Raw genomic sequence first — 115,343 nt, forward strand, 5'->3', positions numbered from 1 at the left:
AGGCATACGACGAAGCCCTGCCCCGCGCAAAAAACGCCGTCGCCCAAATCCGGGCCGAAGGGGCAGCCGCCGCCGGCGCCGCCCGCGAGCATGCGGCCGCAACCACCACCGCACTGGTGCTTGCCGGGGCAGTCGGCTTCCTCATTGGCTACCTGCTATCCGGCAATTCACAGCCGCAGCCTCGCCATTGGTGGCGCTAATCCCCTGCATCGGCTAAAAAATCATACTTTTTACGCACCCGCCGATCCGTTTTTCGGTAGGGTGCGTAAATGCTTAGGTCTTATAAAAACCAATTTTTAATGTAAGCAAGGGACCATAAAAACGAAAGGGAGGACAACATGGATAACAAGAGGGCCAATTGCATCATTGAAGTCAGCGTCGATGGCGTTAACGGCCGTTACGCGGTCGGCATCATGAATATGCGTCAGGCACTCGAGCTGCCGGAAATGCCAAGCCTGTCCTATACCCATCCCGACCCGGCGAAGGCCGCTGCCGGCATCGTCGTCAGCCGCAAGGAACTCGCCGGCTTCATGGCCTGCCGCTAAGGCGGCGCGACCGACCGGTTTTTCGCGCAGACGGCGCTTTATCCGAAGCGCTGACGTCGTTTTGCACCCCTATCGCTCCCTGGTTTGGTTGTCATGCTGGCATCGTTGTACCGTTCGTGCCAAGAAGCGGCATCGAGACTGGACAGGGATGGCAGATGAGAGACCGGCGCCCATCGCATAAGACGCGCGAGCGGTTAAAGCCAGCCGCCGACACTGCAGGCAGGCGGGTCACCCTTCCGCGCGCCCTTTCCAAACTCGGCTATTGCTCCCGTACCCAGGCCGAACGGCTGATTGCCGAAAGCCGCGTCGCCGTCGACGGCCGTACCGTCAGCGATGCCTCTGCATGGGTCGATCTGTCGACGGCGAGTATCAGTGTCGATGGACTTGTCATTGCCGCCGAGGCGAAAATCTATCTGATGCTCAACAAGCCGCGCGGGCTCGTCACGACCCGCCAGGATCCTGAGGGCAGGCCGACGGTCTATGATTGCCTCAAGAATTTCGACATCCCGCACCTCTCTCCGGTCGGACGGCTCGACAAGGCGAGCGAAGGCCTGCTGCTTTTCACCAACGACACCGAATTCGCCCAGACCCTGCTCGATCCGCTCACGCATGTGACCAAAACCTATCATGTCCAGATCGACCGCCTCATGGAGGACGAGGAAATTGCCGCCATGACATCCGGCATCCGCCATGACGGCGAGTTGCTGACCGCCACCGCCACACGACGCCTGCGCCAGGGTGACAGGAACTCATGGATCGAGGTCGAGCTCGATGAAGGCCGCAATCGCCAGATCCGTCGTATGCTGGAGGCCCTCGGGGCCGAATGTTTGCGCCTCGTGAGGGTCGCCATCGGTGGGCTCGAACTCGGTGAACTCCCAAAAGGCGCCGTGCGTGCGCTGACCGAGGGAGAATTGCAGGCGCTGCGCCGAAGAGCCGGCATGGAAAGGGCGAGACGTTGACCGGTGTGCCGGAGATGGCGCCGCATGGCTTCTGGCAGGAGATCCATCCGCCCGGCACCTTTTCCGACGATCGGGAGTTCACCACCTTCTATGTCGCCACGTTGGAAGACGGCCGCCAGCTTCGCCTGCCGATACGCGTGTTGGCAGATGGCGATCACGCCCTCGCTTCGCTGATCGTCAACCAGGCGAGCTTCGCCGTCCTCGACGCGTTGGCCGACGGTCTCGCCGAAAAGATCAGACCCATGGGCGTCGATGTCATCGCCGGTCTGCCGACGCTCGGCTTGACGCTTGCCGCCGCCGTTGCGCAGAAGCTCGGCCACGGCCGCTACGTCCCTCTCGGCACCTCGCGAAAGTTCTGGTACCGCGACGAACTCTCCGTTCCTCTGTCTTCGATCACCACGCCGACACAGGACAAGCGCCTCTATATCGATCCGCGCATGCTGCCGCTGCTGACCGGACGGCGCGTCGCCCTGATTGACGACGTCATTTCCAGCGGCGCCTCGATCGTCTCGGGCCTTGAGCTGCTGACGGCCTGCGGCATCGAACCCGTCGTTATCGGCGCGGCCATGCTGCAATCGGAGCGCTGGCGCGACAGCCTCGCAGCCGCCGGGCCGCAATGGGTCGCGCGCATCCGCGGTGTCTTCGCAACGCCCGTGCTGGAGCGGAATGCCGAGGGCCGCTGGCAGGTTTCGGCCCGACCGAAGACATGAGATTGTTCAATCTTTGCCGGCTGGCGCCTCTGTACAGCAGATGAGGAACGACTACAGTCCGCCCAAGGCCTGTCATCCGGAAATCTGCAGCAGTTCCGGTACCGCGACATGCCTCCGTCGATGAAACACCGGATCCGCCCATGTCGTTCGAGCAAGCATCCCTGCTGATCCTTCTGCTGGCGATGCTCGTTCTCTTCTCGCTCGAGCGCATACGCATCGAGGTGACGGCGATTGCCGGCCTGCTCGCCGGCTATGCGCTCGGACTTTATCCGGTCGACCAAATCTTCGCGGGCTTCGCCAGCCCCGTCGTTATCACCGTCATCGAAATCCTGCTGATCGTGCAGGTGCTGGCACGCGCCAAGCTCTTCGACAACCTCGCTGCGCATGTCGCAGCCGCAAGGTCATCGAACTTCAAGGTCATATCAGGCGCTTCCTCGCTTGCCGGCTTTCTTTCCATCTTCATGAACAATATTGGCGCCTTTGCGATCACCCTGCCGGTGGCGCTGCGGCTCGGCGTGGCGCTCTCAATCCCCCGCCGTCAGCTCGTCATGCCCATCTCGTTTGCCGCCTTGCTCGGCGGCCTCGTCTCGTTGATCGGCACGCCGGCCAACCTGCTCGTCAGCGATGCGCTTGCCAAGACGTCCGGTGCGGGTTTTCATTTCTTCGATTTCAGCTATGTCGGGCTGCCAGTCGCAATCGCCGGCATCCTACTCATCGCCGTTCGGGTCCGATACCTGTTCCCGGAACCTGACGCAGTGCCGGCAACGCTCGCCCAGGGCTCGCGTCGCATCGTCATCGAACGTCGCATTCCCAATGCTTCGCCGCTGATCGGCGCACGGCTTTCCGAGTGTCTGACCCGCTTCGGCATCAAACCGCACGCGCTGATCCGTGACGGCAATTTCGTGTTTGGCCCGCTCGACCAGTCGATGATCAGCGCGGGCGACGTGCTGCTTGCCGAAGGCGCCGATGACATCTTTGCCGGCCTTGCCGCCACACAGGCCCTGGTGGCCGATGCCCATCTGAATGATCGGCCGCCAGATTTCACCCGGGTCGAAACCGTCGTCATGCCCGAAAGCACACTGGTGGGTTCACGCGTCAGCTCACTCGAAGTCTTCCACCATCGCGGCATCGCAGTCACTGCTCTTTCCATGCGCACACCCCGTATCGAAGGCCGCTTTCTCGATCTGCAACTGTCGATTGGTGATATATTGACGCTGGAAGGGCCGCGTACGGCAATCGCCGAAGCGCTGGAGGAAAGCGAGTGCCTGCCGCTTGCTCCGACAGCTTCAGCCGAACCGGCCCTCCTATCCTGGCGGCCTTTCGCATTATTTGCCTGCGGCGTCGCGGCATCGGCGGCGGGCCTGCATCCCGAGGTCGCTTTTGCGGGTGTTGTCCTCGTCCTCGCTTTGCTCAATCATATCAACATCCGCCAGGCGATGGCCGACCTCAACTGGCCGATCATCATCATGCTCGCGGCGATGATTCCGATCGGCCAGGCAGTGGCCAGCACCGGGGCGGCCGAAGCGATTGCCGGCTGGCTGAGCTTCATCGTGCCGGTTAACTATCCGCTTTCCGGCATCGCCCTCATCCTCTTCCTCGCGATGGCGCTGACGCCCTTCGTCAACAACGCGACGGTCGCAATCGTGCTCGCCCCGATCGCACTCGAATTTGCGAGGATCGGGCGGCACGCACCCGACGCCTACCTGATCGCGGTCGCCATCGGAGCCTCCCTCGATTTTCTGACGCCCTTCGGCCATCACAACAACACGCTGGCGATGGGTATCGGCGGCTACCGCTTCAGCGACTTCCTGCGGGCCGGCTGGCCGCTTGCCGTCGCAACTTACGGCCTCGCTTTGTTTCTTCTGGCTCTGTTCTGGCTGTGATGCGATACTTCGGCTCGGCTTGACTTCGCCGGTAATGAAACTAGAGCAGGAAGCCATCAGCCAAATACAAGGACAGTCGAGCGCCGTGCGAATCCTCTCCGAAGCCCATTTCCCGGAACTGCCGAACTACTATCGTGGCAAGGTGCGCGAGAATTACGATCTTCCCGACGAACGCCGCATCATCATCAGCACAGATCGGCTGAGTGCTTTCGACCGCATTCTCACCTGTATTCCCTATAAGGGCCAGGTGCTGACGCAGACGGCGCGTTACTGGTTCGAGGCGACGAAGGACATTTGCCCGAACCACGTGCTCGACTATCCCGATCCGAATGTGGTTATCGGCAAGCGGCTCGACATCCTGCCGGTCGAAATCGTCGTGCGCGGTTATCTCGCCGGCACCACCGGCACCTCGATCCTGACCCTCTATAAGAAGGGTGCGCGGGAGATGTACGGGATACGTCTGCCGGACGGCATGCGCGACAATCAGATCCTGCCGGAACCGGTCATCACGCCGACCAGCAAGGAATTCGACGGAGGCCATGACGAACCGCTGACGCCTGCCGAAATCGTCAGCCGCGGCCTTCTGACCAAGGAGCAGTGGGAGACGCTATCCGGATATGCGCTTGCACTCTTTGCCCGCGGCCAGGCAATGGCCGCCGAACGCGGCCTGATCCTCGTCGACACCAAATATGAATTCGGCACCGACGGCGACGGCAACATCATCCTCGCCGATGAGATCCACACACCTGACAGCAGCCGCTACTGGCTCGCAGAAAGCTATCCGGCGAGCTTCGCGGCCGGAAAACGGCCGGAAAGTTTCGACAAGGATTTCGTCCGTGCCTGGGTGGCGGAACGTTGCGATCCCTATAAGGACGAAATCCCCGAAATTCCCGTCGAGCTGATCGAGCAGACCTCGGCCGTCTACATCAAGGCCTACGAGTCGATCACCGGCGAACGCTTTGTTCCCGACGACAGCGGCGAGACGCCGCTTGCCCGTGTCCGAAACAACCTCTCCCGCTATTTCCCTTGAAAAAGGCGACACACGAAACCGCCGGGCCAAGCACCGGCTTGGCAGCTTTCGTGCAATCGAGCTAGCATCGGCTAAAAAAGGGATACCGGGCGCGGCCCGGCGGGGGATAGATGGTGAGAAGGCCGAGACGCAAGGCCGAGGAAACCCGACAGGACATCCTGTCCATGGCGGAGATGCTGTTTCGCGAGCGCGGCTACGTCGCCGTGTCGATCGCCGATATCGCCGGCGCGCTCAACATGTCGCCCGCCAATGTCTTCAAGCATTTCCGTTCCAAGGTCGCACTGGTCGACGCCATCGCCGGACGCCATCTCGACAACGCCGCCGAGCGTTTCCTCCCTCTCGACCAGGACATGCCCGCGAAAGAACAGCTGTTGCGCTTCGTCCTGCGGCTGCTCGAGGGCCATCTGCAGGACATCCAGAAGAGCCCCTATATCTTCGAAATGGTGCTTTCGACCATCGAGGCCAAACTCGAAGCCGGCAATCGCTATCGCGCCCGCATCGAAGAAAAACTCGGTGAGATAATCCGCAAGGGCATGGCGGAAGGACGCTACCACTGCCGTGATCCCGAGCACGCGGCACATACCGTCGCCGATGTGCTGGCTTGCGTGCTGCACCCTATCCTCATCGTCCGCGACGACAAGGAGACGCTGGTGCAGCGCGCCGGGGAAATCGTCGGCTTCGTCGATGCCGCACTGCAAAATAGCGCTTGCTAAGTGACGATTGCTGACTTACGTCACTTCGTAAAGCTTTTCTTAGACTCGGATAATGGCACGTGAAGCCAGATTAATCCTGACGCTTATATAAGCCTGCGCCCGGCCCGGCCGAGCCCGTGGATCGAATGGCGATTGCCACCGCATGAGGGAATTCAGAATGATACGGCGTGCCCTGCTCATCTCCTCGGCCCTGGTGGCGGGCGCCTTGCTTGGCGCCTGCAGCGACAACGCCGGCAAGCCTGCCGGCAATGCCGGCGCAAGCGCGCCGCAGCAGGCAGCGCCGGTCGGCGTGGTCGCGCTGAAGAAGGCCAGTTTTCCTGTTACCACTATCCTTCCCGGCCGCGCCGAAGCCTTTCAGACGGCCGATATCCGGCCGCAGGTGAGCGGCATCATCCACGAGATCGCCTTCAGGGAAGGCGGCGAGATCAAGAAGGGCGACCTTCTCTATCAGATCGAGGATGCGCCCTATATCGCCGCCGTCGAGCAAGCCAAGGCGGCAATCGCCAAGGCCGAAGCGAGCGTGCCGAGCGCTGAAAGCAACCTTGAACGCTACCAGCGCCTCGTCGGCAGCGGCGCCACGCAGATCGAATACGAGACAGCCAGGACGACGCTTCTCCAGGCGAAAGCCGAGGTCGAGTCGGCAAAGGCAGCGCTTTCCGCCGCGCAGATCGATCTCGATCACACCAAGATCGTCGCGCCCTTCGACGGCATCATCGACCAGACGGCCTATAATGTCGGCAACGTCGTCTCGGCGAACCAGACGACGGCGCTGACGACGATCCGCCAGCTCGACCCGATCTATATCTCGCTGACGGAATCGAGCACCAACCTCTTAAGGCTGCGCGATGCCATGGCAGCCGGCGATATCAAGGGCGCGGAGAACGTCGCCTTCCACCTGATTCTCGAAAACGGCAAGGAATACAACCAGCAGGGCAAGCTCGACATGTCGAAGCAGGTCGTCAGCGAGACGACCGGCACTTTCATCATCCGCGTGCTCTTCCCCAATCCCGATCGTGTCGTCCTGCCCGGCATGTATGTCCGCGCAACCGTCGAGCTCGGGGCCGAGACCGGTTATGCGCTGCCGCAGCTGGCGACAAGCCGTGACGCCAACGGCCGACTGACGGCGCAGTTCGTTTCCGCCGACGGCAAGGTCGAAACCCGCGCCTTCGAGAACAGCTCGCCCTCCAACAATTCCTGGCTGGTGACCGAAGGCATCAACGATGGCGATCAGCTGATCGTCACGGGTCTGCAGTCGGTCGCGGCGGGCATGCCGGTGAAGCCGGTTCCGATGAAGATCAACGACAATGGCGTGGTCGTGGCTGCCGAGCAGCCCGCGGCCGGTGACGCTGAGAAGCCCGCAGCGAAGTAATCGCTGCGAGCCCGCATCGTCACCGTCTCAGCCGCACAGGAACAACCGATGGCCAAGTTTTTCATCCGACGTCCGATTTTTGCCTGGGTCATTGCGATCACCATCATGCTCGCCGGCCTTCTGGCGATCTTCACCCTGTCGATTTCGCAATATCCCGACATCGCCCCGACGACGGTCCGCATCAACGCCACCTATCGCGGCGCCAGCGCCGAGACTGTCGAGAAATCAGTGACGACGATCATCGAGGACGGCATGACCGGCCTCGACGACCTCACCTACATGACCTCGACCTCGTCGACCGGTTCGGCCAGCATTCAGCTCACCTTCGGCACCAGCATCGATCCCGACATCGCTCAGGTGCAGGTGCAGAACAAGCTGCAGCTGGTTCAATCGCAGCTCCCCGGCGACGTCATCGATGCCGGCATCAGTGTGACGCGCTCGACCTCGAGCATCCTTCTCGTCGGCTCGCTCGTTTCAACCGACGGCAAGCGCAATTCGGTCGATCTCGGCAACATCATGTCGACCTCGATCGAGGACCAGATCCAGCGCCTGGAAGGCGTCGGCAGCATCAACGTCTTCGGTTCCGGATACGCCATGCGTATCTGGCTCGATCCCTTCAAACTCTTGAAATATCAGCTGACGCCAAGCGACGTCACGGCAGCGATCCAGGCGCAGAACACCCAGGTCTCCGTCGGCTCGCTCGGCGCCCAGCCGACGATTCCAGGTCAACAACTCAACGTCACCATCACCGCGCAAAGCCAGCTGACCACAGTCGCCGACTTCGAGCACATCATCCTGAAGGTCGAAAAGGACGGCGCGACCGTGCGCCTGAGCGATGTCTCGCGCATAGAGATCGGCCAGGAAAGCTACGGCGGCAGTTCACGTTACAACGGCCAGCCTTCGAGCGGTTTTGCCGTCAACCTCGCGATCGGCGCCAACGCCATCGATACCGCCGCCCGCGTGCGGTCCGCCCTCGATGTCATCGGCCGCACTCTGCCGGAAGGCGTGAAGATCACCTATCCCTATGACACGACACCCTTCGTGGAATTGTCGATCGAGAAGGTCGTGCATACGCTGATAGAGGCGATTGTGCTCGTCTTCGTGGTGCTGCTCGTGTTCCTGCAGAATCTGCGGGCAACGCTGATCCCGACCATCGCCGTTCCCGTGGTATTGCTCGGCACCTTCGGGGTGCTGGCGGCCACCGGCTATTCGATCAATACCTTGACGATGTTCGCCATGGTTTTGGCCATCGGCCTTCTCGTCGACGATGCGATCGTCGTCGTCGAAAACGTCGAACGCATCATGTCCGAAGAGAAGCTTTCGCCGCTCGAAGCGACGGAAAAATCAATGGGCGAGATCACCGGCGCCATCGTCGGCATTGCGCTCGTCCTGACCGCCGTCTTCATTCCGATGGCCTTCTTCGGCGGTTCGACCGGCATCATCTATCGCCAGTTCTCGATCACCATCGTCTCTGCCATGCTGTTGTCGGCGCTCGTCGCCATCGTGCTGACACCGGCGCTCTGCGCCACGATGCTGAAGCCGGTCAGCGAGCACAGGAAGCACCGCGTCGGCGACTGGTTCAACCGCAACTTCACCCGCTCGACCAACGGCTATGTCAGGACCATCGGCTATCTCTTGAAGCGGCCGATCCGCGTCATGCTGGTCTTCCTTCTCGTCGGCGCCGGCTGCGCCTATCTCTTCACCAGGCTGCCGAGTTCATTCCTGCCGCAGGAAGATCAGGGCGTGCTGCTGACCATCGTCACGACACCGCCAGGCTCGACGACGCAGCAGACGCAGGCCGTCGTCGAGAAGGTGGAAAACTATTATCGCGAGAATGAGAAGGATGCCGTCGAATCCGTCTTCGGCGCACTCGGCTTTGGCTTCAGCGGCTCCGGTCAGAACAGCGCCATCGTTTTCACCAAGCTCAAGGATTTTTCGCTGCGCACTGATCCAAATCTGAGCGCCCAGTCGGTTGTCAACCGGGCGCTTCGCAGCTTCTTTGCGATGCGCGAGGCACAGGTTTTCGCGCTCCTGCCGCCGGCGATTCAGGGCCTCGGCGTTTCGAGCGGCTTTTCCATGTATCTCGTTGATACCGGCGGCCACGGCAACGACGCGCTGACGGCGGCTTCCAAGCGCCTGATCCAGATGGGCAACAGCTCGGGTAAGATCGTGGCGCTACGCAGCAGCAACAAGGAAGTCGAGCCGCAAATGCGCATCGTGCTCGATCAGGAAAAGATCGGCGCCATGGGCGTCGACATCGCCTCTGTCAATTCGATGCTGTCGATCATCTTCACCGGCCGCGACGTCAACGACTTCACGCTGAACGGCGAGATCAAGCCGGTCTATGTCCAGGGCGACGCGCCCTTCCGCATGCAGCCGGACGATCTTAATCACTGGTATGCCCGCAACACGGCCGGCGAGATGGTGCCCTTCTCCGCCTTTACCAAAACCGAATGGGTCAAGGGCGCACCTTCGCTTGCCCGCTTCAACGCCGTCAGCGCGATTCCGCTCGATGGTGCTGCCGCGCCCGGCGTGTCCTCCGGCGATGCCATGAACGAAATGGAAGCGCTGACCGAGCAACTCGGCGGCGGTTACACGGTCGCCTGGCAGGGCATTTCCTATCAGGAGCGCCTTTCCGGCTCACAGGCGCCGATGCTCTATGCAATCTCGGTTCTCGTCGTCTTCCTCTGCCTGGCAGCGCTTTACGAGAGCTGGTCGATCCCCTTCTCGGTAATCATGGCAGTGCCGGTCGGCGTCCTCGGTGCTCTGGCGGCGGCAACACTCTTCGGCCAGGCCAACGATGTCTATTTCAAGGTCGGCTTGCTCACCACGATCGGCCTGGCGGCGAAGAACGCGATCCTGATCGTCGAATTCGCCAAGGATCGCATGGAAAGCGGCAAGGGGCTTTTCGAAGCGACACTGGAGGCGGCGCGGCTGCGCCTGCGGCCGATCATCATGACATCGCTTGCCTTCATTCTCGGCGTCGTGCCGCTGGCGATCGCTACGGGCGCGGGCTCGGCAGCCCAGAACGCCATCGGCCTCGGCGTTCTCGGCGGCATGCTGTCGGCAACGATGCTCGGAATTTTCTTCGTGCCGTCCTTCTACGTCGTCATTCGACGCATCTTTGCCACACGCGACAAAAATGCGGCAGGAGTGTGATATAAATGCACTGTGATAATGCTGTTTCGATTGCTACATTGCGCCCGACTGCTTCGGTGTGTGTGTTTGTGGTAGGACGAGGCGCGGCTGCGATAGTGAAGCATGAAGCTTCGGACAAGAATTGACTTGCTCGAGTACAGGATGAAATGAATGGTATCTCTTCGTTTTGCCACACCGGCATTATTGTTATTACTGTCGGGCTGCGTTGTTGGCCCGGATCATGCTCCTCCTGAAATGCCGCTGCCCGCCAAATTCGGAGAAGGCGGCACGAAAAGTGTAGGTGACGTTGCTACCGCAGCCTGGTGGACCGCCTTCAACGACCCCAAACTGAATGGCTATGTCCATGCCGGCCTCGATCAGAACCTGACGGTTCAGCAGGCGATCGAACGCATCAATGCGGCCTCTGCAAACGTCACCACCGCCGGCGCAGGCGCCCTGCCGAACCTGAATGTCGGCGCTTCGCATACGGTCAGCGGTCAGAAGGGCGAGCTGCGCTCGCAGTTCGACACACGCAACACCAGTGCCGGCGAAGTCCAGCTGACCTGGCTGCTCGATCTCTTCGGCCTCTACAAGCGCAGCACCGAAAGTGCTCTCGCATCGCTTGATTCCGCATACGCATCCGCTGACGTCGCCAAGCTGACCCTCGTGCAGGATCTCGTCTCGAGCTATATCGATGTTCGCTATTATCAGCAGCGCCTGGCGCTTTCGAAGGCCAACCTGAAGTCCCGTCAGGAAACCTACGAACTGACCAAGTTCCAGCTTGAAGCCGGCGCCGCCTCGCGCCTGGACGTCGTGCAGGCCGAAGGCCTCGTACAGTCGACGCTCGCCGAAATTCCCGGCCTCGAAACCAACATCCGTATATCAGCCCATCACATCGCCACGCTGCTTGGCCTGCCGGCCTCGGCCCTCGTCGACGAGCTGCTGAAGGGTCGCGGTCAGCCGGTCTTCCGTGGCGGCATCAACTCGGGCATCCCGGCGGACCTGATCCGTAACCGTCCCGACATTCGCGTCGCCGAGCGTGATCTCGCCGCCGCAACGGCCAATATCGGTGTTGCCGAGGCGCAGCTCTATCCGAGCATTTCGCTCAGCGGCTCGATCTCGCCGTCCTACATCAACCAGCGCGGCATCCATGGCGACCTGACCCCCTGGTCCTTCGGCCCGACCCTCAACCTGCCGATCTTCGATGGTGGCCGTCTGCGCGCCAACGTCAAGTCGGCGCAGTCCACTGCCGCAACGGCCTATCTCAACTGGAAGTCGACTGTGCTGACCGCTGTCGAACAGGTCGAGAACGCACTGGCCGCTGTCCGCCGCGACGCCCGCACGGTCGCGGCCCTACAGGCTCAGGTGAAGACCACGCAGGAAACCCTCGAACTGTCGACCGCGTCCTACAAGGACGGCGCCTCCTCGCTGCTCGACGTTCTCGATGCGCAGCGCCAGGTCTCGCTTGCCCAGGCAAGCCTTGCCCAGGCCGTCCAGCAGATGGCCAAGGACTACGTCTCGCTGAACATTGCGGTCGGGGGCGGCTACGCGCCCGGCGGCAAGACCACAGCAACGGTGACGCCGGCGCCGGCAAAGGCCAAGAGCTGATCGGCATTTCGCCTTCCTGGAAATACAAAACCCCGCGATCGCCTCGCGGGGTTTTTTCATGCCGGACAAATCCCGGAATAATCGCACACCGAACGAATTTGGATTCGACAAGCAGAAACGGCTGCTATAGGACTGATTAAACGATTAATCAGAATTCCTGACCATGGCTTCATCGCGCTCCGGACCGAACCTCAGCAGGATAGCGACCTCGCTCGGCGTCTCCATTGCCACGGTCTCGAATGCGCTTTCCGGTAAAGGCCGGGTCTCTGGGCAGCTGGTCGAACGGATCCGCGAACATGCCGCTGAACTGGGCTATGTCCCGAGCCAGGCCGGCCGCGCGCTCAGGACCGGCCGCAGCGGCGTGCTCGGCCTGGTTTTGCCCGATATCGCCAACCCTCTGTTCCCGAAGATCGCACAGGCGATCGAATTTGCCGCCTCCGCCGCCGGTTACGGCGTGCTGATCGCCGACTCCCGCGGCGATGCTGCCGCCCAGACCGAGGCGATCAATCGTCTCGTCGAACGCGGCGTCGACGGCATGGTCATTATTCCCCGCCGCGCCACCCGCATTTCGTCCGCCGCCTGCCCAGTCGCTCTCATCGACACCCCCTCGACGCCAGGCAACACCGTTTCCGCCGACCATTGGCAGGGCGGCCGCGAAATCGCTCTCCATCTCGCGGACCTCGGCCACCAGCGCATCCTCATCATCGGCAACAACCAGGAATCCAGCGTTCAGAACGACCGCGCCGACGGGATTCGCGCCGGTATGCACGCGGGCATGCATGCCGAAACGCTGTGGATCGGGAAAGTGGAGCAGGATGGCGGCAGCGGCTGTCCGCTCGGCCTTGCCGAAAAGGTGCGGGAGGGTTTTACCGCTTTCGCGGCTCTTTCCGATCTGCAGGCATTGCGCGCGCTGACCGAGCTGCAGCAGGCCGGCATCAGCGTTCCCGGCGATGCCAGCGTCACCGGCTTCGACGACCTCATCTGGTCGCCTGTTGTCACACCGTCGCTGACGACGGTCAGGATGGACATGGATAGAATTGCCGGGATTGCCGTGTCGGCGCTGGCCGATACCATCAGAAAAAACCGCGCCCGGGAAGGCGTGCTCGTTACCGCGGACATCGAACGCGTCGCGATGCAGCTGATTGTCCGCCAATCGTCCGGGCCTGCGAGCCCGGCACCAAAAACCTCAGAGATGGAGAACATGTAAGATGAAAAAAGCTCTCATGGCGTCGGCGGCGCTCGCCGCACTGTGGCCGTTTGCCGCCTCCGCAGCCGAACGGACGCTGACCATTTCCGTCTACGCCTTCGCGCAAGACGACTTCAAGACGCTGGTCTATGATCCGTTCGAAGCCCAATGCGGCTGCAAGCTGGTGGTCGAGACCGGCAACAGCGTCGAGCGGCTGGCCAAGATGGAAGCGAACAAGGCCAATCCCGTGGTCGATCTCGCCGCCGTTTCGATGGCGGACGCGCTTGCGGCATCGCGCGCCGGCCTGACCGACAAGATCGATACGACGAAACTTGCCAATTTCGACAAGCTCTACGACGTCGCCAAGGATCCCAACGGCGACGGCATGAGCGTCGGCTATACTTTCTATGCCACGTCGATCGCCTATCGTTCCGACAAGATGAAGATCGAGTCCTGGGCCGATCTTCTGAAGCCGGAATATGTCGGCCATGTCGCCTTCCCGAATGTCACCACCAATCAGGGCCCGCCGGCGCTCTATATGCTGGGCCTGTCGCTCGGCAAAGATACGCCTGATCTGCAAGGCCCGATCGCGGCGCTGGGCGAGAAGAAGGACGACATCGTCACCTTCTACGAAAAGTCCTCGCAGCTCGTGCAGCTCATGCAGCAGGAGGAAATCTGGGCAGCCCCCATCGGCCGTTTCTCTTGGGCCGGCTTCACCAAGCTCGACCTTCCCGTCGCCTGGGCAACGCCGAAGGAGGGACAGACCGGCGGCATGAACGTGCTGGTGTTGACCAAGGGTTCGAAAAACCAGGATCTCGCCATGCAGTTCATGGATTTCTGGCTTTCGACCGAGATCCAGACCAAGCTCGCCGAAAAGCTGATCGATAGCCCCGCCAATAGCGAGGTCAAGCTTTCCGAAGCTGCCGCCGGCAACCTCACCTATGGCGAGGAAACGGCCAAGAGCCTCAAGCTGATCCCTTCCGCCATCGCCCTCGACAACCGCGCCGGTTGGCTGAAGACCTGGAACGAGAAGGTCGGCCAGTAGAGCCCGCATGAACCCGCCCCGGCCGCACGCCGGGGCCATCTCCTCTCCCGGAAAGGCACGTCATGTTCCAGAACCGCGCGGAAGCCTTGGCGCTTGCCCTGCCGGCAGCCGTCTTTGCGACAGTGGTCTTCCTGCTGCCTGTCGCAATCCTGCTGTCGGAGGGTTTTCGTGCTGGCGGCGCCTGGACGCTGTCGGCCTACACAGGCTTCCTTTCCGAGACGCTGAACCGCACCGTATTCCTGCGCTCCTTTCGGCTCGCTATCGAGGTCACCGCCGTCTCGGCCGTCATCGGCTACGCCGCAGCCTTTGCCATCGTCAACCTGCCGGCGAACGGCAAAGGCCGCATGGTCGGCTTGGTCACCCTGCCGCTGATGATCTCGCCGGTGGCGCGCACCTATGCGTGGATCGTCATTCTCGGCCGCACCGGCATCGTCAACCAGGCAATAACAGGTCTCGGTTTCAGCGCCGACCCGCTGCGCCTGCTTTTCACCGAAACCGCCGTCTTCATCGGCCTGCTACAACTCTTCCTGCCGCTGATGATCCTGTCGCTGATTAGCGCCCTCGAAAACATGCCGAAGGATGCGATCCCCGCCGCCCGTGTGCTTGGCGCCAACTGGTTCCAGGTCTTCTGGAAGGTCATCCTGCCGCTGACGCGTGAAGGGCTCGTCGTCGGCGGTACCCTCGTCTTCACCGGCTCATTGACGGCTTATATCACACCCGCCGTACTTGGCGGTTCCAAGGTGCTGATGCTCGAAACGCTGATGTACCAGCAGGTTTCCGTCGCCAATGATTTCGTCTCGGCAAGCGTCATCGCCTTCATTCTGATCGTCATGAGCTTTGCCGCCAATATCCTGCTGAAACGGCTAGCGACCGCGAGGAGCCGCAGATGAGCATCCGTCTCTTTTCGCCTGTCGTGCTCTTCCTGCTGCTCGTCTTCCTGATCGGTCCGTTCCTGATCATCATCGCCGCCTCGCTTTCCGCGGGCGATACGCTGGCCTTTCCGCCGCAGGGCCTGTCGCTGCGCTGGGTGATGAAGGTCTTCACCATCGAAAGCTTCCGCGACGGTTTCGCCATGTCGATGTTCCTTGCCGTCTTCGGAACGCTCGCAGCCCTCGTCCTCGGCATCCCCGCCGCCTACGCCCTGTCGCGCTACCGGCTGCCTGCGGCGGAGACCGTCCGCACCATCGTCTCGCTGCCGATCATCGTTCCCGGCATCATCGTCGGCCTGGCATTGCTGCGTTATCTCGTCGTGCCCTTTGGCTTCAACATCACGCTCGCGCTCTTCTTCGCCCATGCGGCCCTCGTGCTGCCTTATGCAGTGCGCGTCGTTTCGGCGAGCCTCGACAATCTGCGCTCGGATATTGAGGAGGCGGCCGTCCTGCTCGGCTCCTCCAGGCTCGGCGCCTTTTTCCGCGTGGTCATGCCGAATATCCGCGGCGGCATCCTGGCCGCCTTCATCCTCGGCTTCGTCACCAGTTTCAATCAGGTGCCAGTCTCGCTCTTCCTTTCCGGCCCGGGTGTCCGAACCCTGCCGATCGATATGCTGGGTTATATGGAAACCACCTACGATCCTTCCATCGCGGCACTCTCCGCCCTTCTCGCTTTCCTCTCGATCGGCATCGTCTTCCTCGCCGAACGCTTCCTAGGATTCTCGCGCTATGTTTGATGCCTATCTCCAACTCGACAAGCTGACGCTTCGCTATGGTGATACGGTCGCCGTGAGGGATCTCGACCTTGCGATCGCCAAGGGCGAGCTGGTCGCTCTTCTCGGCCCCTCCGGCTGCGGCAAGACGACAACGATGCGCGCCATTGCCGGCCTGCTGAAGCCGGCTTCCGGCCGCATCGGTCTCGACGGCGCCGATATAACCCGCGTCTCCGCCAACAAACGGGCCGTCGGCCTCGTCTTCCAGTCCTACGCGCTTTTCCCGCATCTGACGGTCTACGAAAACGTCGCCTTCGGCCTGCGCCTCAAGGGCATTTCGGGCGCGGACCTCGATGCCCGCGTCGGCGCCGGCCTGAAATCCGTCGGCCTGACCAGCTTCGCTGGCCGAAAGCCTGCCGAACTCTCCGGCGGTCAGCAGCAGCGCGTCGCACTGGCGCGCTCCATGGTGATGGAGCCGAAGGTGCTGTTGCTCGACGAACCGCTCTCCAATCTCGATGCCCGGCTTCGTCTCGAAATGCGCGCGGAATTGCAGCGCGTGCAAAGGGAGACCGGTATCACCATGATCTTCGTCACCCACGACCAGGTCGAGGCCTTGGCGCTCGCCGACCGCATCGTCGTGATGCTGAACGGCGGCATCGAACAGATCGGCACGCCTGAGGAGATCTATAACAATCCCGCCTCCGCCTTCGTCGCCGATTTCGTCGGCTTCGAGAATGTCTTCGCCCTGAAGGACGGAAAACTCGTGACGCCGCACGGCCCGGCAGTACTCTCCGATCCGCCGCCGCAAGCTGCAGCCGGCCTGGCCTGGCGCCCGCGTACGGTGACTCTCGGCTCCGGTCCGTTCCAAGGTACGGTGCACGGCACGTCTTTCGCAGGCAACACACGCGAATACCTCCTCCAAACGCCGCTTGGGCCTATCAAGGCTGAAATCGACGCGAGCCTGCCGCCGCACGAGATCGGCAGTGCGCTCGCCTTCGATCTGCCGGTCGCCGGCGCGGCCAACCTCAAGCGCTTCGGGTGACATCATGGGTGTGTGGATCGATACCGACATGGGCTTCGACGACATCGCCGCCATTCTGGTGGTGGCGCAGTCGGAATATGCAATCGACGGCGTCTCGCTGGTCTTCGGTAATGCGCCGCTGCCGCAGGTACTGGCGAACGCCGCCGGCGCCGTCAGCGCCTTCGGCTGGGCGTTCCCCGTCCATACCGGTCGTGCAGCACCTGTTCTCGGCAAGCTCGAAACCGCCCAGGCGATCCTCGGCGAAACCGGCATCCCGACGTCAGGCAAGAGCCTGCCGAAAGCTCCTGCCCTTGCTGAGAGCGATGCCTTCACTGCGCTCTGCTGCTGGCTCGAAGGCGACGGACCCCACCGCATCCTGGCGCTTGGCCCACTCACCAATATCGCCGCCGTAGCGCTCGCCCGCCCCGATCTTGCCGCCCGCATCACCGACCTCGTCTGGATGGGCGGCGGCGTCACATCAGGCAACCACACGGCCTCTGCCGAGTTCAACGCACTCGCCGATCCCGAGGCGCTGGCAATCGTCATCGCCCATGACCTGCCGCTGCGCATGGTCGATCTAGACCTCTGCCGCAAGGTGCTGGCGCGGCCCGAAGATGCCGAGCCGGTGCGCAATGCCGGCGGCAATAATGCCGAACTGATCGCCGACATGCTCGCCGGTTATATCAGCATCGGCACCAGCCGCGGCCGTCCCGGCATGGCGATCTACGATCCCTCGGCCGCCGTGGCCTTCGTCGCCCCCGATATCGTCACCTTCCGCCCCGCGCGCATCGACGTCGAACTGCAGGGCGCCCTCACCCGTGGCCGCACCGTCGTCGAGGTCCGCGCCACGCATGCGACCTTCAACGCCCAATTCGCCGCCGATATCGACGTCGGGAAGACGCGTACCGTCATTCTCGCCGCCCTGATCAATGAGGCCAGCAGATGAACGCCATCGCTCGTCAAGAACCATTCGATCTCAACGATCCCGAATTGCGCGCCCGGGCCGTTGCCGCCGCCCGCGGCGATGCCCCATTCGATATGCTCATCACCGGCGGCCGGCTGCTCGATGCGGTGACGGGTTTGATCCGAGAAGCCGACATCGGCCTCGTCGGCGCGCTCATCGCCAGCATCCATGCCCCGGCGAGCCGCACGGACGCGGTCGAAATTGTCGATGCGACCGGCGGCATCCTGACGCCGGGCCTGATCGACATGCACATGCATGTCGAAAGCTCGATGGTGACGCCGGCGGAATATGCAAGCGCCGTGCTGCCGCACGGCGTCACGACGGTCGTCTGGGATCCGCATGAATTCGGCAACGTCCACGGCCTCGACGGCGTACGCTGGGCGATCGAGGCGGCGCGCACCCTGCCTCTGCGCATGATCCTGCTTGCTCCCTCCTGTGTGCCATCGGCGCCGGGCCTGGAACTTGCCGGCGCTGATTTCGATGCCGCCGTCATCACCGAAATGCTGCGTTCGCCTGCCGTCGGCGGCGTTGCCGAAGTCATGAACATGCGCGGCGTCATCGACGGCGATCCGCGCATGAGCGCCATCGTCAACTCAGGCCTTGCCTCCGGCAAGCTCGTCTGTGGTCATGCCCGCGGCCTCACCGGCGCGGACCTCAACGCCTTCATGGCAGCGGGCGTCACCTCGGACCACGAACTCACCTCCGGCGCCGATCTCGCCGCCAAGCTTTCCGCCGGCCTGACGATCGAGCTGCGCGGCTCTCACGATCATCTCTTGCAGGAATTCGTCGAGGTGCTTAACGGTCTCGGCCACCTACCCTCCACCGTTACGCTCTGCACCGACGACGTCTTTCCCGATGAACTCTACCAAAGCGGCGGCCTCGATGAGGTCGCCCGCCGCCTGGTGCGCTACGGCATGAAAGCGGAATGGGCACTGCGCGCCGCGACCTTCAACGCCGCTGAGCGGCTGAAGCGTTCCGATCTCGGCCTCGTCGCCTCCGGCCGCCGCGCCGATCTCGTTCTCTTCGAGGATCTCACGGAATTGCGGGCACGCCTCGTCATATCAGACGGCCGCATCGTCGCCCGCAACGGCAGCATGGAGGCGGCCGTTCAATCGCTCGATACGGCGCCGCTCATCAACTCCATCAAGCTACCGCCGCTGTCGGAGAATGATTTCCGCGTCCCTGCGAAGGGCGCGCGCGTCCGCGTCGCCACCATCGACCGTCCGCGCTTCACGCAATGGGGCGAAGCCGAAACCGAGATCCGAGACGGCTTCGTCGTGCCGCCGGCCGGCAGCGCCATGATCGCCGTCGCCCACCGCCACGGAAAGGCCGGGGGCACCCCGCGCATCGGCTTTCTCACCGGCTGGGGCGAATGGCGCGGCGCCTTCTGCACCACCGTCTCGCACGATAGCCACAACCTCACCGTCTTCGGCAGTAATGTGCGCGACATGGCGCTCGCCGCCAACGCCGTCATAACTGCCGGCGGCGGCATGGCAGTCGCCAAGGACGGCGCAATCCAGGCGATCCTGCCGCTGCCGCTCTCCGGCTTGGTCACCGACGCATCGCTGAAAGACACGGCTTCGGCCTTTTCCGATATCCGCAAGGCCATGGACAAAATCGTCGACTGGAAACCGCCCTACCGCGTCTTCAAGGCCTGCTTCGGCGCAACGCTGGCTTGCAATGCCGGTCCGCACCAGACGGACCGGGGGATTGCGGATGTGGCGACGGGGAAGGTGCTGGAAAGTCCTGTACTGGAGATTTTCTAGGCCGGGACGCACCGATCAAAGGCGAAGCCACGCGAACCCCGCGAACCCTGTGCCAAAGTCGTCGAGCCAGACTTGCATGGAAATGCAACCACAACATCATTTACAGCACCATCAGGAAGCTGTCGTAAGTCGCGACGGTGGCGCCCGGCCGCGCTGCCGCAGACCGACCGGGAACATCCGCATCAAGAGAGAGTTAGCAAGCGTCTGAGATAGACGGAGCAATCGGATTGCGATGACGCAGCAGGGCCATTCCGCAACGTGCACGACAAATGGCGGTAGTTGGTGACGAGGCCGCAGCGAGCACACAGAACAAGAGCGTATGGCGCCACCGCTCATCATGATCGGGGGCATCGAGAGGGGCGTCAAAATGGACAGTGATGCCATCAACCGACAACCGTGGAGGCTGCTGAAGATGGCCGCGACCGCAGGTCTTGCCCTGATGTCCTTGCGGATCATCAAGGGGGAAATTCCGCGTGTCGTGTCAGATCACGGCCTTTGGGATTTCGGCGCCTTCGTCGCGTCGGGTCGCGCAGCCGCTGCAGGATGGGATCCCTATGGCATTTACCCGCCGCTTACGCCGCATGTCGTCTTTCCCGGATTTGAATCCTGGAACCCAAATCTCAATCCCCCGATTTCGGCACTCCTGTTCCAGACCTTCGACCTCCTCGAGCCGGTGCAATCGCTTCGTATCTGGTGGATGATTTCAATCTCCAGCTACGTCGCCGCGGTCGCTTTGCTGCTGCGACGCTATAGCGGCGGCTTGGAGCTCCCGCTGCTGGCGATCTGGGCATTTGCATTGGCTGGCTTCTGGGACACGCTCTATCTCGGCCAGATCTATATGCCGTTTGTGCTGTTCGCGGTCGTGGCCTGGCTCCAACTGGAGAAGGGTGATGGCGTACTCGCCGGCATCATGATTGGTTTACTGATCTCGATGAAGCCCAATTTTGCAGTGTGGCCGGTGATGCTCCTTCTTGCCGGCCATCGCCTTCCCGGCCTTGTGTCGGTGGCTATCGCGGCAGTTATAGCCGCCATCCCGCTGGTCGTCTTCGGCCCGCAGATCTACGTCGATTGGCTGCGCCTCGTCGCGTCAGACGGCGACCGGGCTGTTTTTCTGACCAACGCGTCGTTTGCAGGCATCGCGGCCCGCGCCGGCCTTCCGGCCGCGGGCACGGTGCTTGCCGCTCTGTTGTTGCTTGGACTGGCAGGCTGGGCCTTTTTTCGTCATCCGCCGGTCGTCGCAGTGAGTGGCTTCGCGCTGTTGGCGTCGCTGCTGGCTTCGCCTCTTGGATGGATCCACTACACGCTCTTCCTGCTACCCGTGCTGTTGCACCATTGGCAGCGCCCGTGGGCATGGCTGACGGCAGCAGCCCTGGTGACTCCCGTCCCCGTCATACTCGGTTACTTCGGGGCTTCCCGCCTGAGCCAGCTGACGGCAGGATCCATTTACGCCTGGGCGCTCGTGCTAATGCTCATCGGCCTGATCACCGCGGAGCTGAAACAACAGACCGCACCGGCTCAGGAAGCCTTTCTGCGATAAATGCGCCAATCGGCCGTCTCCCGCACCAGCACATAGTGGCGGGCGATATAGTGGGCATAAAGGTCGCGCAGCCCGTTGCCCGTCCAGATCTCGATCGGCCATTTCGGATCGAGGATAAGATCAACGTCGGCGAACGTCGCTTCCGCGGCCGGATGATCATCCGGTCCAAGAGTTCGCCCCCAATGATACCACACGCTGTCGCCCACCGGCGGCGTCAGCCCCAGGCCGGCTGAGAAGGGATTGACGAAATCGAGAACCGCGACGCGCTCGTCAGCAGACATCAGTTGCGACAGGGCGACCGAAGCATCAGCCAATGTCCTGTTGTATCCCTCGAAATATTCGTATTGGCCGGCGCTCCACATCTCAACGAGCCTGATCTCGGAAAACGCCGGCAGCGGGATCGGTTTGCCTCGGCCGCCGGCAGCGTAATAGGCATGAATTGCGAGCGATGCAGTATTGCCGATGGCAGCGGGTAATAACAGGAAGCCCACGAGTAGCGGCAGGGCGAACCGCGGCTTCCCGTATCGGGAGAGCAGCTTGGCGCGAAAGAGGCTTTCCGTAATGATGGCGGCGCTTGCGCCCAGTGTCAGAATACCGACGGTCTGGAAATTCTGCCCGATCAAGAGGATTCCGGTTGTGCCGCAGAAGGCAACGAAGAGCAGATGCCGATAACTCGGCGTCAGGTTGAGAACGATGAGCGCGACCGTCAGATAGACAAGAAGGTCGGCGAGATTGTTCCGTACCAAGTGACCGAGGGCGGTCAACGTCAGAACGCCGCCGCTGTTTTTTGCTGAAAGACCAAGGTCAGCAAGGTAGTTGAACCCGCCGCGCCAGATGATTTCAATCGTGATGATGCTGAAGGCGATCATGCCGAGCGCCAACGTCACCCAACCGATCTGGCGACGATCGAAAAGCATGAACAACAGGAAGGCAAGCCCTACAACGCCATAGGTGATCTTGGTGTAGAGCATCAGCAACACAAGGAGACTGGCGCATGCGGCGTCGACTGCCTGGCTGTTCCCGGCGGCCGGCAACCGAGGCAGATACATCACCAGGAGTAAGCCGAGCGACGCCCATCCAATCCGGTTGTAGAACATGGCGAAGGTCAGCTCCCCTATCCGCTCGCCCGGATTTGCGGGAGCCGCAGCTATCAGGAGCAGGAAGATCGCAAGCGGCAGTCCGAACGCCTTATGCATCCGGCTGCCCACGATTTCCGCGGCAATAACCGCGAGTAGGAGAACCACTATCGCCATTCCAGCCGGCATCGCACCGCCCATATTGCCCGACAAGCCATAGCCAGCAGCGGGAATGTAAAATGTCAGCGGCCCGAGCGGCGAATGGAAGTCGACATTCGGCACCTGGCCACGTGCGATGCGGTGAGCACCATCCAGGAAAACGAAGAGGTCGTTGACGTATTTGGTTGTCGCCGTTCGGCCAGGCAGAGCGAGCAGGCAAGCGAGAATGAAGCCCGTGCCAAAGATGACAGCCTGCGACCAATTCAACCGTGAAGCCGGGCGCGATGCGCCGTTTCCCGCTTGCACCGACCTTTCCGTCTCAATCACTGCACCTCGCTTTGCGCCTTCGCCTGACGCCACTGGTAGACCGTCCACTCCGATGTCTTCTGAACGATCTCGAACCGGGCCGAAAGAAACGGGCCGTACAGCGCCTGCAGCGGCAGGCTGTTGATTCCTGTTTTAGGCACCATGACGATCTTTACATCCGCAAAGAGCACTTCCGGTGGGATGTAGGCTCTCTCGTTGATATTACGGTTCCAGTGAAACCAGGCGGTGTCACCGGCAGGCGGGCGAATTCCGAGGCCGGCTGAAAATGGATTGACGAAATCAAGCACAAAAACACGCTCGGGCGGTACGGGGAACGCCTGCAGCAGCGCTCCGCCGGTGACGATGTCGTCGAGATAGCGCCTTATGAAGTCCGGTTCACCGCCGGGCGGATCAATCTCGCGAACATCGTCAAAACGCGGCAGCCCGAGAGATTGCCCGGCTTTCTCAGCCGCAAGCGCTGTATGCAGAATGAGGGCCGCGGCGTGATGTACGATCGGCGGCAACAGGAACAAGGTCGCGAGCAGCGAAAGAGCGCCGGCAGGAAGAGCCAAGCCACCCGCCCTTCTCCCTTCATCGCCTTTCTGAAACCAGGCGGCTTTCTGCGCCAGAACGACTGCGCCACAGTAGAGCGTGATGATGCCCCAGCTGTGGGCGTTCTGATTGATGATCGCCAGGCCGGCGCCTATGCAGAACCCGGAGAAGAGAAGATCTCGGAAGCTGCGGGTTTGCCAGATGGCGATCAAGGCGAAGGTCGCGAACACGACGAGGTCGGAAAGGTTCTCACGCAGGTTCTTCAGGATGCTGGCGACATCATGGCCGCCGCTGACACGCGCCGCCGCCCGCAGATCCTCTATATGCTGAGCGGTTCCGCGCCAGAAGAACTCGATGGCGATCATGACCAGTCCCGTCAGCAGCAGGGCGGTCACGGCCCAGCGGCGCTGCTGCCGATCCAAGAGCATGACGACGAGAAAGGCGGTTCCGGCGAGCCCGTAGGTCGCCTTGGTATAGAACGAGACGAGCAGAAGAAAGACGGCGGCAAGGGCATCGGCGGCATCGCTTCGCCCGCGCGCGGGCTGCGGCGTCAGATACATCACCAGCAGCAGGCCGAGCGCGACCCAACCGATGCGGTTATAAAACATCGCGAAGGAAGGATACCAGATGGAACTGCCGAGATTGATCGGCGCCGCGAGGATGAGAATGAGGAATATGCCGAGCGCGGCCGCCAATGACGGGCTGAGGCGGGACACGAGGATGCGGATCATCGCCGGGATGAAGGCGACGACAACGATAGCCATTCCGACCGGTATGGCAGCGCCGAAATTCCCCGTCAGTTGGTATCCAGCCGCCGGGAGATAAAAGACGAGTGGCCCGAGCGCCGTGTGGAAATCGCGGTTCGGCACCTGACCGAACGTGATGCGGTGCGCACCGTCGATAAAGACCAGCACATCATTGATAAAGGCGGCGTTGATGGTCCTCTCAGGCAGGGCAAGCATGGCAGCGCAGGCCAAGGCTGCGAGGACGATCGCACCTTCCGCCGACAGCAACCGCCGTAGCCTGGCCGCCGGTCGCTTGCTGGCACCTGCTCCCGTTCCGATGGTCGCATAGGCGGCGTGATTGCCCGGTTCCGTCATAGCCGCAACCTCTTGAAGATCGGCTCCGGGATTGACCGGATCACCGTCATCAGCGGTCGCCATATTCGTCTGACGTAGACGACGTCCCCGCCTCTGCTTCCCTCGGCGACGGTAAAGATCTTTTGCGCGACCTCCCGAGGTTCGGCGGTGAGAAGCGGCGGGAGTTTCATCCCATGCGTCATGCGTGTCCGAACGAAACCCGGCTTCACGGTGAGCACGCGCACCCCGGACCCCGACAGCCTATTCCTCAGGCCGGACAAGAATGCAGTCAGCCCGGCTTTGGCGGCGCCATAGACATAGTTGGACGCGCGTCCACGATCGCCGGCGACGGAGCTTATGCCGACGATGGTACCTGATCCTCTCGCCGCAAAACGTTCCGCCAGCAGACCGAGAAGCAAAGCTGGTCCTTCGAAGTTTGTCCGCATGATCATAGCGGCGTGGTCGAGTTCCCGTTCGGCGCGAGACTGCTCGCCCAGTTCGCCAACGACACAGACCACCGTGTCAGGCAGAGGCGAAACGACGCCCACGAAATCTTCGAAGCGGCTTGTAGCGAGGATATCGAGTTCGTGAACCAGGACCTTAGCGCCGGTCCGCGCGCTGATGTCGTCGGCTTCGCGTTGTACGGCAGAGCGCTTTCGTCCGGTGAGAAGCACGTTCCATCCCGCCTCGGCATAGATCAGCGCCGTAGCGCGACCGATATCCGAGGTCCCGCCTATCAGGAGCAGTGTCTTGCCGATCCCCGTCATATGCCGAGCCTCTTTGCCAAGCGGGAACTAAAGTGACGATCGGCGCCCGTTACTTTGCGTAGCTCTTTGAAGGCAGCCAACCGAGGGTAACCGGCTTCGAATGTGTGACGTGACTGTCGTGCATCCTTGGCGAGATAGAGCCGCCCCCCTGCCTTGACAACCAGCTCGTCGATTTCGTCGAGCAGCCGGAACACCTCCTGCGTGACGGGAAGGTCGAGTGCGAGCGTGTAGCCCGGCGCAGGAAAGGACAGCAGCCCGCTTCCGCCCCCCAGCTTCTTCAGAACGGCAAGAAAGGAGCCTTTTCCCGAGCGCGCAAAGCGCTCGAGAATGCCGCTCAGGACTGGAAGCGCGTCCTCGGCTGGAACCACACACTGATGCTGCAGGAAGCCCCGCCTGCCATAAAGCCGGTTCCATTCAAGGATACCGTCCAGTGGAAAGAAGTATTTATCCCAGTGGACCAGCGACGTCTTGGCCGCCTTTCGCGCTCCCGCCCTGAAATAAAGATCGTTGAAGGCTGCAACGCCTGTTTTGCTGAGCACCCATTGCGGCAGATCGAATGGCAGTGAAAACCTCCCCGCGTTTTTCTCTGCAAAACGATCGGCATCCGGCATGCCGCCGACCTGGTCCAGCGTCGCGTGTTCGCCGGCGAAAATCAGCGAGCGTCCAAGGGAAGCGCCTTGCGAAAGGCAATCGATCCAGGCGACCGAATAAGTGACATCCTCGGTCTGCTGCAGCGCCTTCAACGCCTCGCCAATGTTTTCCGTGACGATCGTCTTTTGCGCGATCCAGCCGGATTCGATCGGTTTCAAGCGGAAGGTCGCTTCCGCGATGATCCCGGTCATGCCCATGCCACCGACCGTCGCGAAGAAAAGCTCGGGATTGCGCCTGCGGCTACAGGTGAGGATCTCTCCGCCGGCGACTGCCAGCTTGAGCTCGCTGACATGATCGCCGAACCCGCCGTCGCGATGATGGTTCTTGCCGTGCACGTCAGAGGCGATCATCCCGCCGACCGTGACGAATTTGGTGCCCGGTACCACAGGCGGAAAATAGCCTCTCGGGACAAACGAGCGCAGAATGTCCGAGAGCATTACGCCCCCTTCCACGGTCAGCGTCGCGTTAGTGGGATCGAAGCTCCGCATCCGGCTCAAACCACGGCACATCAAGGTGGAGTGTTCGCCGATCGCCGCGTCACCATATGAGCGCCCATTTCCGCGCCCGATCAATCCCACGCGATCGGCCACGATGCCTGCAAGCGCTTGCGGCAGCTGGCAGTCGATTGCCTGGCTCTCATGGCGCGGATACCGTCCCCAGCCCTCCATGAGTTTGTTACGCCTCCTCTGGTTTGAAGACGAATTTCCGGTCCATTGCGTATTTGGAGACGTAGCCGATCGCCAATCCGAGCGCTCCGCCGGTGTATTTTGCGAGCTCCGTCTTCCAGACCGTCCAAAAAGCAATTTCGAACCCCCAGAATATGAGCGTCGTCAGGACACTGAACAGGCCGTAAAGCGCCACCTTGAGCATCTCGTCGCCGTATGACGTGTAGCCGTCGAAGAAGATCCATCGTTTGTCGAGGACGTATTTCAAGCCGAAGCCGGCAGCGGTCCCTGCGAGCATCGATGGCACGAGGCTCGGCGACGGCGCCAGCTGCATGACAGTAGCCTGGACCGCGAAGTTGGCGGCGGTGGAGAGCACGGCGAAGGCGAGGTAGCGGGTTGCGAGGCCCGCGGAAGTGCTTCGCTCTGAGGACTGACGACCCATTCGGCCACCTCACATTGCGGCAATGACAAGTACGCCGGCGACGCCGAGCGTGACGAGGCTGACCTTGTCCTTGATCGCGAAGACGACTGGATCGTCATGCATCTGCCCCCGGTGGGCGAGCATAAGGATGCGGGCAATCCAGCAGGCAAGGATTGGTCCGGCCAACCACAGCATCGCTGGCCGGGTGTAGATGTCTTGGGCACTGTCGCTTGCGGCATAGAGAGCAAATAACGTCAGCGCGTTCATTCCCGCTCCAGCCGCCAGGGCGCCCACCATACCAATATCCGCCTTCCGGTAGTCGCGGCTCTTGGAATCCGGCAGGTGCGCGGCGCGGCGTGAAATGAGCTCGGTGTATCGCTTCACCAAAGCGAGCGAGAGGAACCAGCTCATCATGAAGGCAAGCAGCCAGGGCGATGGCCACACCGAGACGGCGGCAGCGCCGCCGATCACCCGCGTGGTGTAAAGAGAGGCGAGAGCCACCACGTCCAGGATCATCTTCCGCTTGAGGAAGAACGAATAGGCGGTGGTCAAGGCGAAATATCCCGCGAGTACGAGCACGAAGACGGGTGACACCACGGCGGCCACCGCAAACGACAGAAAAAGCAGGATCGGGATTGCCAGCAGAGCGTGCGACAGCGGGATCTCGCCACAGGCAAGGGGTCTGCGGCATTTGGTTTTATGGCGGCGGTCGTCCTGCAGATCGACCAGGTCGTTCAGGAGATAAACGCCCGAGGCACAAAGCGAAAAAGCCACCAAAGCCAGGCCGGCATTCGCAAGGCTATGGAGGTCAAAGAGTTGATTTGTCAGTAACGGGATAAAGACCAACCCGTTCTTGACGTATTGATGCACTCGCAACGAGCGCGTCCAAATCCGCCATGTCGGTCTGTCGTGGCTAAGATGCTCGACGTTGTCGCATTGGCGCGAAAGCTCTCGCGCAACTGCCGCCGATGTCCTTATCGCATAAGATTTTGCGGCGTGGCGCCAGACTGGCAAGTCGGCCGGGTCATTGCCGATATAGTCGAAACCACCCTCTCCGAAGGCGGCGACGAGCTCTGCCGCCTTCACCTCGGCGACACAGTTCATCGTCTCGTTCGTTGCAAACCAGCCGGTGAAGAGGCCGAGGTGGTCGGCAACCGCGCAAACCAGGCGTTCGTGGGTTGCAGAAGCGAGATAAACCGAACGCCCCTCCTCCCGTGCGGCCTTGATGACGTTCAGCACTTCCGCGTCATAAGGAAGGATAGCCGGATCGAAATCCGCTGGTTGAGAAAGGCGGTGCTTCAGACACGCTTTTCCGGCGGACAGCGATCTGATGAAATCGACGATCGAATGGGGCCGGCGGCTAAGCTCAGAGAAGACCGTCTCGATCAGCAGGTCCGATCGCACCAGGGTGCCGTCAAGATCAACCACCAACGGGCGGGGCGGCAGCGGTTTTTGGAGGTCCGGTGGACTGTCCACCGGCAATGCCGCGGGCTCAGCTCCAGGCCACTCGTCCTCGTCGGCTCTCGGCAAAAAATCTCTTCGCAGCTGGAATTCGTGATGCAGCTCGTTCAAAGGATTTCCCTTATGCTTTGAAACCGTGAAAGCCCGCCGAACCACGGCTAAGCGATTTGGTTCCATCACCCAAATGGGTGAGCTGCACCGCAGGTTGAGTTTATCGGCGCAGATTAGGAATCTTTCCCGGGAAAATTGCGGCCTCGCCAACTGAATCATCGACTGTCGTGTTCGCGTCCGGCCAATTTTCGAGCTTTGTACAAAACTAAATGACGCGCCGAAGGCGGAGCAAACCGACGATTACGCCGGTTCGAGGACCGTAAAAATTGGTGTGGAAATGCGTATTGTGATGAATCTGGCTCTGCTTTTCGGGGCGTTGACATGTTAGATGCTGGGAGGAGCTGCCTCGCGCCGGTTCCGGTGGCTTTCTTCGCAGCCGCGCTGGGCATGGTCGTTTTTCGAGCGGTTCAACTCGCGGCTGTCTATAAATCGGTTGAGGGACCGATCCTGGTGATGCTCGAAAACGGAGCGATGGACACCGCTTAAACCTTCAACTCCCCCTCCACCAACGCTACCCAGTAAGCCGCCCCGTATCCAAGCGCCTCATCGTTGAAATCATAAGCCGTGTTGTGATGCAGCGCCCCATCAACCGCCGGCCCGTTGCCCAGCCAGACATAACAACCCGGCGCATTCTCAGCCAAGAAGGCAAAGTCATCTCCGGCCGTCGATGGCGGAAAACTCCTCCGTACTTTTTCACCAAAGACGGTGCCGGCGGCGGCAAGCGCCCGTGATGCCGCATCCGCATCATTGACGACAGGCGGTATCCGCCGCTCAAAACGATAGTCGGCTGATACGCCGTACATCGAAGCCGTCCCACTCGCCAACCGACCGATTTCGGTTTCCAGCTGGTCGCGCACCCCAGGCGAATAGGCCCGTGCCGTGCCGCCGATCTCGACGATATCGGGAATGACGTTCAACGCCTTGGCATCGCCCGCCTGCAGGAAGCAGGCGCTGACGACCGCCGGTTGCAGCGGGTCGACAACGCGGCCAACGATCGTTTGCAGCGATGACAGGAAAGTACCGGCTGCCGTGATCGGATCACGGCCGAGGTGCGGCTTGGCGCCGTGCGTGCCGATGCCGCGAAAGGTGATGCGCCAGCTGTCGGAGGAGGCGAGCTGTGGCCCCTCGACCACGGCAATCTCGCCGACAGCAAGCCCCGGCATATTGTGCAGGCCATAAACGGCATCGCAGGGGAAAAGCCGGAAGAGCCCTTCCTCGACCATGCGCTTCGCGCCGCCGCGGCCCTCTTCGGCCGGCTGGAAGATGAAATGCACGGTGCCGGAAAAATTCCGCGTCGCCGCCAGGTGCCGCGCGGCGCCGATCAACATTGCCGTATGGCCATCATGGCCGCAGGCATGCATCTTTCCCGGCACTGTCGATTTATAGGGCCGCTCCGCCATCTCAGGCATCGCGAGCGCATCCATATCAGCCCTCAGCCCGATCGTGCGCGTGCCATTGCCGACCTGCAGCGTGCCGACCACGCCGGTGCCGGCAAGCCCGCGATGCACGGCGATGCCGGCCTCCTCGAGAAGCTTTGCGGCGATACCGGCGGTGCGCTCCTCCTCGAAACCGAGTTCCGGATGGGCGTGCAGATCGCGGCGCAGGGCGGTGAGGAACAGCAGATCGTCCTTAATCCGGGCAGGAATGCTCATGGGCCTGGATATCCCTCCATGTGAAACGGGCGCCCGAACGGCGCCCGCGTCAGATCATTCGTTGTTCATCAAACAACTCGCGAGTTCAACCCTCAAGCTTCTTCGACGAACACCTCCTCGCGCTTCTTCCTGACGCTCGGCAGGAAGACGACGATCAGTACGGCGACCGCGATTGCCAGAAGCGTGGCGCTGATCGGCCGCGTGATGAAGGTGCTGGGGTCACCGCGCGCCAGGATCATGGCGCGTCTGAGATTCTCTTCCAGCAACGGCCCGAGCACGAAGCCGAGCAGCAGCGGCGCCGGCTCGCAGCGGAGCTTGGCCAGCACGTACCCGATGAGACCGAAGAAGGCGACAGCATAGAGGTCGTAGACGTTGGAATTGACGCTGTAGACCCCGATCGAGCAGAAGGCCATGATAATGGGGAAGAGCACATAATAAGGCACCGTCAAAAGCTTCACCCAGAGTCCGATCAGCGGCAGGTTGAGGATGACGAGCATCAGATTGCCGATCCACATCGAGGCGATGATGCCCCAGAACAGCGCCGGCTGCTCGGTGGCGACGTTCGGGCCCGGCACGATGCCCTGGATGATCATCGCGCCGATCATCAGCGCCATCACCGGATTGGCCGGAATACCGAGCGTCAGCAGCGGAATGAACGAGGTCTGCGCTCCGGCATTATTGGCCGATTCCGGCCCTGCGACGCCGGCGACCGCGCCCTGGCCGAATTCCTTCGGCGTCTTCGACAAGCGCTTTTCCACCGTATAGGAGGCGAAGGAAGCGAGGATCGCCCCGCCACCGGGCAGGATGCCAAGCGCCGAACCGATCGCGGTGCCGCGGATGATGGGCGCGATCATCTCCTTGAATTCCTGGCGCGAAGGCAAGAGACCCGATACCTTGGCCATCAGCACCGTGCGTGTCGACTCTCCCTCGAGATTGCGCAGGATTTCAGCGACGCCGAAGACGCCGACGGCGAGCGCCACGAAATTCAGCCCGTCGGCATATTCGCGGATGCCGAGCGTGAAACGCGGCGTGCCGGTATAGATATCGGTGCCGACGAGGCCGAGCAGCAGCCCGAGCGCCACCATCGCCAGCGCCTTGACGACTGAGCCGTGCGCCAGCGCGATCGAGGAAACGAGGCCGACGATCATCAGCGAGAAATATTCAGCCGATCCGAATTGCAGCGCGATGTCGGTCAGCGGCGGCGCGAAGACCGCAACGAGAAAGGTCGAGACCGTACCGGCGAAGAAGGAGCCGAGGGCCGCGATCGCCAGCGCCGCCCCCGCCCTGCCCTTGCGCGCCATCTGATAGCCGTCGATCGCGGTGACGGCAGAGGAGGATTCGCCCGGCATGTTGATGAGGATCGCCGTTGTCGAGCCGCCATATTGCGCACCGTAATAGATGCCGGCGAGCATGATGAGTGAGGAGACCGGCTCGAGCTGGAAGGTGATCGGCAAGAGCATGGCGATCGTCGCCGTGGCGCCGATGCCGGGCAGCACGCCGATCAGCGTGCCGAGCAGCACGCCGATCAGGCAGAAGAGAAGATTGTCGAACGTTGCCGCCGTGGCAAAGCCGAGCGCGAGATTGCTGAAAAGATCCATCGCCGCCTCCTAGAACCGGACCCAGGGGCCGAAGCGTTCGAACGGCAGTCCGAGCCCATAGCTGAAGACGGCGACCGAAAAGATCGTCAGCAGCAGCGACAGGACGACCGCGAACACCAGGTTCATCTTGCGCGATGCAAAGCAGGCGATGAAGGCTGTGAAGAACAGCGCCGGCGCAAATCCAAGCCCGCGCACCGTCAATCCGAAGAAGACGGGAGCCGGCAGAATGAAGAGCATGCCGCGCCAGGCGAAGGGATCGACCGGCTCCCCCTCCACACGCAGCGCCTGAATGAAGATGATCGCGCCGAGAAGTATCAGCGCGCACGCAAGGATGAACGGGAAATAGCCGGGACCCATGCGCAATGCCGTACCCAGGTCGAGCCCGACCGACTGATAGACAAAGAAAGCGCCCGTCGCGACGAACAGCGCGCCGCAGATCGCATTGGTACTATCGAAACTGATGGATTTCATGGTGTCTCCTGGAGTTGGAGATGGTTCACGAGAGGCCGTTACTGCAGCGATTGCCCCTCGTCCGCCTGCCGGCACCTTCTCCCCGCTTGCGGGGAGAAGGGAACATGCCGCAAGCCTTCGCCTTTTCCGCAATTGCTCAGGGCAGGTCCCCTCTCCCCGTTTACGGGGAGAGGGTTAGGGTGAGAGGCTATTCCTGGCACATCCCTCACTAGTCCGCATATTCCCCGGCAGCCTCGATCACCGGCTTCCAGCGGGCAATCTCGCTTTCGAGCTTGGCTTTCAAAGCAGCAGGAGTCGCATCTGCATCGGAAGACGGCGCTGTGCCGAGTTCGGCGAAGCGGGCGCCGACATTCGGATCCTTCAGCGCCAGCTGCAGCGACTTCGACAGGCGTTCGTTGATCGCGGCCGGCGTACCCTTCGGCGTGTAGATGCCATGCCAGATACCGACTTCGAAGCCCGGCAGGCCGGCTTCGACAGCCGTCGGTACATCCTTCAGCACGTCGAGACGCTTCGGCGAGGTCACCGCATAGGCCTTGATCGTGCCGCCCTTAATCTGTTTCGTGGTGTTGGTGGTCTGGTCGCACATGATATCGACCTGGCCGCCGAGCAGATCCGTCATCGCCGGGCCGGTTCCTTTATAGGGAACGGTCGTGAGCGGCGTCTGGATGGCGCTCATGAACATCATGCCGCAGAGATGCGAAGCCGCACCGATGCCGGCATTGGCGACCGTCACCTTGTCCTTGTTGGCCTTGACGTAATCGATCAGTCCCTTGAGATCGCTCGGCTCGAAATCCTTGCGCGCGACGATCGTCATCGGCACCTCGGTGACGAGGCCGACATATTCGAAGGCGCCGAGCGTGTCATAGGCGAGCTTGCGATAGAGCGTGGCGCTTGTCGCCATGCCGATATGGTGCAGCAGGATCGTGTAGCCATCGGGATCGGCGTTCGCCACCCGGCCGGCGCCGAGCGTGCCGCCGGCGCCGCCGACATTTTCGACGACGATCTGCTGACCGAGATCCTTCGACATGGATTCAGCCACCAGGCGTGCGACGGTATCGGTCGGGCCGCCCGCCGCAAAGGGGACGACCATGGTGATGGTGCGCTCGGGATAGGTCTGCGCCGAAGCGACACTGGCGAGAAGAGAAACCGCGGCAGCCGCGGTCAGGCCGAGCACGGCCTTCAGGATTTTCATCGTTTCCTCCCTGATGAAACAGCAAGCCCGCCGACACATCCTCCGCGCCGGCGATCACCTATTTGCCGCCGGGAGAAATCGAGCCGCAATCATTACCGTCGCTTCCGCAAGACGATTCTCCGGCAGTGCAATGCAGCATGGGTCGATTTGGAAACAAACGGCATAGGCGATGGGTGGATTTCCACCCAACACGCGACGGTCCAGTGCTACAGCACCATTGCCCCGGAGAATGCACCAGGGACCCAAAGTCAGCTTTCGGTAGTCAGCATCCGCTTGTCGAGGCCGTATTTTTGCATCTTTTCGTAAAGGGTCTTGCGGGAGATGCCGAGGGATTCGTAAACCGGCCTGAGGCTGCCGCCATGCGCCACCAGCGCGCTGGCGATAATCCCTCGCTCGAATTCGGCGACCCGCTCCGCAAGCCCAGTTGCCTCTTCGGCCTGCCGTCCGCCATTGTCGAGCCCAAGGACCAGACGGTCGGCGGCATTCCTCAACTCGCGCACATTGCCGGGCCAGTCGCGTTGGGCGATGTCGGAGATCACCTCCGGCGGCACGGCCACCTCGTCGCGGCCGTAGCGGGCGGCCGCTTCCCGCACCAGCTGCAGGAAGAGCAGCGGAACGTCCGCCCGCCGCTGCGATAGCGACGGCACATGCAGCGTTGCGACGTTCAGTCGGTAGAGGAGATCGGCGCGGAAGCGGCCAGCGGCCACTTCAGCCTCCAGATCGACCTTGCTCGTCGCGATGAAGCGCACGTCGAGCGGCACGACCTCGTTCGATCCGAGCCTGGAGATCACCCGCTCCTGCAGCACCCGCAGGAACTTCGCCTGCAGGTCGAAGGGCATGGAGCCGATCTCGTCGAGCAGGATGGTGCCGCCGCGGCCATGTTCGAACTTGCCGTAACGCGGCCTGACGGCGCCGGGAAAGGCGCCGGCCTCATGGCCGAAGAGCTCGCTCTCGATCAGATTTGCCGGCAGGGCGGCACAATTGATCGCAATGAATGGCCGGCTCGCCCGGGCGCTGATATCGTGAAGTGCACGGGCCACGACCTCCTTGCCCGCCCCGGTCTCGCCGACGATGAGGGTATCGGCATCGCTGGCGCCGATCGCGCGGATGCGGTAGCGCAGATCCACCATCACCTGGGTGCGCCCCGGCAGCCGCGCCTCGATATCGTCGCGTTTGCCGGCGACCGCCTTCAGCAGCCGGTTTTCGAGCACGAGACCGCGCCGCTCCATCGCCCGGCGGATAACGCCGGCGAGCATTTCAGGCGTGAACGGCTTCTCGATGAAATCATAGGCGCCCTCACGCATTGCCTTGACCGCAAGCTGGACGTCGCCGTGGCCGGTGACGAGGATAACGGGCACCTCCTGATCGATCTCACGAATCTTCTGCATCAAGGTCATGCCGTCCATGCCGGGCATGCGGATATCGCTGACGACGACGCCGGGAAAGCTGTAGCCGATCAGTTCCAGCACATGGTCGCCGCTCGAAAAGGTCTCGACGCTGAAGCCGGAAAGCTCCAGCGCCTGCGCCGTCGAGCGGCGCAGTTCCTCCTCGTCGTCGACAAGCAGGATCTTGGCCTCGTTCATTCCGCCGCCTCCGGCATCGACCCTGCCGCCGATTGCAGCTCGATGCGGAACACCGCGCCCCCTTCGGGATGATTGGCGGCGGTCAGGCTGCCGCCGAAATCCTTGACGATGTTGTAGGAGATCGACAGTCCGAGGCCGAGCCCCTTGCCCACACCCTTGGTCGTGAAGAAGGGGTCGAAGATGCGCTCGGCGATTGCCGCTGGCACGCCAGGCCCATGGTCACGCACCGTCAGCACCACCTTGCCGGCCTCCTCGGAGGCCGAAACCTCGATGCGCCTGTCACTCAGACCTTCCACCGCATCGGCGGCATTGGAGATCACATTCACCAGCACCTGCTGCAGCCGCACAGATCCGGCGCGCACCACCGGCGGCCGGGTTCCGAGATCGAGCCGGAGCTCGGCGTCCGCCGCCTTCAGCCGCCAAGCGATAATCTCAAGCGTATCGCGCATCGCCTCGTCGAGTGAAACCGGCCCGAGCTTCTCGTTCGGCTTGCGGGCAAAGTTGCGCAGGTGCCGGCTGATCGAGGCCATGCGGTCGATGAGCCCGCCGATCCGCCTTATATTGTCGCGCGCCTCCTCCATCCGACCGCGGTCGATCAACACCGAAGCGCTATCCGTATAGGTCTTGGCAGCGGCAAGCGGCTGGTTGAATTCATGCGAAAGCGCAGCCGACATCTGCCCGAGACCAGCGAGTTTGCCCGCCTGGATGAGGTCGGCCTGCGTCTGGCGAAGCTGCTGCTCAGTCATCCGCCGCTCGGCGATCTCCTCCTCGATGCGGCTGTTGACTCGGGCAAGATCGGCCGTGCGCTCCTCCACCCGCCGCTCCAGTTCGCCCCGCGCTTCGGCCTGCATCAACATGCGCTCGGCAAGCCGCGCCCGCCGCTGGCGAATGACCGCTACAGCGAGACCGGCGATGCAAAGGATGAGAAAGACGGCGACAAGCGCGGTGCGCGCCTGGGCGCGGATAGAACTCGTTTCCATCAGCACATTCACCGTCCAGTCCTCGGCCGGCATGTAATGCGACAGCACCAGATATTCGCTTGCGCCCCGATCGCTCGCAAGCGTCATCAGATCATGCGGCTCCAAGCGATGGCGCGTCACCGGCAGAGCCGTCAGCTTCGCATTGGCGTAGCGCCGCGACGCCTCGGTCCGGGCAATACGATCGGCTGTCAGCGGCAGGATCGCGCCATAGAGCCATTCCGGGCTGCCGGACATGAAGATGATGCCCTCGGGATCGGAGACGAAGATCTTGTATTCGCCGCCGCTCCAGGAAGATTCGATCATGTCGATATCGACCTTGAAGACAATGACACCGCGAATATCCGCACCGACCCTGATCGGAGCAGAGAAATAGTAGCCGCGCTTTAGCGACGTGGTGCCGAGAGCATAAAACCGCGCCTGCCGGCCTTCGATGGCTTCCTGGAAATAGGGCCGGTAGTTGAAATTCTGGCCGACGAAGCTCCCCGGGCCATCGTAATTGCTCGCCGCGATCGTCTCCCCGTCCGGCTTCACCACATAGATGTCGGAGGATTTCAAAAGCCCATTGATTTCCTTGAGATAGAGATTGGCCGCATCGCGAAGCGCCATGTCCTCGGGCGCGCTGACCAGTTCCTTGATATCGTCGTGATCGGCGATCAGCGCCGGCAGCGCCTCGTAGCGGTTGAGGTGGCCGCTGAGTGCCGAGACGGCTAGGCGCAGCGCCGTTCCCGCCTGGGCTGAAGCCTCCTGCATATAGGCGCGCGTCGCAATCGCACTTCCATAGGTGAAGAAGGCGAAAGTGACGAGCGGCACCAGTAACAACGCCGCGATGGCACGATATCTCGAAGACAGATCCGGCTCCTCCCTTCTGCCTTCACTCCCCAGCAAGGCATGCCCGACGGCTCAGTTTAATGAGGCAAGCGAGGATTTCCAAGGGCTCGCCGAAACTTGACACTCGGCAGGAACGGATGTCCTATTTGCTGCACCGCAAGGAGACCCATTCATGAGCGATGATCAGACGCCCGCCGATAGCAAGCTCACCAGCTCCAAGCGCCGCTGGGCATCCGAGGGCAAGTTCCTGACCGGCCGCATCAGCCGTCCCGAGGCCGAGCGCCTGCCGCCCGGCCAGCACCTCGTCAAGAACTGGCCGGTGCTCGATCTCGGCCAGCAACCGGTCATTTCAACCGAGAGCTGGCGGCTTGAAGTACGCGGCCTGGTCGAAACGACACTCACCCTCACCTGGACCGAATTCCAGGCGATCGAGCAGAGCATCAGGATCAGCGACATCCACTGCGTCACCACCTGGTCGCGCTACGATAACAAATGGAAGGGCGTTTCGACGCGCGATCTGCTCGACCTTGCCATGCCGAGGCCGGAAGCAGCCTTCGTCATGCTGACAAGTTACGACGGCTATACAACCAATCTGCCGCTCGCCGATTTCGCCGCCGAGGATACGATTCTGGCGACCTCCTGGGAAGGCCTGCCGCTGACACCGGAGCATGGCGGGCCGATGCGGCTCGTCGTGCCTCATCTCTATTTCTGGAAAAGCGCCAAGTGGCTGCGCCGCATCGAGCTGATCGCCGCCGACGAGGCCGGCTTCTGGGAAAAGAACGGATACCATATGCATGGTGATCCGTGGCGCGAGCAGCGCTATTCCGACGACTGAGCCTTCGGCCGCAGGAAGCGGCGTAGTGCAAGAACGGCAAGACCGAACAGAGCGGCCAACCCCGTCAGTGAGACCATGCTGGCAGGATGAAGCGGCACCTTGCTCCAATTCGGCTTGACGATATTAGCGGTATTGAACGCCTCGCCGCTGAACTGGCAGGTGATGAAGGCAAGTCCGCGGCCCGCCATCTCGGCGTCGATGGCCGAGATGATTTCGCCCGCCGCAGTTGCCTCCCGCGGCATCTCACGCATCGCCATCAGCACGGCTTTGGTCGCCGCTAGATAAGCATGGGTGCATTCGTTGAACGGGCTCTCTTCGTCCGTCACACTGCCCGGCATCCGTCCCCAGAGGCAATAGGAATACTGGATTTCCGAGTAGTTCAGGACACGCCGGAACGGTTCGTTCGTATCGGCCGCCCGTGACGCCAGCGTGCTGATGCTGCTGCGATACTCCGAAATGACCGCCATCTCGCCGTGGGAAATTGCCGGAATATCGAGCCCGGCATGGGAGCCGCCAGAGCTGCTCCCATGGGCGAGGGCATTTCCGATAGACATTGGCGATAGGCTCGCGATGAGACCGAGAAAAGCAAGCCTGCCGATATGCCGCATCACCGGAACGTCGGCAGCAGTCCGCTTTTGGCGGCAAGAGGCCTTTCTGCCAGCACTCCGAAAACAAGACCGAGCGTTGTCCAAAGGATCGCGTGCATGCCGAGCGTGGTGCTGCGGAACCGCCAGAGCACCATCGCCGAGAAATTCTCCGGCACCTCGTTGATCGGCGGCAGCAGATAGAGAACCGAGCCGATGAAGACGAGATAGGCGATGCCGGCAATGATCGCGCCGTTCCAGAGACCGAAACGCTCGCCAAGGCGGCGCGACAGCGCGATCGCGGCAACCAGCGAGGCGAGCGAAACGACGATCATCAGGAAGAATAGTTCGGTCCTGACGCCGATCGTATCGGGATTGCCGACCGCCGGCGGGTTGGCCGGATATTTGATGCCGGGAACCAGAACGACCGCCACGAAGGCGGCAATGGCGATGACGGCCGAGGTGCCGCGCGCCGATAGGCTGCTGAAGCGGCCGTGCACGAAGGCGAAGGCGAGCGAAAAAAGCCCGCCGACGGCGATGCTGTAGGCCATGACGCCTGTGAAAAGGCCGGGACCGGCCTGCGTGGCCCGGCTGACGATTTCAGGTTCGGCAGCTTCGCCCGCAGCCTGGGCGCTCGCCTCCTCGAAGGCGATTGCCGCATCGACCAGCGGCTCGCCGAAGATATGCGCAAAAGCGAAAACGAGCATGCCAGCAATCAGGCCCGCAAGCATGCCGCGAAGCAGGAGCTTTCCAACCATGTCAGTATTCCCCCTAAGCATGTCGCGCAAAGTATGCAGCGGTTTTGCGATACCGACATGCGTAAAACAAAGACCTAAAGCGCGAGAAACGAATCCGAAAGATCGCGATGCGCTTAGTGGCAGGGAAAGCCGAGAAGATGGCGGCCGTCATGCACGAATTCGTGCACATACATGCCGTTGAACAGCGCCATCGCGCCCTCCTCGGTGCCGACGAAATAAAGAACGATGAGCATCAGCAGACCGCCGAAGATCGCCCAGGGAAGGATCTCGCCAACCGGGATCGGGGCCGGCGCCGCAACGGGCGCGAAAGTGGTGTCAGACATGTATTCCTCCGGAATGACGCGTTCAGTCGAAAGAGTGTTGTGCGGCAGGGTCTGACTTCCAGCGTGAAGAGCTTTCGACACACTGGTCACAGTGGCGCGACCGCGCCGGGTTTCCACCGGCTTCCAAACCCGCAACAGCACGGTTATATCTGCACGCCGAAGAGACTGTCAACGAAACTTCACGAAGCCCGCAAAGGCCGTCCACACCCCGTCCTCGGAGATCAGAACAACCGTGAATACGCGCCTCACCTGGATCTGCCACGGGGCGACGGCGGCGAACCGCAAGGCCCTGTTTCCGCTCGACGAACCGCTGGAAGAAAAGGCCGTGGAAGAAGCAGCCAGGATCGCCGCCCTGCCCTACGCCGATCGTATTGTCACAAGCCCCGCCTTGCGCGCCCGCCAGACGGCTGAGGCGCTCCGTCTCGAAGCGCAAATTGATCCGTCGCTTCGAGATTGCGACCATGGCCGCTGGGCTGGCAGATCGATCGAGGCGATTGAGGCGGAAGAGCCGGAAAATCTCATGGCCTGGATGACCGAGCCGGGGGTTGCCCCGCACGGCGGCGAGAGTCTTCTCGACCTGCGAAAGCGCGTCGCTGGCTGGATGGATGCCCAGTCCGCCCAAAGCGGTCACGTGATCGCCATTAGCCACGCGGCCGTCATCCGGGCTGCAGTCGCGCATGTGCTTCAGGCGCCGCCCTCCTCCTTCTGGCTGAGCGACGTCGAGCCACTCGCCATCGTTCGCATGACCAGCAACGGAAGCCGCTGGTCTCTGCGCCTCCAGCATTAGAGATTCCTTATTTTCTCCAGCCTTACACAAGCAAATCGCGTCATTCCTGTTGAACCCGGTTTTGCGGGGACTACTTCCTTGTCCCAAGGAGATGGAAGAATGACATATGATTGGAGTGGAGAGCGTACACGGCGCCTGCGGTTGATGCGCGTCGCGACGTTCACGGTTTTGGCCGGTCTCATCCTCAGCGTTCCGCTGCTGATCGTCACCGCCTGAAGCACGAAAAAAGGCGAGCGATGCGTCAGCACGCTCGCCTTCGTTCCTCTGGCATCTTTTCGGCCTAATCACCTGCAGCAACATCCTCTTCCCGAACGGAACCGGCAAAACAGCCGCAGTGCCGATCCTGGCTGCATCGCAACGCTATCCGTCTGCCGACGACCCACCGCAAACTGCTCCCTGTAAATATTCGCCTTCTGGTTTCAACGAACATTTCAGACTTTTGTGATATCCCGGCGCGGGTGGAGATGGAGAAGGCATAATGCCGGTGTTTTTCCAGAGCAGAGCCGGAAGGCAATGCATGTCGATCGTCGGTTTGGGGATTACCCTCTGGCTCCTCGGTACCTTGCTCCAATTCGACGACAGTCTGGTTTCCTTCATGACCGGCTTCGGCGAGTACGGCGCCGACAAGCTCGTTCTGGGACTCGGCATCGCCGGCGCCATGAGCTTCATCTACTCGGTGCTGCGTATTGCCGATCTGCGCAAGGAAATGGAACTGCGCGCCGCCGCCCAAGCGAAGGCCGATTGGACGGCAACGCACGACCATCTGACCAAGCTGCCGAATCGCTACGCCTTCGAGCGCAAAATTCTCTCGCGGCCGGTCAGAAGCGACGAGGCGGAAATCGAGGAATGGGACCACAACGTCACCATCTTCTCCGTCGACCTCGACGGCTTCAAAAAAGTCAACGATCTCATCGGCCACAAGGGCGGCGACGTGTTGTTGGTCGAAGTTGCCAAACGCATCTGCGCGCTCGGCAATTCCGATTGCGTCTACCGCTTCGGCGGTGACGAATTCATCGTCGTCGCCTTCGCCCTGACGACGCAGCGCGAGGAGCGTTTCGCCAAGTTGCTGATCCAGGCCGTCACTCGGCCGATCCATATCGATGGCTTTGCCGTCGAAGTCGGCGCCAGCGTCGGCTATGATCGCTGGGTTGAAGACAGCGAGCCGCTGGAAGACGCCGCCCACCGTGCCGATCTCGCCATGTATGAGGCCAAATCACGCGGCCCCAACCATTATCTCGTCTTCGAAACTTCGATGCAGGACAAGGTAGCCGAACGCGCCTCCCTGGAAACCAGACTGCGCGCCGCAATCGCCAACAAGGCGATCAAGCCTTTCTATCAACCGCTGATCGACCTGAAGACCGGCCAGCTTTGCGGTTTCGAAGCCCTCGCGCGCTGGATCGGCGAGGATGGCGTCAACATTCCGCCGGCTGTCTTCATCGACATTGCCGAGGAAACCGGGATGATCACCGCCTTGTTCGAGGATCTCCTTGCGCAGGCCTGCAGCGATGCGCTCGCCTGGCCGGCGCATGTCACGTTGTCCTTCAACGTCTCGCCGGTACAGATGGAAGACCGGCTGCTGACGTCCCGCATCCTCAAGGTCCTTTCGGCAAGCCGGCTGCCGCCGCAGCGCCTGGAAGTTGAGATTACCGAAAACGCGCTGATTCAAGATCCCGCTATCGCCGCCGTCATTCTCGAAGAGCTGCATGCGGCCGGCATTCAGATCGCCCTCGACGATTTCGGCACAGGCTATTCGAGCCTCGCCCAGCTCGCCCGCTACCGCTTCGACAAGATCAAGATCGACAAAAGCTTCATCGCCACCTATCGCGACGACGAACGCCAGGAAAAGATCGTCCGCGCCATGCTTGGCCTCGGCAGAAGCCTCAATATCAAGACGACTGCGGAAGGTGTCGAGGAGCATGGCCAGCTTGCCTTCCTGCTGCAGCTCGGCTGCGACATCGGCCAGGGCTATCTTTTCGGCAAGGCGATGCCCGCCGCCGAGGCCAGCATGTTCATCCGCGATCGCAACGTCAATCTGGCGTCGACGGCCTGACCCTAGAGCTTTTCCGGGTTAGATTGAAGCATTCTGTTGGCTCAAACGGAGTCGGATGGTCGACCGGCCGGCGCGCGTCGTAGCCCAACTCTACGGCCAAGCCGGCCGGTCGATCAGCCGGCCCGTTTCAGCCAACCCGGAGGGCCGGGCATCTTTCCGCCAGGATCAGAGGCGATCGGCTCGGACGTACCGAGGGGTATGTCCGTCGCTAATCGCCTCTGCCCTGACGAAAACCTGCTCCGGCAGAATGCTTCAATCTAACCCGGAAAAGCTCTAGCGTAATTCAACAAAACGGCCCCAAGCTTTGGCGTCCCTGTCGGCCGCCAAGCACCGTCAGCATGTTGCGCACGGGCGGCCATGCCTTTCCAGCGGGAGTTTCGGCGCTAAGTTCGGTCATCGTGACGACCGTGCGGAGTCTCTGAAGACATGTCATCCACCGACCTCCTCCTGACCTTCAACGCCGGCTCATCGACTGTGAAGGTCGGCGTCTTCTCGATCGATGGCGCCGAGGCACGACACCTCGGCAAGGGCGTCATCGACCTCCGCGCCGAGCCGCTCTCGCTTGGCCTGACCAGGGGATCGCAGACATTCGACATGCCGCTGAAGGCGGAGGTAACGGACGATCTGCACGGGGTCATCGACGAGACCTTCACGCGTCTCGCCGATCATTTCGACATGGCAGCGGCCGCCGCAGCCGGCCACCGCGTCGTCCATGGCGGCGAGCGCTTCACGAGCGCCGTCGCGCTTGATGACGCCGCCACCGATGGGATCGAAGCGCTGATCCCGCTCGCGCCCCTGCACCAACCGCAAGCGCTGCGCTTCATCCGCGCGCTCCGTCACCTGAAGCCGCATCTTGTCCAGACAGCCTCCTTCGACACGGCCTTTCATGCCACGCAGGACGATCTCGTGCGCCGCCTCGCCATACCCCGTTCCCTGCATGAGGAGGGCATCAAGCGTTACGGCTTCCACGGGCTTTCCTATAAGTTCATCGCCGGTGAACTCGCGCGCAAGGCGCCGCATGCGGCAAAGGCTGTGGTCGCCCATCTCGGCAGCGGCGCCAGCCTCTGTGCGATGGAAGATGGCATCAGCCGCGATTGCAGCATGGGCTTTTCGACCCTCGACGGAATCCCGATGGCGACACGCCCGGGCTGCCTCGATCCCGGCGTGATCCTGCATCTGGCGGGAGAGAGAAAACGATCCCTGGGTGAGATCGAGGATCTGCTCTATCACCGCTCAGGCCTGCTCGGTGTTTCCGGCATCAGCGCTGATACGCGCGATCTGTTGACGGACGGCCGGCCGGAAGCGCGCCAGGCGATCGATCTGTTCACGCTGCGCATTGCCGGCGAGATCGGCCGCATGGCGGCAACCCTCGGCGGCCTCGATGCCGTCGTTTTCACCGCCGGCATCGGCGAGCATCAGCCGGAAATCCGCGCCGACGTAGCGAAACGTCTGTCCTGGCTCGGCCTTTCGATTGATGAAAAGGCAAACGCCGCCAACAGTTTCACGATTAGCGCCGGGGAAAGTCGCATGGCCGCCCATGTCGTTGCCACGGACGAAGAACAGGTGATCGCCGACGAGGCGCTGTCCGTTCTTCGCGCCCGCTGATCCAGATCAATGGCGCGCTGGCGCTAACGGCTAGAACTGAGATTGAACGCGTTTTCGAACGGGAGAAGCCCCATGGAAAAGCATGTCTCGACCGCCGCCGCCCTGACCGATGCTGAACTCGCTCTGATCGACCGCTACTGGCGGGCGGCCAACTATCTCTCGGTCGGCCAGATCTACCTGCTTGCCAATCCGCTGCTGCGCGAGCCGCTGAAGTCAGAGCACATCAAGCCCCGCCTGCTCGGCCACTGGGGCACGACACCCGGCCTGAACTTCATCTATGCGCATCTGAACCGCCTCATCCGCGCCCGCGATCTCGACATCATCTACATCTGCGGCCCCGGTCACGGCGGGCCGGGCATGGTCGCCAACACCTATCTCGAAGGCACTTACAGCGAAATCTATCCCGATATCTCAGAGGATGCCGAAGGTATGCGCAAGCTTTTCCGGCAATTCTCCTTTCCTGGCGGCATTCCGAGTCATGCGGCGCCGGAAACACCGGGATCGATCCATGAAGGTGGCGAACTCGGCTACGCCCTCGTCCATGCCTATGGCGCCGCCTTCGACAATCCCGACCTCACCGTCGCCTGCATCGTCGGCGACGGCGAGGCCGAAACCGGGCCGCTCGCCGCCAGCTGGCATTCCAACAAGTTCCTCAATCCCGCCCGCGACGGCGCCGTTCTGCCCATCCTGCATCTGAACGGTTACAAGATCGCCAATCCGACCATCCTCGGCCGGGCCGGTGACGACGATCTCCGACGTCTCTTCGAAGGCTACGGCTACGAGCCGTTTTTCGTCGACGGCCATGAGCCGCGCGACATGCATCAACAGATGGCAGCGACGCTGGACCGGGTCTTCGACCGCATCCGCGAAATCCAGGAGCAAGCCCGCAGCGGCAAGGCTGCGGCGGGCTGCCCGCGCTGGCCAATGATCGTGCTGCGCAGCCCCAAGGGCTGGACCGGTCCGAAAGAAGTCGACGGCAAGAAGGTGGAAGGTTTCTGGCGCGCCCACCAGGTGCCGGTCTCCAACTGCCGCGAGAATGAAGGCCATCGCAAGATTCTCGAGGACTGGATGCAAAGCTACGATCCCGAAGACCTGTTCGGCGCCGACGGTCGGCTTAAATCCGAACTGCGCGCACTCGCCCCTGTCGGCAAACGCCGCATGGGCGCCAATCCGCATGCCAATGGCGGCTTGCTGCGCAAGGAATTGGTGGTTCCCGCTATCGAGGATTATGCGGTCGATGTCGGCAGGCGCGGCAGCGTCACGGCGCAGTCCACCGAGATCCTCGGCCATTACCTGCGCGACACGATGAAGCTCAACACGGAGGCGGCAAACTTTCGCATCTTCGGCCCCGACGAGACAGAATCGAACCGCCTCGGCAGCGTCTTCGACGTCACCGACCGCGTCTGGATGGAGGATATAGAACCCTATGATGTCCACCTCTCTCGCGATGGGCGTGTCATGGAGGTGCTTTCGGAACATCTCTGCCAAGGATGGCTGGAGGGTTACCTGCTGACCGGCCGGCACGGCCTCTTTTCCTGCTATGAGGCCTTCATCCACATCATCGATTCCATGTTCAACCAGCATGCCAAATGGCTGAAGGTGACACGCGAGCTCGAATGGCGAAAGCCGATCTCATCGCTGAACTACCTGCTGACCTCGCATGTCTGGCGCCAGGACCATAACGGCTTCAGCCACCAGGATCCCGGCTTCGTCGACCTCGTCGCCAACAAAAAGGCCGACATCGTCCGCATCTACCTGCCGCCAGACGCCAACACCCTGCTCTGGGTCGGCGATCATTGCCTGCGCACCTATGATCGCGTCAACGTCATCGTCGCCGGCAAGCAGCCGGAGCCGCAATGGCTGTCGATGGACGAGGCGGTGAAACATTGCGAGGCCGGCATCGGCATCTGGCGCTGGGCAAGCAACGAGGAGGACACGATCTCGCCTGATCTCGTCATGGCCTGCGCCGGCGATGTCCCAACGATGGAAACGCTCGCCGCCGTCGATCTTCTGCGCACGGCCATTCCCGAGCTGAAGATCCGCACCGTCAATGTTGTCGACCTCCTGGCACTGCAATCCAGGGACCAGCATCCGCATGGCCTTTCCGACGAGGCCTTCGACGCGATCTTCACCGCCGACAAGCCGGTCATTTTCGCCTATCACGGCTATCCCTATCTCATTCACCGCCTGACCTATAAGCGCACCAACCACGAGAACATCCACGTCCGCGGCTTTATCGAGGAAGGTACTACGACCACGCCTTTCGACATGACCGTCCTCAACGAACTCGACCGCTACCATCTCGCCATCGAAGCCATCGAGCGCGTGCCGGGCCTGAAGGAGAAGGCAAAAGACGCGCTTGCCGCCTTCCAAGGCAAGCTCGCCGAGCATCACGACTATGTCAGGGAATACGGCGAGGACATGCCGGAGGTGCGGGACTGGACGTGGCCGGCGGCGTGAGACATCTGCGACTGACGCACGCGATGTCGGATGACCGAATGCCGGAACCTATGCCCGTTCAAGCCGAGCTTTTTCGTTCATCCGCCAGACCCGCGGCGTTTCGCCGGTATATTTCAGGAAGAAGCGCGAGAAATAGGCCGGATCGGCAAAGCCGAGGCGAAATCCGATCTCCTGAACGCTGCCGATCGTAAAGACGAGCTGGCGCTTCGCCTCTTCGATCAGTTTCCCGGCGATCAGCTCATGCGGGGTGTTTCCCGTCATGGAGCGAACGATACGGGTGAGATGCGTCGACGAAACGCCGAGTTCCTTGGCATAGAAGGAAGCCGGTCTGTGCGATCGGAAATGCTGCTGGATCAGTTCGTCCAGCATCACCATCCGCCGCTCGTTCTCGTTTGAAGGAAGCTCCTGCGCATGTCCCTCATGCGAAATCCGCGCCGTCAGCCGCAACGCCAGCCCGACATAGGCAGCCAATACCTCGTTGCGGCCACCGCGGCGGTTTTCGAATTCGTCGCCGAGCCGCCTCAGCGTCTGCATGACATAGGCAGCCTCGGCATTATCGGGATCGAGCGGCGTCAGCCGCGGCATCGCCAACCACTCGCCGAGATGGCTTCGCTCGCCGGGCGGGTGGCTGAGATGTGACCTCAAGATAGTGATCACGAGGCCGTCGATATCACGTGAGAAGCGAAAGCCGTGATCGATCCCAGGGGGTACCGTGATGACCGCCGGCGGACGGATGGCATGGCTCCTCTTGCCGAAGATCGCATCGCCCGAGCCGGCTTCGATGTATAATATCTGAAAGAAGCTCTCGTGGCGGTGAAGCCGAATTTCCCATTGATGCAGGCTGCTGCGGGAGCGGATTGTTTCGCAATGCAACCAGAATTCCGGCGATCGCCCGGTATTTTCACCGTAGAGCTCGTAGGTCGGTATATGCTTGCTCATCGTCTTCCTCCCGCGCCAATGTTCGATAAGTGCAATCTTTGGGGCGGATTGTCCATTGTTGCGGCAATGGCGGCACGGCAGAATCTGACAAAACGCAAAAATGCAAGGGAGGAAGCATTTGCGAACCCAGGTCGCCGTCATCGGTTCGGGGCCATCCGGCCTGCTGCTCGGTCAGCTTCTGACCGAAGCTGGGATCGACAATGTCGTCCTCGACCGCGTGAGCAAGAACTATATCCTCGGCCGCGTCCGCGCCGGCGTGCTGGAGGAAGGCACTGTCGGGCTGTTGGACGAGGCCAAAGCCGGAGCAAGATTGCATGCCGAAGGCTTGCCGCATGACGGCTTCTCGCTGGCCTTCGACGGCCGCGACCATCGCATCGATCTTCACGAATTGACCGGCGGCAGGCGCGTGACCGTCTACGGACAAACCGAGGTGACGCGCGATCTCATGGAGCGGCGGGAAGCTTGTGGCGCCCTTTCGATCTATGACGCCGCCGATGTGGCCCCACATGATCTCGACGGCGGCTCGCCCTTCGTTACCTACACGAAGGATGGTATCGGCTGCCGCATCGATTGCGATTTCATCGCCGGCTGCGACGGCTTTCATGGAACAAGCCGCAGAGCCGTTCCCGAACGGGCGATTCGAAGTTTCGAGAAGGTCTATCCCTTCGGCTGGCTGGGCCTGCTTGCCGACGTGGCGCCGGTCAGCCATGAGCTGATCTACGCCAACCACCCGAGGGGCTTCGCGCTCTGTTCGATGCGCTCGGCCACGCGCAGCCGCTACTATATCCAGTGCCCGCTCGACGCGAAGATCGAAGACTGGAGCGACGATCGCTTCTGGGACGAGTTGAGGCGGCGCCTGCCGGCCCATCACGCCGAGGCATTGACGACCGCCCCGTCCTTCGAGAAATCGATCGCTCCTTTACGCTCCTTCGTCGCCGAGCCCATGCGTTTCGGCCGGCTCTTCCTCGTCGGCGACGCCGCCCATATCGTGCCGCCGACCGGTGCCAAAGGGCTGAACCTTGCAGCAAGCGATGTCCATTACCTGTTCTGCGGGCTCCTCGAGCATTACCGTGAAGGCTCCGAGAGCGGCATCGACGCCTATTCGCAGACGGCGCTCGCCCGCGTATGGAAAGCGGTGCGGTTTTCCTGGTGGATGACGACGATAATGCACCGGTTTCCCGATACCGGCGATTTCGATCAAAAGATTCAGGAAGCCGAGCTCGACTATCTCACACATTCCCGTGCGGCCTCCACGGTGCTCGCGGAAAACTACGTGGGATTGCCGTTCTGACGCGAAGATCGAGGGATGAAAGCTGCGCATACGCCGGTGAACAGAGCGAGTCACGACGACGCAGAACCATAACCGGCAAATCATGTGTTCGGGGGATCTATTTCATTTTACATCACCATTTCGCATGACAAGCTAACCTGAAATTCAATACGGCGCTGGAGTACGCCGAAAAGGGAGAGAGAAGAATGAGGAAGCTGTTTCTGGCCGCCGCTGCGGCAATTGTTATGGGCACCAGCGCCTATGCCGACACGATCAAGGTCGGCGTCATCGGGCCGTTCTCCGGTCCCTTCGCGCTCCAGGGCAAGAACTTCAAGGCCGGCATCGACGCCTATATGGCTGTCAACGGCAGCAAGGTCGGCAGCGACACGGTCGAGATCGTCTACCGCGACGTGCCGCAGGCCGATCCGGCCCAATCCAAGGCGCTGGCGCAGGAACTGATCGTCAAGGAAAAGGTCCAGTATCTCGCCGGCTTCTATTTCACCCCCGACGCCATGGCGGTGACGCCGATCTTGAAGCAGGGCAACGTGCCGATGGTCATCATGAACGCTGCCACCTCGGCGATCGTCACCAAGAGCCCGCTCGTCGTGCGCACCTCGTTTACAACTTGGCAGACCTCGACGCCGATCGCCAAGGTCGCCTCCGACGCAGGCGTCAAGAAAGTGATCTCGGTCGTCAGCGATTACGGCCCCGGCATCGACGCCGAGAATGCCTTCAAGGCCGGCTTCGAAAAGGCGGGCGGTCAGGTGGTCGAGGCAATCCGCATGCCGCTTGCGACCAACGACTTCAGCCCGATCATGCAGCGCATCAAGGATTCCGGAGCCGAGGGCGTCTTCGCCTTCCTGCCGTCGGGTCCGACGACGCTTGGCTTCGTCAAGGCTTATAACGAGAATGGCCTGAAGGCCGCCGGCATCAAGTTCTTCGCCCCTGGCGATCTGACCCAAGAATCCGATCTGCCGGCGCTCGGCGACGCCGCGCTCGGCATCAAGACGACCTTCCACTATGCCGTGTCGCACGACTCGCCCGAGAACAAGGCTTTTGTCGAGGCTGCCGCCAAGGCGATCGGCAACAAGGCCGAACTCTCCTTCCCCGCGGTCAGCGCCTATGACGGTATGTATGTCATCTACAAGATGATCGAGGCGACGGGTGGCAAGCAGGACGCCGAGAAAGCGGTCGACGCGGTCAAGGGCCTTGCGTGGGTGAGCCCGCGCGGCCCGGTCTCGATCGATCCGGAAAGCCGGCACATTACCCAAAACATCTATCTGCGCGAAGTCGCCAAGGCCGATGACGGGACCTACTTCAACAAGGAGATCCAGACGTTCGAGAAGCAGGGCGACCCGGGCCTCGCGGCGGCAAAGTAACATCGAGCGTCAGAACGTGCGGCGGGTTTGGTCATCGCAGCCCGTCGCAGGCAAGCAGGTATTTCCATGCAGACAGTCTTCAGCATAGCCGTCGACGCGCTTGCCTATGGCATGGTGCTCTTCGTGATATCGATCGGCCTTTCCGTCACCATGGGGCTGATGCGTGTCGTCAACCTCGCTCACGGCGCCTTCGCGATGATCGGAGGTTATGTCGCCTCCTATGCCGCACGTGACCTCGGCCTTGGTTATGCGGTGGCAGTCATCGCCGCCGTGGTCGCCACGATCATCATTGCAATCCCGCTCGAGCGCTTCCTCTACCGCCGGATCTACGGCGCCCCGGAGCTGACCCAGGTGCTGATGACGATCGGCATCACCTTCTGCATCATCGGCATCGCTAATTACCTGATGGGACCAACACTGAAGACCATACCGCTTGCCGCGGCGCTGCAGGGTTCGGCCGATCTCGGCTTTCGCACCATTCCCGTTCACAGGCTTTTCGCCGTCCTTTGCGGGCTCGCCGTTGCGCTCGCGCTCTGGTTCGCAATCGAGAAGACCAGCTTCGGCGTCAAGCTGCGCGCCTCCGTGGATGATGCGGCGATGGCTGCCGCACTCGGCGTGCGGACCGAAATCATCTATGCGGTGAGCTTTGCCGTCGCCGTCGGTCTTGCCGCCTTTGGTGGCGTAGTCGGAGCCGAACTGTTGCCGGTCGAACCTTACTACGCGCTGCGCTATATGGTGACTTTTCTGGTCGTCGTTTCCGTCGGCGGCGCCGGCTCTATTCCCGGCGCGCTGATCGCCTGCCTGCTGCTCGGCGCGATCGATACGACAGCTCGTTATCTCCTGCCTGAATTCGGCGAATTCTTTTTCTATCTCGCCGTGATTGCCATCATCTGCATCTTCCCCCGCGGCCTTGCAGGAAGGGGGAGATAGGATGGCGCTCGTGATCAACAACGAAAACGCACGTCTCCAGCACCGGCACGCTTTCCTCAGCCACGATCTGGCGGGCATAACGGCGATCATCGCCGCTGCAGCCATCGGCTATTTCGCCTTCCCCGATAATCTCGCGCTTCTGACGCGAATGATCACGATCGCGCTGCTGGTCCTGTCCCTCGATCTCGTGACGGGTTATTGCGGTGTCGCGACACTCGGCCATGCCGCCCTGTTCGGCTCCGGAGCCTATGCCGCCGGCATCCTGTCGGCGCATTACGGCATCAACGATCCGCTGCTGATGATGCTTGCCGGCATCGCGGCGGGTGCGCTTGCCGGACTGCTCAGCGGCGCGATCATCCTGCGTGCGTACGGACTGCCGCAGCTCGTGCTCTCGATTGCCCTCATCCACCTCTTCCACGAATTTGCCAACAAGGCCTCTTCATGGACGGGCGGCAGCGATGGGCTTTCCGGCATCGCGCCGGACCCGGTCTTCGGCTTGTTCGAATTCGATCTTTACGGCCAGACCGCCTTCTTCTTCGGAATGGCGCTGCTGCTTGTTGTCTTCGTGCTGCTGAGGCTGCTGGTACGTTCGCCATTCGGTATGCTCTGCCGCGCCGTCAAGCAGGACCCGTTGCGCATCCGCGCCATGGGCGGCTCGCCGAAGGCAGCTCTGATCAGGATGTACGCGATCTCGGGCGCGGTGGCCGGCGTCGGCGGTGCCTTGAATGCGATTTCGACGCAGGTCGTCGGCCTGGACAGCCTGTCCTTCACCCAATCGGCCGAGGCGCTCGTCATGCTCGTGCTCGGCGGCGCCGGCTCTCTTTTCGGAGCGCTCTCCGGCACGGTTATCTTCATGCTCTTCGAGGACACCGTCTCGGCCGCCAATCCCTTTCACTGGCTGACCATGGTCGGCGCGCTGCTGATCGCCGTCGTGCTCTTCGCGCCCAAGGGGCTTTACGGAACAGCCGCAACCTTCATTGCCCGTCGCAGAAAAGAGCGCTCATGAATCCCGTCTTCGAAGTCGCCAATCTCAGGAAAGCGTTCGGCGGCCTTGTCGTGACCAATGATGTCTCGCTGGCGATGGCGCCCGGCGACCGTGTTGCGCTGATTGGCCCGAACGGCGCCGGCAAGACCACCTTCGTCAATCTCGTCACCGGCAATCTGTCCCCCGATTCCGGCGAGGTCCGCCTCGGCGGCGAGACGGTGACGGCGGTCGATGCGGCCGGCAGGGTCAAACGCGGCCTTATCAGGTCCTTTCAGGTGACGCGCCTTTTCCAGGATATGACACCCGCCGAACATCTGGGACTTGCCGTGCTTCAGCGCGACGGAAAGACTGGCAATATGTTCGGAAATTTCCTTCATATGCCGGATGTCATGGCGGAGGTCGATGAACTCCTCGGAAAACTCGGATTGGCCTCTCTGATGCATCGCAAGGTCAGCGAGATTGCCTATGGGCAACAGCGCCTTCTCGAACTTGCCGTCGCGCTGGCGCTGAAGCCGAAGGTGCTGCTGCTCGACGAGCCGGCAGCCGGCGTCCCGCAAAGCGATACCGGCCGCATCGAACAAGCGCTGGCCGATCTGCCCGCCGATCTCGCCGTCCTGATGATCGAGCACGACATGGATCTTGTCTTTCGTTTTGCCAAACGTGTCATCGTGCTGGCGGCCGGCGCGATCATTTTCGACGGCCGACCTGAAGACGTCACCAGGGATGCGCGTGTGCGCGAGGCCTATCTCGGGAGTTATGCCAATGCCAGCCCTGTCGCTTGAGGTCGAAAATCTGTCGGCCGGATACGGGCCGACGCGGGTGTTGGAAGACATTTCCTTCGCAGTGCCGGCAGGCGCAAGGCTTGCCGTGCTCGGCCGCAACGGCATGGGCAAGACCACGCTGCTGGCAACGCTCGCCGGCCAGACCAGACGCTACGAGGGCCGCATTACCCTTGGCGATGCGGACGTCACAACAGCACCAAGCGCAACACGCGCGCACAAGGGTCTCGGCTATGTGCCTCAGACACGCTGCATCTTTCCGACGCTGACCGTCGAAGAGAACCTTTTCGTCGGTCTGAAGGCGCGGCCGAAGACGGCATTGGAGGAAGCTTATGCCTTGTTCCCGCGCCTGAAGGAGCGCCGCCGCAACCTCGGCAACCAGCTCTCGGGCGGCGAGCAGCAGATGCTTTCAACAGCCCGCACCATTCTCGGCCGCCCGTCCGTGCTGCTGCTCGACGAACCGTTGGAGGGCCTGGCGCCCGTGATCTGCGAGGAACTGATGGCGGCCTTCGCCGGACTCGCCAAGTCAGCCGACATGACCATCCTTCTTGTCGAGCAGCGCATCCAGAGTGCGCTCGATTTCGCCGATCAGGTGGTCATTCTCGAACGAGGGCGGCTGGCCTGGGCGGGAACGCCGGCGGACCTATCCAAGGACCACGAAGCCGTCGAAAGCTTGCTCGGAGTGGGCGGCCTGCATTGAAGCAATCAATGCAGTATATCGTCGTGGATTACGTCATCATCAGGCTGGCGGACGTCGAAGCCGATGCCTCTACTTGGATATTTGAGCTGCAGAAAAATTGCCCCTGTTGGATTTGACAGGTTGAATTGATCTGACGCTCCGTCAAATTTCGTTGCGAAGCGCCCGATAGGGTTGCATATTTGAGCACTACCTCACACGGGAGGTAGAAATGGCAAACCACAAGCCGATCGCAGGTGACGTATACCAGCCTATTTTCGACGTCGACAAGCCGGTTGACGGCAACATGCTGGACGGTTCCACGGATGCCGACGGAGATCTTGTGCGTCTCAACTTCGTGAACGGGCAGCGAATTCCGTAACCGGCCAATCCGGATGGACCGGCCACGACGACGATCGAGGGAAAGTACGGCACGCTGACCGTCTATTCCAACGGCTACTGCACCTATGAACTCGATCACTCCAATCCGGTGGTATCAGCGCTCGGCCCGGGCGATCAACTTCTCGACCAGTTCAATTTCAAGATTTCGGACGGCAGAGGTGCTACCGACTTCGGCTTGCTCAATATCACGGTCGACCTGCCGGAGCGCGGCGACATCTTCGTCAATTTCGAGGATGTCGGCAAATATGATTTCCCCACAGGCTACAAGGGCTTCGATTGGGGCGCATGGCACGATGGTGACGATGCAGCGATACAAAAGGAAGCCGACGGCAACCATTATCTGTCAGGCGGTGTATTCTGGACACCCATCCAGGCCGCCGATGGCGGCACCTTTCAGATCGAGCAATTCAGCGTGGCAAACGGCACATCGGACTATGACAACGTTCTGACGATCGAAGGGAGGCTGAACGGCGATACCGTGTTCTTGGTCACGGTCAACGTGACCGCCGACAGCGTTCATGACCCGCAGGTGATTGATCTCAGCGCCTATGGCGCGATTGACTATCTCGTGCTCGACACCGAGCCCGTCATCACCGAAACGAGCGGCCCCGACTATTATGGTGCGCAATACGACAACTTCCACTTTGTCGTTTGAGAGAGAGGAAAAGGGGCGCCCCATCGCCAAACATTGCATCTTTTCGAGCGCGCGCTGCAGCGACGATCCAGTAGCGATTTCTTGCGATAGCTGATCGACCTGCGCCCTGCTAGCAATAGATCGTCCGAGGAGGGACGATTATCTGGGATGGAGGAACTGATGCAGTCAATGGGAATCAGGTTAGCCGCGGTCATGTTCTCGCTGGCCTTGTGGGCCATCATTATCTCTGCTGCATCCCATCTTTGGGCGATGAAAATGCCCATCTTGCATTTTATGCTCTACAGATAGCGCTGGCCTCGGTTATCGCAGTGGATTGGTTGTTAGGGATATTTGTAAAAGACGTGAGTTTTGATCCAGGCTAATTTACCATCCTCCGCTCTTTCCCAAGCTATCTTGGCATTCATCGGATATGGGCAACTTTCTTCATGAAATTGAGCTTGACGCACTCTTGGAGCGCGCTCGCCACAGGGGGAGGAAATCTGGAACCCCTCCGCCAGCAAATATCTCTCCATAGCCGTCTCATCACTCCCTAGCGGAAACCGCGATCGCAATCGTCCCGAAAGCTGCGGCGAATCCGCTTCCTTCGAGGATTGACGGCGGAAATCTTCCGGAGGTGGGCACCCCTCGCTCCACCAGCCTACCGTAGCATGTAAATTGCGCAGCAGCTCAGGCATCGCTGGATCACACTCCGGCTGCCAGCATCCCGGAAGGAAACCACAGGTCACGATTAGCACTGAGCGCATAGTAAGTTGGATGACCTTCATTGCATCAAAATATCCGCAAAGGTTGTCCACCTCCATTCCGCCATCTGGCGTAGGCTTTTCACCCAACGGCGTAGCGGGGGCGGGTCGAAGCTTGAAAGGCAAAGCGCCAGAAGACCCGCGTGCACCCTCATTCCCAGATTTATTTGTGGGCCATCTATGTCGCAATCTATGCCGCATTGACGCGCCGGCACGAAAAAGGACGTGCCGGAAAACAAGGTTTTTCGTGCGACATGAGGCCCCGGAAATCCCAGAGCAATTTTGAACGAACCAGTAATTTTATGATAGAATTTGACTGGTAGCGGAGGAGGGATTTGAACCCCCGACACAAGGATTATGATTCCTCTGCTCTGACCTACTGAGCTACTCCGCCACTGGTCAAACGATACCTGCTCGCGAAGCGCTGCGGGCTCGTGGGATGAGCGGCTTATAAGGTGCGCTTCGGCTTTGTGTCAAGCGCATGATGGAGAAAAACGCTGAGCTTTGCCGCCCGTCGTTTCCGATGGGTTTCAGGCGGCGACGGGGTCGGCCAGCAGAGCCCTGAGCGAGGCTTCGGCCGAAGGTTCGCGTTCGGAGCGCTCGATGAAACCGCCGCCAAAGACGCGGGCGTCGTCGCCGGGCGCAGAATAAAGCGCGCAGGCTTGCCCCGGCGCGATGCCTGCCTCACCGACCGTCAGATCGACATAGGTGCCGGTCGCATCGACGTGCAGTACGGCAGGCGCCGGTGCCCGCGTCGAACGGACCTTGGCGTAGCAGGCGAAACCTTCACCGACAGCGGCTTCTGCGAGCGGGACGTCGCCCAGCCAATTGACGTCGCGCAGATAAACGCGATGCGTTTCCAGCGCCTCCTTCGGCCCGACGATGACGCGGCGCGAGCGGGCGTCGAGATACACGACGTAGAGCGGCTCGCCGGTGGCGATGCCGATGCCGCGGCGCTGGCCGATGGTGAAGTGCAGTATGCCTTCGTGCGTTCCCAACACGCGGCCGTCAAGATGGACGATCTCGCCGGCGAGCGCCGCATTCGGCTTCAGCTTGGTGATGATGTCGGAATATTTGCCCTGCGGCACGAAGCAGATATCCTGGCTATCGGCCTTCTTGGCGACGACAAGGCCCATCTCTTCGGCCAGCCGGCGGGTCTCGGCCTTTGGCAGGCCGCCCAGGGGAAAGCGGAGATAGTCGATCTGTTCCTGCGTCGTGGCAAACAGGAAATAGCTCTGGTCGCGGTCGGCGTCGGCCGGGCGGAAAAGGGCGCGGCGGCCGGGATGTTCAGACGAGGGGTTTGGCCGCGAGCGGATATAGTGACCAGTCGCCAGCGCATCAGCGCCAAGCTCCTTCGCCGTTGCCAGAAGGTCGGCGAACTTGACGGTCTGGTTGCAGGAGACGCAAGGGATCGGCGTTTCGCCGGCCACATAGCTTTCGGCGAAAGGATTGATCACCGTCTCGCGAAAGCGCTTCTCGTAATCCAGCACATAATGCGGAATGCCGAGGGTTTCGCAGACGCGGCGGGCGTCGTCAATGTCCTGGCCGGCGCAGCAGGAGCCGGCGCGGTGAACAGCGGCGCCATGATCGTAAAGCTGCAGCGTGATGCCGAGCACGTCGTAACCTTGCTGTTTGAGAAGGCCGGCCACGACGGAGGAATCGACGCCGCCCGACATGGCGACGACGACGCGGGTCTCTTCCGGCTTCTTGTCAAAATCCAGTGTGTTCAACGGTGGTGCCAAATTCTGCGCGCTCATCATCCGCCCTTGCGCTGCAATTACGGCGGATTGCTGTATCAGGCGGGATCGGCCGCCTTTCGATAAGCGATCGATATAGAAAGGATTGTATCGGGACGCAAGGGGCGGCTTTCGGGCGGCCGAGTCTCGCCAGTGAGAAAGGAAAGGCGCGGCCGAGGCCACGCCTTGAAAGCGGGGGTGCGGCTCAGGTGCCGATCAGCTTGTTGCAGGCGAATGCGATGCCTGGATTGGCAATGGTGGCGGTCATCAGCGCCAGTCCGATTATCGAGAATGAATAGCGTTTCATATACATCCTCCTTGCAGCCATACGAATTATGCGGCTGCAGGCGCCGTTCTCAAAATAACGAATGCTTGAGCATCAGCTCAACCGGAAATCGTTGAGCGAATAATTATCGCCCCTAAGGAACTATTCTCTCGATCATGCGTTCCGGGTGATCATTGTCGCAATCGAACGCTGCGGAGGGTATCATGGCCAGGTTCGGCACGACGGCGGATTACAACAGGATCAGACACTGGATCGAAGAGCGAGGCGGCCATCCCGCCCGCATCAAGGACGCGAGCGACAGCGAAACTGTCCGCGTCGATTTTTCCTCGGAAACGCAGGAGGAGATATCCTGGGACGAATTCTTCCAGGGTCTCGACGGCAGCAGGCGCGCCTTCCTTCATCGCACCAAGGCTGAGGACGATAGAGCCCGCTTCGGCAAGATCGTCCGCCGCAAGCGGTTGCCCCACTGAAATATACCCATTGCTGAGGCAGAAACCCGGCGCCGTTTCCGGCGCCGGGTTTCCCCTGTTTCCTTGGGAGGAAAGAAACTCAGTCGATGTTGAATGTCAGCAGCTTTGCCTGGCGGATCGCCTGGTGCGCCGTCAGCTGCGTGAGCACGCCGTCATCCACCTCGCCGTCGACGTAGAGCAGCGCAATGGCGTCGCCACCCTGCTTATCTCGGCCGAGCTGGAAGTTGGCGATGTTGACTCCGGCAGTGCCGAGCGTCATGCCGATGAAGCCGATCATGCCGGGGACGTCGGTATTGGTGATGTAGATCATGTGCGAACCGACATCGGCATCGAGATTGATGCCCTTGATCTGGATGAAGCGCGGCTTGCCATCCGAAAACACCGTGCCGGCGACGGAGCGCGTCATGCTTTCGGTCGTGACCGTCAGCTTGATATAGCCGTCGAAGACGCCTGTTTTGTCGCGCTTGACCTCGGAAAGCACGATGCCCTTTTCCTTGATCATGATTGGCGCGGAAACCATGTTGACGTCGGCGACCTGCGGGCGGATCAAGCCCGCAAGAACCGCGCTCGTCAGTGCCCGCGTGTTCATGCTGGCGGTCACACCGTCATAGAGGATTTCGATTTCCTTGATCGGCTCTTCGGTGACCTGGCCGACAAAGGCGCCGAGAACGTCGGCAAGACGAATGAACGGCTTCAGGATCGGCGCCTCTTCCGCGGTGATCGACGGCATGTTGATGGCGTTGGAGACCGCGCCCTTGACGAGGTAATCCGACATCTGTTCGGCGACCTGCAGCGCGACGTTTTCCTGCGCCTCGGTCGTCGAAGCGCCGAGATGCGGCGTGCAGACGACGTTCGGCAGGCCAAAGAGCGGGCTTTCCTTGGCGGGCTCGACTTCGAAGACGTCGAAGGCAGCACCGGCGACATGGCCGGACTTGATGGCTTCGGCAAGCGCCGCTTCATCGACAAGGCCACCGCGGGCGCAGTTGATGATGCGCACGCCGGGCTTCGTCTTTGCCAGAGCTTCCTTATTGAGGATGCCGCGCGTCTTGTCGGTCATCGGTACGTGCAGCGTGATGAAATCGGCGCGGGCGAAAAGCTCGTCGAGCTCAACCTTGGTGACGCCCATCTCCTCGGCGCGCTCCTTGGAAAGGAACGGGTCATAGGCGACGACATGCATCTTCAGGCCGATGGCGCGGGAGCAGACGATCGAGCCGATATTGCCGGCGCCAATGACGCCGAGCGTCTTGCCGGTGATCTCGACGCCCATGAATTTCGACTTCTCCCATTTGCCGGCCTGCGTCGAGGCATCGGCAGCCGGAAGCTGGCGGGCGACGGCGAGCATCAGGGCAATTGCGTGTTCGGCGGTCGTGATCGAATTGCCGAAAGGCGTGTTCATGACGATGATGCCACGGCGCGAGGCGGCCGGGATATCGACATTGTCGACGCCGATGCCGGCGCGGCCGACGACCTTGAGGTTCTTCGCCCCTTCGATGATCTTTTCGGTCACCTTGGTGGCTGAACGGATGGCGAGGCCATCATATTTGCCGATGACTTCGAGCAGACGGTCCTTGTCCTTGCCGAGCTGCGGTTCGAAATCGACTTCGACGCCGCGGTCGCGGAAGATCTGGACGGCGGTTTCCGACAATTCGTCGGATACGAGAACGCGAGGTGCCATTGAGGCCTCCTTCAAAAGTGTTCAGCGATGAATGAAAATGGAATGCTGGGCTCCGCCGGACGTGGCGGAGCCGGATGCGATCACGTCAAGCGGCCGCCTGAGCGAGCTGCGCCTTCTGCGTTTCGAAAGCCCAGGAAAGCCAAGGCATCAGCTTCTGCATGTCGGATGCCTCGATCGTGGCGCCAGCCCAGATTCGCAGGCCCGACGGCGCGTCGCGGTAATGGCCGATGTCATAGGCGACACCTTCCTTTTCCAGGAGGCCGACCAGGCCCTTGGCGAAATTCGCCTGGCCGTCGCCATCGAGAGCCGTGATGTCCTTGTCGACGATCTTCAGGCAGACGGAGGTGTTGGAGGCCGTTTCCGCCTTGACGGCGAGATTGGCGATCCAGTCGTTTGCCGCGACGAAATCGTGGATGACCTTGGCATTGGCATCGGCACGCGCGATCAGCGTCTGGAGACCGCCGAGCTCCTTGGCCCAGAGCAGCGCATCGATATAGTCCTCGACGCAGAGCATCGACGGCGTGTTGATCGTCTCGCCCTGGAAGATGCCTTCCGTCAGCTTGCCGCCCGAGGTCATGCGGAAGATCTTCGGCAGCGGCCACGCCGGCGCGTAGGTGGTAAGACGCTCGACGGCGCGCGGCGAGAGAATGATGACGCCGTGGGCACCCTCGCCGCCCAGCACCTTCTGCCAGGAGAAGGTGACGACATCGAGCTTGGTGAAATCGAGTTCCTGCGCAAAAGCGGCCGAGGTGGCGTCGCAGATCGTCAGACCCTTGCGGTCGGCAGGAATGAAATCGGCATTCGGCACGCGCACGCCCGAGGTCGTGCCGTTCCAGGTGAAGACGACGTCACGATCGAAATCGACGGCGGAAAGATCGGGAAGCTCGCCGTAACCCGCTTCGAGCTTGCGCACATCCTTGAGCTTCAACTGCTTGACCACATCGGTGACCCAGCCGGCGCCGAAGCTTTCCCAGGCGAGCATGTCGACACCGCGTTCGCCGAGCAGCGACCAGAGCGCCATTTCGACGGCGCCGGTGTCGGAAGCCGGCACGATGCCGATGCGGTAGTCCGCCGGCACTTCGAGAATTTCACGGGTAAGGTCGATGGCCTGCTTGAGCTTGGCCTTGCCGACCTTCGCGCGGTGCGAACGGCCGAGGGCCGCGTCGGAAAGGGCCTCGAGCGACCAACCGGGGCGCTTCGAGCAGGGGCCAGAAGAAAAATGAGTATTGTGCGGACGGATGTCCGGCTTTGCGGTCTTCGCCATGATGCTATCCTCTCAGATAGAAAGCCCTTCGTTGGGGAAGGGTGTCCCGCCGCCGTGTGTATGGATCGGAAGCGTCATAGTCAAGATCGAAGTGTCGCAAGCTGTAGATATTTTGACGCAGGCAAGGTGGCGAAAATGAAAAAGCCGCCCGGAACGAGGGCGGCTTTCTGACGCGATGGTTGACCGGCCCTACTTGTAGACCGGCTGCTGCAGCGGGATTTCCGGCGCCGGCTCGTAGGCGACCGGCTGGGCGCAGCCACCGAAGAGGTAGCGGGCGCCGACGCGGGCTTCATGGGCGCTGAGGCCCCTGTCGCGGCCCGGGCCGCCGTTTTCGGCATAGCCGAACATGTTGCCGCCGTCGATATGCAGGTAACGGTAGCCGACGTCGGCCTTGATGTTGCAGGTCACGTCGATCGAGGCGCCAGCCATAAGCGCATAGGTGAAGCGCCAGTTGCCCCTGCCGCCATGGGTGACCTCATCGTCGCAGAAGCTGCCGTCATCGGCGCAGGCGACGTTGCGCAGGTTTTTCCATTTGACGTAGGAACCGCCGATACCGGCACCGACATACGGCGTCACATAGCCGTAGGTGCCGAGATCGACATAGGCGTTGGCCAGCAGCGTATAGGCGGTGAGCGAAGAGCGGTCGCGCGAGGTGCAATCCACCAGCGGGAAGCCGCACTGCCCGGATGTCGAGCCCTTGAAATCCGCCTGGGTGAGATAGTCGAAGGTCAGATCGGTGCGCAGATAGCTGTTGATCTGATAACCGACACCGCCGCCAACCGTCCATGCGTCGTCGAGATCGGCGTCGTCGAAATCGACCTCCGTGGCGTTGCTGCCTTGGAAATAACGCGCGCCGCGCAGGTCTGTGAAGGCATAACCGACATCGCCGCGCAGATACCAGCCGGTCGCTTCGCTGACAGTCACCTCCGGCGGCTGCTCCGGAATGGGCTCGGCAGGGGCGAGATCCGCAGAATAGGCATTTGTCGCTATCAAGAATGCGGCGAAGATGCCGGACAAGCTTCTTTTCATGGATTTCACTCCAAAATCCCGTTGCGTCGGCAGCTCAGTCGCTGCCAATCTGATACGCTTTGCATGGATAATGAATTGCAAACGTTAAAAGCTGCTTAACCACGCTTGTTTACTTTGATTTCAAGCATCTCAGTCGCATGAAACAGAAGATCGACCGCCTGGTGAAATGGTTTGAGGGGAGATAGACACCACCGATGTGCGCAGTAAAAAAAGCCGGCGCTCACGCACCGGCCTTTTGATTGTTTGTTCTCGCAGGGTCAGGCAGCGGTCCGGACATTCGAGATCGTGCCGATCAGCTCGTTGACGATGCGCTCGATCTGGGCGCGGTCGTCGCCCTCGGCCATGACGCGGATCAACGGCTCGGTGCCGGAAGGCCGGATGACGAGGCGGCCGTTTCTGGCGAGCTCGGCTTCGGCATCGGCGATCGCCTTCTGTACCTGAATATCCTCCAGCGGCTTGCCGCCGCTGATGCGGACATTGCGCAGGAGCTGCGGCACCGGCTCGAAGCGGCGGCAGACTTCGCTGACGGTGCGGCCGGTGCGCTTGACCGCGGCGAGGATCTGCAGCGCCGCGACCAGACCGTCGCCCGTCGTCCCGTAATCCGAAAGCACGATGTGGCCCGATTGCTCGCCGCCGACATTGTAATTGTGCTGGCGCATATGCTCGACAACATAGCGGTCGCCGACCTTCGTGCGGGCAAGCGCCATGCCGCGTTCGTCGAGGAAACGCTCGAGCCCGAGATTGGACATGACCGTGGCGACGATGCCATTGCCGCGCAACTGCTGGCTCTCGGCCCAGCTCTCGGCGATGACGGCCATCAGCTGGTCGCCGTCGACGATCGAACCGTTCTCGTCGATAATGATGACGCGGTCCGCGTCGCCGTCGAGCGCGATGCCGATATCGGCGCGAACCTCGTCAACTTTCTTCTGCAATGCGACGGGGCTGGTGGATCCGCAATTGAGATTGATATTGGTGCCGTTCGGTTCGTTGCCGATGGTAACGACATCGGCGCCGAGCTCCCAGAGCACGGCGGGCGCCACCTTGTAGGCAGCACCGTTGGCGCAATCGATCGCGACCCGCAGCCCCTGCAGCGTCACGTCGCGCGGCAGCGTACGCTTGGCATGTTCGATATAACGGTCATGCACGCCGTCGACGCGCTTGGCACGGCCGATATCGTCGGACTTGGCAAGCTGCGCGTTCAGGTCCTTTTCGAGCAGGTCCTCGATCTCGGCCTCGATGTCGTCCGACAGCTTGTAGCCGTCGGGACCGAAAAGCTTGATCCCGTTATCTTCATAAGGATTGTGCGAAGCGGAGATCATCACGCCGATATCGCAGCGCAGCGAACGCGTCAGCATGGCGACGGCAGGCGTCGGGATCGGGCCTAGAATGAAGGCGTCGAGACCCGCAGCCGTGAAGCCTGCCACCATGGCGTTCTCAAGCATATAGCCGGAAAGACGGGTATCCTTGCCGATCACGACGCGATGACGGTGGTTGCCCCGGCGGAAGATCGTGCCGGCGGCGATGCCGACCCGCATGGCAAGATCCGGCGTCATCGGAAAGACGTTAGATTGACCGCGAATACCGTCCGTACCGAAATAGCGTCTTTTCATCTGCACTCCTGCGCTTTGGCGCGCCATTCAAGGCAGCGCATCGTTCCAAGCAAATCCGGCTTCAGTGGATTGTCGTCAGTCCAGGAGCGTGATTCATGCTTGCTTCTCTTCAGCGGAATGCCACAAATTGCGGCAATCGGCACGTAAATTAGCGAGAAAAATGATTATATCCCGTTACCAATGAAAAAGGCCGGATCTCCCATAGCGGAAATCCGGCCTGTTTTCGAGATCGTCTCGCAGCTCAATGCGGCTGCGGTTCGAGACCGGCTTCGGGCTCATCACCCTTGGTGGCAGGCCGCACGCCAGCCTTCGGAACGGCCGATCCACGACTCGGCGGCGAATCGTCGCCGAGATCGCGGGAGGGCTTCTCACCGCGGATCAGCGCCTTGATCTCATCACCGGTCAAGGTCTCGTATTCGAGCAGACCTTCGGCAAGGGCGACGAATTCGTCGTGCTTTTCCGTCAGGATCGTGCGGGCCTGGGTATAGGCTTCGTCGATCAGGCGTCGCACTTCATTGTCGATCTTCTGCGCGGTGGCTTCCGAAACATTCTTCGATTGCGAAACCGAGTGACCGAGGAAGACTTCCTGTTGGTTCTCGCCATAGGCGACCTGACCGAGCTGATCGGAAAAGCCCCATTGCGTGACCATGGCGCGGGCAAGCTTGGTGGCCTGCTCGATATCGGAAGACGCGCCCGAAGTGATGTTCTCCTTGCCGAAGGTGAGTTCTTCGGCGACACGGCCGCCCATCATGATGCAGAGGCGTGAAACCATCCACTTGTAGCTCATCGAGTAGCGGTCGCCCTCGGGAAGCTGCATGACCATGCCGAGCGCACGGCCGCGCGGAATGATCGTCGCCTTGTGCAGCGGATCGGCGACGGCGACGTTGAGCGCCGTGATGGCGTGGCCGGCCTCGTGATAAGCGGTGAGCTTCTTTTCCGCTTCGGTCATTGCCGAGGAACGGCGCTCGGCGCCCATCATGATCTTGTCCTTGGCGTCCTCGAACTCCTGCATGGTGACGACGCGCTTGTTGCGGCGGGCAGCCATGAGAGCGGCTTCGTTGACGAGGTTCATGAGGTCGGCGCCGGAGAAACCGGGCGTGCCGCGAGCGAGAACCTTGAGGTCGACATTCGGCGCCAGCGGAACGTTGCGGGCATGCACTTTGAGGATGCGCTCGCGGCCGACGATATCCGGGTTCGGCACCACGACCTGGCGGTCGAAACGGCCGGGACGCAGCAGTGCGGGATCGAGAACGTCAGGGCGGTTGGTGGCGGCGATCAGGATCACGCCTTCATTCGCCTCGAAGCCATCCATTTCAACGAGCAACTGATTCAGCGTCTGCTCGCGTTCGTCATTGCCGCCGCCGAGACCGGCGCCGCGATGACGGCCGACGGCATCGATTTCGTCGATGAAGATGATGCAGGGCGCATTCTTCTTCGCCTGCTCGAACATGTCACGTACGCGGCTTGCGCCGACGCCGACGAACATTTCGACGAAGTCGGAACCGGAAATGGTGAAGAAGGGCACGTTGGCTTCGCCGGCGACCGAGCGGGCGAGCAGCGTCTTACCGGTGCCCGGAGGGCCAACCAGCAGCACACCGCGCGGGATCTTGCCGCCGAGACGCTGAAACTTCTGCGGATCACGCAGGAATTCGACGATTTCCTCGAGATCCTGCTTGGCCTCGTCGACGCCGGCGACGTCTTCAAAGGTCACGCGGCCATGCGCTTCCGTCAGCAGCTTGGCTTTGGACTTGCCGAAACCCATCGCGCCGCGGGAGCCGCCCTGCATCTGCCGCATGAAAAACAGCCAGACGCCGAGAATGAGAAGCATCGGCAACAGCGTGCCGAGATAGCTCAAAAAACCCGAAGAACCATCCGTTTCGGGACGGGCGGAAACCAGCACATTCTTCTGCTGCAGGCGATCGAGCAGGCTGTCGTCGATGACAGGCGAATAGGTCTGGAAGGTGGAGCCATTTTCGACATAGCTTCCGGAGACACGGTTGCCCGTGACCACGACTTCCTTCACACGGCCCGCATCAACCTCACGCAGAAACTGCGAATAAGGAATATCGCGGGAGCCCGTCTGCGCCGGCGCCGTCTGAAACATGCTGAAAAGGGCGATCAGCAGAAGCGCGATGATCGCCCACAATGCGAAATTACGTAAGTTAGGGTTCATTGAACTCCCCAGCACTGCAACAGCCGCCTCATGGCGACCGTCTTATTAGGTTCTAACATAGGGTTGCGCCGCGCTATTGCCAAGGCAATCCCCCAAGTCAGATGGTTTTTCCGTCAATACTTCTTAAAGGCAGTCCCGCATAGGGCGCCATCGCGAAAACCGCCGAAAGCCTATCGGCAAAGATGAAATCAAATCGTGTCAAAAAGCGGTCGAAGGGCGCGAAATAGGGCGTCAGTTCAACCATTGAAGCGGATTCCGGGGATAAATAGGCTCCATCTGAGGATAAGGCAGCCGCCGAGGCGATTGCGCGTTTCCATGCCGCCTTGGGAAGATGCTTGCCCCACCCTCCCTCATTCCTGTGCTCGTCACAGGAATCCAGTGCGCCCAAGTCCTTGGGCGCAGAAGACTCTTTACGCATCGATGAGCCATTCACCGCGCCGACGCGCGGTGGCTGGATTCCTGTGACGGGCACAGGAATGAGGGAGGAGCGCGTGGCCTGAGCTTCCACCCTCATGGTCGTTCCTAACCGGTTTTCAACACGGAACCTCCCATCCCAAACTCCAGCCTCCCCCGGCCGCAATACCAGCGGCATTATCCCCCGGTTCTCCCGTGCCAGATAAAGCCCGTCGCGCCTGAGATCGAACACTACCCTGCCGGCGGTCATCCGTCCCGGCCCGCTGCCGGAGGCGAATGCGAGAATACGGTCCATCTGCACCCTGCCCGGCACGAACGGCTGCCCGCCGAACACCGCCGTCAGACGGCCGAGCGTATAATCGAGGACCGCACGGTCCTGCAGCAACCCGTCGGGCATCACCTGCCCAAGCACGCCGCCGTGAAGCTGGAAATGACGATCCAGCCATTCGGCGGCGCGAGACGACAGAGTGAGCCGCTCTTCCCAGGCTGCGCGAATATCCGTCTCCGCCGCAGGATCGGCAGATAGCTGCCGGCGCATCCGCACACGCTCGTACTTGGTATCCTCATTGCTCGGATCGTCGATCCACCGCACGCCCCGCGCCCGCAGGAAAGCGCGGATTTCCGCCCGCGTGGCAAAAAGAAGCGGCCGCAGGACCCACAAGCGCCGGTCGAAGAGCACGGCGTCGGCGATACCGCTCGACAGCTGCTCTGTTCGCATCCCGCGCATCAGCAGCGTTTCGCGCTGGTCGTCCACCGTATGACCGGTGGCAATGAGACTGGCGCCGAGCGCTTCCGCTGCCTCGGCCAGAAGGCTGTAACGGGCCTCGCGGGCAGCGGCCATGATGCCGGTTTTCGGCTTTTCGCCCTGCCATCTAGCGATCATATGGGGAATGCCGAGGGATGCACAGAAGGCTGCGACCTCTCGCGCCTCGTCTGCGGAGCCGGCGCGCAGCGCGTGGTCAACGGTCGCAGCACAAAGGGAAATTTCAAGATGGGGCGCGGCCTTCACGGCTTCATCGAGGAGGAGAAGCAGGCCGCTGGAATCGCTGCCGCCCGAGACCGCGACGAGAATACGCGCAGGACTTCGGAGCGATGCGAGAAACTGAAGGACAGCCTCTCGAGGCGATGCGGCTTCCGGAGACATTCCGGAAGACCTCAGCAGGCGAGGCGTTTTTGTTCGCTTGCAACCTTGCTTATCACGGCGCGTGACGCCTTCGGGTAACGCTTCGAGACTTCGCGCAGGGTCGCGCAGGCCGTCTCCTTATTGTCGAGGGCCGCAAGCGACATGCCGAGCTTCAAGAGCATTTCCGGCGCCTTTTCCGAGCTGCCGTATTTCTGATGCGCGTTGAGGAAAGTCTTGGCCGCCTCGTTGTATTTGCCCTGCGAATAGAGCGCTTCGCCGAGCCAGAAATTGGCGTCCGCCGCCCGCGCACTGCTCGGGTAACGGGCGATGTACTGGTTGAATTCCTGCTCGGCCGTGCCGTAATCGCCTGACAGCACATGGCCGTAGGCTGACTTGTACTGGTCCGACTCGCTCCCAAGCGAGGCCGTCTGCTGTGGCGTGCCGCTGTTGGCATTGGGAATCGGGCCGGAACCGATGGTGGCTTTTTCGTCGACGGAACCGCCGATCGCGTTGCCATTCTGGTCGAAGTCGATCGAGCCGAGCTGCTTCGGCGGCTGACCGAGACCGGTATTATCAGGCACATCGGTGGAGGGAGCCGTTTCGGCCCCCTGCGGTGCTTGAATCACTCTGGCGACGTCGTCGCTGCCGGACGCGGCAGGAGCGGCATCTGTCTCGCTCTTCTTGACGGGAGCCTTGGCGCCACCGCCGCCGGCACCGGTTTTTTCGAGCTGCTGAAAGCGGAATTCATTGTCTTCCTGCTGCTTGCGGATCGTCTCCTGCATCTGCAGGAGTTGGTAGCTCATCTCCTCGATCCGACCGTTCAGCTGCCGCATCTGGTCTTCGAGCTGCTGCACCCGGATTTCCGCATCCCCGCTCTGCACCTTGACGACGGGAGGGGCCGGCTGCTGCTCCGCGGATCGGCCACCGAGATGCAGCCCGAAGAACGAGGCCGAATAAGCCGCTCGTTCACTGCCGGTCATAGCCGCCAGGCACAGCATGCCTGCCACGACAAGTTTCTTCATATGTATCGTCCTGTCCCAGTGATTCTTCGCGCCTTGAGGCACGAACAGGAGATTTTTCCAATTGCTGTCAAAAAGCAACGGAGTCTGGCCAAAGTGTGGTCAAAAAGAAAAGGCGGCCCCTGATGGGACCGCCTCTATAAAACCAATTATAACTGGAAATTACATGCCGGCGCCGCCGAGCACGGTGACCGCGCGGCGGTTCTGCGACCAGCAGGAAATATCGTCGCAGACAGCGACCGGACGTTCCTTGCCGTAGGAAATCGTCTTCATGCGCTGCGCCGGAACGCCGCGGGAAGCGAGGTAGTCCTTGGTGGCAGCAGCGCGACGGGCGCCGAGTGCGAGGTTGTATTCGCGGGTGCCGCGTTCGTCGGCATGGCCTTCAACGGTGATCTGATAGTTCGGGTAACGACCGAGCCACTGTGCTTGACGGTCGAGCGTCTGAGCGGCATCGGCGCGGATTGACGTGGAGTCGGTGTCGAAGAAGATGCGGTCACCGACATTGACCGTGAAGTCCTGGGTCGAGCCCGGCGTCGCGGCGCCTGCGCCGAGACCCATGTCGCCGGCGCTGTTCGGCATGCCGCCGTTCTTCTTGTTGGCGCAACCCGCAAGCGCGAGACCGGCGACGAGCGCGATCATGACGGGGTTGCGGGCGAAATTCTGCATGCGGCTCAGTGCCGGGGTATGAATTCGGCTCATGGCCGGTCTCCTTGCGAGTTCATCAGGGTTTCCGGACAGTAACCGCACTCGGTTAACCGCCCCTCAAAGATTATGGTTAACAATTTACTGATTTGTCCCGTATCGCCCGGTTTCCACGACTTTGAGGCGACATGAAGGCATTGATGCCCTCGCTACTCCAGCAGCGGCGACCAGGCCGGGTCGGAAGCATAGCTCGGCGTCTTCACAAGCTGCTCGTTATAACCGGTCAGATCAATCGAATAGAGTTGCGGGCCACCCGCGCCTGCCGCCTGGCGGAAGAACATCAGCACACGGCCGTTCGGCGCCCAGGTCGGGCCTTCATTGTGGAAGCCGGACGTCAGGATGCGCTCACCCGAGCCATCCGGCTTCATTACGCCGATCGAGAACTTGCCGCCGGACTGTTTGGTGAAGGCGATGAGATCGCCGCGTGGCGACCAGACCGGCGTCGAATAAGAGCCGTCGCCGAAGGAAATGCGGGTCTGGCCGGAGCCGTCGGCGTTCATCACATAGATCTGCGGCTTGCCGCCTCGGTCGCTTTCGAAGCTGACGCGCGCACCATCCGGCGAATAGGAGGGCGAGGTGTCGATCGCGGCCGTCGAAGTCAGCCGTGTCGTCGTGCGCGAGCGCAGGTCCATGGTGTAAATGTTGGAATTGCCTTCCTGCTGAAGGCTCATGATCACCTTCTGGCCATCCGGCGAGAAACGCGGCGAGAAGGTCATGCCGGGGAAGTTGCCGACGACTTCGCGCTGCCCCGTTTCGAGCTGCAGCAGATAGACGCGCGGCTGCTGGTTGGCGAAGGACATGTAGGTGACTTCCTGCCGGCTCGGCGAGAAGCGCGGCGTCAGCACGAGGTCGCTGCCGTCGGTCAGCGTCCGCACGTTGAAGCCGTCCTGGTCCATGATAGCCAGCTGCCGCTTACGCTGCTGCTTGGTACCGGATTCGGAGACGAAGACGACACGGGTGTCGAAATAGCCCTCTTCGCCAGTGATCTGCTTGTAGATCGCATCGGCGATGATGTGAGCCACACGGCGCCAGTTCTCCGGCTGCGTATAGAACTGCTGACCGGTCATCTGCTGTCCGGCAAACGTATCCCAGAGACGGAATTCAGCACGAAGACGGCCATCCGCTTCCTGGGTGACGCGGCCAGTCACCAAAGCTTGAGCGTTGATGACCTTCCAGTCTTCGAAACGCGGTGCCGCGTCCGGATTGGAGATCTTCTCGATGAAGGCCGTCTTATTGATCGGCGCAAACAGACCGGATCGCTGCAGGTCGGCAGCAATGACCTGCGAGATCTGCGCGCCCATATCACCTTGCAGGAAGTCCGTAACCGCGATCGGCAGCGGCTGGATATTACCTTTGTTGATATTGAGCTCGACAAGAGCGTTCGCCGGAGTCGTAAAGGCTGCGGCCCCGACTAGGCCGGCGACGACCATCAGGGCGCGGATGAGGGAACACTTGACCATGTCAAACAAGCCTTTCAGCACTTTATAGGTTCAGTTGGCTGGCGTCGAAGTTCAAAATGACTTCCTTCCAGGCATCGTTTTGTCTATTGGAAACATCGTGTAAGGGAGCTGCATATATAATTGCGCGCAAAATGGCATAAGCTTCTCAGCATCTAGATTCCAAAATCGCTTGCGTCGAAGGTAAGAAGCATTTCGTTCCAGCCGTTCTCGCCTTCATACTTATCTGCTGGCAAGTTCTTGAGAGGAGATGATTTCATGACAGCGCGATAAACGCTGCTCTTAAGAGCTTGACGTGTCGAATCCGGCCCACCTGTCGCAATGACCTCTGGATCGCCAACCACATTCCCAGCTTGATCGAGTTGAAAACGAACCTTAAGCTGCACTTCGCTAGCACCTGCTAGCCCTGAAACAACACTCCAGTTGCTGGAAATCTGGCCCTTTACAGCATCCTCCTCGCTCTGGCTGAGTTTGGTTCCGCTGTTGCTCTTCTTGTTCCCCAGCGAGGCCTCCTGCGTCGAGCGCTTGGCGCCGCCGGCGGAAGGATCGGTCTTGTTCAGCAGAGCCGAAATCTCGTCAGCGTTGAAATCGCTCTTCATCGTCGAAGCCGATTTCGCCACTTCCTGCTTCTTGTCGGCCTTCTTCTTGTCCGTCGGCTTTTCGGCGGCCTTTGGCTCATCCGCCGGCTTTTCAGGCGGCTTTTCGGCAGCTTTTTGGGGCTCCGGCGGCTTTACCTGCGGCTTGAGGACCGGCGTCGGAACCTTGTCCGGCAATGCTTCCGCATCGGGCTTCGGCGGTTCTTCAGGCTTTGCCTGTTCTTCCGGCGGCTTTTCTTCCGGCTTCGGCGGAGTCACTTCGACGGGTTTCGGCGGCGGAATGGAGGCGACCTCCTTCGGCTGCTCGACCTCGGTCTCTTCCTTGTTGACTTCCTTGACGTCGTTCGGCTTCGGATCGGTCGTCGGCAGCGGTTTTTCGCTCGAATTCGCTGCCGCAGCCTCGGTATTGCTCGGCTTTGCGTTCGGAACCGGCGGCGTCTTCAGGTCGACATTGTTGTCGCCGACGTTCTCCGCCGGCTGCGGCATCGGCGGCCGAGTCGTCGGCACGGGCGCGGACGTTTCCTTCTTCGGAGCCGTCTTTTCGCCCTGCTGCATTTGGGTAATGGATTCCACCGGCACGAGATCGACCGGCATCGCCTCGAAATCCTCCACCTTGAAGGATTCCGGAGCGCTGAGCGATACCATCGCCCAGGTCAGCACCAGGCAGTGCAGAACAGCAGATGTGACGACGCTGGTCTTCATCTTGAACGCTATTGGTCCTTCTTCTGCTGCGTCACCAGGCCGATATTCTTGAAGCCGGCGCCCTGGATGCGCGCCATGACGTCGGCGATGACGCCGTAGGGCGCTGTCGCGTCGCCGCGCACGAAGATACGTTCGTTATAGCCGGTAGTGGCGATCGCCTCGAGCTTGGCGGCGATCTCCGCTGCCGGGATCGGCGTTTCCTGCAGGAACACCTCACCGTCGTTCTTGACCGAAATCGTAATCGGCTGCGTCTCGGAATTCAGCGCCTTGGCCTGCGTTTCCGGTAGGTCGATCGGCACGCCGACAGTCATCATCGGTGCGGCGACCATGAAGATGATCAGAAGCACGAGCATGACGTCGACGAGCGGCGTCACGTTGATTTCGGAAATGACGGCCCTGTTCCGACCACCGCGACGGCGGCGTCCGCCGCCCCCGCCGCCATTGCCTCCAACAGCCATACCCATCTGAGAATACTCCGTTGGTTACTGAGCAGCAGCGCGCGGCTGCAGCTTCTCGTCGATCTGGCGCGAAAGTATGGCGGAGAACTCGTCCGCGAAACCTTCCATGCGGGCAGAGAGCTTGCCGGCATCGGCGGAGAATTTGTTGTAGGCGATAACAGCCGGAATAGCGGCGACGAGGCCGATCGCGGTGGCGAGCAGCGCTTCGGCGATACCGGGTGCGACCACCGCGAGGTTGGTCGACTTCGAGCCGGCGATCGCCTGGAACGAGGTCATGATACCTACGACGGTGCCGAAGAGACCGATGAACGGACCGGCCGAACCGATGGTCGCGAGCGATCCCAAACGGGCGCCGAGATATTCGGTTTCACGGGCGAGCGTTACGTCCATGGCGCGGTCGATACGCATCTGCAGGCCGATCGGCGAGCGGGCGCCGCGTTCGAAGGATTTCTTCCATTCGCGCATGGCCGCGACGAAGATCGACGCCAACCCGGTATTGTTGCGCTCCGACAGCGAGCGGTAGAGTTCTTCCAGCGACTGGCCCGACCAGAACACCTGTTCGAACTTGTCGAACTGGCGCCGTGCGCGGCCATAGGCCAGATACTTGTCGATGACGATCGCCCACGTCCAGACCGAGGCCGCGATGAGCCCGAGCATGACGAGCTTGACGACGATGCCGGCCTGCATGAAAAGCGACCAGAGGCTGACGTCCGTCGTGGCTGCTGCCAATCCTACTTGTTCCATTGATCCAAAATCCCCGAATCCAAACGCCCGGCGCTGGACCGGGCGGCACAAAATGATCTCGCAAGAAGTGTCCGGCGACCGCCGCCCAAAGCCCTGGTCAAGCTTCCAAGCTCTTCTTCCGCCTTCTTGCCGTCAAATTTGGTCAAAGGAAGGCGTGCACCGCACAAACTCCGACTTTCCCAGTAAGACACTATTATGGTTAATAGATCGTTAGTGCCGGACTATGACAGCAAGCCTGCGTTCGGAAGATTTTGTTCCATGGGTTACTTGACCGGAACATGGTCCGGCTGCCGAAAGAGCGCTCATCCTGCGGCGCGGCAATTCCTTCACATAAAGTTCAAGTTTTGACAACGCCTGGTTCGGAACTACAGAGGCTGGCTTCCTTCCAGGAATTTTGCCGCCAGCGTTTCCGGCAACCGCCGCGGCCGCCCCTTGGCGTTGATGACGGCAATGATCACCTTGGCTGCAATCAGCAGGGTTTCACCCGAACGGATCTGCTGGTTGAGCACCATCTTGGCGCCTCCGGCCCTTTCCGTATGCGTCAGGATCGTCAGCACATCGTCCATGCGCGCGGGGCTCTTGAAGTCGATCTCCATGCGGTGGACGACGAAGACGAGGCCTTCCTCGTCCGCGCTGACGAGCTCGCGCTGCTCAACACCAAGGCAGCGCAGATAGTCGGTACGGCCGCGCTCGAGGAAGTGCAGGTAGCGGGCGTGATAGACCAGGCCGGAGAAATCCGTATCTTCATAATAGACCCGCTGGATGAGGCGGTGTCCGGCCTCCGTCAGCTCTCCCGAAATGGAAAAAGGGCGTTCCGTCATAATTTTCTCCAAAGTGAGGTGCCCTCTTTGGCGCAACGCTTCGCGGCAGGCAAGCATTGAATGATTGTCATAATTCCTAACTATTCCCGATAATAAGCGACCGATCAGGAGACGATGCGATGAAGATTGCGGTTATGGGCGGAGACGGTTTCATTGGCTGGCCCACCTCGCTCCACCTTTCCGATGCCGGTCACGACGTCCATATCCTCGACAATCTCTCGCGCCGCTGGATCGACACCGAACTCGGCGTTCAGTCGCTCACCCCGATGGATTCGATCCAGGAGCGCACGCGCATCTGGCATGCCGAAACAGGACGCCGCATCCACTTCAATCTGATCGATCTCGCCAAGGATTACGAACTTCTGAAGAAATGGCTTTCGGAACACCGGCCGGATACCATCATCCATTTCGCCGAACAGCGCGCCGCGCCCTATTCGATGAAGAGCGACCGCCACAAGAACTACACGGTCAACAACAATGTCAGCGCCACGCACAACCTCCTGAACGCGCTGACCGAGCTTAATCTCGACGCCCACCTCATCCATCTCGGCACCATGGGCGTCTATGGCTATTCGACTGTCGGAGCTGCTATTCCCGAAGGTTATCTGCCGGTCGGCATCGAGACTGCGGACGGCGAAACGGTCAGCCAGGAGATCCTCTATCCCTCCAATCCAGGCTCGATCTACCACATGACCAAGTGCCTGGATCAGCTGCTCTTCCAGTTCTACGCAAAGAATGACGGCCTAAGGATCACCGACCTGCATCAGGGCATCGTATGGGGCACGCATACCGAGCAGACACGCCGCCACGCGCAGCTGATCAACCGTTTCGATTATGACGGCGATTACGGCACTGTGCTGAACCGTTTCCTCATTCAGGCAGCAATCGGTTATCCGCTGACGGTGCATGGCACCGGCGGCCAGACCCGCGCTTTCATCCACATCCAGGATTCAGTGCGCTGTATCGAGCTGGCGCTAAACAACCCGCCCGCCCGCGGCGCCCGCGTCGAGATCTTCAATCAAATGACGGAAACCCACCGGGTGCGCGACCTCGCCGAGATGATCGCCAGGATGAGCGGCGCCAAGATCGCCTGGCTGCCCAACCCGCGCAAGGAGGCCGCCGAAAACGAGCTGATCGTCCGGAACGAAAAGTTTCTCGATCTTGGCCTCGAACCGATCACGCTGGAAGGCGGGCTGCTGGGCGAAATCGTCGACGTGGCGAAGAAATTCGCCTACCGCGTCGACCGCTCCCGCGTGCCGGCCGTCTCCGCCTGGACCCGGGATATTGCCGCGACGATCAACCACGATCCGGAAGGCAAGCGGCTGAAGTCGGTGTCATGAGTGCTGAGCGATGACGAAGGCTAGAAAGGCCGCGGCTTGCTTCCTATTCTCCCCAGCGGGGGTCCGAAGGACGGGTCGAGACCTCTGGCTCGACCCCGGTCGGTGGCCCGGAGGGTCGAATGAGGGGGCCACACGGTACGCCCTTCACTACCCTTCGCTCGCGCTCAGCGCATTCGCTCCTGTCGGCGCTCGCCCCCTCATCCGCCTGCCGGCACCTTCTCCCCGCTGGGGAAAAGAGGCATGCAGCAACGCCTTGCCGTCTCTCCTCCGCCGGAGCAAGACATATCAAGGCAGTCGAACCCGATGAACCGCTCGCCCGCCTTCGCCTACGTCACCCTCATCACCAACGCTGACTACGCGATGGGCGCCACCGCCCTCGCCCGGTCTCTGCGCCGCACCGGCACCAGCGCCGACGTCGTCGTCCTCCACACCGGCGGCGTCGACGCAGCCGCTCTCGCCCCGCTCAAGACCCTCGACTGCCGCCTGATCCAAGTCGAGCACCTGCCGCTCTCCGATGCCTTCAACGAGCGCCACGCCCGCGGCCATCTCCATTCCGCCGCCCCATTCACCAAAGGCCGCAAGCCGGAGTTCCATTCGCCGCTCGACAATTTCTGCAAGCTCAGGCTCTGGCAGCTCGTCGAATACGAGCGCTGCGTCTTCATCGATGCCGACGCCCTCGTGCTGAAGAACGTCGACAAGCTCTTCCTCTATCCGGAGTTTTCCGCCGCTCCCAACGTCTACGAAAGCCTCGCCGATTTTCACCGGATGAACTCCGGCGTCTTCGTCGCCAAGCCCTCGCATGACACATTCCGAAAAATGCTCGAACGCCTCGACGGGCCGGATGCCTTCTGGCGACGCACAGACCAGACCTTTCTCGAAGCGTTCTTCCCGGAATGGCACGGCCTACCAGTCTATTTCAACATGCTGCAATATGTATGGTTCACCATGCCGGAGCTTTGGGACTGGAAGAGCATTTCGATCGTGCACTACCAATATGAAAAACCGTGGGAAAAGGATCATCCTAAGGCAAAACAGCTACAACCCTTGATCGATCTATGGCACCGTTTACACGAGAGCGGCGATATGCCCGAGATCACGGCGCTGAAAAATCCGGAAGGGACGGCATGAAAGTATTGGTATCCGGGGGAACGGGTCTCGTCGGCCGGTACGTCGTCGAGGAGCTGCTCGCCGCCGGCTATCAGGTGATTGTCGGTGGGCGCCGAGCGCCGCTACCCCGCTTCTTCTCACGCCCGGTCGAGTTCGCAGCACTCTCCCTCGATCCCGAAAAGGATCCGATCGACGTCTTCGACGACGCCTATTTCTTCGTCCACGCCGCCTTTAGCCATGTTCCCGGCAAATATCGCGGCGGTGAGGGTGACGATCCCAAGAGCTTCCACAGATTGAACCTGGACGGCACGGTCCGGCTTTTCGAAGCGGCCAAACGCGCCGGCACGCGCCGTTGCGTCTTCCTGTCCAGCCGCGCTGCCTATGGCGACCACCCGCCGGGAACCGAGCTTGTCGAAACGATGCTGCCAAAGCCGGAGACGCTTTACGGCCAGATCAAACTCGACGCGGAAGGTGCGCTTACCCATCTCTCGGCGCCGGGTTTTGCCGGCGTAAGCCTGAGGGCGACCGGTGTCTATGGCGATCTCACGCCGAACAAATGGGATGATCTCATCGCCGATTATCTCGCCGGCCGGCCTGTCGCCGCTCGCGCTGGGACGGAGGTTCATGGCCGCGACCTCGGCCGCGCGGTGCGGCTGATGCTGGAGACGGAAAGCACCCGCATCTCGGGCGAAGTCTTCAACATATCGGACATAACAGTCGATACGCAGGACATTCTCGCGCCTATCCGCCGCGAAACGAGCGGTCCTCACGCCTTGCCGCTCCCCGCCGACAAGGCTGCCCTCAATCCGATGAACACGGCGAAAATCCGTGCGCTCGGCTGGCTGCCAGGTGGAGCTCCTCTGTTCGAGGAAACGATGCGGCGGCTGGCCGCCGCGCTGCCGGTGTCGCCGCGACACGAATCTGCGCAGGATCGATAGGCATCCTCGTCCGACGATCGGCAACGGTAGACCGATACGACGTGAAACGGGCGCAGCCCTGTCGCAGCCGGCATTTGCATCGGGTCTCCGGCCGGTTATGCTCGGCCGAACCTCTCAATCCGGCAGATCGAATGACCGCAAAAGAACTGAAAGCGCAGTTACGCAACGAACGGCTGTCCGCCCGCGACGCCATTGCTCCTGAAGAGCGCACCTCCAAAAGCCTCGCGATGGCCGATCACGCCGGCGAGGCGGTCGCCTTCGAGCCAGGCACCATCATCTCCGGCTTCCTGCCGATCCGGTCGGAGGCCGATCTCAGGCCGCTGATGGCGCGCTTTGCAGCACGCGGCGCGCGGCTCTGCGTTCCGGCGATCCTCGACAAGCAGACCATCGTCTTTCGTGAGCTGGCGGAAGACGCACCGCTTATCGCGACCGGTTTCGGTACTGTCGGTCCCGCCGAGCACGCCGTTATCCTCGACCCCGAGATCATGCTGGTGCCGCTTTCGGCCTTCGATGTCAGAGGCCATCGCATCGGCTACGGCGCCGGCTACTACGACCGCGCCATCAGCCGACTCAGAGAGAAAGGCCTGCATCCCAAGCTGATCGGCATTGCATTCGACTGCCAGGAAGTGGCACATGTGCCCGACGAGCCGCATGACATAAGCCTGGATGCCATCCTGACAGAAAGCGGCCTTCGCTTTTTTGCCTCTTGGATTGGATAGGGAATGCGGCTGCTTTTTTTGGGTGACATGGTCGGCAAGACGGGACGTACGGCGGTCTGGGACCGCCTGCCCGGCCTGATCTCCGACCTCAGGCTCGATTTTGTCGTCGTCAATGGCGAGAATGCCGCCGGCGGTTTCGGCATCACCGAGGACATCTTTCTGGAAACGATCAATGCCGGCGCCGATGTGGTGACCACCGGCAATCACGTCTGGGACCAGAAGGAAGCGGTCGCCTTTGCCGGACGGCATGATCAGTTTCTGCGGCCGGCCAACTATCCCCAAGGCACGCCCGGCCGCGGCTCCGGCCTCTTCTATGCCCGGAACGGCGCGCGCGTGCTCGTCGCCAACGTCATGGGCCGCGTTTTCATGCATCCGGAGCTCGACGATCCCTTCAAATCGGCCGAAGCGATCCTCGACGCCTGCCCGCTGAAAGAGCAGGCCGATGCGATCATCTTCGATTTCCACGCGGAAGCGACCAGCGAGAAGCAATGCTTCGGCCATTTCGTCGACGGCCGCGCCAGCTTCGTCGTCGGCACGCATACCCATGTGCCGACCGCCGATGCGCAGATCCTGAACGGCGGCACCGCCTATATGTCGGATGCCGGCATGTGCGGCGATTACGACTCCTCCCTCGGCATGGACAAGGAGGAGCCACTCAACCGCTTCATCTCCAAGATGCCGAAGGGCCGCATGGAAGCGGCGAGCGGCCCGGCGACGATCTGCGGCGTCGGCGTGGAGATTTCCGATGCCACCGGACTGGCCGAAAAGATCGCGCCGCTGCGGCTCGGGCCGCGTTTGGCCGAAACGGTGCCGGAGTTTTGGCGGTAATCCAGCCGCTCCAACACGCAATTGTGAGCATCGCTGATCTGGACCGCTGCGACCTCATGACGCATCCTCCGCCGCTATATGAAAGCGCCGGAGCGGGTGGCATGAAGCCGCATTATCTTATCCTCGCTATCGCATGCCTGGCGGCCTTCGCCGCATCAGATCCTGCCCAGGCACAGGAGCAGCGCTCGCCGGCCAGCCAGTGCCAGGCAATCGCTGAGAATATGCCCAAGGCGACCTTCGCCAGTTTTTCCGGTGCCCCGGCGCCGATGCGGGCCGTATCCGAGGGCGAGGATGTGAAATTCACCTATCTCGGCCATTCCACCTTCGAAATCGAGACACCCGGCGGCATCATCATCGCGACGGATTATAATGGCTGGTACAGGCCGGCGGCGACCCCCGATGTCGTCACGATGAACAAGGCTCATACGACCCACTTCACCCTGACGCCTGAGCCCGACATCAAGCATGTGCTCCACGGCTGGAGCGACGCGCCGGGCGAGAAGGCCAGCATCAATCTCGTCGTCGGCGATGCCTATATCCGCAATGTCACGACGGATATCCGCTTCAGCTACGGCCTCGGCGGCTCGCAGGAGGATGGAAACTCGATTTTCATCTTCGAAATTGCCGGTCTCTGCATCGGCCATCTCGGCCATCTGCATTACGAGCTGACGGATAGTCATTATACCGAAATCGGCCGCCTTGACGTCGTGATGGTGCCCGTCGACGGCGGCCTGACCATGGGCGCCGACAGCATGAGCCGCGTCATCAAGCGGCTGCGCTCGTCGCTGATCCTGCCGATGCACCGCCGTGGCCCGCCGGTCAATGCCTTCGTCTCCATGTTCGGAAAGGACTTTGATATCACTTATGCGCCTGATGACAGCCTCACCGTCTCCATGCGCACGCTTCCAAAGAAGCCGCTGATCTATGTGATGAAGGGCGTGCAGTAAAGCCCGGCGGGTCCCCCAAACCTTGCTGATCAAGCAAATTGCAGGTGGCGTTTGACGCCGACGTCGGGCATTTTGTCGTCGTCGAGATTGGCCTTGGCGATCTCCCAGCCGAATTTCAGCGTGCTGCCTGTCGAAACCCAGATCTCGGCGTCATCGACATGCAGCGAAAGCATGGTGAGTTTCGGGTCTTTCTTGCCGCCGTCATACCAGGCCGCAACCATCGAACTCCAATATTCCTCGATCTTGGAAGGGTCGTTACGCACCTCGATCACGCCGGACAGGCAGGCGTGATAGTCGTGATCCCTGCCGATCACGCAGAAATGCGCGCGGCTGCCGGGCTTGATGGCGCGAACGATGTCGGCGTCGGTCTTGGTGTAAAACCAGATCGTGTTGGTGGTCGGGTCGGCATGCGGCGCCATCGGCTGCATGTGCATATCAAGCCCGGAAATACCGAGCATGCCGGCATGAACACCGTTGACCTGATCCCAAAGCTGACGTGCTGGTTGCTCCCGCGCCTCGCTGAGACTTGCCATGACCGTTCCTTTCCATTGAATGGAGTTCGGTTGAAACGTCATCCCCTCGCCTTTGTTCCGAAATGCTTTTCCCTTGAACAGGTGCGGTTTCGCTCTTATAAGGCGCCCCATTCCGAACAATGAGACGTGAACAGGGGTGCCATGGCTGGCCATTCACAGTTTAAAAACATCATGCATCGCAAAGGCCGTCAGGATGCCGTGCGGTCGAAAATGTTCTCCAAGCTTGCGCGCGAAATCACCGTTGCCGCCAAGGCCGGCCTGCCCGACCCGACGATGAATGCCCGTCTTCGCCTGGCGATCCAGAACGCCAAGGCCCAGTCCATGCCGAAGGACAATATCGACCGCGCCATCAAGAAGGCAGCCGGCGCCGATGGCGAAAACTACGACGAAGTCCGCTACGAGGGCTACGGCCCCGGCGGCACGGCGATCATCGTCGAGGCCCTGACCGACAATCGCAACCGCACCGCCTCCAACGTCCGCTCGATCTTCACCAAGGCCGGCGGCGCTCTCGGCGAGACCGGCTCCGTGTCCTTCTCCTTCGACCATGTCGGCGAAATCACCTACAAGCTTTCCGCAGGCGACGCCGACAAGGTCATGGAGGCCGCGATCGAAGCCGGCGCCGACGACGTAGAGACCGACGAAGAGGGCCACTACATCACCTGCGCCTTCGAAGCCCTCGGCGAAGTCTCGAAAGCACTGGAATCCGGGCTCGGCGAAGCCGAAACCGTCAAGGCCGTCTGGCGTGCCCAGAACAATGTGCCGGTGGACGAAGAAAAAGCCCAGTCGCTGATGAAGCTCATCGACAGCCTGGAAGATGATGACGACGTGCAGAACGTCTATTCTAACTTCGAGGTCTCGGAAGAAGTGCTGGCCAAGCTCTCGGCCTGACTTCAAAATGATGTTCCATGAAAAACCCGGCCGCGACGCCGGGTTTTTTGTGCCGAGCCGCGCGTTGCGAATCCCTACGCGGGCACGCGCATGAAGTTTCCCAGGCCCGCGAATAGTTCCACCGATCTCAGCCGCGCCTCGATATCATGGATTGGCATGGAGATGATCACCTCGTCGGCCTGCGTTTCCTTGAGAAACGCCGTCAGTTTTGCCTCTGCCGTCTCCGGTGATCCCACAACAGCATAACGCAGCGTGTGTTCGACGTTCATCTTCTCCATCGGCGACCAGAACGCCTCCATATCCGTCACCGGACGTGGGAACGGACCGCGGACATTGCGGCGCAGGTTGACGAACTGCTGCTCGGCGGAGGTGAAATGATAGCGCGCCTCCTCGTCCGTCGCCGCCATCGCGCCCATGACGCCGACCATCACATAGGGCTTGTCGAGCGTTGCCGAGGGCTGGAAGCGGTCGCGGTAGATCGCGATGGCGTCGAGCAGCATATCAGGGGCAAAATGCGAGGCGAAGGCATAGGGAAGCCCGAGCATCGCCGCAAGCTGGGCGCTGTAGAGGCTGGAGCCGAGCAGCCAGATCGGGATATGCGAACCATTGCCGGGCACCGCAAGGATCGCCTGATTCTCGACCGGAGTGCCGAGAAGCTGCTGCAATTCCACTACGTCGTTCGGGAAACTGTTCGCGCCGGCCTCGAGGTTGCGCCGCAGCGCCTGTGCCGTGCGCATATCCGTTCCCGGCGCCCGCCCGAGCCCAAGATCGATACGGCCGGGAAAGAGCGCCTCCAGCGTGCCGAACTGTTCGGCGATGACGAGCGGCGAATGGTTGGGCAGCATGATACCGCCGGAACCGATGCGGATGCGTTTTGTTGCGGCCCCGACATGCCCGATGACAACGGCGGTCGCCGCACTGGCGATGCCAGGCATGCCGTGATGCTCGGCAAGCCAGAAACGCTTGTAGCCGAATTCTTCAGCCTTCTGAGCCATTCGCGCCGAGCTTTCGAGCGACTGGCGCACGGTGCTGCCTTCGGCAACGGGAGAAAGGTCGAGTATGGAAAAGGGAACCATGGAAACCTGCCGGGCAGTTGAACGATGCCGTCTATGTAGGTTGGCGCCCCCCCATTCCAAACCGTGCAGGCAAACAAAAGGGCCGCGCGACGGCGGCCCTTGTCGAATATCGCAAGCGACGCCTCACCGGTGACGGCGCAATACATGCAACTCGGCGCTCGGCCGGTAATGCCCATCCGGCAGCGTGAAATTGCCGAGCTGGCGGTCCATTTCCAGAGCTTCCGTCGCCAGCCGGTGGATCGCCGCCGTCGTCTCCTCGACCATTGAGGCGTTCTGCTGCGTCATCGCGTCGAGTTCGGCCACGGCGTTGTTGATCTCGCGCAGCGTAGTGGCTTCCTCGCGGGTCGATTCCATGATCTCGTTGATCTGCCCATTGATCGCTTCGACATGGGCGCCGATGCCCGTCAACGCAACGCCCGCTTTTTCGACGAGCGCGACGCCGCTTTCGACCTCACGCGTCGACTTCTGCAGCAGGCTGGAAATTTCCTTGGCCGCACTCGACGAGCGTTGGGCGAGCTCCCGGACTTCCATGGCGACGACGGCAAAGCCCTTGCCCGATTCCCCCGCGCGCGCCGCTTCAACGCCGGCGTTGAGCGCCAGCAAGTTGGTCTGGAAGGCGATATCGTCGATGACAGAGATGATGGTGTTGATCTGGCGCGAGGAGTTCTGGATCGCCTCCATCGCCGCAATCGTCTCGCGCATGATCTGGCTGGAACCGGTCGTCTCCTTCTTGGCGTCGCGGGCGATGCGCTCGGCCTGTTCTGCCCTCTCGATCTGGCGGCGAACGGACTGGGTAATGGCGCTGATCGCATTCGCCGTCTCGGTAATCGAGCCGGCCTGACGTTCGGTGCGCCCCGCAAGCTCGTCCGCACCGGTGCGCATCTCTTCGGAGCCGGCGCGCACCGCCATCGAGTTGCCGCCGATCGCCGTCATGGTTTCGCTGAGTGTGGCGAGCGCCTCGTTGAAATTGACACGCAGGCTTTCGAGTTCGTTCGGGAAGCGAGTATCGATCTGATAGGCGAGGTCGCCGCCCGCCAGATGATGCAGCCCCTCGTCAATCGCCTCGACCACCTGCTGCAGCGTCTTCGCCTCGGCCTCGCGCTCGGCGAGGTTCTGCTGACGGTCGTGCTCGGCCTGCAGGCGCGTCTCTTCGCTGGCGGCTTCGAGTTCGCGGCTTTCGATCAGCGACTGGCGGAAGCGGGCAAGCGCGTTGGCCATCGTGCCGATCTCATCCTTGCGGTTCAGGCTGCCGATCTCGCTGTCGAGCTTGCCGTCGGCGACGTCGCGGGTGACACCGGCAAGCCGCGCCAGCGGCGAAAACAGGAAATTGGTGACCAGCCCGGTCGCGATGGCCATGACGACGAGCACGCCGATGCCGATCATCGTCAGCAAAGTGGCGATCTCCAGCGAGCCGGCATTGAGTTCGCTGAGCAGCACGCTTTCGACCACGAGGAAGCGGTCGCCGCGATAATCGATGCCGCGGACATAGGCGCGCGCTGAGCCGTCCGTCCTGTTGAAATCGGCCACCGTCATCGCCGAACTGGCAAGCGCGTCCTTGATGAAGGTGAAGGGAGCGGCATCGAGCGTCGCAAGTTTGCCGCTCGCATCGAGACCGATCGCTGAACCATCGGCAGAGACGATCGCCGCCCGCGCGGTGCTGCCCTGAACAATCCCCTTTGCCAGGATGCTGGCGACGATGTCGTCACGCACCTTGAACAGGATGATGCCCTTGGCCGCGCCGAGCTTGACGATCGGCACGGCATAGAAGATCGCCGACCTGCCGCTGGCCGCATCGACGCGGAGCCCGGAAAAGCCTGTCGGTGCGGCATCATCGGTCGCCTTGGCGGTATTCTCGATCGCCTTGGCGAAGGCGATGCCAGCGCCGGTCGTCTTCCAGGCGTCCGACTTCAGATTCTCGGCGAAGTCGTCTTCCTTCTTGTAGGAATAGAGAACGGAACCATCGAGATCGGCGATCAAGAGATCGCTGAAAGCAGTGTCTTCGAGGTCGCGGGCGACTTCGCCCTGCGTCTTTTCATGGTTCGAATAATAAAAGCCGCTCGGCGCTTCAGGCTTCATCAGCTTCTCGCGCTGATCGGCCGGGTTGGGATTGGCCGTGATGAAGACTTTCTTCAGCTCGGCGCGGGCATCGCCGGAGGTCTTCTCGATGGTCTTCCAGCCGCTCTTCAGGCTGGTGATCGACATCTGCAGCGCCTCGATGCGGGCAATGGAATTGGCCTGGTTCTCGAGCTGCGCCAGCTGGTCCTGCAGCATGTCGCCGCGGAAGATCAGCACGCTCTCCTTGGCCTTCAGCGCCTGCTCGTCTGAGATGCGGCTGCTGGCGAAATAGGCGAGCACGTCGATCACCGCGATCGACAGCACGGTCATCAGGATGAATGTGGCAATGACCTTGAAGGACAGGGATTGAAATCTCTGAGCCATGTACGACGAACCCCTTCTGAACGCGTCTGCCGGCGCGGGCAGGCGGCATGAGCCTGATCGACCGATCTTCAAACAGAACCTCGGGGGCTTATCTCTTTGCGACACGAGACCCCCTTCGTATTTGACACTAGAATTCAAGCATCTGTTTTAATTCGCGGTAAATGGAGCGGCTTATTCGAGAAGGTTTTTGTTTTGTTCACATATCGATGGCAGTTATTTCGCAGTCGCTATAGGTTAAACCATGCAAAATACGATTCGCATCGTCGGCATCGATCCAGGACTTCGCCGCACCGGCTGGGGAATCATCGACACGCTGGGCAATTCCCTGCGGTTTGTAGCCTCGGGAACCGTGACCTCCGACGGAGACATGGATCTCGCCTCCCGCCTCTGCCAGCTGCATGACGGCCTGGCGGAGGTCGTCCACGCTTACAAGCCGGATGAGGCCGCCGTCGAACAGACCTTCGTCAACAAGGATGCGGTGGCGACCCTCAAGCTTGGCCAGGCCCGCGGCATCGCCATGCTGGTGCCGGCGCGCGCCGGTCTGCACGTCTCCGAATATGCGCCGAACGCCGTCAAGAAGGCCGTCATCGGCGTCGGCCATGGCGAAAAACATCAGATTCACATGATGTTGAAGATCCTGATGCCGAAAGTCGAATTCAAGGGCGACGATGCCGCCGACGCCCTGGCGATCGCCATCTGCCATGCCCACAATCGCGGCAGCAACCGAATGCGGCAAGCACTGGCCGGGTAATCTGTTCTTGACTTGTTCCAACAGTAAGGATAATTCTTACTTCGAAGGAGCAGCAAGATGCGCGTCACGTCCAAAGGCCAGGTCACCATTCCTCGCGATCTCAGAGAGCTTGCCGGCATCGAGGCCAACAGCGAGGTCATCTTCTCGATCGAGAACGGCAAGCTGGTTCTCTCGCCGAAGAACTGCAAGCAGGAGATCGAGGATCGGGGCCGGCTCGACCGTTTCCTGCAGACGATCCGCCGTCTCGAAGGCACCGGCGACCAGGCGATTGATGCCGAAGACCTCATGTCGATGACCCGTGATCGCTGATGGCAACGCTTGTCGATACAAACATACTCGTCGATCTGGCTGTGGCCGGTTCGGACTGGCACGGTTGGTCGCGTCGAAAAATGCTCGACGTCTTCAGAGATGGCCCGGTCCTCATAAATCCGATCATCTATTCCGAATTTTCCGTTCGCTACGACGATATGGATGAAGTCGAGCAACTGCTTCCGCAGGACGAATTCCGCCGCGAGAACCTGCCTTGGCCGGCTGTCTTCGCCGCAGCTCAAGCCTTCCGGCTTTACCGTCGCGCCGGCGGACGGCGCGAACAGATCTTGCCCGACTTCCTCATCGGCGCCCATGCGACGATAAGGGGCTACAAGATTTTGACCCGCGACCCCGGCGGATACCGATCTTATTTCCCCTCCGTTGAACTTATCACGCCCGAAACGCACCCTTGAGAGACCACGCCCCATGATCGGCAAGCTGAAAGGCACCATAGACGAGATCGGCGAAGACTATGTGCTCGTCGATGTGCACGGCGTCTGCTACGTCGCCCACTGCTCCGCCCGCACCCTATCCAAGCTCGGCTCGGCCGGCGAGGCCTGCGTGCTGTTCATCGAGACCTATGTGCGCGAGGATCAGTTGAAGCTCTTCGGCTTCATGACTGCATTGGAGCGGGAGTGGTTCAACCTGCTCCAAAGCGTTCAAGGGGTGGGCGCCAAGGTCGCGCTTGCCGTGCTCTCGACCTTGACGCCGGGCGAACTCGCCAATGCGATTGCCCTGCAGGACCGCGCCGCCGTTTCCCGCGCGCCGGGCGTCGGCCCGAAAGTGGCGATGCGCCTCGTCACCGAGCTCAAGAACCGGGCGCCGGCTTTTGCCGGGGAAGCGATCAATATCGCCCTCAAGCAGGAACTCGGCGAAGGTGTCGCGGCCGCGCCGGTCGCCGATGCGGTCTCCGCGCTGACCAACCTCGGCTACAGCAGAGACCAGGCGGCCAATGCAGTTGCGGCGGCGATGAAGACGGCCGGCGACGGCGCAGACAGCGCTAAGCTGATCAGGCTGGGATTGAAGGAGTTGGCGCGGTGAAGCCCGGAAAAACGACGGTTGGATATCGAGGCGACCGTTTTTTGGTGTATTGCTGTGACAGGTTTCAAAACGGAATAAGAGCATGAGCGAACCCGCCCGCCTGATATCGCCGGAAAAGCGGGGCGAAGATCTCGACATTACCCTGCGCCCGCAATCGCTGGACGAATTCACCGGTCAGGCGGAAGCGCGCGCCAATCTCAAGGTCTTCATCGAGGCTGCGAAGAACCGCGGCGAGGCGCTGGACCATGTGCTTTTCGTCGGTCCGCCCGGTCTCGGCAAGACGACGCTGGCGCAGATCATGGCGAAGGAACTCGGCGTCAATTTCCGCTCGACGTCAGGCCCTGTCATCGCCAAGGCCGGCGATCTCGCCGCACTGCTCACCAATCTCGAGGAGCGCGATGTGCTCTTCATCGACGAAATCCATCGCCTCAATCCGGCGGTGGAGGAAATCCTTTATCCGGCCATGGAAGATTTCCAATTGGACCTCATCATCGGCGAGGGCCCTGCCGCCCGCTCGGTGAAAATCGATCTGTCGAAATTCACCCTGGTGGCGGCGACCACCCGCCTCGGCCTGCTGACGACGCCGTTGCGCGACCGCTTCGGCATCCCGGTGCGCCTGAGCTTCTATACCGTCGAAGAACTGGAACTGATCGTGCGCCGCGGCGCGCGGCTGATGAACCTGCCGATGACCGAAGAAGGTGCGCGCGAGATCGCCAGACGCGCCCGCGGCACGCCGCGCATCGCCGGCCGGCTGCTGCGGCGCGTGCGCGATTTCGCCGAGGTGGCAAGGGCGGAAGCCGTCACCCGCGAGATCGCCGACGAGGCGCTGACCCGCTTGCTCGTCGACAATGTCGGCTTCGATCAGCTCGACAAACGCTACCTCAACATGATTGCCGTCAATTTCGGCGGCGGCCCGGTCGGTATCGAAACCATCGCCGCCGGCCTGTCGGAACCGCGCGACGCAATCGAGGACATTATCGAGCCCTACATGATCCAGCAGGGTTTCATTCAGCGCACGCCGCGCGGCCGCGTTCTTACCGCAATCGCGTGGAAACATCTCGGAATGCAACAGCCCAAGGAGATGGAGGCTGCGCAGTTCCGGCTGTTCCAGGAGGACGACTGAGTGATCACCCGCCGCGGATTTTTCAAGGTTCTTGGCGGCGGTATCGCAGGCGTCATGGCGCTCGGCGGTTATGCCTTCGCCTATGAACCGCTGGCGCGGCTCGGCATCGCCCGCTACCGGCTGACGCCGCCGGGATGGACACCGGGGCTGAAGCTTCGCATTGTCGCACTCGCCGATATCCATGCCTGCGAACCCTGGATGTCGGCAAACCGCATTACCTCGATCTGCCACCGGGCCAATGAACTCGAAGGCGACGTGACCGTCCTGCTCGGCGATTACGCCGCCGGCATGAACATGGTGACGCAATATGTGCATTCGAGCCAATGGTCGAAGGCGCTCGCAACCCTGCAAGCCCCGCTCGGCGTCCATGCAATCATGGGCAACCATGACTGGTGGGAGGACAGGACCGCCCAGAACAACGGCGGGATGGAAACCTTCGGACACCGGGCGCTTGCCGATGTGGGCATCCCTGTCTACGGCAACCGCGCCGTCCGGCTCGATAAGGATGGCCGCGGCTTCTGGCTCGCAGGGCTCGAAGATCAGCTGGCGCTGCTGCCCGGCAGGAAATGGGGCCGCACGCGCATGACCGGCCTCGACGATCTCGATGGAACGATGGCTCAGGTCACCGATGACGCCCCCGTCATCCTGCTTGCCCATGAGCCCGATATCTTTCCCCGCGTGCCCGAGCGCGTCTCGCTGACGCTCTCGGGTCACACCCACGGCGGACAGATCCGCTTCTTCGGTCGTTCACCGATCGTCCCCTCGCACTACGGCGATCGCTACGCTTATGGCCATATCGTCGAGGAGGGGCGTAATATCATCGTTTCCGGTGGGCTCGGCTGCTCCATTGCTCCGGTCCGCTTCGGCGTGCCGCCGGAAATCGTCGTAATCGATCTCGGATAAGAATGACATGAGCAAGCGCATCCCCATCCGTCTGACCCAGGGTGTTGCGCGTTGCAACTATCGCATTGCCGGCCCCGGTTTTCACGATGGGCACGTGCTTGTTCATCGCGCCGTGCACGAGCCCTTCTGGACCTTTTCGGGCGGCCGGCGGAAATCGGCGAGACGTCGGAAGAGACGCTGAAACGCGAGATGGTGGAGGAACTCGGCCTCGACGTCACTGTCTTGCGCTTGCTCTGGATCGTCGAGAACTTTTTCCACTACGAACAAGGCGACTGGCATGAACTCGGCCTCTATTATCTGATGGAAATCCCGGCGGAATGAGATCATCCATCGCGTCGAAGATGGCGACAACCATCTCGAATTCAAATGGGTGCCGGCAACGTGCGCGGCCCTCCCGCGCTCGACATCCCGCCCTATTTCATAGCTGATGAAATCGAGAACCTCCCTCCGGCACCACGTCATCTCGTCTGGCGCGACGGCAATCTCGATGACTGACGCAAACACTCCGAGTGCAGGAAGAGGAAAGCCGCCGATGTCGACCTTCGATCCCGCCAGGGCCTTTCGCAAGCTTGCCTATAACAACGCCCTCGCCAACCACCGGCTGCTTCACGCCTGCGCAGCGTTGAAAGCAGGCGAATTCGAAGCGCCGCGCACGAGCTTCTTTCCGTCGATCAAGGAGACCCTGAATCATATCATCACGGTCGACTGGTTCTACGTCGACGGTTTGGAAGGTGGCATGCTCGGGTTCCAGGCCTTCGAGATCGACGAACCCTTCGATGACGTCGAGTCACTGACCCTAGCGCAGGCGAAGGTCGATCAGCGCCTGATCGACCTTTGCGAAGCCCTGACGCCGGAAAGACTGATCTCGACGGTCAGTCTCCATCGCGGCGATCGTATTCAGCAGGAGCGGATGGACGACGTGCTCGCCCACCTCTTTCAGCATCAGACCCATCATCGCGGCCAGGTCCATGCGATGCTTGCCGGCACCAGCGTTGCCCCGCCGCAGCTTGACGAATTCATCGTCGCCGACGATGCGCGGTTTCGTGGCAGGGAACTCACCGAACTCGGCTGGAGTGAAGAAAGGTTGATGCATTAATATCGCCTTCCGGAAATCGGCGTCGATTTCCGGGGGTTAGCGAAGCCTTAATCCTGCAGCCGTCTCTTCAGCCCATCGATGATCGACTTGGTGAGAAGGTCGTAATTCTCATCGAAATGATGGTCGCCGGGTAGTTCGACCACTTCGGCGCCGGTATTTTTGAGTGCCGGACAGGCGACATCGTCGTCATCGTCCTTGCCATAGACGCACTGCACGAGCTTCGGATCGACGTTCTTCAGATCGGCGACGGGATCGCCCCCCGCCCCTTCCGTCTTTTGGCCGAGCCAACCGAGAACGGAGATGACGTAGTCCACTTGGTGCGAGAGCGACAGCAGCGACAACTGCACCACCGAGGACTTCTCGGCTGGCTTGAGCAGCTGATAGGTCGCGGGCACGACATCGGCGCCGAAGGAGTAGCCGACGAGCAGCACATGCTTCACCTTCCACTGCTTACGATAGAAATCGATGATCTTCGAAAGATCGCTGGCCGTCTCCTCCGGCTTGCGCTCCGACCAGAAATAATGAAGTGAATCAACGCCGACGACGGGAATGCCTTCCTTCTGCAGCGTGCCGCCGACCTCCTTGTCGATGTCGCGCCAACCGCCATCGCCGGAATAGATCACCGCCATCGTATCGAAGGCAGGCGTTGTCTCCAACACCGCCAGCGGCAGGCCGAGCGGATTGCCGAAGGCGCCGGAGGCAGTGACGAGATCGTCGAGCGTATCGGCAAATACCGTCTGCGCATCGTCGGTGGCGTCACGGATTTCGATTGCCGAATGGGCTTTCTGCAGCGACTCGGCATGCGCCCGGCCGTCCTTGTCAGCTTTAGGCGTGAAGACTGATATGATCGGATCCGGCAGGGCGCCGTCGCTGAGGCCATAGACCGTGCGTTGGCCGATCACCTTCTTGGAAGCCGGCGTGCAAAGCTCCTTGGTCAGCGGAATGCCGGCCAGCGGATCGACCGCAAGCGTCTGACCGATCGTCGCATCCGGCGTCTGAGCCGCGATCGCCAGCGCCAAGGCCCCGCCCTCGCCGATGCCGGCGACGATCGGCAGATGATAGGCATTGTTGCCGGTCGCGCGCTGCACCTGCTGGCTCAGCGATTCGATATCCGAGACCATGTAGATGCAGCCGTCGTTGAGGCTGACGTCGTAGCGGCTGAGCGCCTGGATATAAGAGGGAAAGTCGACGCCGATGACGACAGCGCCTTCGGCGACCAGCCTGTCGGCCTCGGCCTTCTCATAATCGCCCCAGCCGGCGGCATCCGAGATCAGCATCACGGTGCCCTTCACCTCCCCTTCCGGCAGGAAGATGTGCGGCGATGGGATGAGCCCACTTTCGAAGCTCTGCGTTGTTTCCTCGGCGGCATTAGCCGGTGCGGCCGCGAGCATGCAGACGCATGCCGTGGCAAGAAGGATTGTCCTGATCATTTTCTCACTACCCCTTTCAATCCGCCCCCGATCAGAAATGTCGCGTCCATCAACGCGATCATCGGATTGCCTCCTCCGGAAACCGCAAGATAGCGCGGTTGCCAGTGCGGATGAAACTTGGATTTGAATGCCCGAAGGCCTTTGAAGTTATAGAAGCGTTCGCCGTGTTCGAAGACGGTGCTGCCGATACGGTCCCAGACGGGCGCTGCTTCGCGTTTCGACATGCCGGAGAGAGGCGCCATGCCGAGGTTGAAATGGGTGAAACCCTGGTTACGCAGATATTCCATGATCTGCACGAAGAGAAAGTCCATCGAGCCCTTCGGCGCTTCCGGCGAGAAGCGCATGAGATCGATCGTGCTCTCCTTGCGGGATTCGGTGACGAGGATATTGGCGAAGGCGACGATCTTGCCATCCTTCTTCAGGATACCGACCGGTTGCGATGAAACATAATCGGGATCGAACGAACCGAGCGAGAAGCCTTTTTCCTTGGCATTGTGATGTTCGAGCCAGGCCGTGGAAACGGCAGCGAGATCATCGATGATATCAGGCACGTCCTCGGATTCGACTACCGCGAATTCCAGCCCGTCGCGTTGGGCTCGGCTCGCCGTCTGGCGCAGATTCGCCCATTTGCCGCCCTTCATTTCGAAGGTTCGGAGGTCGGCCACCGCCAGTTCGCCGAGCTTGAAGGCGCGGAGGCCGGCATCGGCGCAATGGGAAAGCAGCGCCGGCGAGATCTGGTAGAAGACGGCGCGGCATCCGGCGGCCCGCGCCGCTTCGACGAAGCGCCAGACGAGTTCCTGCACGGCACGATGATCGCCAACTGGGTCGAACAGCGCGATCCATGAACGGCCCTGCCGGCCGTACATGATGAAGGCGTCACCTTTTTCCGAAAACATGATGCTCTTGTCGCCCATGCGCACCAGATTGGCGTCGGCATTGTCCTGCCTCCTGACGATGTCGACGGCGCGCGTCAACGCCTCCTCCGTCGCCGGCTCCGGCCGGAAGGTCGCCGGCCGGAGCAGGCTGAAAATGGCGATCGCCGACGAGATGATGGTGATGCCGAGCAGGGCGCGCAGTCCCCGCGGCGCCTCGGCGGTGAATTCGAACTGCCACCAGAGTTCGTTGCTGTATTCGACATCGCGATAGACGAAGAGCAGGATGACGACGGCGCCGACGACGATGACCGCGATCGCCATCAGCCAGGACGCCGTCATCGCCTGGTTAAGCAGCGACGCATGCCGGGTGAAGAGCCGTCGGCTGACGAAGAGCCCGAAGATGAGAAAGGCGAGAAATGCAGCTTCGACGAGGGCGATCGCCTTCAGAAGCGACAGGGTCAATGCGGCAACGGCCGAGAGCACGGCCACCCACCACGCGCCGTCGAGCCTCTGACCGAGGCCGCGCGCCGCGACCACCAGCGCAAGCCCGAGCAGGCTGGAAAGGAAGTGCGCGCCTTCGACCATCGGCAGCGGCAGATAGTTGGAGAGGAATTCCAGGTTCTGGTCCGGCGTCGGCGTGACGCTCGAAAATACCAGCATAACGCCGAGCAGCAGCGCCAAGGTCGACAACAGCTGCGGCATCAGCCGTCCGCCGATACGGCGGACACTGGAAGCGGCCGGATGGTCGACAAAACGGCGCAGCTCCGCCGCCGAAACCGCGAGCACGGCGATCAACAGCGGCAATACATGGTAGACCAGCCGATAGAGCACCAGCGATCCCAGCACCGCGTCGATATTCACCGCGCTGCCGAGCGAAGCGATGATCACGGTCTCGAACACGCCGAGCCCGGCCGGAACGTGGCTGAGCACGCCGAGACCGACGGCGATCGCATAGACGGCCAGGAAGGCCGGCCAGCCGATCGCCGTCTGCGGCAAGAGCACGTAGAGCACCGAGGCCGAGGCGGCGATATCGAACGCCGTCACCAGGAACTGGCGTGACCAGGTGCGCGAGTCCGGCAGGCGGATTGCCACGGCGCCGAAATCGAGCACGCGGCCCTCGCGGCCGATGATCATCACAGCCCCGAGAATGGCGGTGATCGAGCCGGCGATCAGCCGGAGAAGGAATGGACTGACGCCGATCAGCGGCCCGATTTCGCTGGCGATGATGATGAGGGCGATCGATGCGACGGCCGCGAGCCCGAGGCCGAAGGAGAGCGTGACGAAGGCGATGATGCGGCCAATATCCTCCGGCGAGAGCCCGAGACGCGTATAGGCGCGATAGCGGATCGCCCCGCCCGACAATGCGCCGAAGCCGGCTGTGTTGCCGACCGCATAGGCGCTGAACGCCGTCAGCGCCACATGCGGGAACGGCAGCTTCTTGCCGATATATTCGATGGCGTTGAGGTCGTAGAAAACGAGGGATAGGAAACTGAGTGCGGTGAAGAACAGCGCCAGCAGGATGGCGCTCGGCCTGGTCGCTGCGAGCGCACCGACGACATCATCATAGCGAACCTCGTTGGTGAGCTGCATGATCGCATAACCGACGAGGCAGAAGACAACGAGTGTCGCGGCTGCCGTCAGTGGCGTCCTGTAGCGTCTGAAAAGCGCGCCTAAAGAAAACCCGTCCGCCGCTTCCATCTCTTCCAAATTGCCGTGACCCGACATCTCGTACCTGCGCAATTTCCAAACTTGGCGGGAATCATTTTTCGAAGACGTAGCATGACAGGCATATAAGCTCTATGAAGCCATGCCGCCGCTACCCCAGCCCCGCCGTCTGCGCCTCAATCATCCTCAATTGGGGCGAATTTGCGCAGGCAAACTGTATTGGCACATTGCATTTTCGTAAGCTTGCGAAGAGTTTGCGGTGATGACGAGGATTTGAAACGCGAGAGTAGGGTTAGACATGCAGGATGACCAGGCCTTCGTGATCCTCATCCTCGGCAGATTGCTGCTCGGCGGTTTTTTCGTTGCCGCCGGCATCCATCATTTTTCGTCATCGTGCCGATAACCGACGCCATCGAAGCCCGCGGCATACCTTTTGTGAAATGGGTATTGATTTCCGGCAGCGTCTTTCAAATTGCCGCCGGTCTCCTGCTGATGCTGGGTCTCTTCGTCGCCGCGGCGGCGTTCGGCCTCATCATCTTCACGCTTGCCGCCTCCGTGATGCTGCTGAATTTCTGGGACATGGAAGGCACAGCCCGCGACAGCGCCATCAACAGCTGGAAAAGCAACATGGCCATCATCGGCGGCCTGCTCACCGCAGCTGCCGGGGCGATGTAAGGTGGTTCACGCAGCCGGCTCGCCGCCGGCCCGTGCATGCGCAGCGTAGCGCGCCGCGGCGGCATCCACCTCCGCCGCGCGATCACCGGACACCTGCACCGTCGGCACGGCGAATTCGATGCCGTTTTCCTTGAAGGCATTGCGAATCATTGCCAGTGCATTGCGGCGGATAACGAACTGTTCGCCAGGCTTCGTCATCATCGAAAGACGGATCTCGATCGCGAATTCGCCGAATTGCTCGACACCCTTCATCTTCAGCGTTTCGATGATGTGCGGGCCGAATTCCGGGTTTTCGAGCAGGGTCTGACCGATCTGCTTGATCACCTTTTTTGCTTTGACCAGATCGGTGTCGTATGTGACGTTGAGGCTGATCTTGTCGATCGTCCAATCGCGATTGAGGTTCTTCACCGCGCCAAGTTCGCCGAACGGCACGGTCGTCAGCGGCCCGCGATGATGCCGGAGCTTCACCGAACGCAGGCTGAAGGCCTCGACGACGCCCTTGTGGCTGCCGCTTTCGATATATTCGCCGACACGGAAAGCATCGTCCCACAGATAGAACATGCCGCTGATGACATCCTTGACGATCGTCTGGGCGCCGAAACCCACAGCAACGCCGACGACGCCGGCGCCGGCAATCAATGGGCCGATCTCGATGCCGAGACCCGAGAGCACCATGAGAGCCGCGATGACGGCGATGACCACGGCAAGGATATTGCGGAAGATCGGCAGCAGCGTCTGGAACCGCGCATGTTTAGCCTTTTCCTCATCCGTCGCGCCGCCGTCCAGGGGCATGCCGAGCAGCTTGCCGTCGATATAGGCTTTGACGACGTGCCAGAGCAGATCAGCAGCAAGCAGGATGACGATTCCGCCAATGACGCCGCGCGCGATCTTATCGACCATTTTGTCGCCGGCTGCCATCGTGTCGGCGCCGACGCCGAGCAGTTGGCCGAGCCAGATGGCCGCGAATGCAATGATCAGCGCCCTGACGCCGCGGTCGAGCAATACGGTGGCAATACGGCGCGTAGCAAGGAAGCTTGCTTCGGTCTGCTGCAGCGATTTCACTGCAATCGTCGAGACGGCGAGCACCCGCGGCAGCATCAGCACATAGATGCCGAGCCAGAGCAGCCAGTTGAACCCGGTGACCCACAGCCCCCAGAGCAACAGGAAATAAACGGTGAGCGCCCAGGAAATCCCGTATCCGCGTTTCTCGTCCTTCTGAGGCCGCGACCAGACAGCTTCGATGGCGATCAGCAGCAGCCCGATGCCGAGGATATAGCCGACGAAGAGCCGGGCGCTCGGGGAAAAGCCGAGCGGCTCCATCGACTGGATCGCCGCCCAGCCAAGCATGAAATAGATCACGAAGATCGCGGAGCGGCGATACCAGAAGAGCGCGACGGCGCGTGACGGCATGATCGGAACGATCACGCCTTGCCGCTCTTCCTCGGCCCGCGCCAGCCCGATGAGATCGACCAAGACGCCGCCCAGGCAAATCGTGAAACGCTGGACGATGAGCGCGACGGCGCAGAGGATCGCCACGCTCTGGCTGAGCGGAGGCCAGCCGAGACTGGACAGCGCGAGCATTGTTGCCGCGGCGAAAATGAGAGCCGGTACGACGCGTGGCGTCAGATGCATGCCGGCCATCTGAGCCAGACGCCGGCGGCGACGGCGGAAGGCATAGCGGGCGATGCTTTCGACGATGGCCCCGAGCAGGAAGATCGCCAGGAATTGCGCGATCATCCGGCTCCAGCCGGCGGCGGCGAGCTCACCGAAAAACAGTGAGGACGCATTGCCGATCTGTGAGGGCAAAGTCATCGCGGCGTCGGACACCATCGATACATGCCGGCGGGCATGCTGCAGCAGGCCTGAAAGAACCGACATCTGGTTCTGGCTCGCCGAATCGGCCGCAGAAGGTGCTGCCATCTGCGTCGCCATCCACTGCTTGACCTCCGGCGCCTGCATGAGCTGCATCATTTCACGCACCTGCGCCGGCGGGGTATTTGCAGCCGGCGTTTGCGCAGGCGTTTGGGAAAAGCCGGGCGACGCCGCCGAGAAAAGCGCAACGAATGCCAGGATGCCGAATATGGCGGCCTTCAAGCCCGCCGCCGTGCCACGTCCCATGACCGCCCTCCAATGGAGTGTCGGCCGCTTGGATGGAAGCAGCCCCGACATTTCCCTTTCCGCAATGGATACTCGTGACCGTAGCCGCCAGCAAGCGGTAGGAAAACCATACCTATGGCTAGGACAATTCCAGGAAAATTGCGAAACGGCTTTCCTCGTCGGGGCGACAAGGAAAGCCCTGATCCTCAAGATTTCGGCGCCGGCTTTTCCACGTGGCCGCCGAAGCCCGCACGCATTGCCGACAGCACCTTGTTGGCGAACTCGTCATTGTCGCGCGAGGAGAAGCGGCCGTAGAGCGCGGCACTCAGCACCGGGGTCGGCACGCTTTCGTCGATTGCCGCCATGATCGTCCAGCGGCCCTCGCCACTATCCGAGACGCGGCCGGCATATTTCGACAGTGCGGGGTCGACATGCAGGGCATCGGCGGTGAGATCGAGTAGCCAGGAGGTGATGACGCTGCCGCGGCGCCAGACTTCCGCGACATCCTGCAGATTGAAGTCGTATTGGAAATGTTCGGGATGTGCGAGCGGCGCGGTTTCCGCATCGGCCTCATGCGAGGCAGCGCCGATATTGGCGCGTTTCAAGATGTTGAGGCCTTCGGCATAGGCGGCCATCAGCCCATATTCGATGCCGTTATGCACCATCTTGACGAAATGGCCGGCGCCATGCGGGCCGCAATGCAGGTAGCCCTGTTCCGCGGTGCTGGCTGCAGCCGCATCAGCGCTGCGGTTCGGTGAGGCTTCCGTCGTGCCGGCCCCGGGCGCGAGCGTTGCGAAGATCGGCGAAAGGTGCTGCACGATGCCCTTTTCGCCGCCGATCATCAGGCAATAGCCGCGCTCCAGGCCGAAGACGCCGCCGCTCGTACCGACGTCAACATAATGGATGCCCTTGGTGATGAGCTCAGCGCCGCGGCGGATGTCGTCATGATAGTAGGAATTGCCGCCATCGATGATGATATCGCCGTTCTGCAGCAGCGGCACCAAGCTTGCCAGCACCTTGTCGACGATCGCCGCCGGCAGCATCAGCCAGATAGCACGCGGATGCGTGAGCTTCGAGACGAATTCCTCCAGCGAAGCGCTGCCGGTCGCGCCGAGACCTGTGAGATCGGCAACGCTTTCCGGCCTGGTGTCGTAGACGACGCATTCGTGACCGCCCCGCATCAGGCGCTGGACCATATAATTGCCCATGCGGCCCAAACCGACCATACCAAGCTGCATAATGAATCTCCTGGAAACCGAGATGAAGTATCGACTCCGGAAATTAGCACCCGCAGTGAGACAGGCAAGCAAAGTCTGGCGGTCGGCCGCCGATCTCCTTCGAGTCGGGCCTCGTCAAATATCCGGGGCGCTGGCCGGCTCGCCCTTCATCTCGCTGAGATACATGCCCTCGCGCAGATTGATGCCGTATTCGACGAAGGCCTTCATGCTGCAAAGCATCTGTGTCCAGCCTTCGCAGTTGAGATAGCTGCCGCGCCGGCCGGCCTCGTCCTCGCGCCAGCCGTTCTCGGCAATCGTCACCAGCGTGCCGCCATCCTCCAGCGGCTTGAAATTCATCTCCACCAGCGTCTTATACCTTGTCTTGTCCTCAGCAGTGCCGCCGTCCCAGCGAAGCACGATGCGGCTTTCCGGCACAAGCTCGACAACCTCGACCGGCGCATCTTTCCACCAGGTTACCGTCGTGCCTTGAACGAGCGGGGCACTCGCCCCGCCGATCGTGGTGAAATAGCTGCTGAGCTTCTTCGGGTTGACGACGGCATCGAACACTTCGGCAACGGGACGGCCGATCCGGCCGGAAACGCGGATTCCGAGAGACATGATACTTCTCCTCTTCTCCATTGTACCTGACATCATTATGTTATAAAAACATAACATGTCAAGCGAATCGAAAGACGACCCCGTTTTCAAGGCACTGGCACATCATCGCCGCCGCGAGATTCTCGATCTGCTCAAGGACGCGCCCCGCACGACCGGGACGCTTTGCGAAATGTTTCCGGACATGGACCGCTGCACGGTGATGCAGCATCTGAAGGTGCTTGAGGAAGCGGATCTGATCGTCGCCAGAAAGGAGGGCCGCGAACGCTGGAACCACCTGAACAGCCTGCCGATCAAGCACATCTACGACCGCTGGATCAGCGCCTATGCAGGTCACGCCCTGTCGATCCTCGATCGGCTGAGAAGCGATCTCGAAGATTAGATTAGCCGGAACAATGCTCCGGCGAGGGTCGGCTTGCCTTGCGGCCCGCCGAACTCCTATCCTGGCAAAAGAAGCGTGGGAGCTCAGGACAAATGACGACATCAGGAGCCGGCATACGCCGCATGCGGTTGCTGCGGAGCATGAAGCAGCAGCACCTCGCGGAACTCCTCGACGTCAACCAGGCGACCGTTTCGCGCTGGGAGCGCGGCCAGCTTGCTCCCTCGCCCGACCAAGCCGTCAAGCTGGAACGGATTTTCGCCTCGCCGCAAAATGCTGCGGCCGATGCGGCTTTAAAGCGGCTGGTCGAGGATTCCGTCCGGCCGGTGCATCTGATCTGCGATGGCACCCATCGGCTGCTGTCTGCTTCCCGACCGCGGCAGGCGGAATGGCGCGCACCGCTCAGCGCTTTTCTCGGCCGCTCTCTTTTCTCCTACGCCTCCGCCGAGATCGCTGCCGCCGAACAGTCTCTGGAGGAGTGCGGCTGGCACGAGGGCAGGCTGCTATCGTTGACCTTCGATACCGGCGCCAACGGCAATGTGCGCCTGCCGATTGCCCCCGGCCGCGTCACCTGGGAGCGGATCAGGCTTTCCGACGGCAGCGCTGGCCGTCTCGTCACCACCGTCGCGAAGCCTGCAGCTTTCCTGCACCCTCCTGCATAATTTATGCGTTGTCCGCAAATGCGGGTCTTTTGTAGCCTCTGCCGCGAATGGGGCGAGGAGACGACGCGATGACGATATTGGTGACGGGAAGCGCCGGCCACCTCGGCGAGGCACTGATGCGCAGCTTGAGAGCTCAGAGCCGGTGGGCGCGCGGCATCGACATCAAGCCATCGGCTTTTACCGATATGGTCGGCTCCATCAATGACCGTGGTTTCATCAGGCGGGCGATGTCGGGCATCAGCCACGTCATCCATGCCGCCACGCTCCACAAGCCGCATGTGGCGACCCATGGCAATCGCGATTTCCTCGACACCAATGTCGGCGGCACGCTGAACCTGCTTGAAGAGGCGACCGCCGCGGGCGTTGTAAGCTTCGTCTTCACCAGCACCACCAGCGCTTTCGGCGCGGCACTGACGCCGGTCGCCGGCGAACCCGCGGCTTGGGTCACCGAGGACGTGCTTCCTGTCGCGAAGAATATCTATGGCGTGACGAAGCTCGCTGCCGAAGGAATCTCGGAACTCTTCGCCCGCAAATCCCGCCTGCCTGTTGTCATCCTCAGGACGTCGCGCTTCTTTCCCGAAAGCGATGACGATCGCGAGATTCGCAACAGCTATTCGGCGGAAAATGCGCAGGCCAACGAGCTGCTTCATCGCCGCGTCGATATCAGCGACGTGGTCGGCGCTCATTTGCTGGCGCTCGAAAAGGCCCCGGCAATCGGCTTCGGCCGCTATATCATCTCGGCCACGACGCCCTTTCTACCGGGCGACGTCGCTGAGCTCAGGCGTGACGCGCCTGCTGTCGTCGAGCGGCTGTTTCCAGGTGCGAACACCCTTTACGCCGAATGCGGCTGGAAAATGTTCCCGACGCTCGATCGCGTCTACGTCAACGAACGCGCAAGGCGCGAACTTGGCTGGCAGCCGCGCTATGATTTCCGCTTCGTGGTCGATTGCCTGCGCGAGCGCCGCGAATGGCGAAGCCCGTTGGCGATCGATGTCGGCTCCAAGGGCTACCACGAGGAAGTGTTCGCCGAAGGACCCTATCCGGTCGATTAGGGCAATGAGCTGATTGCAGGCTCTGAGGGTGTCATCCAGTTATCACGATCCCATCCTAGACGTTTAGCCGGGATAGGGGGCGAAATCCGGGCGTGTTCCGTTCTGAGGAATCGATCCCGAAGCCGAGGAATGTCATTCGAAACGGTGTCCAGCTTGCGGGCGGGAACCGTTGCAGGAACGCTTTTGACCGAGAGGCTATTTCATGAAGAACGTCAGACCATATGCATCGCGGCTGTTCGCCGCAGTTCTCGCGACATCCGCCGCCATTCCCGTCATGGCAAGGGCGGAGAATTCCGCCGGTTTCGTCAATAAGGGCCTGGTCGGCGTCGGCCGCATTCCGGCCAACCAGCGCGATAAATTCGGTGAAACCTTCGGCTCCGGCTCCGGCATGGCGGTCGACGCCGCCGCCTGGAGTCGGGATGGCGCCAGCTATAAGGGCACGCTCTACCTTTTGCCCGACCGTGGTTACAATGTCGCCGGCACTGTCGACTACCACCCGCGCCTGAACACCCTCTCGATCATTCTGACCCCGACCGCGCCAGGCGCGGCTCCCGAGGCCGGCAAGGAGCAATCGGGCGTCGAGGCGAAACTCGTCGATTCCATGTTCTTTCTTGACGACAAGGGCGCGAACACGACCGGTCTCGACCCGGAATCCGGCGTCCGCGCCGCTGCGGGCAACTTCCCGCCGCTGCCGCAGGCGGCGAACGGCAAGATCGCCCTCGACGATGAGGCGATCATCCGCATGGCCGACGGCACTATGTTCGTCAGCGACGAATACGGCCCCTATATCTATCGCTTCTCCGCCGATGGCCACTTGCTTTCAGCCACCCAGCCGCCGAAGGCGCTTCTGCCGATGCGCAAGGGTGCGCTGAGCTTCGCCTCAAACAATCCCGGTCCCGGCGGGTCCGCTCCCGATCCGAAGGACCCCGAAACCGGCCGCCAGAACAACCAGGGTCTCGAAGGCATGGCAATGACGCCCGACGGCAAGTTTATCATTGCCGTACTGCAGTCGGCGGCCCGCCAGGACGGCGGCGATTCAGGCTCGACCCGCCAGAATACCCGCGCCATGATCTATGACGCCGCCGATCCCGATCATCTGAAGCTGGTGCACGAATATGTCGTGCCGCTGCCGGTCTTCAAGGACGCCAAGGGCAAGACGACGATCGCCGCCGAGAGCGAGATCGTCGCCCTTTCCGACAAGACCTTCCTGATGCTTGCCCGTGACAGCGGCAACGGCCAGGGCGTGAAGGGGGACAAATCTCTGTATCGCAAGATCGACATCGTCGACTTATCCGCCGCGACCGATATCGCCGGCAGCGATTTCGACGCCGGCAAGGCGGTCGCACCGAAAGGTGTCCTCGACCCGTCGCTGACGCCGGCGACGCTGACGCCGTTTATCGACCTCAACGACGAGGCAGAGCTTGGCCGCTTCGGCCTGCACAACGGTGCGCCGAACGACAGGAACGATCTATCGGAAAAATGGGAAGCCATGGGTCTGGCAAGTGTCCTCGACCCGAAGCTGCCGGACGATTACTTCCTGTTCGTCGCCAACGACAACGACTTCCTGACGCAAGATGGCTTTCAGGTGGGGGCCGCCTATAAGGCTGACGGCGGCGCCGACGTGGACACCATGTTCCAGGTTTTCCAGGTGACGCTTCCCGGCTTGAAGAAGTAACTGCGCGCCACGAGGGGCGGACGCGCGAGCCGCGTTTGCCCGTGATCCAGCGTCTTCGTCGATGATGAACGGAAAAGGTGCGATCCACGACGACCGATGGATGTTTACGATCCTGGGCGCCTACAAACGTAGGTGGGCACCGTGTGTCCAGGCCCACGAGCCCGGACAGGGACAGCTCCCTTTGGATCGAGTATGGCCCCAGGGATTGTGGTTCCTGTCGAGAGGCGCAGACCGCATCGCGATATATAAGGTCGTTTGCATCGACGCGCCAGTGGCGACGACAGCCCGTTTTTATTTAATTGACATCAATTGAGTTCGGGAGCGGCCCGGCCATTCAGCTTGTCGGTGATGCCGCGAATGCGGCTCGAAACCTCGCCGAGCGCCGCCGCCAGCGTTTCCTCTGTGCGGGCGGTCGCGGCAAGCACGGTGTCGCGGTTGCCGCGCAGCGACTCCAGCTCAGTTTCCAGCCCCGCGATGCGGCGCGTCAGCTCGGCAATCTCATCCATGATCATGATGCCGGCCATGACGGTGATCCTGAGATCGCCGATCTCACCGAACTGGCCCTTGAGATGCCCGACATAGCGGTCGAAACGGGTGGCGAGATCGGTCAGATGATCCTCCTGCCCTTCCTCGCAGGCCATGCGATAGGCCTTGCCGTCGATCGTTACCGTCACTTGCGCCATATCAAATCTCTCTCATCAGCGGTCCAGAACCGCGCGGATCGTCTCCATGGCCGTCACCAGCCGCCGCGATACCTCACGATTGACCTCTTCCAGCCGGTTGGCGCGAAATTCGGCCTGGTCGAGCTCCTGGGCCAGACGGGAGCGGTCGGCATGCACACGTCGCACCTCGCCCTCAATCTCACCCTGCTCTCGCTGACGCTCGATGCGCATGTCGACGGCGTTTTCGAGACTCGAAATCGCCTGTCTCAATTCGTCGAGCGCTGCTTCCATGGTTTTGCCTGTGGGCATCATGCCTTTCCGATTCCCGTGCAGGACCTGCGAATCGGCCACATCTGCCGATCTTGTGATTTCAAGAGGATATGCAGCTCGCCAACGGCCCGTCAATAAATCCCGTCACCCGGCAGCCTGCCTATCTGTGGATGAACGTGTTGGGCAGGCCCGCCGCGCCGGCTTGGTCTTTTGTAAAGTCGCGCGATCAAATGTCAAAAAATTGCCGCAGGCCGCTGGGATTTGGCCCGCCATTGATTGACTCGCCAGCCCCAACTGCTATGTGTCAGCCGCTTTCACTCGATGGTCTTGGAGGCTCGAGGCCATCCCCCGACACCCGGAGCTTGCAGAAAAGCTATGACCTCTCTCCAACAAAACGACCGGATGGCGAACGCGATCCGTTTCCTCGCCATGGACGCCGTTGAAAAGGCGAATTCCGGCCACCCTGGTATGCCGATGGGCATGGCTGACGTGGCGACGGTCCTGTTCACCAAATATCTGCGCTTCGACCCCAAGAAGCCGCATTGGCCGAACCGCGACCGCTTCGTGCTGTCGGCCGGCCATGGCTCGATGCTGCTCTATTCGCTGCTGTATCTGACCGGTTATCCCGACATGACGATCGAGGACCTGAAGCAGTTCCGTCAGGTCGGCTCCAAGACCGCCGGCCACCCCGAATACGGCCACGCAACCGGCATCGAGACCACCACCGGCCCCCTCGGTCAGGGCATCGCCAATGCCGTCGGCATGGCGATCGCCGAACGCAAGCTGCGCGACGAATTCGGTGCGGATCTCCAGGACCACTACACCTATGTCATCAATGGCGACGGCTGCCTGATGGAAGGCATCAGCCATGAAGCCATCGCCCTTGCCGGCCACCTGAAGCTCAACAAGCTGATCCTCTTCTGGGATAACAACTCGATCACCATCGACGGCGCCGTTTCGCTGTCGGATTCGACCGATCAGATCGCCCGCTTCAAGGCCGTTCACTGGAATACGATCGAGATCGATGGCCACGATCAGGCCGCCATCGCCGATGCAATCGAGGCCGCCCACAAGTCTGATCGCCCGACCTTCATCGCCTGCAAGACGGTGATCGGCTTCGGCGCCCCGAACAAGGCCGGCAGCCACAAGGTTCACGGCAGCCCGCTCGGCGCCGACGAGATCGCCGCCACCCGTAGGGCGCTGAACTGGGATTACGAGCCCTTCGTCGTTCCCTCGGACGTTCTCGATGCATGGCGCGCAGCCGGCACCCGTTCCGACAATGTCGTCAAGGCATGGGAAGAAACTCTGTCCAGATCGCCGGTAAGAGCGGAATTCTCCCGCCGTATGGCAGGCGACCTGCCGGAAGGTTTCGATGCCGCGATCAGCGCATATAAGAAGAAGCTGGCCGAGACCAGGCCGACGGTCGCAACCCGCAAGGCATCCGAAGACGCGCTGGAGATCATCAACGGCTTCGTGCCGGAGACGCTTGGCGGTTCCGCCGACCTGACGCCGTCGAACAACACCAAGACCAGCCAGATGCACTCGATCACGCCGACGGATTTCGCCGGCCGTTACGTGCACTGGGGCATCCGCGAGCACGGCATGGCGTCAGCCATGAACGGCATTGCGCTGCATGGCGGCCTCATTCCCTATAGCGGCGGCTTCCTGATTTTCTCGGATTACTGCCGCCCGCCGATCCGCCTCGCTGCACTGATGGGCATCCGCGTCATCCACGTTCTGACGCATGACTCGATTGGCGTCGGAGAAGACGGCCCGACGCACCAGCCCGTCGAACAGCTCGCCGGCTTGCGCGCCATCCCCAACCTGCTGGTCTTCCGTCCGGCCGACGCCACGGAAACGGCGGAATGCTGGCAAATCGCCATCAAGACCCACAACCGTCCGTCGGGCCTTGCCCTGACCCGTCAGAACCTCAGCCCGGCCCGCACTGAATACACCGAAAAGAACCTCTGCGAACAGGGCGCCTATACGCTCGCCGGCAATGCCGACGCCAAGGTGACGATCTTCGCTTCCGGCTCGGAAGTCGAAATCGCCGTGGCCGCCCGCGCAGCCCTTGAAGCCAAGGGTGTTTCGGTCCGCGTTGTCTCGGTGCCCTGCACCGAACTGTTCTTCGAACAGCCGGAAGCCTATCGCAAGCAAGTGCTCGGCAACTCCCCGGTCAAGATCGCCGTCGAAGCCGCCGTCCGCGAGGGCTGGGACGCCTTCATCGGACCGGAAGGCACTTTCATCGGCATGAAGAGCTTCGGCGCTTCCGGTCCGGTGAAGGACGTTTACAAGCATTTCGGCATCACCGCCGACGCCGTCGTTGCGGCTGCCGAAGCAAAGCTTTAAAGAGGGCGCCTTGAGGCGCTCTCCATCTCCTCAATTCCAGGCCCTCTCTATCGGGCCCTATTCTATCGGGAGTGAATGAACATGACAGTCAAGGTTGCCATCAATGGTTTCGGCCGTATCGGCCGTAACGTCCTCCGCGCTATCGTCGAATCCGGCCGCACTGACATCGAGGTCGTCGCCATCAACGACCTCGGCCCGGTCGAGACCAATGCCCATCTGCTGCGTTACGACTCGATCCACGGCAAGTTCCCGGCCGAAGTGAAGGTCGAAGGCGATACGATCATCGTCGGCGGCGGCAAGCCGATCAAGGTCACCGCGATCAAGGATCCGGCAACGCTGCCGCACCGCGAGCTCGGCGTCGATATCGCCATGGAATGCACCGGCATCTTCACCGCCCGCGACAAGGCCGCCGCCCATCTGACGGCCGGCGCCAAGCGCGTCCTCGTCTCGGCTCCCGCCGACGGCGCTGATCTCACCGTCGTCTACGGCGTCAACCATGACCAGCTCACCAAGGAGCACATGGTCATCTCCAACGCCTCCTGCACCACCAACTGCCTGGTTCCGGTCGTCAAGATTCTCGACGACGCCGTCGGCATCGACCACGGCTTCATGACGACGATCCACTCCTACACCGGCGACCAGCCGACGCTCGACACGATGCACAAGGATCTGTATCGCGCCCGCGCTGCCGCTCTCTCGATGATCCCGACCTCGACGGGCGCCGCCAAGGCCGTCGGCCTCGTGCTGCCGCACCTCAAGGGCAAGCTCGACGGCACCTCGATCCGCGTTCCCACCCCGAACGTCTCGGTCGTCGACTTCAAGTTCGTTTCCAAGAAGGCCACCACGGTCGGCGAAATCAACGAAGCCATCAAGGCTGCCTCCAACGGCAAGCTCAAGGGCATCCTCGGCTACACCGACGAGCCGCTCGTCTCCCGCGATTTCAACCACGACAGCCACTCCTCGATCTTCGCAACCGATCAGACCAAGGTCATGGAAGGCAATTTCGTGCGCGTCCTGTCCTGGTACGACAACGAGTGGGGCTTCTCCAGCCGCATGTCGGACACGGCCGTCGCTTTCGCCAAGCTCATCTGAGCGGTGGATCATTGAAAATCATGAACGGCCCGGGAAACCGGGCCGTTTTTGTTATAGGCGTGTGAAGCCAGTCATGGCATCGTTGATGACCCCCCGGGCCGTGTTGCCATCCGGAGGAGATAAAGAGGGATGGATGGATTACTTTACCGTTGAAATCGCCGGCCGCGCCGTCGCCAGCTTTCGCTCGAAGAACCATGAGGAAGCGACGCATTTCTTCGAAGCGGAAGATTTTCGCGACGACCTGACCATTCTAGAATCCGAGGGCAAGCCCCTGTGGGACCGGAAGGCGACGCTCAGCCTGCGCAAAGCGACGGCTGAGGAAGCCAGCGAAGTCGAACACGCCTATGAATTCGATGACGATCCGGAAAGGACCATCGACGATGAGTTCGTCGTTTTCCTGGTGCCGGTCGAAGACCTCACCGACGAGGGCGAGGACACCGAAGACTGACAGTGAAAGCCATTTCGAAGCGACGGGTTCGCTGCGGCCGAAGAACGGAACACGGTTGGCAATCCGCTGGCCAAGCGTGATAAACTGAGGAAATGCAATAACGCTGCACAATGGCTGAGATGATCCAAGTGGAGGCGATAAATGGCAGAGGCTCAAAAACGCTTGTCCCAAACCACCCTGAAGCGGCGGCAGCGGTTTCATCCCAAGCGGGACGTCAAACCCGCCGTGTTGGCTAAGGCTAATCGTCTGGCCGCCCGGGTTGCCGCGTTCATCGGTCTTTCGTTCCTCGCCGTCATCATACTTCAGGCAGTGTTCTGACGGCCGCATGAAGGAATGTGTCTATCCTGCTGCGGTTTGCGGATACCCGCAGGAAAAATCGATCTTCCCGTCTTTCGCCCTGCTGTTGCCTGATTTTCCTATACATTCTTTGTCGAGAGTTTCTCCCGTAGCATTTCCGTGTCGGTGGCCGTCCGGCAACCGTTCAGCAGCATGATGCAGCACGAGACGAGGTTAAGCCGCAAGGCCTACCCTTCTCTGCCGTTTTGCCGTTTACTGATGGATCGACGCGCGTGGCGGAGGGGTTGAGACGGGCGGATCGGTCGGCGGTGGCCGCATCCGCGAAGCATTCGATGGAAAGGGGTGGGCATGGAAGCGTTTTATATCGTAGTGCTGGTCGCGACGGCGCTCGTGCTTCTTGCCGCTTTTTCGAGCCTGCTCGCCTTCCGCTTCGGCGCCCCGCTGCTTCTGCTGTTTCTGATGATCGGCCTTGCCGCCGGCGTCGACGGCCTCGGCATCGAATTCAGCAACAACTATCTGGCCTATATTCTCGGCTCCATCGCGCTGGCCGTCATCCTGTTCGATTCCGGCTTCGGCACGCCGATGCAGGCGTTTCGGCTCGCAGCAGTGCCTTCTTTGACGCTCGCCTCGGTCGGCGTTCTGATCACCGCCTCGCTCTTTGCCGTCGCTGCCATGTGGCTGTTGAACTTCACCTGGCTCGAAGGCCTGCTGCTCGGTTCGATCGTCGCCTCGACGGATGCCGCCGCCGTCTTCTTCCTGCTACGCATCGGCGGCATCAACATCCGCGACAAGGTGCGCTCGACGCTGGAAGTCGAATCCGGCACCAACGATCCGATGGCGATCTTCCTCACCATCGCCCTCGTCGAGGTCCTGGCGAGCGGCGAGCGTTATGCCGGCATCAATATCGGCATGCTCGCCATGTTCGTGCAGCAGATGGGGCTCGGCGTCATCCTCGGTCTGCTCGGCGGCATGATGATCGTGCTGATCGTCAGCAGGCTCGACACCGATCGCGGCCTGACGCCGATCTTCGTGCTGGCGCTTGCCCTTCTCGTCTTCTCCTTCGCCGGTGCGGTCGGCGGCAGCGGCTTCCTCGCCGTCTATGTCGCCGGCATCTACGCCGGAAACCGGCGAATGCAGGCGCTCGGCACCATCAAACGCTTCCAGGACGGCATGACCTGGCTGGCGCAGATTATCATGTTCCTGGTGCTCGGCCTGCTCGCCACGCCATCACAATTTCCCGCCATCATCGTGCCGGCGATCCTGCTTGCCCTCTTCCTGATCTTCATTGCCCGCCCGCTGGCAATCTGGCTGTCGCTGCTTCCGTTCGATTATACGCAGCAGGAGATCGGTTTCGTCGCCTGGGTCGGCCTGCGCGGTGCCGTCTCCATTCTGCTTGCGATCATGCCCATCCTCGGCGGCCTGGAAAACGGCCAGCTCTTTTTCAACACCGCCTTCATCATCGTGTTGGTCTCCCTGCTCGTCCAGGGCTGGACGATCAAGCCGATCGCCAAGAAGCTCGGCCTGATCATTCCGCCGCGCATCGGCGCCGTCGACAAGGTCGAGGTCGACCTTCCGGGCGCCGCCAACCATGAACTGCTCTCCTACCGAGTCATCAAGGACAGTCCGGTGCTGCGCGGCGAGCGCATTCCACGCTGGGCCACCCCGTCGCTTGTCATCCGCGACGGCAAGTCAATGCGTTATCAATATGCCGGGCGGCTGCGCGAAAACGATCTGGTTTATCTCTTCATCGTGCCGAGCTATTCCCGCCTGCTCGACCGGCTCTTCGCCAGCCGTGCGCCGGTCGATGAGGATGATGCCGAATTCTTCGGCGCCTTCGCGCTCTCGCCCGCCCGCCCTGCCGCCGATCTCGATGCCGCCTATGGGCCCGGCCTGCTCAACGAATCCGAGAAAGGCCTGACGATTGCGGAATTGATGCGGCAGCGCCTCGGCGGCAAGGCCGATTATGCCGACCGCGTCCGTCTCGGCTCGATCATCCTCATCGTCCGTGATCTCGACGAGCACGACCACGTCACCTCCGTGGGCATGTCGCTCGAAGCGGTCGAACCGGCCACCACCCTGCCGATCTTCATCAATCTCAAGGACATTATCCAGCGCATCCACAATAGGTTGAACGGACGCCGCAACCGCGAAGCGGCGGCCTCCGAAACCATGCCGAAAGCGTCGGCCGGAGGCGACGAAGCCAGACGCGAAAACGGCCGTTGAACGCCTTGCGTCTCGAATGATCCTTGCTATGGTCGGCGCGACTTCCGCCAACCAAGACTGGATCTTCCCCATGCCTTCTTTCAAGACCCTCGACGATCTTTCCGACATCAGCGGCAAGCGCGTGCTCATCCGCGTCGACCTCAACGTCCCGGTCAAGGACGGCAAGGTCACCGATACGACGCGCATCGAGCGTGTGGCGCCGACGATCCTCGAACTGTCGGGCAAGGGCGCCAAGGTGATCCTGCTTGCCCATTTCGGCCGGCCGAAGGACGGTCCGTCGCCGGATCTCTCGCTGTCGCTGATCGCCCCTTCCGTCAAGGAGGTGCTCGATCACGCGGTGCTGACGGCCTCCGACTGCATCGGCGAAGCCGCCGCCTCCGCCGTTGCCGGAATGAATAATGGCGATATTCTGCTGCTGGAAAACACCCGCTTCCACAAGGGCGAGGAAAAGAACGATCCTGATTTCACCAAGGCTCTCGCCGCCAACGGCGATATCTATGTCAACGACGCCTTCTCTGCCGCCCACCGCGCCCATGCTTCCACCGAAGGCCTTGCCCATCACCTGCCGTCCTATGCCGGCCGCACCATGCAGGCCGAACTGGAAGCGCTGGAAAAAGGTCTCGGCAATCCCGCCCGCCCCGTCGTCGCCATCGTCGGCGGCGCCAAAGTTTCGACCAAGATCGATCTTTTGATGAATCTTGTGAAGAAGGTCGATGCACTCGTCATCGGCGGCGGCATGGCCAATACCTTCATCGCCGCGCGTGGCACCAATGTCGGCAAGTCGCTCTGCGAGCATGATCTTGCTGAAACCGCCAAGCAGATCATGATCGAGGCCGCAACATCAGGCTGCGCCATCATCCTGCCGGAAGACGGCGTCGTCGCCCGCGAGTTCAAGGCGGGTGCCGCCAATGAGACGGTCGATATCAACGCCATTCCCGCCGATGCCATGGTGCTCGACGTCGGGCCTAAATCGGTCGAAGCTATCAACGCCTGGATCGAGCGTGCCGCAACACTCGTCTGGAACGGTCCGCTCGGCGCCTTCGAAATCGAGCCCTTCGATGCCGCAACGGTCGCTGCCGCGAAATATGCCGCTGAGCGCACTGCAGCCAGAAAGCTCACCTCGGTTGCCGGTGGCGGCGATACCGTCTCGGCACTCAACCATGCCGGCGTTGCCGACGATTTCACCTATGTCTCGACCGCCGGTGGCGCCTTCCTCGAATGGATGGAAGGCAAGGAACTTCCTGGCGTCGCCGTCCTCAACGCCGCCAGATAAGACCGAGCGCCTTGGCGCGAAAAAGAGCATTCGGCGTCGCACCTTGCAATAGGCGGTGCGGCGCCGCTAAGGCAATTTGGCAGGTTTTACATGTGGATAGACCGCGGTGGCGAGACGCCTTCCGCGGTCTTTTGCCCGAGAGCTGAAAAAAATCCCATTTTTTCAAACGATTGAATTGATTTCAATCGTTTCAATGACTTAGCCTTCCATTTTCCTCACTATAAACTTCTGTTATCGCCGTCCTATATTCTTAAACCGCCGATGTTTAACGCTGTGGAGAGATCGAATGAGCGAACGACTGGAAGACATTGCAGTGCAGATGGTTGCGGGCGGCCGAGGACTGCTTGCGGCAGATGAATCGACCTCCACCATCAAGAAGCGTTTCGACACGATCAATCTCGAATCGACCGAAACTAGCCGTCGCGACTATCGCGAGATGCTATTCCGCTCCGACGAGGCGATGAAGAAATATATCTCCGGCGTCATTCTCTTCGAGGAGACGCTCTACCAGAAGGCGGCCGATGGCACGCCTTTCGTCGACATCATCCGCGCTGCCGGTTCCATTCCCGGTATCAAGGTCGATACCGGCGCCAAGCCGATGGCCAAATTCCCCGGCGAAACCATCACCGAAGGCCTCGATGGCCTCGGCGAGCGCCTTGCCCGCTATTATGAAGCCGGCGCCCGTTTCGCCAAGTGGCGCGGCGTCATCGCCATCTCGTCCTCGCTGCCGACCCGCGGCTCGGTCCGTGCCAACGCTCAGGCGCTCGCCCGCTATGCGGCTCTCTGCCAGGAAGCCAAGATCGTACCGATCGTCGAGCCGGAATGCCTGATGGACGGCAAGCCGGGGGACCATAATATCGACCGCTGCGCCGAAGTGACCGAATCCACGCTTCAGATCGTTTTCGAGGAATTGGCCGAAGCCCGCGTCAGCCTCGAAGGCATGATCCTGAAGCCCAATATGGTCATCGACGGCAAGAACGCCCGCAAGGCTTCGGTCGAGGAAGTTGCCGAGCGGACCGTCCGGGTGCTGAAGCGCACGGTCCCGTCTGCGGTTCCCGGCATCGCTTTCCTCTCCGGCGGCCAGACCACGGAAGAGGCGACCGCGCATCTTTCCGCGATCAATGGTTTTGACCTGCCCTGGCTCGTCACCTTCTCCTATGGCCGCGCCCTGCAGGACAGCGCCCTCAAGGCCTGGAACGGCAAGCCGGAAAATGTCGCCGCCGGCCAGCGCGAATTCACCCACCGCGCCGAGATGAACAGCCTCGCCGCCAAGGGCAACTGGAAGAAGGACCTGGAACAGGCCGCCTGATTGTGGACTTGGGATCCGGGTGGGAGCGGCGAACGCAGCGTTGCCGCTCCCGCCAATCCCCTCGCTTCCCTCATTCCTGTGCTCATCACAGGAATCCAATGCGCCCAAGTCGTTGGGCGCGATAGGCTCTTTTCCCTGAAGTATTGATTCACTCGGACGCGCCGTGGCTGGTTTCCTGTGACGTCCCTTGGGCGAAGCCCTGAGGCGCACAGGAATGAGGAGACTGGAGAGACGCAGTCCTCCCCATCGCCACCGGGGAAGTTGCGTGGACAATAAGTGCGGCCGCGCAAGACGCTTACCCTCTCATTGTCACGGCGACAAGAAACCGCTTCATTCCCTTAAAAACCATGCTTACTCATAGCGGCTTGCCACAACGGGAGCCGCCATGAACCCCCTCTCCTACCTCACGGTCGACGTCTTCACCTCCACCCGTTTCGAGGGCAATCCGCTTGCGGTCATCTCGGATGCGCGCGGCTTGAGCGATGCGGCGATGCAGAAGATCGCCACCGAATTCAACTATTCCGAAGTCACCTTCGTCCTGCCGCCGGAAGATCCAGGGAATTCGGCCCGCGTGCGCATCTTCACCCCGACGATGGAAATCCCCTTCGCCGGCCATCCGAATGTCGGCACCGCCTATGTGCTCGGGCAGCAGGCAGAACTCTTCGGCAGACCGGTCGGTGAAAAATTGCGCTTCGAGGAAAAGGCCGGCATCGTCGAAGTCGATTTGAAACGCAGCGGCGGAAAGGTCGCGGCCGCCGCCATCCGCGCGCCGCAGCCGCTGACGGTCGGCGATACCATTTCCGCGGAAACCGTTGGCCGTTGCATCTCTCTCGATCCGGGCGTCATCGTCACCACTACCCACGCGCCGGTCTTTGCCTCGGTCGGCCTGAACTTCGCCGTCGCCGAATTGAAGGGGCTGGAAAGCCTGGCCGCCGCCCGCCCGAACCTTGCCGGTTTCCAAGCAGCCGCAGGCCGTCAGACGACGAGCGGCCACGACTTTTCGCTCTTCGTCTATGCCAGGTGGGCCGATAATCCATGGAACATTCGCGCTCGCATGTTCGCGCCCCTCGACAATGTGCCCGAGGACCCGGCAACCGGCAGCGCTTCGGCCGCCCTCGGCGCCTATCTGGTGTCGCTTGCGCCGGACGCCGATATGGATGTCCGCATCACCATCGAACAAGGCGTCGAAATGGGCCGCCGCAGTATCATTGCCCTCGATGTCGTGAAATCCGGCGGGATCGTCACCGATGTTGTCATCTCGGGACGCTGCGTTTCCGTCATGCGCGGAGAAATCATCCTGCAGGACTGACGGTCCCGCTTGGTGCGAGCTCACATCAGGAAGTCGCGCGACAAAAGCGCCAGGGCCCAGACGCCGAAGGCGATCAGCGCGATCTTCCAGAAATCCATGCGCCGCCGGAGGCCGGGAAAGCCGAGCGGCTTGATCACCTGTATCGCCATGGCAAGGATGAGCAGCAAGGCTATCAGCTTTGTCATGCTTTATTTTTTCCGTTTTTCGGAATGTCACAGGACGGACATTTTTCCGCGCGAACAAGAGGATCTCGACACGCCGTAAAGATATTCCGGGGCACAATCAATCATCTTGAGGCTGGGCAGGCGCAGGTCTTGCCTTATGTCCATCGCAAATCGCTTAAGACCGAGTCTGGGGAAATGAAGAGAAATCTACTGTCCGTCGCCGCGCTGCTCTTTGGCACGCTCTTCCTTTTCATGGGCAACGGTCTGCAGGGCATCCTGCTTCCCGTGCGCGGCAATCTCGAAGGCTACGCCACGACGACGCTCGGCCTGCTCGGTACGTCGTGGGCGGGCGGCTTCGTCATCGGCTGCCTGGTGGCGCCGAAACTGGTGCGCCGCGTCGGCCATGTCAGAGCCTTCTCCGGCTTCATCTCGATCATCGCCATCATCGCGCTGGTCAGCGGCATCATCATCGATCCTTTCTGGTGGGTGATCCTGCGCGCGGTGACCGGCTTCTCCACTGCCGGCACGTCGATGATCATCGAAAGCTGGCTAAACGAGCGCGCCAGCAACGAGAGCCGTGGTGCGATCTTCTCACTCTATATCGGCATCACACTGCTCGGCGTCGTCGGCGGTCAGATGATGATACCGCTCGAAGATGTGCGCACGCCGGTGCTGTTCATGATCTGCGGCATCTTTTATTGCATCGCCATGCTGCCGACGACGCTATCGACCGCGGCCTCACCGCAGCCGCTGAAGGCCGTGCGCCTCGACCTGCCGGCGCTCTATCGCAACTCGCCCGTTTCCTGCCTCGGCATTCTGCTCGTCGGCATTGCCAATGGCGCTTACGGCACGCTCGGCGCTGTCTTCGGCGCCGGCGCCGGCCTTTCCGACACCAGTATCGCCGTCATGATGAGCGCAACCATTTTCGCCGGCGCCATGATGCAGCTGCCGGCCGGCAGGCTTTCTGATCGTATCGACCGCCGCTACGTGCTCGCCGCTTTGTCGGCGATTGCCGCCATCGCCGGCTTGCTGATCTTTCTGCTTCACCCGACATCTCCAGCCTTGCTGATCGGGCTCGTTGTCCTTTACGGCGCGGTGGCCAACACACTCTATCCGATCGCCGTCGCTCACGCGAACGACTTCGCGGCGTCGGAGGATTTCGTCAAGGTTTCCGGCGGTCTGCTGCTGCTCTACGGCATCGGCACCGTCATCGGCCCGACGCTCGGCGGCCCCGTCATGTCGGCTATCACCCCGCACGCGCTTTTCCTGGTCACCGCCGTCGCCCATGTGCTGATCACCGTTTATGCCATCATCAGAAGCCGCATCCGCGCCGCCGTCCCCGCCAGCGACCGCGACGCCTATACGACGATCCCGACCGGCACTTCGCCGATGCTGACACCGCAGAGCATGTCGCTAGCCGATCGTGGCAGCGGCAAATCTCCCGAAAGCAGCGATCCTGCTGTAAAGTACGGTTAGGCCTTCCTGCAAAAAGCCGCGCTGCGGTTTTCGCCTTGGCTCGCGCAAAACGAAAATGGGAGGGGAGGCTGGATTTGGGCCGGATCGGCCTAAATTCCGATTCCGTACCGGCCGCGTTTTTCGGCATTATGCTGCCGGCAGCAAAAGGAGGAGAACCGATGAGCTTTTTCGATGACGACCGACCGCAGAAGAAAACCGCCCACGAGATCGGAGCCGATCTCTCCATGCTTTCGGTGGATGAGCTGAAGGCGCGAGTGGAATTGCTGAAAACCGAGATCGCCCGGCTCGAAGCCGAAGCCGCCCGCAAGGCATCCGGGCGGCAGGCCGCCGAAAGCTTCTTCCGCTCGTGATCCGCTAAAAGCCTCCGAAAACAAGACCATAGGCAGGCAAAATGAGCCAACCTCAAGTCTTCATTCGGCACAATGTTAATAATATATTAAGCTTTATAAGGTATTACTGTACTCATCCAGGCTTTCTCTGGATCTCAGACAGTTTTCCACGCGGTGAATTGGTCTGATTTTTCTCCCTGTTTTACCTTGAGAGCCGCTTTTGCGGCTCTTCTTTTTGCTGCGGCCGGCGCATTTCCATGAAACTGTGGAGATTAACCCTTTCTTAAGAAACGGCTTGCGCATTTGCGCTAATGATACCATCTTAAAGTCATAAAGACCGGACGCGGAAACTTTTCCGTCAAACCCGGCGTTACCTGACCATAAGTAGCTGCGTGCAACAGGGACTATTTCGATGTCGGAAGTTGGATTGAACACGATCAGTTTTGCGGGCCGCGCGGCTGCATCCTCACAGTTCAAGGCACTCTATGCCGAAGGCATGTCGCTGGTCGAAGAGACCGCCGCCTATCTCGACGGCCAAGGCCGCGCAGCCTCCAAGGTTCTGCCGCGCATGGCATCCGTCCTCTACGCCGCGGAATCGATGCGGCTGACCACCCGCCTGATGCAGATGGCCTCGTGGCTGCTGCTGCAGCGCGCCGTC

100 protein-coding genes, 1 tRNA gene, 1 other RNA gene, 4 pseudogenes and 1 riboswitch (2 of these 107 only partly in view) are annotated in these 115,343 nt (G+C 61.4%); of the genes and pseudogenes, 63 read left to right on the forward strand and 43 right to left on the reverse strand.

Annotated elements, in window-relative coordinates:
• From Tal182_RS18595 to Tal182_RS18680, 18 genes are all read left to right on the forward strand, one after another.
• Positions 1-200 carry the 3' portion of a hypothetical protein gene (locus Tal182_RS18595; protein ID WP_011426630.1) on the forward strand. It extends 139 nt beyond the left edge of the window, so 200 of the gene's 339 nt are visible here — the last part of the coding sequence; the start codon falls outside the window, past its left edge; the stop codon is at positions 198-200.
• Between the two features lie 138 nt (positions 201-338).
• Positions 339-545 carry a hypothetical protein gene (locus Tal182_RS18600; protein ID WP_085860360.1) on the forward strand — a complete coding sequence of 69 codons (207 nt, stop codon included), beginning with the start codon at positions 339-341 and terminating at the stop codon, positions 543-545.
• Positions 546-700: 155 nt separating this feature from the next.
• The gene (locus Tal182_RS18605) at positions 701-1,504 is read left to right on the forward strand and encodes a pseudouridine synthase (RefSeq protein WP_085860361.1); all 804 of its coding nucleotides are present in this window, start codon (positions 701-703) and stop codon (positions 1,502-1,504) included.
• 14 nt (positions 1,505-1,518) lie between these two features.
• Complete coding sequence (locus tag Tal182_RS18610) at positions 1,519-2,214, forward strand: phosphoribosyltransferase (protein ID WP_085860985.1); 696 nt, start codon at positions 1,519-1,521, stop codon at positions 2,212-2,214.
• Positions 2,215-2,354: 140 nt separating this feature from the next.
• On the forward strand, positions 2,355-4,097 hold the full coding sequence (locus Tal182_RS18615) for an SLC13 family permease (RefSeq protein ID WP_085860362.1): 1,743 nt from the start codon (positions 2,355-2,357) through the stop codon (positions 4,095-4,097).
• A gap of 85 nt (positions 4,098-4,182) precedes the next feature.
• A complete protein-coding gene (locus Tal182_RS18620; protein ID WP_085860363.1) occupies positions 4,183-5,127 on the forward strand; it encodes a phosphoribosylaminoimidazolesuccinocarboxamide synthase in 945 nt (314 codons plus the stop codon).
• Positions 5,128-5,237: 110 nt separating this feature from the next.
• Complete coding sequence (locus Tal182_RS18625) at positions 5,238-5,840, forward strand: TetR family transcriptional regulator (RefSeq protein WP_085860364.1); 603 nt, start codon at positions 5,238-5,240, stop codon at positions 5,838-5,840.
• A gap of 157 nt (positions 5,841-5,997) precedes the next feature.
• Positions 5,998-7,209: an efflux RND transporter periplasmic adaptor subunit gene (locus tag Tal182_RS18630; RefSeq protein WP_085860365.1), complete on the forward strand. Its 1,212-nt coding sequence runs from the start codon at positions 5,998-6,000 to the stop codon at positions 7,207-7,209.
• Positions 7,210-7,257: 48 nt separating this feature from the next.
• On the forward strand, positions 7,258-10,368 hold the full coding sequence (locus Tal182_RS18635) for an efflux RND transporter permease subunit (protein WP_064804690.1): 3,111 nt from the start codon (positions 7,258-7,260) through the stop codon (positions 10,366-10,368).
• A gap of 150 nt (positions 10,369-10,518) precedes the next feature.
• A complete protein-coding gene (locus tag Tal182_RS18640; protein WP_085860366.1) occupies positions 10,519-11,955 on the forward strand; it encodes an efflux transporter outer membrane subunit in 1,437 nt (478 codons plus the stop codon).
• 163 nt (positions 11,956-12,118) lie between these two features.
• Positions 12,119-13,162, forward strand: coding sequence for a LacI family DNA-binding transcriptional regulator (locus Tal182_RS18645; protein WP_064804694.1), 1,044 nt, complete (start codon positions 12,119-12,121; stop codon positions 13,160-13,162).
• Position 13,163: 1 nt separating this feature from the next.
• Positions 13,164-14,186, forward strand: coding sequence for an ABC transporter substrate-binding protein (locus Tal182_RS18650; RefSeq protein WP_085860367.1), 1,023 nt, complete (start codon positions 13,164-13,166; stop codon positions 14,184-14,186).
• A gap of 62 nt (positions 14,187-14,248) precedes the next feature.
• Positions 14,249-15,076: an ABC transporter permease gene (locus tag Tal182_RS18655; RefSeq protein ID WP_064804698.1), complete on the forward strand. Its 828-nt coding sequence runs from the start codon at positions 14,249-14,251 to the stop codon at positions 15,074-15,076.
• A complete protein-coding gene (locus Tal182_RS18660) occupies positions 15,073-15,852 on the forward strand; it encodes an ABC transporter permease (protein ID WP_085860368.1) in 780 nt (259 codons plus the stop codon). Before Tal182_RS18655 ends, Tal182_RS18660 begins: the two co-directional genes overlap by 4 nt.
• The gene (locus Tal182_RS18665; RefSeq protein WP_085860369.1) at positions 15,845-16,870 is read left to right on the forward strand and encodes an ABC transporter ATP-binding protein; all 1,026 of its coding nucleotides are present in this window, start codon (positions 15,845-15,847) and stop codon (positions 16,868-16,870) included. Before Tal182_RS18660 ends, Tal182_RS18665 begins: the two co-directional genes overlap by 8 nt.
• A gap of 4 nt (positions 16,871-16,874) precedes the next feature.
• Positions 16,875-17,795: a nucleoside hydrolase gene (locus Tal182_RS18670; RefSeq protein WP_085860986.1), complete on the forward strand. Its 921-nt coding sequence runs from the start codon at positions 16,875-16,877 to the stop codon at positions 17,793-17,795.
• Positions 17,792-19,579, forward strand: coding sequence for an adenine deaminase (locus Tal182_RS18675; protein WP_085860370.1), 1,788 nt, complete (start codon positions 17,792-17,794; stop codon positions 19,577-19,579). Before Tal182_RS18670 ends, Tal182_RS18675 begins: the two co-directional genes overlap by 4 nt.
• Before the next feature lie 367 nt (positions 19,580-19,946).
• Positions 19,947-21,116 (forward strand): glycosyltransferase family 87 protein, encoded by a 1,170-nt coding sequence (locus Tal182_RS18680; RefSeq protein WP_164517806.1) that lies wholly within the window; start codon positions 19,947-19,949, stop codon positions 21,114-21,116.
• Here the strand turns inward: Tal182_RS18680 and Tal182_RS18685 are convergent.
• Genes Tal182_RS18685 through Tal182_RS18710 form a run of 6 tightly spaced genes read right to left on the reverse strand, consistent with a single transcriptional unit; the run spans position 21,095 to position 28,364 of the window.
• Positions 21,095-22,657, reverse strand: coding sequence for a hypothetical protein (locus Tal182_RS18685; RefSeq protein WP_245344793.1), 1,563 nt, complete (start codon positions 22,655-22,657; stop codon positions 21,095-21,097). The genes Tal182_RS18680 and Tal182_RS18685 overlap by 22 nt on opposite strands.
• Positions 22,658-22,674: 17 nt before the next feature.
• Complete coding sequence (locus tag Tal182_RS18690; protein WP_085860372.1) at positions 22,675-24,309, reverse strand: hypothetical protein; 1,635 nt, start codon at positions 24,307-24,309, stop codon at positions 22,675-22,677.
• Positions 24,306-25,055 (reverse strand): SDR family oxidoreductase, encoded by a 750-nt coding sequence (locus tag Tal182_RS18695; protein ID WP_064811242.1) that lies wholly within the window; start codon positions 25,053-25,055, stop codon positions 24,306-24,308. Before Tal182_RS18695 ends, Tal182_RS18690 begins: the two co-directional genes overlap by 4 nt.
• A complete protein-coding gene (locus Tal182_RS18700; protein WP_085860373.1) occupies positions 25,052-26,374 on the reverse strand; it encodes an FAD-binding oxidoreductase in 1,323 nt (440 codons plus the stop codon). The genes Tal182_RS18695 and Tal182_RS18700 overlap by 4 nt, the downstream gene beginning before the upstream one ends.
• A 7-nt stretch (positions 26,375-26,381) precedes the next feature.
• A complete protein-coding gene (locus tag Tal182_RS18705; RefSeq protein WP_064804715.1) occupies positions 26,382-26,813 on the reverse strand; it encodes a GtrA family protein in 432 nt (143 codons plus the stop codon).
• A gap of 9 nt (positions 26,814-26,822) precedes the next feature.
• Positions 26,823-28,364 carry a UbiA family prenyltransferase gene (locus Tal182_RS18710; RefSeq protein WP_085860374.1) on the reverse strand — a complete coding sequence of 514 codons (1,542 nt, stop codon included), beginning with the start codon at positions 28,362-28,364 and terminating at the stop codon, positions 26,823-26,825.
• A gap of 345 nt (positions 28,365-28,709) precedes the next feature.
• Between Tal182_RS18710 and Tal182_RS32785 the strand changes: the two are divergent.
• Positions 28,710-28,823, forward strand: a pseudogene (locus Tal182_RS32785) (transporter); the annotation flags it as partial.
• 23 nt (positions 28,824-28,846) lie between these two features.
• Here the strand turns inward: Tal182_RS32785 and Tal182_RS18715 are convergent.
• From Tal182_RS18715 to Tal182_RS18740, 6 genes are all read right to left on the reverse strand, one after another.
• On the reverse strand, positions 28,847-30,016 hold the full coding sequence (locus Tal182_RS18715) for a M20 aminoacylase family protein (RefSeq protein ID WP_085860375.1): 1,170 nt from the start codon (positions 30,014-30,016) through the stop codon (positions 28,847-28,849).
• Positions 30,017-30,108: 92 nt separating this feature from the next.
• The gene (locus tag Tal182_RS18720) at positions 30,109-31,614 is read right to left on the reverse strand and encodes a tripartite tricarboxylate transporter permease (protein WP_064811247.1); all 1,506 of its coding nucleotides are present in this window, start codon (positions 31,612-31,614) and stop codon (positions 30,109-30,111) included.
• Between the two features lie 9 nt (positions 31,615-31,623).
• On the reverse strand, positions 31,624-32,085 hold the full coding sequence (locus tag Tal182_RS18725) for a tripartite tricarboxylate transporter TctB family protein (protein WP_085860376.1): 462 nt from the start codon (positions 32,083-32,085) through the stop codon (positions 31,624-31,626).
• A gap of 208 nt (positions 32,086-32,293) precedes the next feature.
• Complete coding sequence (locus tag Tal182_RS18730) at positions 32,294-33,277, reverse strand: tripartite tricarboxylate transporter substrate binding protein BugD (RefSeq protein ID WP_085860377.1); 984 nt, start codon at positions 33,275-33,277, stop codon at positions 32,294-32,296.
• 248 nt (positions 33,278-33,525) lie between these two features.
• Positions 33,526-34,860, reverse strand: coding sequence for a sigma-54 dependent transcriptional regulator (locus Tal182_RS18735; RefSeq protein ID WP_064804725.1), 1,335 nt, complete (start codon positions 34,858-34,860; stop codon positions 33,526-33,528).
• Positions 34,857-36,650, reverse strand: a complete 1,794-nt coding sequence (locus Tal182_RS18740) for a sensor histidine kinase (protein ID WP_280952428.1) — start codon at positions 36,648-36,650, stop codon at positions 34,857-34,859. Before Tal182_RS18740 ends, Tal182_RS18735 begins: the two co-directional genes overlap by 4 nt.
• A 190-nt stretch (positions 36,651-36,840) precedes the next feature.
• Between Tal182_RS18740 and Tal182_RS18745 the strand changes: the two genes are divergently transcribed.
• Positions 36,841-37,503, forward strand: coding sequence for a sulfite oxidase-like oxidoreductase (locus Tal182_RS18745; RefSeq protein ID WP_085860379.1), 663 nt, complete (start codon positions 36,841-36,843; stop codon positions 37,501-37,503).
• On the opposite strand, the gene Tal182_RS18750 is transcribed toward Tal182_RS18745, so the two are convergent.
• The 3 genes from Tal182_RS18750 to Tal182_RS18760 all read right to left on the reverse strand — a co-directional run bounded on the left by Tal182_RS18750 (position 37,488) and on the right by Tal182_RS18760 (position 39,168).
• Positions 37,488-38,057 carry a hypothetical protein gene (locus Tal182_RS18750; protein WP_245344794.1) on the reverse strand — a complete coding sequence of 190 codons (570 nt, stop codon included), beginning with the start codon at positions 38,055-38,057 and terminating at the stop codon, positions 37,488-37,490. The two genes, Tal182_RS18745 and Tal182_RS18750, sit on opposite strands and share 16 nt — an antisense overlap.
• Positions 38,058-38,110: 53 nt before the next feature.
• On the reverse strand, positions 38,111-38,845 hold the full coding sequence (locus tag Tal182_RS18755; protein WP_085860381.1) for a CbtA family protein: 735 nt from the start codon (positions 38,843-38,845) through the stop codon (positions 38,111-38,113).
• 113 nt (positions 38,846-38,958) lie between these two features.
• Entirely contained in the window at positions 38,959-39,168 is a 210-nt protein-coding gene (locus tag Tal182_RS18760; RefSeq protein WP_011426664.1) for a CbtB domain-containing protein, read from the reverse strand.
• Between the two features lie 25 nt (positions 39,169-39,193).
• Positions 39,194-39,344: riboswitch (cobalamin riboswitch) on the reverse strand.
• A 56-nt stretch (positions 39,345-39,400) separates the two neighbouring features.
• Between Tal182_RS18760 and Tal182_RS18765 the strand changes: the two genes are divergently transcribed.
• The 4 genes from Tal182_RS18765 to Tal182_RS18785 all read left to right on the forward strand — a co-directional run bounded on the left by Tal182_RS18765 (position 39,401) and on the right by Tal182_RS18785 (position 46,070).
• Entirely contained in the window at positions 39,401-39,955 is a 555-nt protein-coding gene (locus Tal182_RS18765; protein ID WP_085860382.1) for a histidine phosphatase family protein, read from the forward strand.
• Positions 39,956-40,433: 478 nt separating this feature from the next.
• Positions 40,434-42,005, forward strand: coding sequence for a bifunctional diguanylate cyclase/phosphodiesterase (locus Tal182_RS18770; RefSeq protein ID WP_085860383.1), 1,572 nt, complete (start codon positions 40,434-40,436; stop codon positions 42,003-42,005).
• Between the two features lie 426 nt (positions 42,006-42,431).
• The gene (locus tag Tal182_RS18780) at positions 42,432-43,610 is read left to right on the forward strand and encodes an acetate/propionate family kinase (protein ID WP_085860384.1); all 1,179 of its coding nucleotides are present in this window, start codon (positions 42,432-42,434) and stop codon (positions 43,608-43,610) included.
• Positions 43,611-43,682: 72 nt separating this feature from the next.
• Positions 43,683-46,070 (forward strand): phosphoketolase family protein, encoded by a 2,388-nt coding sequence (locus Tal182_RS18785; protein WP_085860385.1) that lies wholly within the window; start codon positions 43,683-43,685, stop codon positions 46,068-46,070.
• 48 nt (positions 46,071-46,118) lie between these two features.
• Here Tal182_RS18785 and Tal182_RS18790 read toward each other — a convergent pair whose 3' ends face one another.
• Positions 46,119-47,009, reverse strand: coding sequence for a helix-turn-helix domain-containing protein (locus tag Tal182_RS18790; protein ID WP_085860386.1), 891 nt, complete (start codon positions 47,007-47,009; stop codon positions 46,119-46,121).
• Positions 47,010-47,127: 118 nt separating this feature from the next.
• Between Tal182_RS18790 and pobA the strand changes: the two genes are divergently transcribed.
• From pobA to Tal182_RS18825, 7 genes and pseudogenes are all read left to right on the forward strand, one after another.
• Positions 47,128-48,300, forward strand: coding sequence for a 4-hydroxybenzoate 3-monooxygenase (gene pobA, locus Tal182_RS18795; protein WP_085860387.1), 1,173 nt, complete (start codon positions 47,128-47,130; stop codon positions 48,298-48,300).
• Between the two features lie 185 nt (positions 48,301-48,485).
• Entirely contained in the window at positions 48,486-49,658 is a 1,173-nt protein-coding gene (locus Tal182_RS18800) for an ABC transporter substrate-binding protein (RefSeq protein ID WP_064811260.1), read from the forward strand.
• Between the two features lie 66 nt (positions 49,659-49,724).
• Entirely contained in the window at positions 49,725-50,588 is an 864-nt protein-coding gene (locus Tal182_RS18805) for a branched-chain amino acid ABC transporter permease (protein ID WP_085860388.1), read from the forward strand.
• A 1-nt stretch (position 50,589) separates the two neighbouring features.
• Positions 50,590-51,594 (forward strand): branched-chain amino acid ABC transporter permease, encoded by a 1,005-nt coding sequence (locus Tal182_RS18810; RefSeq protein WP_085860389.1) that lies wholly within the window; start codon positions 50,590-50,592, stop codon positions 51,592-51,594.
• Entirely contained in the window at positions 51,591-52,355 is a 765-nt protein-coding gene (locus Tal182_RS18815) for an ABC transporter ATP-binding protein (RefSeq protein WP_085860390.1), read from the forward strand. The genes Tal182_RS18810 and Tal182_RS18815 overlap by 4 nt, the downstream gene beginning before the upstream one ends.
• On the forward strand, positions 52,336-53,052 hold the full coding sequence (locus tag Tal182_RS18820; RefSeq protein ID WP_085860391.1) for an ABC transporter ATP-binding protein: 717 nt from the start codon (positions 52,336-52,338) through the stop codon (positions 53,050-53,052). Before Tal182_RS18815 ends, Tal182_RS18820 begins: the two co-directional genes overlap by 20 nt.
• Before the next feature lie 208 nt (positions 53,053-53,260).
• A pseudogene (locus tag Tal182_RS18825) lies at positions 53,261-54,085 on the forward strand (VCBS domain-containing protein).
• Between the two features lie 1,057 nt (positions 54,086-55,142).
• On the opposite strand, the gene Tal182_RS18830 reads toward Tal182_RS18825, so the two are convergent.
• Positions 55,143-55,219: transfer RNA gene (locus tag Tal182_RS18830), tRNA-Met, on the reverse strand.
• 136 nt (positions 55,220-55,355) lie between these two features.
• On the reverse strand, positions 55,356-56,555 hold the full coding sequence (gene mnmA, locus Tal182_RS18835; protein WP_085860988.1) for a tRNA 2-thiouridine(34) synthase MnmA: 1,200 nt from the start codon (positions 56,553-56,555) through the stop codon (positions 55,356-55,358).
• 495 nt (positions 56,556-57,050) lie between these two features.
• Here mnmA and Tal182_RS18840 point away from each other — a divergent pair, with 495 nt between their 5' ends.
• Positions 57,051-57,317, forward strand: a complete 267-nt coding sequence (locus tag Tal182_RS18840; RefSeq protein ID WP_010035567.1) for a hypothetical protein — start codon at positions 57,051-57,053, stop codon at positions 57,315-57,317.
• A gap of 79 nt (positions 57,318-57,396) precedes the next feature.
• On the opposite strand, the gene serA is transcribed toward Tal182_RS18840, so the two are convergent.
• From serA to ybgC, 13 genes are all read right to left on the reverse strand, one after another.
• On the reverse strand, positions 57,397-58,992 hold the full coding sequence (gene serA, locus Tal182_RS18845; protein WP_064804760.1) for a phosphoglycerate dehydrogenase: 1,596 nt from the start codon (positions 58,990-58,992) through the stop codon (positions 57,397-57,399).
• Positions 58,993-59,077: 85 nt separating this feature from the next.
• A complete protein-coding gene (locus Tal182_RS18850) occupies positions 59,078-60,256 on the reverse strand; it encodes a phosphoserine transaminase (RefSeq protein WP_085860392.1) in 1,179 nt (392 codons plus the stop codon).
• 189 nt (positions 60,257-60,445) lie between these two features.
• Complete coding sequence (locus Tal182_RS18855) at positions 60,446-61,285, reverse strand: outer membrane protein (protein ID WP_064804764.1); 840 nt, start codon at positions 61,283-61,285, stop codon at positions 60,446-60,448.
• 257 nt (positions 61,286-61,542) lie between these two features.
• On the reverse strand, positions 61,543-62,895 hold the full coding sequence (glmM, locus tag Tal182_RS18860) for a phosphoglucosamine mutase (protein ID WP_011426682.1): 1,353 nt from the start codon (positions 62,893-62,895) through the stop codon (positions 61,543-61,545).
• Between the two features lie 241 nt (positions 62,896-63,136).
• Positions 63,137-65,068, reverse strand: a complete 1,932-nt coding sequence (gene ftsH / locus Tal182_RS18865) for an ATP-dependent zinc metalloprotease FtsH (RefSeq protein ID WP_064804766.1) — start codon at positions 65,066-65,068, stop codon at positions 63,137-63,139.
• Between the two features lie 97 nt (positions 65,069-65,165).
• Entirely contained in the window at positions 65,166-66,626 is a 1,461-nt protein-coding gene (gene tilS, locus Tal182_RS18870; protein WP_085860393.1) for a tRNA lysidine(34) synthetase TilS, read from the reverse strand.
• 11 nt (positions 66,627-66,637) lie between these two features.
• Positions 66,638-67,627: a tol-pal system protein YbgF gene (ybgF, locus tag Tal182_RS18875; protein WP_085860394.1), complete on the reverse strand. Its 990-nt coding sequence runs from the start codon at positions 67,625-67,627 to the stop codon at positions 66,638-66,640.
• A gap of 159 nt (positions 67,628-67,786) precedes the next feature.
• Positions 67,787-68,323 carry a peptidoglycan-associated lipoprotein Pal gene (pal, locus tag Tal182_RS18880; RefSeq protein ID WP_064804779.1) on the reverse strand — a complete coding sequence of 179 codons (537 nt, stop codon included), beginning with the start codon at positions 68,321-68,323 and terminating at the stop codon, positions 67,787-67,789.
• A gap of 152 nt (positions 68,324-68,475) precedes the next feature.
• Positions 68,476-69,786, reverse strand: a complete 1,311-nt coding sequence (tolB, locus tag Tal182_RS18885; protein ID WP_085860395.1) for a Tol-Pal system beta propeller repeat protein TolB — start codon at positions 69,784-69,786, stop codon at positions 68,476-68,478.
• Positions 69,787-69,938: 152 nt separating this feature from the next.
• Entirely contained in the window at positions 69,939-71,081 is a 1,143-nt protein-coding gene (locus Tal182_RS18890) for a hypothetical protein (RefSeq protein WP_085860396.1), read from the reverse strand.
• An 8-nt stretch (positions 71,082-71,089) separates the two neighbouring features.
• On the reverse strand, positions 71,090-71,545 hold the full coding sequence (gene tolR, locus Tal182_RS18895; protein WP_003542730.1) for a protein TolR: 456 nt from the start codon (positions 71,543-71,545) through the stop codon (positions 71,090-71,092).
• A gap of 18 nt (positions 71,546-71,563) precedes the next feature.
• Positions 71,564-72,283 (reverse strand): protein TolQ, encoded by a 720-nt coding sequence (tolQ, locus tag Tal182_RS18900; RefSeq protein ID WP_004671617.1) that lies wholly within the window; start codon positions 72,281-72,283, stop codon positions 71,564-71,566.
• Between the two features lie 365 nt (positions 72,284-72,648).
• Positions 72,649-73,104, reverse strand: coding sequence for a tol-pal system-associated acyl-CoA thioesterase (ybgC, locus tag Tal182_RS18905; protein WP_064811271.1), 456 nt, complete (start codon positions 73,102-73,104; stop codon positions 72,649-72,651).
• Between the two features lie 119 nt (positions 73,105-73,223).
• Between ybgC and Tal182_RS18910 the strand changes: the two genes are divergently transcribed.
• The 6 genes from Tal182_RS18910 (at position 73,224) to Tal182_RS18935 (ending at position 78,983) form a co-directional block, all read left to right on the forward strand.
• Positions 73,224-74,444 (forward strand): NAD-dependent epimerase/dehydratase family protein, encoded by a 1,221-nt coding sequence (locus tag Tal182_RS18910; RefSeq protein WP_085860397.1) that lies wholly within the window; start codon positions 73,224-73,226, stop codon positions 74,442-74,444.
• Between the two features lie 303 nt (positions 74,445-74,747).
• The gene (locus Tal182_RS18915) at positions 74,748-75,572 is read left to right on the forward strand and encodes a glycosyltransferase (RefSeq protein WP_085860989.1); all 825 of its coding nucleotides are present in this window, start codon (positions 74,748-74,750) and stop codon (positions 75,570-75,572) included.
• On the forward strand, positions 75,569-76,489 hold the full coding sequence (locus Tal182_RS18920) for an NAD(P)-dependent oxidoreductase (protein ID WP_085860398.1): 921 nt from the start codon (positions 75,569-75,571) through the stop codon (positions 76,487-76,489). The genes Tal182_RS18915 and Tal182_RS18920 overlap by 4 nt, the downstream gene beginning before the upstream one ends.
• Before the next feature lie 131 nt (positions 76,490-76,620).
• A complete protein-coding gene (locus Tal182_RS18925) occupies positions 76,621-77,208 on the forward strand; it encodes a 5-formyltetrahydrofolate cyclo-ligase (protein ID WP_064804790.1) in 588 nt (195 codons plus the stop codon).
• Positions 77,209-77,211: 3 nt separating this feature from the next.
• Complete coding sequence (locus Tal182_RS18930) at positions 77,212-78,036, forward strand: TIGR00282 family metallophosphoesterase (protein ID WP_064804791.1); 825 nt, start codon at positions 77,212-77,214, stop codon at positions 78,034-78,036.
• A gap of 101 nt (positions 78,037-78,137) precedes the next feature.
• The gene (locus tag Tal182_RS18935) at positions 78,138-78,983 is read left to right on the forward strand and encodes an MBL fold metallo-hydrolase (protein WP_085860990.1); all 846 of its coding nucleotides are present in this window, start codon (positions 78,138-78,140) and stop codon (positions 78,981-78,983) included.
• Between the two features lie 29 nt (positions 78,984-79,012).
• Here Tal182_RS18935 and Tal182_RS18940 read toward each other — a convergent pair whose 3' ends face one another.
• Positions 79,013-79,516, reverse strand: coding sequence for a pyridoxamine 5'-phosphate oxidase family protein (locus tag Tal182_RS18940; protein WP_085860399.1), 504 nt, complete (start codon positions 79,514-79,516; stop codon positions 79,013-79,015).
• Between the two features lie 141 nt (positions 79,517-79,657).
• Between Tal182_RS18940 and Tal182_RS18945 the strand changes: the two genes are divergently transcribed.
• Complete coding sequence (locus Tal182_RS18945; protein WP_064804793.1) at positions 79,658-80,404, forward strand: YebC/PmpR family DNA-binding transcriptional regulator; 747 nt, start codon at positions 79,658-79,660, stop codon at positions 80,402-80,404.
• A gap of 74 nt (positions 80,405-80,478) precedes the next feature.
• Here Tal182_RS18945 and Tal182_RS18950 read toward each other — a convergent pair whose 3' ends face one another.
• Positions 80,479-81,480, reverse strand: a complete 1,002-nt coding sequence (locus Tal182_RS18950) for an LLM class flavin-dependent oxidoreductase (protein ID WP_064811278.1) — start codon at positions 81,478-81,480, stop codon at positions 80,479-80,481.
• A gap of 123 nt (positions 81,481-81,603) precedes the next feature.
• On the reverse strand, positions 81,604-83,919 hold the full coding sequence (locus Tal182_RS18955; RefSeq protein WP_085860400.1) for a methyl-accepting chemotaxis protein: 2,316 nt from the start codon (positions 83,917-83,919) through the stop codon (positions 81,604-81,606).
• Positions 83,920-84,160: 241 nt separating this feature from the next.
• Between Tal182_RS18955 and ruvC the strand changes: the two genes are divergently transcribed.
• The 8 genes and pseudogenes from ruvC (at position 84,161) to Tal182_RS18995 (ending at position 89,142) form a co-directional block, all read left to right on the forward strand.
• A complete protein-coding gene (ruvC, locus tag Tal182_RS18960) occupies positions 84,161-84,670 on the forward strand; it encodes a crossover junction endodeoxyribonuclease RuvC (RefSeq protein WP_004669780.1) in 510 nt (169 codons plus the stop codon).
• Between the two features lie 57 nt (positions 84,671-84,727).
• On the forward strand, positions 84,728-84,979 hold the full coding sequence (locus tag Tal182_RS18965) for an AbrB/MazE/SpoVT family DNA-binding domain-containing protein (RefSeq protein WP_010004698.1): 252 nt from the start codon (positions 84,728-84,730) through the stop codon (positions 84,977-84,979).
• The gene (locus tag Tal182_RS18970; protein ID WP_010004697.1) at positions 84,979-85,392 is read left to right on the forward strand and encodes a type II toxin-antitoxin system VapC family toxin; all 414 of its coding nucleotides are present in this window, start codon (positions 84,979-84,981) and stop codon (positions 85,390-85,392) included. Before Tal182_RS18965 ends, Tal182_RS18970 begins: the two co-directional genes overlap by 1 nt.
• Positions 85,393-85,405: 13 nt before the next feature.
• Positions 85,406-86,020: a Holliday junction branch migration protein RuvA gene (gene ruvA / locus Tal182_RS18975; protein WP_004669783.1), complete on the forward strand. Its 615-nt coding sequence runs from the start codon at positions 85,406-85,408 to the stop codon at positions 86,018-86,020.
• An 82-nt stretch (positions 86,021-86,102) separates the two neighbouring features.
• Positions 86,103-87,143 (forward strand): Holliday junction branch migration DNA helicase RuvB, encoded by a 1,041-nt coding sequence (gene ruvB / locus Tal182_RS18980; protein WP_085860401.1) that lies wholly within the window; start codon positions 86,103-86,105, stop codon positions 87,141-87,143.
• On the forward strand, positions 87,144-88,046 hold the full coding sequence (locus Tal182_RS18985) for a metallophosphoesterase (RefSeq protein ID WP_085860402.1): 903 nt from the start codon (positions 87,144-87,146) through the stop codon (positions 88,044-88,046).
• A gap of 7 nt (positions 88,047-88,053) precedes the next feature.
• Positions 88,054-88,541: pseudogene (locus tag Tal182_RS18990) on the forward strand (NUDIX hydrolase).
• Between the two features lie 37 nt (positions 88,542-88,578).
• A complete protein-coding gene (locus Tal182_RS18995) occupies positions 88,579-89,142 on the forward strand; it encodes a DinB family protein (protein ID WP_085860403.1) in 564 nt (187 codons plus the stop codon).
• 47 nt (positions 89,143-89,189) lie between these two features.
• Here the strand turns inward: Tal182_RS18995 and Tal182_RS19000 are convergent, their stop codons facing one another.
• Both Tal182_RS19000 and mprF read right to left on the reverse strand, forming a co-directional pair.
• On the reverse strand, positions 89,190-90,572 hold the full coding sequence (locus Tal182_RS19000; RefSeq protein WP_085860404.1) for an AcvB/VirJ family lysyl-phosphatidylglycerol hydrolase: 1,383 nt from the start codon (positions 90,570-90,572) through the stop codon (positions 89,190-89,192).
• Complete coding sequence (mprF, locus tag Tal182_RS19005) at positions 90,569-93,172, reverse strand: bifunctional lysylphosphatidylglycerol flippase/synthetase MprF (RefSeq protein ID WP_085860405.1); 2,604 nt, start codon at positions 93,170-93,172, stop codon at positions 90,569-90,571. Before mprF ends, Tal182_RS19000 begins: the two co-directional genes overlap by 4 nt.
• A gap of 280 nt (positions 93,173-93,452) precedes the next feature.
• Between mprF and Tal182_RS19010 the strand changes: the two are divergent.
• Positions 93,453-93,787: pseudogene (locus Tal182_RS19010) on the forward strand (DoxX family membrane protein).
• A 6-nt stretch (positions 93,788-93,793) separates the two neighbouring features.
• Here the strand turns inward: Tal182_RS19010 and Tal182_RS19015 are convergent.
• The 3 genes from Tal182_RS19015 to Tal182_RS19025 all read right to left on the reverse strand — a co-directional run bounded on the left by Tal182_RS19015 (position 93,794) and on the right by Tal182_RS19025 (position 97,719).
• A complete protein-coding gene (locus tag Tal182_RS19015) occupies positions 93,794-95,905 on the reverse strand; it encodes a mechanosensitive ion channel family protein (RefSeq protein WP_085860406.1) in 2,112 nt (703 codons plus the stop codon).
• A gap of 185 nt (positions 95,906-96,090) precedes the next feature.
• The gene (gnd, locus tag Tal182_RS19020; protein WP_064804812.1) at positions 96,091-97,122 is read right to left on the reverse strand and encodes a phosphogluconate dehydrogenase (NAD(+)-dependent, decarboxylating); all 1,032 of its coding nucleotides are present in this window, start codon (positions 97,120-97,122) and stop codon (positions 96,091-96,093) included.
• A 114-nt stretch (positions 97,123-97,236) separates the two neighbouring features.
• Positions 97,237-97,719, reverse strand: a complete 483-nt coding sequence (locus Tal182_RS19025; RefSeq protein ID WP_064804814.1) for an SRPBCC domain-containing protein — start codon at positions 97,717-97,719, stop codon at positions 97,237-97,239.
• Between the two features lie 55 nt (positions 97,720-97,774).
• On the opposite strand from Tal182_RS19025, the gene Tal182_RS19030 reads away from it, so the two are divergent.
• The 4 genes from Tal182_RS19030 (at position 97,775) to Tal182_RS19045 (ending at position 101,484) form a co-directional block, all read left to right on the forward strand.
• Entirely contained in the window at positions 97,775-98,098 is a 324-nt protein-coding gene (locus tag Tal182_RS19030) for a metalloregulator ArsR/SmtB family transcription factor (protein WP_064804816.1), read from the forward strand.
• Positions 98,099-98,190: 92 nt separating this feature from the next.
• Positions 98,191-98,757: a helix-turn-helix transcriptional regulator gene (locus Tal182_RS19035; protein WP_085860407.1), complete on the forward strand. Its 567-nt coding sequence runs from the start codon at positions 98,191-98,193 to the stop codon at positions 98,755-98,757.
• A gap of 68 nt (positions 98,758-98,825) precedes the next feature.
• Positions 98,826-99,809: an NAD(P)-dependent oxidoreductase gene (locus Tal182_RS19040; protein ID WP_085860408.1), complete on the forward strand. Its 984-nt coding sequence runs from the start codon at positions 98,826-98,828 to the stop codon at positions 99,807-99,809.
• 202 nt (positions 99,810-100,011) lie between these two features.
• Positions 100,012-101,484, forward strand: a complete 1,473-nt coding sequence (locus Tal182_RS19045; protein ID WP_085860409.1) for an esterase-like activity of phytase family protein — start codon at positions 100,012-100,014, stop codon at positions 101,482-101,484.
• 77 nt (positions 101,485-101,561) lie between these two features.
• Here Tal182_RS19045 and ssrS read toward each other — a convergent pair.
• The 3 genes from ssrS to Tal182_RS19060 form a co-directional block, all read right to left on the reverse strand.
• A non-coding RNA gene (ssrS, locus tag Tal182_RS19050) (6S RNA) lies at positions 101,562-101,720 on the reverse strand.
• Positions 101,721-101,789: 69 nt separating this feature from the next.
• Positions 101,790-102,167, reverse strand: a complete 378-nt coding sequence (locus Tal182_RS19055) for a cell division protein ZapA (protein WP_064811285.1) — start codon at positions 102,165-102,167, stop codon at positions 101,790-101,792.
• A 15-nt stretch (positions 102,168-102,182) separates the two neighbouring features.
• Positions 102,183-102,458 (reverse strand): DUF4164 domain-containing protein, encoded by a 276-nt coding sequence (locus Tal182_RS19060; RefSeq protein WP_011426717.1) that lies wholly within the window; start codon positions 102,456-102,458, stop codon positions 102,183-102,185.
• 333 nt (positions 102,459-102,791) lie between these two features.
• Between Tal182_RS19060 and tkt the strand changes: the two genes are divergently transcribed.
• The 8 genes from tkt to Tal182_RS19095 all read left to right on the forward strand — a co-directional run bounded on the left by tkt (position 102,792) and on the right by Tal182_RS19095 (position 112,716).
• Positions 102,792-104,765, forward strand: coding sequence for a transketolase (gene tkt, locus Tal182_RS19065; protein WP_085860410.1), 1,974 nt, complete (start codon positions 102,792-102,794; stop codon positions 104,763-104,765).
• An 81-nt stretch (positions 104,766-104,846) separates the two neighbouring features.
• A complete protein-coding gene (gap, locus tag Tal182_RS19070) occupies positions 104,847-105,857 on the forward strand; it encodes a type I glyceraldehyde-3-phosphate dehydrogenase (RefSeq protein WP_064811756.1) in 1,011 nt (336 codons plus the stop codon).
• A 133-nt stretch (positions 105,858-105,990) separates the two neighbouring features.
• Complete coding sequence (locus tag Tal182_RS19075; protein ID WP_064712150.1) at positions 105,991-106,305, forward strand: hypothetical protein; 315 nt, start codon at positions 105,991-105,993, stop codon at positions 106,303-106,305.
• 141 nt (positions 106,306-106,446) lie between these two features.
• Positions 106,447-106,623, forward strand: a complete 177-nt coding sequence (locus Tal182_RS32330) for a hypothetical protein (RefSeq protein ID WP_164517807.1) — start codon at positions 106,447-106,449, stop codon at positions 106,621-106,623.
• A gap of 327 nt (positions 106,624-106,950) precedes the next feature.
• Entirely contained in the window at positions 106,951-108,825 is a 1,875-nt protein-coding gene (locus tag Tal182_RS19080; RefSeq protein WP_085860411.1) for a potassium/proton antiporter, read from the forward strand.
• A 70-nt stretch (positions 108,826-108,895) separates the two neighbouring features.
• Positions 108,896-110,098 (forward strand): phosphoglycerate kinase, encoded by a 1,203-nt coding sequence (locus Tal182_RS19085; protein WP_170965852.1) that lies wholly within the window; start codon positions 108,896-108,898, stop codon positions 110,096-110,098.
• A gap of 286 nt (positions 110,099-110,384) precedes the next feature.
• Positions 110,385-111,407 (forward strand): class I fructose-bisphosphate aldolase, encoded by a 1,023-nt coding sequence (locus tag Tal182_RS19090; RefSeq protein ID WP_064811289.1) that lies wholly within the window; start codon positions 110,385-110,387, stop codon positions 111,405-111,407.
• A gap of 385 nt (positions 111,408-111,792) precedes the next feature.
• The gene (locus tag Tal182_RS19095) at positions 111,793-112,716 is read left to right on the forward strand and encodes a PhzF family phenazine biosynthesis protein (protein WP_085860413.1); all 924 of its coding nucleotides are present in this window, start codon (positions 111,793-111,795) and stop codon (positions 112,714-112,716) included.
• 20 nt (positions 112,717-112,736) lie between these two features.
• On the opposite strand, the gene Tal182_RS32335 is transcribed toward Tal182_RS19095, so the two are convergent.
• Positions 112,737-112,901 (reverse strand): hypothetical protein, encoded by a 165-nt coding sequence (locus tag Tal182_RS32335; protein ID WP_012485131.1) that lies wholly within the window; start codon positions 112,899-112,901, stop codon positions 112,737-112,739.
• A gap of 174 nt (positions 112,902-113,075) precedes the next feature.
• Between Tal182_RS32335 and Tal182_RS19100 the strand changes: the two genes are divergently transcribed.
• From Tal182_RS19100 to Tal182_RS19110, 3 genes are all read left to right on the forward strand, one after another.
• On the forward strand, positions 113,076-114,356 hold the full coding sequence (locus Tal182_RS19100) for an MFS transporter (protein ID WP_064811291.1): 1,281 nt from the start codon (positions 113,076-113,078) through the stop codon (positions 114,354-114,356).
• Between the two features lie 158 nt (positions 114,357-114,514).
• Positions 114,515-114,706 (forward strand): DUF1192 domain-containing protein, encoded by a 192-nt coding sequence (locus Tal182_RS19105; protein WP_064811757.1) that lies wholly within the window; start codon positions 114,515-114,517, stop codon positions 114,704-114,706.
• 391 nt (positions 114,707-115,097) lie between these two features.
• Positions 115,098-115,343, forward strand: the 5' end (the start) of a protein-coding gene (locus Tal182_RS19110; protein ID WP_004679442.1) for a DUF1465 family protein. Its footprint extends 270 nt past the window's final position; only the first 246 of its 516 coding nucleotides appear in the window; it begins with the start codon at positions 115,098-115,100; its stop codon lies off the right edge, out of view.

The sequence above is a fragment of the Rhizobium sp. TAL182 genome (genome assembly GCF_002117725.1).
Taxonomy (GTDB): domain Bacteria; phylum Pseudomonadota; class Alphaproteobacteria; order Rhizobiales; family Rhizobiaceae; genus Rhizobium; species Rhizobium esperanzae.

What these genes read in the sequence shown, in the direction of transcription:
- Tal182_RS18630 (WP_085860365.1), top strand. Translation starts at nt 5,998, where the DNA reads ATGATACGGCGTGCCCTGCTCATCTCCTCGGCCCTGGTGGCGGGCGCC.
- Tal182_RS18810 (WP_085860389.1), top strand. Translation starts at nt 50,590, where the DNA reads ATGGCGCTCGTGATCAACAACGAAAACGCACGTCTCCAGCACCGGCAC.
- Tal182_RS18660 (WP_085860368.1), top strand. Translation starts at nt 15,073, where the DNA reads ATGAGCATCCGTCTCTTTTCGCCTGTCGTGCTCTTCCTGCTGCTCGTC.
- Tal182_RS18950 (WP_064811278.1), bottom strand. Translation starts at nt 81,480, where the DNA reads ATGGTTCCCTTTTCCATACTCGACCTTTCTCCCGTTGCCGAAGGCAGC.
- Tal182_RS18945 (WP_064804793.1), top strand. Translation starts at nt 79,658, where the DNA reads ATGGCTGGCCATTCACAGTTTAAAAACATCATGCATCGCAAAGGCCGT.
- Tal182_RS18655 (WP_064804698.1), top strand. Translation starts at nt 14,249, where the DNA reads ATGTTCCAGAACCGCGCGGAAGCCTTGGCGCTTGCCCTGCCGGCAGCC.
- Tal182_RS18805 (WP_085860388.1), top strand. Translation starts at nt 49,725, where the DNA reads ATGCAGACAGTCTTCAGCATAGCCGTCGACGCGCTTGCCTATGGCATG.
- Tal182_RS18850 (WP_085860392.1), bottom strand. Translation starts at nt 60,256, where the DNA reads ATGGCGAAGACCGCAAAGCCGGACATCCGTCCGCACAATACTCATTTT.
- Tal182_RS18605 (WP_085860361.1), top strand. Translation starts at nt 701, where the DNA reads ATGAGAGACCGGCGCCCATCGCATAAGACGCGCGAGCGGTTAAAGCCA.
- Tal182_RS18695 (WP_064811242.1), bottom strand. Translation starts at nt 25,055, where the DNA reads ATGACGGGGATCGGCAAGACACTGCTCCTGATAGGCGGGACCTCGGAT.
- tolB (WP_085860395.1), bottom strand. Translation starts at nt 69,786, where the DNA reads ATGGTCAAGTGTTCCCTCATCCGCGCCCTGATGGTCGTCGCCGGCCTA.
- Tal182_RS18730 (WP_085860377.1), bottom strand. Translation starts at nt 33,277, where the DNA reads ATGAAAATCCTGAAGGCCGTGCTCGGCCTGACCGCGGCTGCCGCGGTT.
- Tal182_RS18940 (WP_085860399.1), bottom strand. Translation starts at nt 79,516, where the DNA reads ATGGCAAGTCTCAGCGAGGCGCGGGAGCAACCAGCACGTCAGCTTTGG.
- Tal182_RS18930 (WP_064804791.1), top strand. Translation starts at nt 77,212, where the DNA reads ATGCGGCTGCTTTTTTTGGGTGACATGGTCGGCAAGACGGGACGTACG.
- Tal182_RS32335 (WP_012485131.1), bottom strand. Translation starts at nt 112,901, where the DNA reads ATGACAAAGCTGATAGCCTTGCTGCTCATCCTTGCCATGGCGATACAG.
- Tal182_RS19075 (WP_064712150.1), top strand. Translation starts at nt 105,991, where the DNA reads ATGGATTACTTTACCGTTGAAATCGCCGGCCGCGCCGTCGCCAGCTTT.
- Tal182_RS18910 (WP_085860397.1), top strand. Translation starts at nt 73,224, where the DNA reads ATGAAGATTGCGGTTATGGGCGGAGACGGTTTCATTGGCTGGCCCACC.
- Tal182_RS18815 (WP_085860390.1), top strand. Translation starts at nt 51,591, where the DNA reads ATGAATCCCGTCTTCGAAGTCGCCAATCTCAGGAAAGCGTTCGGCGGC.
- Tal182_RS19045 (WP_085860409.1), top strand. Translation starts at nt 100,012, where the DNA reads ATGAAGAACGTCAGACCATATGCATCGCGGCTGTTCGCCGCAGTTCTC.
- Tal182_RS18725 (WP_085860376.1), bottom strand. Translation starts at nt 32,085, where the DNA reads ATGAAATCCATCAGTTTCGATAGTACCAATGCGATCTGCGGCGCGCTG.
- pal (WP_064804779.1), bottom strand. Translation starts at nt 68,323, where the DNA reads ATGAGCCGAATTCATACCCCGGCACTGAGCCGCATGCAGAATTTCGCC.
- Tal182_RS18625 (WP_085860364.1), top strand. Translation starts at nt 5,238, where the DNA reads ATGGTGAGAAGGCCGAGACGCAAGGCCGAGGAAACCCGACAGGACATC.
- tolR (WP_003542730.1), bottom strand. Translation starts at nt 71,545, where the DNA reads ATGGGTATGGCTGTTGGAGGCAATGGCGGCGGGGGCGGCGGACGCCGC.
- Tal182_RS18665 (WP_085860369.1), top strand. Translation starts at nt 15,845, where the DNA reads ATGTTTGATGCCTATCTCCAACTCGACAAGCTGACGCTTCGCTATGGT.
- Tal182_RS18755 (WP_085860381.1), bottom strand. Translation starts at nt 38,845, where the DNA reads ATGGTTGGAAAGCTCCTGCTTCGCGGCATGCTTGCGGGCCTGATTGCT.
- Tal182_RS18995 (WP_085860403.1), top strand. Translation starts at nt 88,579, where the DNA reads ATGTCGACCTTCGATCCCGCCAGGGCCTTTCGCAAGCTTGCCTATAAC.
- Tal182_RS18925 (WP_064804790.1), top strand. Translation starts at nt 76,621, where the DNA reads ATGACCGCAAAAGAACTGAAAGCGCAGTTACGCAACGAACGGCTGTCC.
- tilS (WP_085860393.1), bottom strand. Translation starts at nt 66,626, where the DNA reads ATGTCTCCGGAAGCCGCATCGCCTCGAGAGGCTGTCCTTCAGTTTCTC.
- Tal182_RS18855 (WP_064804764.1), bottom strand. Translation starts at nt 61,285, where the DNA reads ATGAAAAGAAGCTTGTCCGGCATCTTCGCCGCATTCTTGATAGCGACA.
- ybgF (WP_085860394.1), bottom strand. Translation starts at nt 67,627, where the DNA reads ATGAAGAAACTTGTCGTGGCAGGCATGCTGTGCCTGGCGGCTATGACC.
- ybgC (WP_064811271.1), bottom strand. Translation starts at nt 73,104, where the DNA reads ATGACGGAACGCCCTTTTTCCATTTCGGGAGAGCTGACGGAGGCCGGA.
- Tal182_RS18680 (WP_164517806.1), top strand. Translation starts at nt 19,947, where the DNA reads ATGGACAGTGATGCCATCAACCGACAACCGTGGAGGCTGCTGAAGATG.
- Tal182_RS19030 (WP_064804816.1), top strand. Translation starts at nt 97,775, where the DNA reads ATGTCAAGCGAATCGAAAGACGACCCCGTTTTCAAGGCACTGGCACAT.
- Tal182_RS18745 (WP_085860379.1), top strand. Translation starts at nt 36,841, where the DNA reads ATGAGCGATGATCAGACGCCCGCCGATAGCAAGCTCACCAGCTCCAAG.
- Tal182_RS18770 (WP_085860383.1), top strand. Translation starts at nt 40,434, where the DNA reads ATGCCGGTGTTTTTCCAGAGCAGAGCCGGAAGGCAATGCATGTCGATC.
- Tal182_RS18785 (WP_085860385.1), top strand. Translation starts at nt 43,683, where the DNA reads ATGGAAAAGCATGTCTCGACCGCCGCCGCCCTGACCGATGCTGAACTC.
- gnd (WP_064804812.1), bottom strand. Translation starts at nt 97,122, where the DNA reads ATGCAGCTTGGTATGGTCGGTTTGGGCCGCATGGGCAATTATATGGTC.
- Tal182_RS18600 (WP_085860360.1), top strand. Translation starts at nt 339, where the DNA reads ATGGATAACAAGAGGGCCAATTGCATCATTGAAGTCAGCGTCGATGGC.
- Tal182_RS18670 (WP_085860986.1), top strand. Translation starts at nt 16,875, where the DNA reads ATGGGTGTGTGGATCGATACCGACATGGGCTTCGACGACATCGCCGCC.
- Tal182_RS19095 (WP_085860413.1), top strand. Translation starts at nt 111,793, where the DNA reads ATGAACCCCCTCTCCTACCTCACGGTCGACGTCTTCACCTCCACCCGT.
- Tal182_RS19085 (WP_170965852.1), top strand. Translation starts at nt 108,896, where the DNA reads ATGCCTTCTTTCAAGACCCTCGACGATCTTTCCGACATCAGCGGCAAG.
- Tal182_RS18760 (WP_011426664.1), bottom strand. Translation starts at nt 39,168, where the DNA reads ATGTCTGACACCACTTTCGCGCCCGTTGCGGCGCCGGCCCCGATCCCG.
- Tal182_RS18705 (WP_064804715.1), bottom strand. Translation starts at nt 26,813, where the DNA reads ATGGGTCGTCAGTCCTCAGAGCGAAGCACTTCCGCGGGCCTCGCAACC.
- Tal182_RS18615 (WP_085860362.1), top strand. Translation starts at nt 2,355, where the DNA reads ATGTCGTTCGAGCAAGCATCCCTGCTGATCCTTCTGCTGGCGATGCTC.
- ruvC (WP_004669780.1), top strand. Translation starts at nt 84,161, where the DNA reads ATGCAAAATACGATTCGCATCGTCGGCATCGATCCAGGACTTCGCCGC.
- serA (WP_064804760.1), bottom strand. Translation starts at nt 58,992, where the DNA reads ATGGCACCTCGCGTTCTCGTATCCGACGAATTGTCGGAAACCGCCGTC.
- Tal182_RS32330 (WP_164517807.1), top strand. Translation starts at nt 106,447, where the DNA reads ATGGCAGAGGCTCAAAAACGCTTGTCCCAAACCACCCTGAAGCGGCGG.
- tkt (WP_085860410.1), top strand. Translation starts at nt 102,792, where the DNA reads ATGACCTCTCTCCAACAAAACGACCGGATGGCGAACGCGATCCGTTTC.
- mprF (WP_085860405.1), bottom strand. Translation starts at nt 93,172, where the DNA reads ATGTCGGGTCACGGCAATTTGGAAGAGATGGAAGCGGCGGACGGGTTT.
- Tal182_RS19105 (WP_064811757.1), top strand. Translation starts at nt 114,515, where the DNA reads ATGAGCTTTTTCGATGACGACCGACCGCAGAAGAAAACCGCCCACGAG.
- Tal182_RS18720 (WP_064811247.1), bottom strand. Translation starts at nt 31,614, where the DNA reads ATGGATCTTTTCAGCAATCTCGCGCTCGGCTTTGCCACGGCGGCAACG.
- gap (WP_064811756.1), top strand. Translation starts at nt 104,847, where the DNA reads ATGACAGTCAAGGTTGCCATCAATGGTTTCGGCCGTATCGGCCGTAAC.
- ftsH (WP_064804766.1), bottom strand. Translation starts at nt 65,068, where the DNA reads ATGAACCCTAACTTACGTAATTTCGCATTGTGGGCGATCATCGCGCTT.
- Tal182_RS19060 (WP_011426717.1), bottom strand. Translation starts at nt 102,458, where the DNA reads ATGATGCCCACAGGCAAAACCATGGAAGCAGCGCTCGACGAATTGAGA.
- Tal182_RS18735 (WP_064804725.1), bottom strand. Translation starts at nt 34,860, where the DNA reads ATGAACGAGGCCAAGATCCTGCTTGTCGACGACGAGGAGGAACTGCGC.
- Tal182_RS18690 (WP_085860372.1), bottom strand. Translation starts at nt 24,309, where the DNA reads ATGACGGAACCGGGCAATCACGCCGCCTATGCGACCATCGGAACGGGA.
- Tal182_RS18970 (WP_010004697.1), top strand. Translation starts at nt 84,979, where the DNA reads ATGGCAACGCTTGTCGATACAAACATACTCGTCGATCTGGCTGTGGCC.
- Tal182_RS18650 (WP_085860367.1), top strand. Translation starts at nt 13,164, where the DNA reads ATGAAAAAAGCTCTCATGGCGTCGGCGGCGCTCGCCGCACTGTGGCCG.
- Tal182_RS19100 (WP_064811291.1), top strand. Translation starts at nt 113,076, where the DNA reads ATGAAGAGAAATCTACTGTCCGTCGCCGCGCTGCTCTTTGGCACGCTC.
- tolQ (WP_004671617.1), bottom strand. Translation starts at nt 72,283, where the DNA reads ATGGAACAAGTAGGATTGGCAGCAGCCACGACGGACGTCAGCCTCTGG.
- Tal182_RS19000 (WP_085860404.1), bottom strand. Translation starts at nt 90,572, where the DNA reads ATGATCAGGACAATCCTTCTTGCCACGGCATGCGTCTGCATGCTCGCG.
- glmM (WP_011426682.1), bottom strand. Translation starts at nt 62,895, where the DNA reads ATGAAAAGACGCTATTTCGGTACGGACGGTATTCGCGGTCAATCTAAC.
- Tal182_RS18780 (WP_085860384.1), top strand. Translation starts at nt 42,432, where the DNA reads ATGTCATCCACCGACCTCCTCCTGACCTTCAACGCCGGCTCATCGACT.
- Tal182_RS19040 (WP_085860408.1), top strand. Translation starts at nt 98,826, where the DNA reads ATGACGATATTGGTGACGGGAAGCGCCGGCCACCTCGGCGAGGCACTG.
- Tal182_RS19035 (WP_085860407.1), top strand. Translation starts at nt 98,191, where the DNA reads ATGACGACATCAGGAGCCGGCATACGCCGCATGCGGTTGCTGCGGAGC.
- Tal182_RS19080 (WP_085860411.1), top strand. Translation starts at nt 106,951, where the DNA reads ATGGAAGCGTTTTATATCGTAGTGCTGGTCGCGACGGCGCTCGTGCTT.
- Tal182_RS19055 (WP_064811285.1), bottom strand. Translation starts at nt 102,167, where the DNA reads ATGGCGCAAGTGACGGTAACGATCGACGGCAAGGCCTATCGCATGGCC.
- Tal182_RS18890 (WP_085860396.1), bottom strand. Translation starts at nt 71,081, where the DNA reads ATGAAGACCAGCGTCGTCACATCTGCTGTTCTGCACTGCCTGGTGCTG.
- Tal182_RS18935 (WP_085860990.1), top strand. Translation starts at nt 78,138, where the DNA reads ATGAAGCCGCATTATCTTATCCTCGCTATCGCATGCCTGGCGGCCTTC.
- Tal182_RS18700 (WP_085860373.1), bottom strand. Translation starts at nt 26,374, where the DNA reads ATGGAGGGCTGGGGACGGTATCCGCGCCATGAGAGCCAGGCAATCGAC.
- ruvA (WP_004669783.1), top strand. Translation starts at nt 85,406, where the DNA reads ATGATCGGCAAGCTGAAAGGCACCATAGACGAGATCGGCGAAGACTAT.
- Tal182_RS18920 (WP_085860398.1), top strand. Translation starts at nt 75,569, where the DNA reads ATGAAAGTATTGGTATCCGGGGGAACGGGTCTCGTCGGCCGGTACGTC.
- Tal182_RS18645 (WP_064804694.1), top strand. Translation starts at nt 12,119, where the DNA reads ATGGCTTCATCGCGCTCCGGACCGAACCTCAGCAGGATAGCGACCTCG.
- Tal182_RS18750 (WP_245344794.1), bottom strand. Translation starts at nt 38,057, where the DNA reads ATGTCTATCGGAAATGCCCTCGCCCATGGGAGCAGCTCTGGCGGCTCC.
- Tal182_RS18640 (WP_085860366.1), top strand. Translation starts at nt 10,519, where the DNA reads ATGGTATCTCTTCGTTTTGCCACACCGGCATTATTGTTATTACTGTCG.
- Tal182_RS18915 (WP_085860989.1), top strand. Translation starts at nt 74,748, where the DNA reads ATGAACCGCTCGCCCGCCTTCGCCTACGTCACCCTCATCACCAACGCT.
- Tal182_RS18790 (WP_085860386.1), bottom strand. Translation starts at nt 47,009, where the DNA reads ATGAGCAAGCATATACCGACCTACGAGCTCTACGGTGAAAATACCGGG.
- Tal182_RS19015 (WP_085860406.1), bottom strand. Translation starts at nt 95,905, where the DNA reads ATGGGACGTGGCACGGCGGCGGGCTTGAAGGCCGCCATATTCGGCATC.
- Tal182_RS19090 (WP_064811289.1), top strand. Translation starts at nt 110,385, where the DNA reads ATGAGCGAACGACTGGAAGACATTGCAGTGCAGATGGTTGCGGGCGGC.
- Tal182_RS19025 (WP_064804814.1), bottom strand. Translation starts at nt 97,719, where the DNA reads ATGTCTCTCGGAATCCGCGTTTCCGGCCGGATCGGCCGTCCCGTTGCC.
- ruvB (WP_085860401.1), top strand. Translation starts at nt 86,103, where the DNA reads ATGAGCGAACCCGCCCGCCTGATATCGCCGGAAAAGCGGGGCGAAGAT.
- Tal182_RS18820 (WP_085860391.1), top strand. Translation starts at nt 52,336, where the DNA reads ATGCCAGCCCTGTCGCTTGAGGTCGAAAATCTGTCGGCCGGATACGGG.
- Tal182_RS18800 (WP_064811260.1), top strand. Translation starts at nt 48,486, where the DNA reads ATGAGGAAGCTGTTTCTGGCCGCCGCTGCGGCAATTGTTATGGGCACC.
- Tal182_RS18675 (WP_085860370.1), top strand. Translation starts at nt 17,792, where the DNA reads ATGAACGCCATCGCTCGTCAAGAACCATTCGATCTCAACGATCCCGAA.
- Tal182_RS18965 (WP_010004698.1), top strand. Translation starts at nt 84,728, where the DNA reads ATGCGCGTCACGTCCAAAGGCCAGGTCACCATTCCTCGCGATCTCAGA.
- Tal182_RS18840 (WP_010035567.1), top strand. Translation starts at nt 57,051, where the DNA reads ATGGCCAGGTTCGGCACGACGGCGGATTACAACAGGATCAGACACTGG.
- Tal182_RS18715 (WP_085860375.1), bottom strand. Translation starts at nt 30,016, where the DNA reads ATGAGCATTCCTGCCCGGATTAAGGACGATCTGCTGTTCCTCACCGCC.
- Tal182_RS18955 (WP_085860400.1), bottom strand. Translation starts at nt 83,919, where the DNA reads ATGGCTCAGAGATTTCAATCCCTGTCCTTCAAGGTCATTGCCACATTC.
- Tal182_RS18610 (WP_085860985.1), top strand. Translation starts at nt 1,519, where the DNA reads ATGGCGCCGCATGGCTTCTGGCAGGAGATCCATCCGCCCGGCACCTTT.
- Tal182_RS18635 (WP_064804690.1), top strand. Translation starts at nt 7,258, where the DNA reads ATGGCCAAGTTTTTCATCCGACGTCCGATTTTTGCCTGGGTCATTGCG.